Origin of the sequence: Flavobacterium tistrianum, assembly GCF_003254545.1 — a bacterium.
Taxonomy (GTDB): domain Bacteria; phylum Bacteroidota; class Bacteroidia; order Flavobacteriales; family Flavobacteriaceae; genus Flavobacterium; species Flavobacterium tistrianum.
Window position 1 is genome coordinate 1 of the sequence record NZ_QJRH01000066.1, and the last position, 115,343, is coordinate 115,343.

Sequence of the window (115,343 nt, forward strand, 5' to 3'; positions counted from 1 at the left end):
CCCGCTTTGAAGGTCTCGAAAGCGGCATCAAGTGCGGCCTGATCGGCATAAGCGCAGGCTGAGGCGCTGACAGCATCAGGCGCCACCGGAACTACGGCTGACGGAGCCGTGATCGTGAAAGTCGCAGAGCATGATTTCTGTAATCCGCAAGCATCAGTAACATTATAATTTACGGTTACGGTTCCTCCGCATAAAGCTGGGGGAGTCAAATTCTCTAATCCTGTAATTGTTAAAGTTCCGTTACCACCTGAAGCTGTAAAGCCTTGTTTAAAGGTTTCAAAAGCGGCATTAACTGCAGCCTGATCTGCATAAGCACAAGAACTTTTTATATTATCTCCAGGACAAGTGATATTAATAGGTGTTGGCGGAGTTGTTGTTACCACTACATCATCTGCCTTTTTACATCCATTTATTGGATCTGTAACAGTTAATGTATAAGTCCCAGCCTTATCTACTGTTGGTGTCAGAGTTGTACCACCTGAAACAATGTTTCCGTTCAATGTACTCCATAAATATGTAGCATTAGGTGTACTTGACGAGCCAGACAGTTTTATTGACGTTATTAAACACGTTAGAGCTTTATCTTCTCCCGCATTAACATTTGGTGGTTCTTTATTTTCAAGAACTGTGACCGTTTTTTTAGCAAAACAGCCTTCTAAACTTGTATAAGCGTATACTGTATAAACTCCCTTAACAGATACAACTGGCGCATTTCCTGGTATAAAAGGTCCATCGGCTATACCATCAGGTGAAGGGCCATACCATTTTATAGTAGCATTTGCTGGAGTTGGTGTCGCCGTTAAAGTAGCTGTTGGATTATTACAAGTTAATGGATTACTTACATTACCCACTACAGCTACATCCGTAATATTTCCGAATAAATAAGGTCCTGAAAAATCTTTTAATTCTGCAGTGAATGAAGATGATGATCTCGTTTTTACTATCAGACTACCCAATAAATTTGAACAAGGTTCTTGGTTTACGTTTCGGCTATCCAGTCCTAAAGCAGTCAAATTAAGTCCGAACTCTGTAAACTGTAAAGCTTTATAATTATCTTGAAAAGAGGCTTGTGAACCTTCTAGAGTTCCCCAAGGCGGTCCTAATGTAGCAGCCGTTACATTAACAACTGCAAAAACATTTGTAAGTATACCTCCTCCTTTTGCTTTTATTTCAGCATATCCGTAAGGAGGCGCACCATTGCCTTGGTCAAAAACACCAGTAAGATCAAATGGTCTGTCTGGTTTTGAGTTAAAACTAGCGATATCAGCACTAGACATCCAAACTCTTACACTGCCTAGTGGTTTTGTACCACCATTTTCAAAATCTATCGCGACAAGTACATCACCAGGGACAAGTGTTTTTCCAGTGGCATCAAAAGTCCATGCTGTGTGCCCTGCTTGGCTACCTGTGCCAACTAGTGCGCCACCGCTAAAGGTTACTTCTGTTCTAAAAAATTCAAAATCAAAATGTGAATTTCCATCAGAAGAGATTTTAGATGCTCCTCCATATCCCCATAAAACTCCATTAGGATTAATTGCTAGTGCGGCTGGAGATAAATCTCTTCTTAAATAACCATACACATCAACAATATCATCCTTTTGAGGAATACTACCTGCACCTAAAGCCCAAGTGGTCGGGTTATCACCATTCTTGTTAGAATTTCCAGCAAAAGTATTAGAATCGTTATTACTTTGCGTTGAATTTCCATCACGCCCATAAACAGCATCAATCCACAAAAAATTACCAACCATGGTATTTTTGGGTTTTGACATTCTTTTTTCGAATGTAAAATTATTATTAGCCTGAATTGATGTTTTTAGTCCCGCTGCATTAGTCTGCTCGATAACATTTTGACCGGCTCCATTAGCAAAAGCAGAGCTAAAAAACCAGTCATCATAAATACCAGAAACTGTTGGAGGAACCAAAAATTGTTCTTTGTTTGCATAAACATCAGCATCAATACCAAAATTAGCTTGTACAGCTGCTCCAGATATAGCTTGTGAATGCAAGTAAGGTTGGAAAGCAAATAGCATAAAAAGTATCATCACATAAAATTGATACTTTTTGTGCACAATAATTTTCACCAAACTAAAATTTGGGAAAACTAAATCGATAAAAGAACAACGAAAGATTTTACAAAATTCATGTATAATCTTCATGCAATAAAGAATAGTTTTTTTCATAATAATAGTATTTAGAATACCATTACATTAGCAAAAAAACCAGATAGTTTGCAGATTTGGCAATTACATGTAAATAATAAACCATCTTCAAAAGTTATGAAGCACAAAATCTAAAACTCTTATAAAAAAGACTTGACCCTCAGATATAAATCTGACACAATCGATCAGGGGGAAAAACATTTGTTAAAATTAGTTAATAACCTAAATGCTCTCAATTAAAAAGACATAAAATCGATATCATTCAAAAATAATCGATGAACGGAATACAATAAGAAAGAAAAGTAGTACGAGCGCTTTTTCAAATAAAAAAAAGACCTTTCATTTTTCAAAAACAAAAGGTCTTTTTTATTAATTTCTTAAAAAACACATCTTCAAAATAAGACAATAATACATATGCTAATTAAAAAACGACAATTCTGCAATTACTTCGTTTTGGTTTTAAGCAATATTTTACTAAAAAATAATGCATGATACGGAAGCGAGTTTTCCCAATAATCCCAAGTATGAGCTCCTGGACGTTCTGTATAATCATGATCGACTTTATTGTAAACCAATCTTCTGTGTAACTCTCTATTGGGTTCAATTAAAAAATCATCTACACCGCAATCTATTATCAAAGGAAGCTTATTCGATTTTAATTTATCTGCCATTCTTAAAACAGAATTTTGCTCGTACAATTCAGTATTTCCGCTTTTGTCTCCAAAAACAGGCTGCATTAATTTGACAATTTGAGCAGACGAATCTCTGTTAAGCATTGTGCTCATATCTACCGCACCGCTCATACTTCCAGCTGCACAAAACAAATCGGGATGTCTGGCTGATAAATACAAAGCACCATGCCCCCCCATTGAAAGCCCCGTGATTACTCTTCCGCCTTTATTGGCAATTGTTCGGTACGTTTTATCTACTTTCTGAATTACTTCCTGCGTAATAAATGTCTCAAACTGGCTTTCTTTATTTACAGGACTATCAATATAAAAACTAAACGTTTCACCTTCTGGCATTACAATAATCATATTATATTGATCAGCAAGATTATGCACCAATTTTTTGTTTGGAGTATTCTTTAGCCAGTCGCTAAAATGCCCGTATGCACCATGCAATAAGTACATTACAGGAAAAGTCGATTTGCTTTTCACATACGAATTTGGCAGAACTACCGCTGCTTTATAGGTTTTTCCCATTGCGGTACTAGCAACTTGAAGTGTGTCTACTTTTGCAGCGTATGTCATGGTGGTAAGACAAAGCAAAAATGCAGACAATAGCATTTTAAATTTCTTCATTTTGATATTTTTTTCTGATTAGGGTTTGTAAATATAACCTTTTTCAGAATAAAATATATGAAAAATCTCACCTGCTTACATGAACAAAAAATAGCCACGAATTCACGATTTTTTTTAATAGTAATTCGTGAATTCGTGGCTAAAAAAACTCCAGCTTAAACACTAGCTGATTATAATCTTATGTTCGTGACGGTATTGCGAAGCGCTTTTACCTGTATATTGTTTAAACGATTTACTGAAGTGGCTGAAATTATTAAAACCGCTTTCGTAACAAACTTCATTAATACTCATTGGCTGTTCTGCCAAAAGTTTAGACGCGTGTACCAAACGATATTCATTTACAAACTCAGTAAATGTTTTGTTTGAAATCTTCTTGAAATAACGACAGAAAGATGGTGTAGTCATACTTACTAGACTTGAAACCTCATCTATAGAAATAGATTCCTGAAAATGATCTTTCACAAAATTGAAAACCACATTCATACGATCATTGTCTTGTGTTTGCAATTCCATCGAAAATCCGTCGGCGTTTAAAATGGTATATTCCTCAGCTGACTCCAATTCGTCTAAAACAGTCAACAGCGTCATAAGTCTCTGAAATGGCGGTTCGTTTTCCATCATTTCAATTTTCTTTCCAATACGTTTTTTCGTTTCGCCGCCAAAAGCGATTCCGCCTTTAGCTTGTTTTAATATATTCTGAACTTTTTTCATTTCGGGAGCAACAAAAAAATCGCTTCCTAAAAATTCAGGTTTTATATGAATAACAGTTTCATTTGTATTTCCTGTTTGTTCATTTGTGAATCCGCAATGTGGCAAATTAGCTCCTATTAAAAGTAAACTACCATTGGTATAATAAGAAACATGGCTTCCTATTTGTCTTTTTCCAGCCCCACCATTTATATAGACCAACTCAATTTCTGGATGATAGTGCCATAAATGAGCTTTGCTATTGGTCTTTTCGGCGTGTTTAGTGTAGGTAAAAGAACTTCCGTATGAGTTAGTTATCACTTCTAGAGCTGGGGCAATAGTTTTCATGATAATTTATTTAAAAAATAATAGCAAATTTAACAAAATCACCTAAAAAAATTCAAATTTTAACCTACAACGGTTTCGTAAATGCGAATTTTACATTAAAATAATATACTTAGCACTGAAAAATTTATATCAAAATCGGCTTTTTTTTAGGGTCTTATTTTTTTTCATCACTTTTTTTCTATTTATCCCATTTAAAACTTGATTTTATACAGATTTAGTAAAAATTGTAAGAAAGATGGAAAATTTAAGAAGTATTCAGTTTTTAAAAAACTTTGAATAAAAACAATCAAATTAACAAAAACACAACATTAAAGTCAAATTTTAACATATAACGGTTTCGTAAATGAGAATATAGCATAGAAATTGGAAAATACAGATGTTAAAATACCACACATGCTGCTATAACTTTGCCTCAGAGAAATGAACGAAAAAAATTTAATACTATAGAATATGAAAAAGATAATGAAATTAAGTTTAGTATGTGCAGTACTTCTAACAGGAATGAGTACTTATGCAATTGATGGAAATGAAGTGTTAAATCTTCATGTATTAAAAGGAAATGGCAAGGTAATTGCATTTGGAATTAATCAATTACAAAAAGCAGTTATTAGTATATCTGATACAAATGGTAATGTAATCTATACAGAGAATGCTTCTGGTAAAGACGGAATATTAAGAACTTTCAGTTTGGAAGAATTTCCTCAAGGAAAATATATTTTAGAAGTTGCCGACAGCTTCAAAAAAGTAAAATACGATATTACTGTTAATGCAAACAGTTCTGTTTTGTCTTCAAAAGGAACAGTTTCTCTTAACTAAGAAAATATTAAGGTTAAGTGCAATTCTTCACGGCACTTAAAACTTTATACTCTAATACAGTATAAAAAGTGAGGTTAGATAGTTAGTAAGTTAAAAACTTTCAAAAGTTTTAAAAACAGCTCTTTGTGGTTACTGAGCTGTTTTTTTTTGCTCTTTACTTTTTGAGTTATAAAATTTTACCGCAATTTTTTTACCGCAAAGTTCACAAAGTTTTTTTTTCTAAGGTGATGTATAAAATACAAAGTTCGCAAAGCTTTATCTTAATATAGCTTTGCAAACTTTTTTATTCGATAAAATTTACTCAAATAAACCTTTGTGTCCCAATAGCTATCGGGATTGCGTGACCTTTTTGTCTTTGCGCTACAATACACAATCTAAATAAAAACTTAGAATCTCAACATCTTAGAAACTTAGCATCTTCTCTTCCTACATTTTTAAAGAAATCTTTATATCAATGTAAATTAAAAATTACCAAAAAAGTTAAAAAATAATAACCTAATCAAGAAAAACGATAAAAAATAGATTAAATTTTAACATATAACGGTTTCGTAAATGAGAATATAGCATCGAAATTAGCAAATATAGTATTGATTTTTTACTTACAACTGAAGTAATTTAGCATTAGAGAATTAGAACTATTAATTTAAAAACTAAATACCATGAAAAAGATTATTAGATTGAGTTTAGTAGCTGCGTTGCTTTTCACAGGAATTAGCACATATGCAATTGATGGAACAGCAGATTTTAATCTGCACGTTATTAAAGCTAATGGGAAAATGATCACGTTTGGTCTTAACCAAACACAAAAAGCCTACTTAGCTATTTATGACAAAGACGGATCTCTAATTTATTCTGAAACTGCTTCAGGTAAAGATGGAATTTTAAGAACTTTCAGTCTAGAAGAATTTCCAGAAGGAACTTACTTCTTGGAAGTAGAAAACGATACAAAAAAAGCAAAATACGAAATCACAATAACTGACGATTCTTCTGTTTTATCTAAAAATGCTGTCTCTTCAGTTTACAAAACAGGTTTTGCTAAAAATACAAGTGTGGCAACACGCTAAAAAAGTTTATGCTTTCATAAAGTATAAAGTGAGGTTAGATAGTTAGTAAGTTTAAAAACTTTCAAAAGTTTTAAAAACAGCTCTTTGTGGTTATTGAGCTGTTTTTTTTGTTTTTTACTTAAGGTTCTGAGACGCTAAGATGCTTAGGCTCTAAAGTTTTTGAAAGATTTTGAGATTCTAAGCCTTTTTTGTCTGCAGTATATTATGGACCAATATTTAAACGTCAAGGATAAACTTAGAACCTTAGCATCTTAGTAGCTTAACATCTCTTTTTTGTAAACAAATTCTTAACCTATTGTAAATTCAAAATTAAGCAAAACATTAAAAAATAATAACTGAATTAATACAAACACTGAAAATAATTCACATTTTAACCTATAACGGTTTCGTAAATGAGAATATAGCATAGAAATAGGAAAATACAGTTGCACTTTTTCATGCAATACATAAGTAATTTAGCATCAGAGAATTAGAACTAATAATTTAAAACTAAGTACCATGAAAAAGATTGCAAAATTGAGTTTAGTAGCAGCGTTGCTTTTCACAGGAATAAGCACTTACGCAATTGATGGAAATGGAGAATTTAATCTTCATGTATTAAAAGCTAATGGAAAACTGATCACTTTCGCACTTAACAAAGTACAGAAAGCTAATTTAGCTATTTATGACAATGATGGAACTTTAATCTATTCTGAAACTGCTTCAGGTAAAGATGGAATTTTAAGAACTTTCAGTTTAGAGCAATTTCCTGAGGGAACTTATTACTTAGAAGTAGAAGACAATGTAAAAAAAGCAAAATACGAAATTACAATAGATGATAATGCATCATTATCTAGAACTGCAATTTCTTCAGTTTACAAAGCTGGTTTTGCTAAAAATTCAAGTGTTGCTGCTCGCTAAGGATTTATACGCCCACAAAAGGTATAAATTGAGGTTAGAAAATTTAAAAATTACGTTTTAAGAAACAGCTCTTTGTGGTTATAGGAGCTGTTTTTTTTGTTTTTACTGCAAAGATTTTTTTACCACAAAGACGCTAAGGTCACACAAAGTTCGCAAAGTTTTTTTTATCTCGCAAAGTCGCTAAGACGCGAAGTTTTTAAATTCTTTGCGTCTTAGCGACTTTGCGAGCAATTTGCATCATTCTCAAAAAAACTTAGCGTGCTTTGCGTTCCCGATAGCTATCGGGATTGCGCACTTTGCGGTTAAATTTATATGGCATTTTTGCTTATGGAGCTGTTTTTTTGTTTAAGATTTAGATCCAAATCTTGAAACAGATAAATTTTCTGAAAATTATTCTTATTAATTACAACTGTTTGATTTTTAAGCCTTAAAAAATATTCTGAAAAAACAATCCGTAAGCCCAGTAATTACGTACATAATTCAAACAAAATACAGAAATGATTACAATTCAACAACTTAAGCATTTAAAAATATCCATTTATTGCTAAAAATTAAATTTGTATTTGTAGTTTTGCGCGTTCCACATTTAGTAATTAACAATTTAAAAAAAACATGACAAAATTTACCAAAGCTGGTTTAGTTGCTGCCTTTTTTTTAGCGACTGTGTTTACCTACGCCATTGATGGAAAAGGTGATTACATTTTAAATATCAGAACAGGAAACGGAAAAGTAGTTAGCTTTACTTTAGACACTGTCGAAAATGCATCTTTCTCTATCTACGACGAGAATCACAATTTACTTTATGCGGGAGAATCTGCAGCAGACAAATTAGAGGTTTCTAAAACAATTAGTTTAGAAAGTTTTCCTGCTGGAACTTATGTTCTTGAAGTGAAAGCAAACGACAAAGTTGCAAAACACGAAATTAAAGTTGTTGCTAAAAAAGTAAAGGCAGTAAAAATGGACGAATCTGTTAATCATAGTCCATCTTTCCGTCGTTAATTTTTTGCCCCCTAAGAAATTAGAAAAGCAGCTCGTACCAGGAGCTGCTTTTTTTGTTTTATTTCTCTATAAAATCTTATCTATACTCAAAACTTTCATAATCAATTGGTTCTAAAAGTGCAATACAACGGGTTTATTTAAAATACGTCGCCTAAAATCGATTCATGTTACTGATTTCCATATATTTGTAGCAAAAATTGCATTAAGCATATAATAAAACCATTTTTTTTGAAGTTTATAATTGCTTAATGCAATTTTTGCGTTGAAAAAGATTTTCAAAAACAATTCAAAATACGATTAAATACCACAACCAAAACTAAAACCTATGCAGAGAAAACTAGTCCTTTTAGTACCGTTAATCGTATTTTCATTTCGTGCAGCTGCGCAAAATGAAACCTATTATAAAACCGAAAAAGTCGGCGAAAAATACGCTTATGTCGACGTTATAAAAACCTACGAAAAGGTTGCTGCAAAAGGCTACAAATCTGTAGACTTGTTTCAAAAACTAGGAAACTCATCTTATTCAAACTGCGAACTCGAAAAAGCAGCCGAATGGTACACCAAACTCTTTTCTCTTACCACAGATTTAGAGCCTGTATATTATTACCGCTACGCAGAATCGTTACGTTTTATTTGTGAAAATGCAAAAGCCGATGCTATTATCGAAAAATTAAAACGTAAACCTAAAACAACGATAAAAAAGAAAGTTTAAATTTCTTTTATAAATTAAAATCAATCATATCTCGTAGAGGAAGACGACCATCATTCCATTCTAAGGTTATAAATTTAGAAGTATGCCCTTTCATTTCTTCAAAACCATCAAATAAAATGGTAGATCCCCCATTCCTTACAGTTTCTTCTACTAGCTTAAACGTTAACAAAGCTCCATTAGAATCCAAACCCACTACATCAAACACAATATCTTTTGTTTTTGAAAACGTTTTATATAAACTTAACAGCTTTCGCTGAGTTCCTCCCAGTTTATTCATTCTAGTTTCTCGAGTAACATATTTGTCTTCAAACAATTTTACAAGAAAAGGATTTGTAAGATCTGCATCTTTTTTAAGAAATCTGTTAACGGTTGAAGGGAAAAAAATATCTCTAAATTTTGACTCTTTAAAAAAGTCAACAAAAGACATTTTTCTATTTATAGTAACATTTTCATGTTTTATAACCCCACAAAAAATATCTTTAAGATACATTTCGGTATCATAAAAATGTGCTCCGTTATATAAATACAAAACAATTATTTCGCCTTCATACAAAGTAAAAGGCGGTATATAATAAGTATCTGTCTTAATTCCTTTATTTTCTAATACTATTTTCAATAATTGGAAAGTTTTAAAAATGAGAAAAGCACCCGCCTTGGCAGATGCTTTTTATTTCTATTCAATTACTATTTCTCTTTTAGCAATTTTTGTAAATATTCAATCTTATCTTTTTCTGCCTGAAGCAAACGCTCATAAAGCTTTTTATTTTCTTCTACCGTTTCCATTAATTTATCTAATGGATTGAAAGTGCAAGTATTATAATGATTAAAATTATTCCCCGAAACAGCATCATTAAAAGTGTTGAAATAATTTATCATACCGTCTTCTGAAAAATTCTTAATTGCTTCCACCGTTACACCAAGCGCTTTCGCTATTTCAGAAAGTCTATCTTCTTCTATAGTTTCGCTGTTTTCAATAGTAGATATTGTTTGCTGGCTTATTCCCAAAGCCTGCGCCAAAGCTTCCTGTTTCATGTCACGAAGTTCACGAATACGGCTTATTTTTCGCCCTATATGATTTGGTTTTGTTAGTGTGCTCATAATTCAAAGATAATAATTAAGTATGAAAACTTCCACGGGTAACAAACTTATTTAGACAAGTATGATACCAGTAGAATCGGTTTGGTAAAATACAATCTATTTCTTCCTTCGCCGAATCAAACAAAAGTACAATTTTTCTTATACATTTTTATAAAAGTCAAATTGCAAATCAAAATATACGCCTTATGGAAACGAACGAAACAGAAAAGCTACAAAAACTGCAAAAATTAACCGCTAAGTATTTTACAACGCTAAAACCAACCAATGAAGCCAATTCTTATACCGCACAATTCAAAGTGGTCAATTATTTAGAACTCGGCTGTCTTATTACCGATTTACTAAAATTATGTATTCTCGCACTTGACAATGATATGCATAACTTTTCCAAAAAAGATAATAGTTCTGCTATTAATGTTTCTCTAGTTTTAGAAACTATTCTGCATTTGTTCCCTATGGATGAAATGGAATTTTTGGGGTTTGTTGGGGAGATGGCTGAATAGTTATATTTCAACCCAATTAGCACACAATCTTGTCATTTCGACGTAAGGAGAAATCTTCGCAAGTAGCTCCGCAACGAGAATCCAATCTTTGTAGAGTTTCTTACAAAGATTTCCTTTCGCTGGCGCGAGCGGGGAATTATTATTTAAACTATTTAAGTAGTTTGTCTATTTTGTTCCAATGTCTTTTAGTTTGGCTTTTTATTTTATTTGAAAATTTTATAGCACGTGCTTTATAGGCATATGACAAAAAATTCCCCCAATCAAAGTGTGTTGATATTTCAAAATATTTTTTTGCATGATTATAAATATACTTTCTTCTTCGAGCAGCTCCCTTATAGGTAAATCTATTTAGCAATCTGCGTTTAAACAGTTCTCCTGGATATTTTGAACTGGAAGAGCTTGAAAAATGCTTTGCCCTTTTAATTGTTCGTTTCATTTTTCTATAAAATCCAGATAAACTAGCGGATTTTATTTTTACATCAGTGCCATCGAATTCTAGTCCTAAATAAATAAAGTTTTTATCAAAATTAATTAACTTTTCAAATTCTTGACCACATTTTAAATGATTACCATCTCTATGAAAGTGAAATATCTGAGTTTTTTTATTTTGAATTTTTAAATCGATTTCTTGAATCTTTTTATCAAAAAGTGAAATGACTTCTTGTTTTTTATCTAACGGACATACTACAACCATATCATCAGAGTATCTCTTGTAAATACCGTCAATATCTTTAATGTACTCGTTAACTTCAAAATCAAAATCTAACATGTAAATATTTGCCAAAATTGAACTGATAGGTGATCCTTGCGGGATTCCAAAGTCTTTTATTCTAACTATACCATTTTCATCTCTAACATGTTTAGACTTTTTGACAAGTTTTTTATTTTTTAAAATAAATTCTTCTTTTGTACAAAATGAAACAGCATCAGATTTCTTTAAATATTTAATTTTTGAGACCCTCTTTCTTGTTATAGCTTCTTTGTGATTTTTAGTTGTTTTAACAAAAATATTATTTTGAAATTCTTTAAAAATATCAACCAAATCAATATAGCTAAATCTTGTTATATTCTTAAAAACATTGAAATGATCTTTTGGCATCGGATTTTCTAAATTACCAATAATTTCATTCCATTTTGTTCTTAGCTTTTGATGATTTAGATTATCGAAAAATCCAGTAATATCAAAGGCAATAACTATAAAATGATTTGGAGGATAATCTTTTATTGATTTAAAAACATCTACCGCAAAATCAATATTACATTTATTCTTCTTTGAATTTTCTTTAAATGGAATCTTCCTGTATGCAGTAATTACCTGAGATAATTTTTTTTCCAAAATTACTTTCTCATAATTTTTGGTTAAGAGTTCCGCATAATAACTATAAATTAGAGAATCGAGATGTCCAGCATAAAACAGTTCGCGCTCTTTAGTACTTGCAACACGAGTTTTTTTCTTTCCATTTACATCAGTATATTTTAGTATTCCAGTTTTTTTTGAATAAACCTTTCTGAATTTTCTGACTTTACTTTTTTTATGAATAAAAGGAAGAAAAGCATGTTGAGAAATTCTTTCAGGATTGGTAACATAATCTTCAATCCAAACAACACGATCTTTAGCCTTTAAAGGAAAACCAATATGAGGATATCGTTTTAATTTGAACCAATCTTTGTTTTTTTCTACTGGTATATTTACAGCCATATTAATTTTTAAAGTGAAAAAAGAGAAGGTGACTACGAAGCATTGCTTTTACAAATTTTATTATGTGAAAAATACATGCGTTATTGATGTCAGAACATCGCTCCTTCAAGTCGGGTAATTATTGTTGTAACTTTACAAATTAAATTAAATCTAATTCTATGAAAGAACCAGTCATCTATAAGTACATTCCAGTCATATTATCCCTAAGCAATCTGTTATTAACAGCGCTGGGAATAACAGATTGCTTAGGAGAAATTTATTCAATATTCTCTTGCATATCTGAAATTAGACCTCCTCAACAGCGTTTAATGTTGAGTTAGATTTACTCTATACCATAAAACGTATTTTTCGGCTCCTTCTCTTATTCACTATTATTTATTCTAATTTTTCAAATTAATTAAATATTTTTCAAATTAAATTACGGTTTTCCTCATTTTGAAATATTTTTACATACAAAAAAACCTCCCATTCACATGAGAGGTTTTTCCATAAATCTATAAAAACATTAAGTTTACATATTCCTTCTATACTGCCCACCAACTTCAAACAACGCCGAAGTAATCTGGCCTAAAGAACAAACCTTTGTAGCTTCCATTAAATGGTCGAATAAGTTTTCGTTTTTAATAGCGGCTTGCTGTAACGTATTTAAATGCTCGTTTACTTTTGCTTCGTGGAAATTATGCAGATTATCCAACATCGTAATTTGATATTGTTTTTCTTCCTCAGTTGCGCGAATAACTTCTGCCGGAATTACCGTTGGAGAACCTTTTGAGCTCAAGAACGTATTTACACCCACAATTGGGAAATCTCCGTTGTGTTTTAAGGTTTCGTAATACAAACTTTCTTCCTGAATTTTAGAACGTTGGTACATGGTTTCCATTGCGCCAAGAACTCCGCCTCTTTCAGTAATTCTGTCGAATTCTTGTAAAACAGCTTCTTCAACCAAATCGGTTAATTCTTCGATGATGAACGAACCTTGAATTGGGTTTTCGTTTTTCGCTAAACCTAATTCTTTATTAATAATCAGCTGAATTGCCATGGCACGACGTACAGATTCTTCTGTTGGCGTTGTAATGGCTTCGTCGTAGGCATTTGTGTGAAGCGAATTACAGTTGTCATAAATCGCATATAAAGCCTGTAAAGTCGTTCTAATATCGTTAAAATCAATTTCTTGTGCGTGTAACGAACGTCCAGAAGTCTGAATATGATATTTCAGCATTTGCGCTCTTTCGTTGGCTCCGTATTTGTTTTTCATGGCTTTTGCCCAAATTTTACGCGCCACACGACCAATTACCGAATATTCTGGATCTACTCCGTTTGAGAAGAAGAATGATAAGTTTGGTCCAAAATCGTTGATGTTCATTCCGCGGCTCAAATAATATTCCACGTAAGTGAAACCATTTGAAAGCGTAAAGGCCAATTGCGTAATTGGGTTTGCTCCCGCCTCGGCAATATGATATCCTGAAATCGAAACGGAATAGAAATTACGAACGTTTTTAGTAATAAAATATTCCTGAACGTCGCCCATTAATCGTAAAGCAAATTCGGTTGAGAAAATACAAGTATTCTGAGCTTGATCTTCTTTTAAAATATCAGCCTGAACCGTTCCACGAACTTGAGCTAACGTTTTTACTTTGATTTCGTTATAAACATCCAAAGGCAAAACCTGATCTCCCGTAACACCCAAAAGCATCAATCCCAAACCGTTGTTTCCTGCTGGAAGTTCGCCTTGGTATTTCGGTCTTTCGATTCCTTTTTCTTTGTATAATTTGTTGATTTTAGCTTCAATCTCTTTTTCTAAATCATTTGCTTTGATGTAAATCTCACATTGCTGATCGATTGCGGCATTCATAAAGAAACCTAACAACATCGGCGCAGGCCCGTTGATCGTCATGCTTACCGAAGTCAAAGCATGAACCAAATCGAAACCTGAATATAGTTTTTTAGCATCGTCTAAACAGCAGATTGAAACTCCTGCATTTCCAATTTTACCGTAAATATCTGGACGTAAATCTGGGTCGTTTCCGTATAAAGTAACGCTGTCAAAAGCTGTCGAAAGACGTTTTGCAGGCATTCCCGCACTTACGTAATGAAAACGTTTGTTGGTTCTTTCTGGTCCGCCCTCGCCTGCAAACATTCTTGATGGATCTTCCCCTTCACGTTTAAACGGATATAATCCCGAAGCAAACGGAAATTCTCCAGGAACATTTTCCTGTAAATTCCAACGCAAAATATCGCCCCAACCTTCATATTTAGGCAAAGCAATTTTCGGAATCTGTAAATGCGATAAACTTTCAGAATGCGTTGCAATCTTGATTTCTTTATCACGCACTTTAAACGAGTAAACTGGATTTTTGTATTTGGCTACTTTATCAGCCCAATTCAGAATAATTTCCCAATTATAAGGATCTAAATCCATTTTTACTTTATCGAATTGATTCAGTAAAAGATTTAAAAAGATTCTGTTTTCGTCATGTTCTGCTATTCCACTTGGCAAAACAGAAGAATCGTCGATTCCTGCTTTTGTAATTTGAGGAACTTTTCCAGAAACCGATTCAATCGTTTTGAAAATTCCGTATAATTTTTGAGCAACTTTTTGCTGTGCAATTGCCGTTTCATCATAAGATCTGTTATTCTCAGCAATTTCAGATAAATAACGTGTTCTTCCTGGCGGAATCACGAATATTTTCTCGCTCATTTCTTTTGTGATTGTAAAAGTCGACTTTAAATCTGAAGCCGTTTTTTCAACCACTTTATCCATAATCGCTTTGTAAAGCGTGTTCATTCCTGGATCGTTAAACTGCGAAGCAATTGTTCCAAAAACAGGCATTTCGTCTGGGCTTTTATCCCACAGATTATGGTTTCTTTGATATTGTTTTTTTACGTCGCGCAAAGCATCAAGCGCTCCACGTTTATCAAATTTATTTAAAGCCACTAAATCGGCAAAATCAAGCATGTCGATCTTTTCCAATTGTGTTGCAGCTCCAAATTCTGGTGTCATTACATATAAAGAAACGTCCGAATGATCCATAATCTCTGTATCAGACTGACCAATTCCTGAAGTTTCTAGAATAATCAAATCGTATTTTGCGGCTTTTAGAACCTGAATTGCTTCGGCTACATATTTAGACAAAGCCAAATTCGACTGACGTGTTGCCAGCGAACGCATATATACGCGAGGATTGTTAATCGCATTCATACGGATTCTATCTCCTAAAAGCGCTCCACCTGTTTTTCTCTTAGAAGGATCGACAGAAATTAATCCGATTGTTTTTTCTGGAAAATCAATTAAAAATCGACGAACCAATTCGTCAACCAAAGAAGATTTTCCTGCTCCTCCTGTTCCTGTAATTCCTAAAACTGGAATTTTAGAAGTGGCATTGTTTTCGTGGATTTTATCAAAAACTGGTTTTGCAATTTCTGGAAAATTTTCTGCAGCCGAAATTAAACGTGCAATTGCGGTTGGAATTTTATTTTCGATATGATCGATTTCTCCGTTTAGTTTATCCCCAATCGGAAAATCGGCACGCTGGACCAAATCATTAATCATTCCTTGCAAACCAAGAGAACGTCCATCGTCAGGAGAATAAATTCTTGTAATACCATATTCATGCAATTCAGAAATTTCGCTTGGAAGAATTACACCGCCTCCGCCTCCGAAGATTTTAATGTGCCCTGCTCCTTTTTCGCGAAGCAAATCATACATATATTTAAAGTATTCGTTGTGCCCGCCTTGGTAAGAAGTCATCGCAATAGCATTTGCATCTTCTTGAATGGCGGTATTCACCACTTCTTCAACACTTCTATCGTGACCCAAATGTATTACCTCAACACCTGTAGACTGGATAATGCGTCGCATGATATTTATGGCTGCATCATGTCCGTCAAAAAGCGAAGCAGCAGTAACAATTCTTACTTTATTTTTAGGAATATATGGTATTTGTTGTTCCATTTTATGAATATGATAATTTTATGCGACCAATGTACAAAATATTTTAATATTTGATTGTGACAATAGCTTTATGTTAACAAAAATAAATCGATTTCGTGACTTCAAAGGGTAACAAATCCTCTAAGTAGTTGATATAGTTAAAGAAAGCTTAAAGACATGGCAATTTCGCAACATTTAAATAAAATCTGGAAACATGTTTTGAGTACTCCGATAGTAATTTAGCAGTGTAGAAAAGCCCCAAATTTTTACCTAAAAACTTACGTAGAAAAGTAATAACGTAAAAATTAAAAAAATGAGAACATTTTATTCATTCACCGTAATTTTAGGTTTGAGTTTTTTTGTATTTTCTTTTAACAGAATTGAAAAAAGTAATTTTACATATAAGAATACAAAAGCTTCAAATCATTTAACCGTTTACAATAATTCAGATGATGTAAACGAAATTTCAAACGACTTCTTTAAAAGATATTCAGATTTGAAAAAATACAAATCAGATGTCATGTCGTTGTACAAAACTAGAACACTTGGAACTATTTGGTTTGACGAGGACGAAATCAATGAGTTTGGTTCTGTTTTGTATGAAAAAGCAAAAAAAACAAATGATCTGATTATACCTTATCAAAAAGAAATAGATCTATTATTTAGTGCTTCATCAGACAAAAGCACGATTTCTAAAACTGATGCAGACATGCTTTTAAGTTCATTATATGTATTATACACTAAAAAAAGTAATGCTGACAAAAAAAGAATTGCTTACGATGCTACACTTAAAGATTTCTTAAACTACAGTACATTAGAAGAGCAAGAAACAACAGCGGTTGCAACAAATGAAAAAGTTGAGTTTGATCAATATTATAAATTGCAAGACGCTCTAAAAAAATACAAAAGATTAGAGAAATCAAGCAAATACAAACCAATTGTTCCGGAAGAATCTCCATACAAAGAGTTGCGCCCAGATGCGGTTTCTAGCACTATTGCACAAGTTAGAACTCGTTTGTATTTATTAGGCGATTTAAAAACCGATTCTAAAAGCAATGTTTATGATCGTGAACTGATGGATGCCGTGATGAAATATAAAGTCCGTAACGGATTTAAACCTAATTATATCTTGGCTCAAGAACATATTGATGAAATGAATATTCCGCTTGAAGATAAAGTGGCAACTTTAAAACTTAACATGGAGAGATGTCGTGAAATTTCGGCTAAAATTGCTGCCAGCGACGAATATGTTTTGGTTAACGTTCCTTCTTACGAATTGTTTTATGTGAAAAACGGAAAAGTAGTTTTGACCTCTCCAGTATTTGTTGGAGCGCCTTTGACTAAAACTACCATTTTTAATGGAGAAATTGACCGAATCGTTTTTAGTCCATATTGGACAGTTCCACAAAGTATTGTACAAAACGAACTAAAATCTAAAATGGCTGCAGATCCTAATTATCTTGCAGAAAAAAATATGGAAATGGTTAACGGCCAAGTAAGACAAAAACCAGGACCAGACAATTCTTTAGGATTGGTGAAATTTATGTTTCCAAATTCTGATGATATCTATATGCACGATACGCCATCTAAAACTTTGTTCGATTTTGAAAAAAGAACTTTCAGCCACGGATGCATTAATGTGAAAATGGCCAAAGAATTAGCCGTTGCCATGTTGAAAGATTATCCAGAATGGACTCAGGCAAAAATAGACAAAGCTATGGAGGGTAAAACAGAAAACACTTTTAAGCTGTCTAAAAAAGTGCCCATTTTCATTACCTATTTTACTTCATTGGTAAATGACAAAGGCGAAATTGGATTCTTTCAAGATGTTTACGAGAAAGATTCCAATCTAAATGACGAAACGCTTCCCAGCACTACAATTGTAAATCAATAATTTACGCCAATAATTTTAAGAGAGGATTTATCAAACCAAATTTGATAAATCCTCTCTTTTTATTTTTATAACCAATAACAAAAAAACCTTAAAATGCTATTTTTAAAGCTTTTAAAGGTAATTATAGTTTGAGATTCGCCTTTATTTTGCAGTAGAATTAAGCCCCATTTTTTTTATAAATGTTTAAACTAAACTATTATGAAAACAAATAATACAGAAGGTCTTACAATGTTTGAAATAAACGTTTTAATTCAACAAGGAGGAAAGTTTATAATGTTTCCTCTCATTATTTCTGAAATGGTAAAAAGGATTAAGGAACCCAATATCTATTTTATACGCCCAAATGAAGGCACATTCAAATATGCCTTGAAACACTTTTTTCTGAATTTATCTCTTAGCTGGCGTATTTTCCCTTTTGCCCCAATTTATATTGCCAAATCATTATTTTATCTAATGAAAGGTGGAAAAGATTATACTGAAACTATATTAAAAGATTTAGATATCAACACACCCGTTTATACGCCACAATTAAAACTATCATATTGATATAGCATATAGTTTCAAAATCTTTTCCTAAAAATCATCTTATACTTTTATAAGGTGATTTTTTTGTCTTAATCTATCATTTTAAAAGCCTCTTGAGACTATTTTCATTATGTGTTAAAAAGAGATTTGCAAATCTTTTTTAAACAAGAAACTAATGATGAAAAAATACATTTTAATTCTTAATATTATTATCTCAATTCTCCTTATTTCATGCAATAATTTTAGATCGCAAAGTCCAATTAACTCTAACGGTATCAGTAAACCGAAAGCTCCAAAAGCAATTGGACCACCTCGGGTATTATTTGTAGGAAATAATCAGACAGAATATTTTGTGAGCGCTCCTACATTATTTCAAGAATTATGCAATGCAAATAACAAGAATGTAAATGTTCAGCAGCTAATTACAATGGGAGTTCCGCTTGATAAAGTTTATTATACAAATAAGACAGAAGCAAACCAGAATTTTTCTAATATCGATAAAGATGGAAACTACTATGATTTTGTAATCCTTCAGGAGTCTCCACAAATTGCATTAACCAATCTTGAAAAGTATAGATCAAATCTAAAACTATTTGCAGAAAAAATACACAAAAACAGTCCCGATGCTGTAATTTATGTATACCAAAATATGACTCCACTCACTTATACAGATCCAGAGTATAATAACTATTATAAAGAATTACGAAAAAATACAATTTTAGCAACGGCTTTTATAAAAAATGCAGGGGTATTGAAAATTGGCGATGCTGTTAAAGATGCTTATAGTGGTAAAAATGGCTACAACTATTTAAAAAACAGCACAGATAATCTTTGTTATGGTCAAAATACGCCGCATTTTTTAAATGATGGCGGATTTTTACAGGCTGTTTTATTGTACGCTACGATTTTTGAAAAAAAACCAATTATCCCTAAAAAGCTAATTTTAAGCACAGGGACTGGCGACAACGACAATATGAGAAAACAGGAGATCTCAAAAGCCATAAGTAATCCTATAGCATTAGAAGAAATTGCTTTTAGTAATCGCTAAATTTTAAATAATAACAATCTAAAAAATCATCTTATAAAATTTCATAAGGTGATTTTTTTTATACCAAACCAACAGTATTATCTTTTTTAATGTCAACATTTTAAGCAAACAAATACATTATAAACAAGAATTTATCCTTACTTTAGCTTTGTCATTTCGCTCAAAAACTCAACATATGGAAGATTCAAACGAGTTAATACAACAAAAAAGCTGGCTCAACCGAAACTGGAAATGGCTTATTCCCAGCGGATGCCTAACTCTTATCATATTAGCGGCTTTATTTATTGGCGGAATTTTCTATGAAGTTACTTCTGTATTAAAAGATTCCGAAGCTTATAAAGAATCTATGTTAGCTGTAGAAAATAATAAGCTCGTAGTAGAAAAACTTGGATCTCCTGTAGAAACAGACGGAATGGTTTCTGGAACTGTTACTTCAAACAATAATGTACGCACTTGCGATGTACAAGTACCACTAAAAGGTCCAAAAGGCAAAGGAACTTTATTTATTGTTGGCGAAAAAAGAGGCAAATGGAAATACAGCGAAATGTCTGTTTATATTGAGAATACAAATGAAAAAATAGACTTATTACAGAAATAAAATCCATTTCCAAAACAAAAATTATAAAATGAAATCTTTTATCAGTCTATTCTTTGGACTTTTTCTATGTGTCTCTTCTTTTGCACAATCTGCCAAAAATTATCAAGTTTACGCCAATCAAATTAAAAAGTTCTCAAAACCTGCAAGGATATTACGCAATGATATTAATGCGCAGGGAAATGGCTTTATTGAATTTACAAATACTAAAAACCAAATACTGCGTTTTAGATTGCAAAAAAATAAGCTTCAATTAGGATCTTGCAGGATTGCTTTTGAAATATATTATTATGAAAATAATTATTTGAGAAGAATTGAATCGCTTGACAGCAACGGAAATCTAATTGAATGTAATTTAAAATTAAACGGAGAAGCCGTTACTGAATATATTGTTGAAAAACCTTCCTTGTACCTCCAAAAAAAGAAATTGATTGATGATGCTGAAGGAAATATTGACATGAAAGATGATTCTAAAGAAAAAATCATTCGCGTTCGATATTTTGATGCCAATAATACCCCAATAGCACGGTCTGAACCCACTTATATTTCTAGCAAATCTTATTGGGAATATAATATCCGAATGGCTTGGCCATAAATTAAAATGCTAAAAAAATGAGGTTCGAAGTTACTAATTTCTCTTATGTTAAGATTACAACAAAATGTTAGTTTGCTTAAAATAAAATTGTGGCGTTATTTTTGAATAAGTAGTATTTTTGAAACTTAAATAACCCCAAATAATGAAAAAGATTTTACTATTAGCCGTTACATTTTCGCTTACTTCTTGCGCAGAGGTACAACAGACTTTAAATCAATTGCCTCAAATCGCATCTCAGATTCCAAGTACGGGAACTGTCGACATTGCTTCTGGATTAAAAGAAGCTTTAAATAAAGGAATTACACAACAAGTAAGTAAATTAACCGCTGTAGATGGTTTTTATAAAAACGAAGCTGTAAAAATTTTAATGCCCGAAGAATTGCAGAAAGTAGATGCAACACTTCGTAAAGTAGGATTAAGTTCTCTTGCAGATGAAGGAATCAAGATGCTGAACCGCGCTGCAGAAGATGCTGTAAAAGAAGCAACTCCGATTTTTGTTACAGCAGTAAAAAATATGACTTTTACAGATGCTAAAAACATTCTTTTAGGAAGTGATAATGCTGCAACAAATTATTTGCAAGGCAGCACCACAACTGCATTATACGCCAAATTTAATCCTGTAATTAAAAGTTCTTTCGAAAAAGTAGGCGCTGATGCTGTTTGGACAAAGATTATAACCAAATACAACACTATTCCATTAGTAAAAAAAGTAAATCCAGATTTGACTGATTATACTACCAATCAAGCTTTGTCTGGTGTTTTTAAAATGATTGCTGTTGAAGAAAAAGATATCAGAAATAACATCTCTGCAAGAACAACGCCTTTGTTGCAAAAGGTTTTTGCAATGCAGGATGGAAAATAGTTTTTCTTGTAAGGTTCAAAAGGGACAGAGTTACAAAGGGACAAAGCTTCCTCTGCAACTTTTGAGCCTTTGAAACTTTGCAACTAACCAAAAACCAAAAGACCAAAAATGCAAAAAATTACCATACTCATTCACTGTAAAGACCAAAAGGGAATTATTGCCGCTGTGACTACTTTTATTGCTAAAGTAGAAGGAAACATTACTTATATTGACCAACATGTTGATGTAGAACAGAATGTGTTTTTTATGCGTTTAGAATGTGAATTTAGCAATCAAGGCAGTAACATTGAAAATATAAAAGAAGAATTCAGCAAAACTATTGCCGCGGACTTCAATATGTCTTGGGATTTGTACAATCAGGAGCAAAAACCTAAAATGGCTTTGTTTGTTTCTAAATATGATCACTGCTTATTTGATATTTTAGGACGTTACAGCGCCGATGAATTGGGTGTGGAAATTCCGATGATTATAAGCAATCATAACGATTTACGTTCAATTGCAGAACGTTTTGATATTCCGTTTCACTATGTTCCTTTCACAAAAGACAACAAAGAAGAAGGTGAAGCAAGGCAAATTGAGCTTTTAAAAAGATACCAGATCAATTTTATCGTTTTGGCGCGTTATATGCAGATTGTGACTCCAAAAGTGATTTCGCTTTATGAAAATAAAATCATCAATATCCACCATTCGTTTTTACCTGCTTTTCCAGGTGCAAAACCGTATCATTCGGCTTTTAAACGCGGTGTAAAAATTATCGGAGCTACTAGCCATTACGTAACAGAAGAATTAGACGAAGGTCCGATCATTGAACAAGATATTGCAAGAGTTTCTCATATTCATTCTGTAGAAGATTTCATCATGAAAGGACGTGATTTGGAACGTATCGTTTTAGCTAGAGCTATTAAACTGCACGCTGAAAGAAAAACGATGGTTTATAGTAATAAGACGGTTGTGTTTTCTTAAACAGCAGAGGTTCAGAGAAACAAAGAGAAACGTTTTCCAAAATGGTTTTATGAAATTAAACCCGACAGGTTTTACAATCTGTCGGGTTTTATCATTATTGCTGTTTTGATCACTTGAAACGGGAGTTTATGTTTGCAGTTGTTAATTTTCTGTCTAGTTTGACAATCCTGATTTTTAACACTTTACCAACCATACAAACTTATCTTTATCACATTCATAAACAAAACTGATTGTTATTATATTTTAATAATCAAACACTATTTAAGACTGCAGAAAGCTCAAAACGGCCATTTTTCAAATCTTAACTTATGACCAACAAAGTAATAACAAAACCTTAACAGCATAAAATTGATATATGTCGGACATTTGTAATGTAATAAACTGGTTATTTATTATTTTGGTTTTGGTTAGTTAAATGATGCCGGCTTCTTCGAGATGCCGGCATTCTTTTTTGGTAGAATTTTAGTTTCACGTTGTTTTACTTTGAACATAATTTTACTGCAAAGAGTGCAAAGTTTTTTTCTCAAGAAGTTTTGTATAAAACGTAAAGTTCGCAAAGCTTTGTGTAAAAAACTTTTGAGAAACCTTGCGTTCCCGATAGCCATCGGGATTACGCTCTTTGCGGTTAAAAAAAATCTTTCGAACATTAACTTATATCCAACAAAGTAATAACAAGACCTTAACAGCATAAGATTGATATATGTCGGATATTTGTACTGTAATAAACTGGTTATTTATTATTTTGGTTTTGGTTAGTTAAATAATGCCGGCGTCTTCGAGATGCCGGCATTTTTTTTTATAGTCTTTTGTTTCAGGTTTCAAGTTTTTTTGTTTCAAGTTGCTTTCTTTTGAACATAATTTTATCGCAAAGAGCGCAAAGTTTTTTATCTAAGGGTTTTACACAAAACGCAAAGTCCGCAAAGCTTTGTCTAAAAAACTTTGCGAACTTTGTGTCTAACTTAGCGTCCCTTGCGATTAAACTTTCAACAACTTGAAACCTGAAACAAAATAAAATTAATTCTTCAATCTTTCGTGCAGTAATTTAAAATACGGAAATGCCTTTAATAATCTGCTGCCGTGCCAAGAAAACATTTCGCCATCAACAAAAATAGTTTTAGCGTGATGCGTAAACCTTCCAATTTCGAAAGCATCTTCTTCTTTGAAAGGATAAGGTTCAGAAGAAAGAAAAACAAGATCAGGATCACCTTCTAAACGTATTTTCTTTAATTCGATTTCAGGATAACGCCCTTTATCTTCGTAGATATTTTTAAAATGATTGAGTTTTAACAATTCGTTTATATACGTATCTTTTCCGGCCACCATATATGGATTTTTCCAAATAAAATAAGCTGCTTTCTTTTCCTTTATATCTTTTATATAATTTTTAAAATCGCTTAAAGCGAAAGCCAATTTGTCGCTCCATTTTTGAGCTTCGGTTCTGCAATTGAATAATTGTCCGAAATCTGAAATCATCTGGAAATTATCTTCAATAGAAACAATATTCGTAACCCAAACTGGACAAATTGCACTTAACTGTTCGACAATCTCAAGGGTGTTTTCTTCTTTGTTGCAGATTATAATATCTGGTTCTAAAAGCTTTATTTTTTCGAAGTGAATTTTCTTCGTTCCACCAACAATCTTTTTGGTAGATTTAAAATGAAAAGGATGCACACAAAACTTCGTTATTCCGATAATTTTTTCTTCTAAACCTAAATCATACAATAATTCAGTTTGCGAAGGAACAAGCGAAATGATACGTTTTGGAGCTGTTTCGAAAGTATGAACTTTGCCAAGCTGGTCGATTAATTGTTTCATTTACTTAGATTGTATTTTTTAACCGCAAAGTTCGCAAAGATTTACGCTAAGAACACAAAATTAATTCCTTTGCGAACCTTGCGAAAAACCTTAGCGAACTTTGCGGTTAAATCTGTTTTCTATTTAATTAAAATCTGCTATCAATAATAGATGCCATTTCTTTTTGAACTAATAACGCTTCTTCTCTAGCTTTTTCAGCAAAGTCTGTTCCTTTTGAAGCGTAGATAATCGCTCTTGCAGAATTTACTAAAAGACCAACTTTATCATTCATTCCGTATTTGCAAACTTCAGATAAGCTTCCACCTTGAGCACCAATTCCTGGAACTAATAAGAAACTGTCTGGAACAATTTTTCTAATTTCTGTAAAATATTCTGCTTTGGTTGCTCCAACAACATACATCAAGTTTTCGCTATTTTTCCAAGTTTTAGAAGTTTCTAGAACTTGTTTGTACAATTCCTTTCCATTTGTATTTAAAGTCTGAAAATCGAAAGCTCCTTCATTTGAAGTTAGAGCCAACATAATGGTATGTTTATTTTCGAAAGCCAAGAAAGGCTCAACAGAATCTTTTCCCATATAAGGTGCAACAGTTACACTATCAAAATTTAGATCTTCAAAAAAAGCTTTTGCATACATGCTCGAAGTATTCCCAATATCACCGCGTTTTGCATCTGCAATTGTAAAAATATCAGGATAATTTTCGTTGATATAGTTAATTGTTTTTTGCAAAGATACCCATCCTTTTATTCCGTACGCCTCAAAAAAAGCTGTGTTTGGTTTGTATCCAACAGTCAAATCATGAGTGGCATCAATAATTGCTTTATTAAATTCGAAAATAGGATCTTCGGTTTCTAATAAATGCTGTGGAATTTTAGTCAGATCTGGATCTAATCCAACGCATAAAAATGTTTTTTTTTGAAGAATTTGTTCGTGTAGTTGTTGTGTTGTCATATTCTTTTTTACTTGTGCGGCAAAATTACAAATTATAATGGTTAATTGTTGATGGTTTGTGGTTGATTGTTTATTGTTGGTGGCTAATTGTTGTTGGTGATTGTCAAGCTGAGCGGAGTCGAAGCCCTTTGTACCCTTAGACTCCTCAACGTGACATTTATTTATGCCAACATTGAATTCTATAACATCTATAGAAAATTGTGTAATAGAAAAATTGGAATCAAAAGTAATTTTGAAAATAAACCATTAAAGAGACAATTATGAGCCCAAATATTGGAATATCGCCAAAGAACTTAAAGAAAAGCGCTTCTATACTAGCTACGATTTTATCAAATGAAATGACTTTGTACGTAAAAACAAGAAAATTTCATTGGAACATTTCCGGAAACAGTTTTATGGAACTGCACAAATTGTTTGAAGAACAGTACCGTGTTCTTGAAGCCCAAATTGATGAAATTGCAGAACGCATTAATCAACTGGGAGAAAAAACAATTGGAACGATGAAAGAGTTTATTGATAATTCAACCTTGAAAGAATCTCCTAAAGAATATGCTTCTCAAAAAGACATGCTATCTGAACTTTTAGAAAATCACGAACAGCTGGTAACAGAATTTAGAGATTATATTCCGGTTTTTGAAAACGAAACTAACGATGCTGGTTCTGCCGATTTTGTAACAGGATTGCTGCAGGAGCACGAAAAGATGGCTTGGATTCTTAGAAGATACCAAGTTTAGTTATGAGTTATGAGTTATGAGTTATGAGTTATGAATTTTTAATTTTTAAATCGAAAATGAAAATGAAAATTATGCAACAGTCAGAAAAATAAATGTAACATGATGCTGACTTAAAATTTGCAATTTTACAATACATAAAAGCCTAAAAAAGATATTATGAATACGACCGAGATAAAAGGAAACTGGAACGAGTTGAAAGGAAAACTAAAGCAAAAATATGCTGAGTTAACAGATGACGATTTGATGTTTGCTGAAGGAAAAGAAGACGAAATGTACGGAAAACTTCAGCAGAAACTGGGAAAAACAAAAGAGGAATTTCATCAAATCCTGTCAGAATTGTAAAACCTTGCAACTCAATCAGGGAAATACCGTCTAGTAAAAAATATTAGACGGTATTTTTTTGAAAATTTTATTTTAAAATCGTATTTTGACGTAATTCTATATCAATTAAAAGCAAAAACACCAAATAAAATAAGTATCTTTAACCAAATTTCTATAAAATGAAACTATTTATAAAGTTCGACATTAATACTATTTGCTCTCTTTATTTAAAACAAAATCTGGAACAAAACAATGTAAATTTTACAACTCTAGGATTTGGAGAAATTGAGATTGAAGACAATCTTGATGCCGAAGCGCTGGAGAATTTAAAAAGCAAATTGGCTCCATGCGGTTTTGAAGTAGTTGAAAATCAAAAAAGTGTTTTAGTCCAAAAAATAAAAGATGCTATTATCGAGCTTGTATTTATGGATGATAACAATAATTACAAAAGTTCTGTGTTTTTGGCAGAAAAGCTAAACCACAGTTACGGATATTTGTCTAATGTTTTCTCAGAAGTAACCTATTCTTCTATTGAAAACTTTATTATTTTACAGAAAATTGAAAGGGCAAAACAGCTGATAATCATCAATGAAATGAGTCTGACAGAAATTGCTTTTTTACTCAATTATTCGAGTGTTGCGCATTTGAGTACTCAGTTTAAAAACACAACTGGAATTACTCCATCTGCTTTTCAGAGAATTATTAAGAAACGAAGAGAAAATTTAAAATAAAAACCCAAATACCACATTAAAATGCAAAAAAACGCATTACACATTTTATTGGCCGATGACGATGAAGATGACCGTCTTTTCTTTAAAGATGCTTTTGAAGAAATAAAAATTCAAACTAATGTAAGTTTTGTTCATGACGGTATGCAGCTTATGGATCATTTAATGAACAAAGACAATAAACTTCCTGATATTTTGTTTCTAGATTTAAACATGCCTAAGAAAACAGGTAAAGAATGTTTGATTGAAATCAAAAAAACGGATCATTTAAAAGATATAATTATTGCCATTTACTCCACCTCTTCTTCTGAAGAAGATATTGAAGATACCTTTATCCAGGGCGCCAATATTTACATCAAAAAGCCAAGCGATTTCAATACGCTCAAAAAAATAATTAATGAAGTCGTGACTGTAAATTGGCATTATCATACTTCAGGTTTAAACCGTGATAATTTTTTGCTGCGACTAAAATAAAGGATACCAATGAAGTGGATACCAAATTTTAATTCTTCAAACTCTTTGAGAGTTATTTTTGTAATCGCAGTTTTCATTCTGTTATTTCTTTCTTCAATTGCTTACAAACATAACCAGGACTTGAATGAATCGAGCAAATTGGTTATGCACACATACGAGATCAACATCCAGCTCGAACGATTAATGTCGGCGATTAAAGATGCAGAAACGGGTCAGCGAGGATATATTATCACGCGAAATGCCCGTTTTTTGACTCCGTATATTTATTCCCGAGACAAGGTAAATACTTCTTTTATTACCTTAAAAAAACTAACCGCTGATAATCCGATACAGCAAAAAAACCTTCAAAAACTTTTCAAGCTCATTACCCTACGTTTTGTTTCTTTCGAAAATTGCCTAAAATACAGTGATCCAAAAACATACGACAAAAGAAAATTGGACAATCATATGTTTGGCGGGCGTATTTTAATGGAAAACATCCGATTTAAGGTAGACGAAATGAATGATATTGAGAAAGATTTCTTAAAGAAAAGACTTAAAATTTATGATTCTGAAATCTCTTTAAGTCCGCTGTTTTCGATTTCATTGTTCTTGGTGGCTTTGAGTTTTATTTTATTGGCTTATCGTCAAATTAGCCGTGATTTTGAGCGTTTGAAAGTATTCAATAAAAGACTTCTTATTTCTAGCGGTTTAATTTCTGAATCTGAAAATATTGGAAAATTTAGCACTTGGCAATGGGATTTGGATTCTGATAAAATTGATTTTTCAGACAACCAATTCCGATTATTAGGTCTTGAGCCAAAATCTTTTGCTCCTAATAAAGCCACACTTATCAAATATGTTCACCCAGACGACAAAGAATCTGTTGCCAAAGCAATAGACGGAATTGTAGAAAAGAAACATCTTCCGTTTGTGTATTACAAAATTGTGCGTCCTGATTTTGAAGTCCGTTATTTTAAAACAACAGGTAAATTGGTAACAGATCAGCAAGGCAGTAAAATTTTGCTGGGAATCAATTTTGATATTACAGACGAACATCTTCTAAATATCGAACTTCAGGAACGAAATAAAGAACTGGAGAAAAGCAATAAAGAATTGGCTTCTTTTAACCATGTAGCTAGTCACGATTTGCAGGAACCTCTCAGAAAAATACAGACTTTTATTTCGAGAGTTTCAAGTGCAGATAAAGAAGTGATGTCTGAAAGTGGAAAAAATTATATTACCAAAATCGAAAGTTCGGCTAAAAGAATGCGTGTTTTAATAGACGATCTTCTTTTGTTTTCACGAACCAATACAACCAAGAAGGAATTCATTAAAATGAATCTTAATGAACTTTTGGACAACGCAGAATCTGAATTGGGCGAAGTAATTGAAGAAAAGAAAGCCGTAATTCAGCGCATTGGCAAACTTCCGAAGCTTTCTGTAATTCCGTATCAGATTGAACAACTATTTATCAATTTAATTGGAAATTCATTAAAGTATAGTCAGCCCGATGTAAATCCTGAAATTTCTATTTCGAGCGAAAAAGTAAGTTCTGCCGATTATCCAGAAATATTAGAACAGTCTATAAAGAAGTATCACAAAATTACTTTTACAGACAACGGAATGGGATTTGACCCGCAGTTTAAAGAAACAATTTTTATTCTTTTTCAGCGTCTGCATTCCAAAACAGATTACCCGGGAACCGGAATCGGATTAGCGATCTGTAAGAAGATTGTAGAGAATCATAAAGGATATATTACAGCCGATAGCACTTTAGGAAAAGGCTCAGTATTTACGGTATTTCTGCCAGACTAAACTTCATTAAAAAACCACATAAAAAACGTTATATAAACCTGCTATGGGAATTATATAACGTTTCTTTTTTATGCTGTAAAGTAAAATCTTTCATTCGTTAGCATCTTTGTAATGTAATACTTTAGGAAGTAATAATGAAAGCAATTCCCCCTTTGAAGGCTACATATTTTAGAGTCTTTTTCTTATTCGTATTAGTATTCTGTGCGACGTCTTGCAGAAAAATTAATCCGATTGAAAACACTTTAAAGAATCAAGCTTTTGCAAAAAATGACAGAGAAGAAACAGAAGTCTTTTTTTTTATTTCAACGGCGAATATTAGCAAATCTATTATTTCAAAAAGTCAAATTGCACAACAAAAAAGTTCAGATATAATTGTTCAGGAATTAAGCAAAAGAATAGAAATTCAAGAAAATCAATTGCTGGAAGCGATAACCAAGATGGCAACATCAAAGCTCATTGTCATTACTGAAATAAATGCCACGCACAAAAGAGACCTGTACAACCTCATTGATGCAAGTAATAACAATTTTAATATTATCTATTTAGATGCAGTGACAGACGCAATCTGCAACCAGATTGAGTTACTCGAGACAATTTCTAGAGAAACAAATGATAAAGAAATTCTCGAACTGGTTCTAAGATTTTTGCCCGAACAATATAAACTCTTAAGAGAGACTGAACGAATAAAAAAACAAAATCAATAAACGCCTATTATCTATCTATTAACTAAAATTTTTACTATGAAATTACAAGCCAAATTTTTATCCGCCTTAACACTTTTTTTAACAGCATCATTCGGAATGCTGCACGCTCAAAACAATAATGTAGATACCGAATTCGGTGTAAAAGGAGGATTCAACATGTCTAACCTATATGGTAGCGGAGACGATGTAGATGACAACAATATTTTATACGGGTTTAATGCTGGGGTTTACGCCACACTTCCTATTTCAGATTTCGTTGCCATTCAGCCAGAGCTTTTGTTTACCACAAAAGGTTCAAAATTAGAGTACAACAGCGCTTTTGCAAGTGGGGATGCAAAATTTAGACTGAACTATATTGAGCTTCCGCTTTTAGTGAGAGTTAATGTTACTAAAAACTTTAACATTCACGCCGGTGGTTATGCTTCCTATCTAGTAAGTTCTAAAGTAAGCGGAAACGGTACGGTTGATTTTGACCAAGATATTGACACAGATGATTTAAACAAATTTGACGCAGGTATTTCTGCAGGTGTTGGAGTAGATTTTAATCCAATCAGCATAGGATTGCGTTACAATTATGGTTTGACGACTGTAGGTAAAGAAAGAACTGTTGCGGGAACTACATACACGTTTCCTGATGCAAAAAATAGCAACCTGACATTATATCTTTCTTACAAGTTAAACTAAACAAGAATTGATTATTAACCGCTAAAATAAAAACCATGTCAAACTTATTATATACCATCGCAGTGATTCTGGTAATACTTTGGGCTCTTGGGTTCTTTGTTTACAGTTTCGGAAGCATTATCCATATTCTGCTCGTAATTGCCATTATTGCCGTATTGCTTCGACTAATTAAAGGGCGAGAAGTTTAAAAATCACAATTTATTAAATCAACAAATTATTAAATATTAATCCATTTAAAATTTATTATTATGAAAACTAGCACAACAATTTTAGGAATTTTAGGAGCCGCAGCGGCGGGAGCAGCAATAGGTGTTTTATTTGCACCAGACAAAGGGTCAAACACAAGAAAAAAAATCAAAGATAAATCAAAAGATTACGGAGATAACTTGAAAACAAAATTTGATGGCATCGTAAACACAATCACTTCAAACGGTAAAGAAATTATCGAAGAAGGAAAATCTAAACTTAACCAAGTTAAAGAAGATTACAACACGCTGAAAGACGATGTTAAAACAGTAAAATCAAACTATTAATAGCACGAAAGTATTAATTAGTGAAATTTTCAAACCATAAAACCCTATATCATGGAACCAAATGCAACAACAAACGAGAATTTAAATCTTTATGAAAAAGCAGAAAACTATGCTAAAACAAGTTTAGAATTACTAAAACTAAAAACAGTGTGTTCTGTTGCCGATGGTGCTTCATCATTAGCTTCAAAGATAGCGATTGGTATTGTTGTTGCATTTTTCACTTTGTTCCTAAATATCGGGATTAGTTTATGGATTGGTAAAGAACTTGGAGAGTATTACTACGGCTTTTTTATCATGGCGCTATTTTATCTTATTCTAGTGATTGTTGTGGTAAAATCACATCATAAATTGATAAAAACTCCAATTGGAAATACAATTATCTCCAGTATTTTAAAAGAAACAAAAAACTGATTTAACTCATTAATAAACATAAAAGACTATGGAAGCCATTTACAATATTGATCAGTTAAATCGAAAAATTGAGGAATTAGAAGTTCGCCAAGATACAGAATGGTGCGCGATAAAAGACCATATCGACGAAATTAAAGATAATCTAAAGCCGATAAACCTGATACGCAATACGGTTGAAGAAATCAACGAAACGGTTGGTTTTAAAAGCCATATCGCTCAATCGGCAATCAGTATCGGAATTGGCTATCTGGCCAAAAGATTTATTGTCGGAAAAGGCGATTCGATGTTCAAAGGAATCCTTGGTTCTATCGTTCAGCTTATTGTAACCAATCTAGTTTCGAAACCTCATCATGAATCTTCTGAAGATGAATCATCACAATATGAACCGTCTAGAGAGTAATTTGTCTAACTTAATTTAATTATTATGGAAAAGCTTAGCGAAATAGTAATAAAAAATGGTGTATACGTTTACTCGAATCTATATAAATGTTTGGAATATACTAGAGTATTTTTAGGCGTCTAATCTCATCATACGTTTTTGGGGAAACGGTTGATGGGAGTAAGACCTTCACTATATATTTTTTTAAGGGACAAAGCGACAGAGGTACAAAGGCTCTTTCCTTTGGCTCTAAAACTAAATAAAAAAGCTGAACTTTTAGTTCAGCTTTTTTATTTTATAACGCCAGAGGGAAAAACCTCTGCCCCTTTGTTACTTTGTCTCTTTGAACCTAAGAAGTTTACGTTTAGTAAACTTCAGAAGCCTCTTTCAATTTCTCCATGTTATTAACCAACTGAAGCTCAGAAACGATTTTCTGAATATCACCATTCATGATGTTTCCTAAATCGTAAAGCGTTAAACCAATACGGTGATCGGTTACACGACCTTGCGCGTAGTTGTACGTACGGATTTTAGCCGAACGGTCTCCAGAACTTACCTGAGAACTACGTTTTTTAGCATCCTCTTCCTGCTTTTTGGCCAATTCCATTTCGTACAAACGAGAACGCAATACCATTAAAGCTTTATCTTTATTCTTGTGCTGCGATTTTTCATCCTGACATTGCGCCACCAAACCTGTTGGAATGTGCGTTAAACGTACAGCCGATTTCGTTGTATTTACCGATTGTCCTCCAGGTCCAGACGAACAGAAGAAATCTACACGAACATCGTTCATATCTACCTGAACATCAAACTCCTCTGCTTCTGGCAAAACCATAACCGTTGCAGCCGATGTATGCACACGACCTTGAGTTTCTGTCTGCGGAACACGCTGTACACGGTGAACACCCGCCTCAAACTTCAAAGTTCCGTATACATCTTCTCCAGTAACCTCAAAAATAACCTCTTTGAAACCTCCAGAAGTACCTTCGTTCATATCTACTACAGATGATCTCCATCCCATAGATTCGCAATATTTCGTGTACATTCTGAATAAGTCACCTGCAAAAATACTCGCTTCGTCCCCACCCGTTCCGGCGCGAATCTCCACCATAACGTTTTTCGCGTCTTCAGGATCTTTAGGAATAAGCATAAATTTGATTTCCTCCTCCAATTCTGGCAGACGTTCTTTTGCTTCATCCAATTGCATTTTGGCCATTTCCACCATTTCAGCATCACTTCCGTCAGCAATAATTTCGTTTGCTTCGTCGATGTTTGCTAAAATTATGATGTACTCTTCTCTCTTTTCAACAAGCGCTTTTATCCCTTTATATTCTTGGTTAAGCTGCTTATAACGTTTTTGATCAGAAATAACATCCGGCTGAATAATCAAATCCGAAATCTCATCGAAACGCTGCTTTACATATTGAAGTCTATCTAACATTTTCTAATTCCTTTTATTGGACGGCAAAATTACAAAATTTTTATCGAAAATTCTAGTGTTCATTTTTTAGGGAATTTAAGTTGAATATTTGGTGGAATTGTAATGATTTTCTAGGAGCTAATTCCCGTCCCGATAGCTATCGGGATTACAATCTTTTGTGCCGAACCCCGGCACAAAAGGATTTCCACTCTATCAGGGCTAAGAGTTTAAATGTTCAAAAGAAACACTACTTTTTTCTATAAAATTATTGCGGCAAAGAAAGTCAATCTCACCTATTCGAATTAGTTAGTCATAACTTAAAATAAAATCCACCATTTTTTCTTTCCAAAATCTAAATAGCAATCACATTTTTAGTGTTTTTTATAAAAAAATCGTAATCTTTTTCCTAAAATTTAAAAATAAAGTTTATGTTTGTGAGAATTAAACTATTTAACCAATTTGTTATGAAAAAAATTATAAGCCTTATAAAGGGCAGTATGCTTCTAGCATGCGTCCTTTTAATTAAAACTGCGCTTCTGAAGATTACAGCAGTAATCTGAACGTCCAACTAACTGCAGAAGCAAAAAGCTGGTTCAATAACCACGAATCAGAATACAATAATTCCATTTTGCAATATATTGGCAATTTGCAATGGGAAAATGCCATAGTATCAGAAGGCAAGGATGGAGAGGTAATTGAAGTGCCTTTTATACTCAAAGAAAACTTAAGCACTTCAGATGAAAATGGAACATTATACAATGATCATCACCGTTTAGTGTTTATAAAAAATGAACCTAATAATTTTAAAATGTACTATGTTCAAGCATTTACAGAAAGTGAGAGTGCCGATATCTCAGATAAAAACTATAGTTATTACTCTATAAAAGATAATTTTAACGGTCATATATTTATACAAGACTTAAGTACGAACAAAAGCAATGCTTTTCAATTTAAGAATGGTCAAAAAACTCAGCCGTCATTAACTGCAAAATGGCGCGAAGAGTATTACGATTGTACTTTTATAGGTTATTGGAGCGAAGGAGGTACTTTTACACCGATAAAATTGTTATATTGTGATGGCGGAAGTGGCTCTGGTGATGGACCAACTTATGGCGGTGGACCAGTTTCTGGCGGTGGCAGTACTGGAAGTACCCCTCAACCAACTGAAATACGGATTATTGATAATCTTACAGGAAAAGCAAAATGCATAAATAGTTTATTGAGTAGTGGGGGGAATGATTTTGTCAAATATATATTTAATCAGTTTGCCGGGAAATCAGAATTTAATATTGAGATTATTTCACTACCTAATGTTTATACACCGACCAACCAAGAAGTAAATGGAACAACACGGTTTAACAAAGTGAATAGTCTTATGACTATAGAAATAAGCACAAGTAGATTAGATGGAATTGCAGCTTTGGAATCTGCTAGAATAATCTTGCACGAATATATACACGCAGATATATATCGAAAGTTAAATACAGCAAATTCAAATGATATTGATGCTAGTGATTTTAAAAAGGTTTTTGAAACATATGAAACTCAGCACAACGCAATGGCGCAAGTCTATCTTAACAGTATGGCGGGTGCTTTAAAGGAATTTCATAAAACAGTATTAAGTAGCGATTATATCAACTATACGAATTATTATGGCGAAGCCCCAAGTGATGAATTCTATGAGGCTATGGCGTGGGGAGGTTTAAAAGATAGTAATGTAAAAGCTTGGACAGATTTGCCTGCAGATAAAAAAGCATCTATTAATTCATTGGCAAGCAGAGTTCCTATTTTAGGTAAAACTGCTCCTTGCCCATAAAAGATATTACTAATAATACTTTTTGTATATTCGATACACAATTCAATTACCTGTTTTTAAAATTAAATTATGAAAAAACATATATATGTATTAGTTATATTCTTATTGGGTTTCAATTTACACGCTCAAGAAAAATTAAATGGCACATTCTTTTTTAAATTAGATGATTCGTACGTTATCGAATCCAAAACTAAACCCAATACGTTTTTGATAAAAGATAAAAATGAGGATGAGGAATTTTATTTTAAAGGAGTTGAAGTTGTAAATGATTTACAACCTAATGAAGTACTGTGTCTGAAAGATTTTGTAAGGACTTCAAAATATTATAATAAAAACAAAAAGAATAAATTAAACAATGGTGAATTGGTAAACTTTTTTAGTAACGCTACGGTTTATTTAGTTAGAAAAAAGAATAATAAAACCGAATTCATCAAAGTAAATCCAATCGTTGAAATTTATGATTAATTTAAAAATCCCCCGCTCCCCAAGGTCTTCAACTGAAAAACTGCGCAAATGTCTAAGACTTTGCGCTTTTCTTTTATATCAATACTTCAAAGAAACCGCTATTAAAAAATCTAAATATGAAAAGTAAGTTTAAAAATATCTTTTTAAAAACCAATATTAATCTTTTATTGGTGGCTATGATTTCAATAAATCTTCAAGCTCAGGAAAAAGTAAAAGACACACTTTTTTTTGCTTATGATAGTAATTATATTACTAAAGATTACACTATTGTTTTAGTTAAAAGTAACAATGGTAAGAAGAGTTATTTTCAAGTAAAATCAAATTTTGAAATTGAGTAAAAAATCAAAGCATGAAAAGTAAGTTTAAAAATATCTTTTTAAAAACCAATATTAGTCTTTTATTGGTGGCTATGATTTCAATAAATCTTCAAGCTCAAAAAAAAGTAAAAGATACATTATTTTTTAAAATAGATAATACCCGATAGCGTGGATTTGTAATCCATGCCCGCAATAGTGAGACACAATAAAAATATTTTAAAAAAGCCAACCTTTGTGGGCACGAATTACAGATCCGCGCTATCATAGTGCTATCATAGTTTGTTAGACCTGTATTAAAACATGATTAACAACTTTATTTATATATTTGAAAATAAAAAGAGTTTTTGCCTTTAATGAAAAATAAATTTATTCGCCGTTACCAATTAACCAAGTGGAATATTATCACTATTTGTACTTATTTATTGCTTTCTATTTTCTTATTCAGTTATGGTGCAGTAAACAAAATTCATTTAAAAGAAATATTATTTTACTACGGATTCGGAACTCAATTTTTTATTTATGGATTTGAATATCGGGCTCTTCGTAATTTCAATTATTTTTTAATTTGGACAGTAATTGGAATAATTCATTTTAGCATTTTTCTTTCTATCAAAGATTCATCAGAATTAGCATTCGTCAATGGTCATGCATCTCTTGGCTTAAGAAGTACATTAATTACATTATTACTTTTTCAATTCTTAAGATACTTAAGTTTAAAAATTCAAGGAAAGGAATTAGTTGTTCCTGCAAAATATGGCAAAACTGACCTTCTAGACGAGCGAAAAATTACTGTAGTTGATACAATCTTTTTTTTCATTTTTATAGGTGCAACCTTGTTTTTTCTTGTAACAGAGTAAAATTCAAAAAAAACACCACTCTTCGAAGAGTTCATTCTAAAACGTACGCAAATGTCTTCGACTTTGCACTTTTTTCATCAATATTCTAAATGAAATTTACACAAATCATCCAACAACTCCATTTCATCTTCTGGCAATAACTGCAAGGCAATTTCAAGCAAAGTCATTACATTGACATTATTGTCTTTTGTAAAACTCGACAAACCATTTGCATCTGGATTAAGCAAAATAATGCTTGCTTTTAGCAAATCTGAAACCATTAGATTTAATTCGTTATAAGAAGATACTTTTAGCGGTATTGTATACGAGTTAATTTCTTTAGGTTCTGGTTTTAGTTTGCTGAAGTAGCTTCCTTTATTTATTAATTCTAACAATTCTTCGGCTCTTTCTTTATTTTGCATTTCTATTTTCATATAAGATTTGTTTTACAATTTTAAACAAATATATAAAATTTCGGTTGAAAACAATCGATTTTTAACAATCATATCAAAACAATCCATTACTTGTAATTTCATTTCTATGAAAAGAGAAAGAAAAAGCGAAATTCCAGAAGTTGTAAAAGAACTAGGAATTAAGATAAAAGATGTGATTGACACTAATAATTTAAAACCAAGAGAAGTTGCTCATGATGCTGAAATGGATGTAGAAAATTTAAGAAAATACATTAAAGGCTCGCAAGAAATGAAAGTAAGTACTTTGTTTAAAATTGCGCAAGCTTTAAAAATTCATCCAAGCGAATTGATTAAGGATTTGTAGATTTTACCCTCTATTTCTGCAACAGTTATCATAAAGCAATAAATATAACCCTTCTAATAATTAACAATGAAAAAACTTCTATTACTATCAATACTTATAGTATTTACTTCATTTAAAACTTTTACTACCGATCAGGTTTTAAATTTTGAATACGAATTAAAATATATGATTAATAAAAAGGAACATTCTGTTTTTGTATCTAAATCTAATCCAAATGATTACTTAATACATTATAAAGAAAATAATTTTTATGCCCTTTTTTATAATAATCAGCTATTCGACATAAGTTTTTCTGATTCTGGTGAAATTAATTATCAAAGATCAAGCGCACAGAACACAATTCCTAAAGAAAAATTGAATTTATTGACGGAAACTAAAGAGACAAAAATGATTAACAATTTACTTTGCCATAAGTACGTCGCAAATTTATCTCAATTTAAATCTCGTCAAATTGAAGTATTTATTTCTAAAAACAATAAAATCAACAATGTTAACTTCTTACAGATGTATGGTTTAAAAAACAACATCAATACTAAAGGATTAGTTATGGAAATGGTGCCAAGCGAGTTTTTTACATTGATCGAAACAAAACCCGTTAAAAAAGCTTTAAAAATCGATGTAAATAAATTAAAAAGTTTGGTTGAAAAAAGAGATCATAATAGTACAAACGAGGTTCAAACAACGGTTGACAATTAACTTTCTATTGTGCTAGTAGAGGAAGCCTATCTCCTCATTATATTTTCATCTAATTCTGTCATTTCGAGGAACGAGAAATCTTCGCGAGTAGCTCCGCAATCAAAATCGCCAATCTTTGTAGAGCTACTTGCGAAGATTTCTCCTTGCGTCGAAATGACAATATTGTGCAGAGAAACTGGCGAGAAACAAACTGCAAAAAACCAACCCTCATTAAATCAGTATTTTAGTAAGAAATTTATATATTTGGTTATACCAAAAACAAATTTACTATCTAAAAACCACTATTAATGAAAGGACTTATCAAAATCGGCCGTTTATTTTACGGTATCGGCATTATTGCTCTGGGAGTACATCAGCTTATTATCAAAGATTTTCGATCTGAGATTTTATCACCTTTTCCCGCTTGGGCGCATCAATATCCTATTTTTTCTATCCTTACCGGAATCGTTTTAATATTGACCGGAATTATTATTTCGGAAATCGTTACACTTAAATTTATCGACACCAAAAAAATCTGTCTTTATTTAGGTTTTGCTTTTCTTGCTGCTTTTGTTGTTTCTCATCTTCCGTTTATTTTCATTTTTAATACCGATAAAACCAACGCCACACAAATCTGGATCAACGCTATTGAGGAACTCACGTATAGCGGCGGAGCGTTTGTATTGGCGGGTTCTTATAGTGCGAACAAAAGCGAAAGTAAATTCGACACATTTCTAGAAAAACTTATTCCAGTTGGGCGAATTTTCTATTCACTTTTAATGCTTTTGTTTGGTTTAAGCCATTTTCTTTTTGCTGAGTTTGTTTCTACAATGGTTCCGAAATGGCTGCCAGGAACTATGTTTTGGACTTATTTTGTAGGTGTTGCACTTATTTGTTCGGGCATTTCGATTATTTTCAAACTTTGGATAAAACCTATTTCGCTTCTTCTTGCTTTAATGCTTTTACTTTTTGTACTTTTCTTCCATATTCAAGATGCTGTTGCAAACCCAACTGTAGGTGGCGGAAATGAAATTGTACGCGCGATTATTGCTTTACTTTTCTGCGGAATCGCATTGGTAATTGCCCTAACAAATGATTCTAAAAAACAGGTTTTAGCGAGCTGAAATATTTAGAAAATCGAAACTGTGCTTTAGCATGTCATTACAATTATGAAAAAAAATATCGAGGAAGAAATAAAAAAACTAACAGCACAATTACTTGAGTTGGTGAATCTGTATTGCTGGAATGATATTTCGAATAACTTTATGTTTATTATTTCCGATATTTCAGAAGTAAAAGGAGAAAACTTTTTTATTCAAAACCAAAATAAAAGTAAACTAAACAAAAATAAAATACCCAAAACTTCTAAAGAGGCTGTTGCAGAACTTAACGAATTTTACGATTTAATTTATGATGTAAATTTATATGTTTATAAAGCTGAAAAGGATCAAACTATTATCGACATTAGATACTTTCTGAAAACTAATCTTGATTCAGATTTTCTTAAAACAGTTTGTAATAATCCGCCAATGCTGCATTGTAAAATTACAAAACCTCCCTATTTAAAAAACGAAAATGATAAATTTGATGTTAATTGGGAATTGGGTGGTATGCGACATAAATGGAATATGCTTTGTTGGAAAACAAACCATAAATGGGATAAAATGAATCGCAACTTTACAAAATTCAAATAAGAAAACCAAACCATGGAAAACTTCGACTGGACTTCTTTCTCAAAAAAAATAGCTATTAAAGCTCCGCTCAGCGACATTTACAATGCTTGGACAATTGCAAACGAACTGGAAAAATGGTTTCTAGAAAAAGTATCTTTTTTTGATTCCAATGAAGAACCAATCAGCAAAGACCAAAATGTTTCGGGAGGAAATAGTTATGAATGGCTTTGGTATTTGTATGATGATGCCATGAAAGGAAAAATCACTTCTGCCAACGAAAAAGACCAATTGCAGTTTACCTTTGAAGGAGCGTGTCTGGTAGATATAAAATTGAGCGAAACGAATGGTTACACAATTGTAGAACTTCGCCATCATAACATTCCGACAGATGATCATTCGAAACAATATATCAGACTAGGCTGTTCCAACGGCTGGCATTTTTATTTGACCAATCTGAAATCGGTTTACGAAGGCGGATTGGATTTGAGAAATAAAGATGAGAATCTGAATCCTATGATAAATAATTAAAAGAAATGATATCAAAAATCGGTATTGAAGAATTCAGAACTAGACTGAAAACAAATACTAAATTAGGTAATCCAAAAATTAGCGGAAGTCCATTGCACGCATTCAATATGATTGGAGAAAAAGATAAAATGTTTTATGGCATAATAAATCATAATGACTTTAAAATAACCAAAAATGCAATATTGCATCCCATTCCTTTCGTTTTGAAAGGAAAAATTAAATCTAAAAATTTAAACCAAACCGAAATATCATACGAAATAATTCCAATTCGATTTGGATATTATTGGATTCGCTTTTTACCTTTTATTGCTTTTGCTTTGTTTAATATTATTTTTATTATTGAAAATCCACCGATAGTAGTTTGGATAATATTCAATTCGTTTAACATCCTATTTGGTTTTATTTCTAATATAAGAATGAATTATCAAAGAAAAAATTTTGAGAAAAATTTTATAAAATTCTTTGAAATAGCAGATAAGGAGTAAAATGAAAAATATTAACCTCTTCTACTCTTTTCCAAAATCACGCCACAACACATTCCATATTTTTTTCTTCCATAATCTGCATGTCTATTATTTTTTGAGCAACGGTTCCTCTTTCAAACAAACGAATGAATTTGAAAACGGCGCTCACAAAATATCCCGGATTCGAAACCAATCGGGCAATTTCGGTTATTCTCTGATCTCTTAATTGCGTGCAGGCTTCTCTTTCGTTTTCTGGAACAGCTACAAATTCGTTGGCAAATTTCCATGCGCCATTTCTTGCGGTTTCCATGCTGAAATCTATAAAGAAATTGTCTACTTTGCCCGCAAATTTTAATATCCACGTAAGTGTCGGCCAAATTTTGATCAAGCATTTTTCGACACCGCCAACGAGATTGCTCAAAATGAAGTTTATTTTATCAAAATCTGCTTTTAAATCTTCTATATCTTCTGCTGTAGAGACTTCTGCTGAAGCAATTCCTAAATCGAGATTAATGTGAGCGTTGATTCCGAGAAGCAAATGCTGTAATACTATTGGCCAGAAATTTTCGGCTTGTTCAAAAGCAAATGCCCAACATTCAGATGGTTTTTCTTTGGCTTGATATTGATAATATGCTTTCAAGTATCTGTTAGCAAAAATAACATCGAGTTTTTCCATTCGCTTTCCGTTCTGAAAAGAACCAGCCAAAATACCTTCTTTTACTCTTACCGTAACTTCGCGATATAGAATAGCAAACAAACCTAAATTGCTTTGGTCTATCTTAGATTTTTCTATTATCTGATCTAACAATAGAATAACTTCGTCTATAGTTTCAGCTTGTTTCATACTCATTTATAATTGGTTATAATTAAATTGAGAAGAACGAATTTAATTATTTTAAGCTTTCAATGAACGATTTTGAAGCAATTCTCTTATTATTTCCTCTCCATTATTTCATCAAAAAAATCCCAAAAGAAAACTCTTCTGGGATTGTTACTGACTTTAAAACGAAAACGAATAATATTATATTACTCTTCTACTTTTAGAATTTCTAACTTAAGATTTCCTTTTTTAGCAGGCCATTCAATAATATCGCCTTCTTTGTAGCCCACCATTGCAATTGCTTCATCTGAAAGAACCGAAATTTTATTTTTGCTCGCTTTTGCTTTATCTGGACCAACGATAAGAATTGTCTTTTCTTCGTTATTAATATGGTCTTTATAAGTAACTTTTCGATCTATCGAAACTACATCTTCAGGTAGATTTTTTCGCAATACCTGCGTGGCATGTTTTAGTTCGCCCAATAAAAGCTCTTCTTCTTGAGCGGTTACTTTTTTTCTTCTTACGTGATCTTTAATTAAATCGTATGTTCCTGTTGTTAAAATTATATGTTGTGACATGACTTTCTTGTATGTTTCATTTTTTCATAAACATGACACAACTCTAAAGATGAGCGCGCGCGCAAAAACGTACTATTCACCGATATCATATCCTGAATAAAAATGAGATTAAATAAATAAAAACTAAATATAAAAGAATCCCCTGTCTAGAGTTGTGACAGGGCTAAAGGAATAAACTCTTTTGAGCTTTTTAAGAAAGTATCGTCATGCAAATACAACAATGCGCTTATTAAGCACATCAGACAGCTGTTTATTAAGTAAAAATTTGCAGTGATCATTATTGTATTTATTCTAATGTTTTGGCAATATACGCCTTTTTCCTACTATAAAAAAATTATAAAATTTGCTAATACGGTTTTACGTAAGGATTTTGGTTTTAAACGATTTATTTTTGATGAAACTCTTAAAACTATACGAAAAATAAAACCAATGAAGCTAACAATAACGGCATTACTTTTAATTTTAAGCTTGAATTTATTGGCACAATCCAATCAGTTTGTTGGCGATTATACGCGTTCTCTTTCTAGTGAAAATCATAAAATTGAATATAAACTGACTTTAAATCCAGACGGAACATTTGAGTTTCATTCTTATTCTAATATACAAGGCGGAAACCCAGAAGAAGGAAACTTATATGGAAAAGGAAAATGGAGTGAAAAAAACAATCTGATTACTTTTTCTGTTGATAAAAAAACAGACTTAGACCAAAAATATACTTTAGATTTTACAAATTCTACAGCGAGATTTATCGCTAAAAATCCGAGAGACAAAAGCGATAAAATAGTGAAAACCAAACTTCAGTTTTTAGAATCGGAAATCTTCTGGATGCGAAGAATTGATATTTTTAAAGTATAAATGAAATGAAAAAAAATATTTGTTTTGATTTTTCTTCTTCTATCAATTGTTACATTTTCACAAACCAAAAAAGAGAATCCAATTGATGTTTTAGAATCAAAATGTCTTAATAAAGACAATATTTCTAATACCGACATGTGCAATTGCACGATACAAGCTCGTGAATCTTGGGACAAAGAATTGAACAAATATTACAATTTATTGAAAGTGAAACTCCCAAAAGAAGCTTTTGAAACTTTGAAGGAATCTCAAAAACAATGGCTTGTTTATCGAGATAAAGAATATACTTTTATTTCTAAATACTTTTATGAAATAAAGCAAGGAACCATGTGGTATGCTGTTGCCGAAAATAAAAAGAAAGAAATTGTAAAAGCAAGAGCGCGGGAGCTGGAAGAATATTTTAAAATGTTTGAATATTAAAAACTGAATTTAATGGAAATTGTATTTTAGAAATATAAGCTAAAATTCAATACTAAAACGTCTCCTATTCGGAGACGTTTTGCTTTTATTTACTTATTCTATTTTGCAGTAGTTTCTAAAATGCAAGTATTAGGGCATTGATTTAAGGAAATTATTTGTTTATCAAAAACCTCAAGAAACAAAGCTCCTCCATTAGTTTTGTATTCTTTTACTGGCGCACTAAAATTATTTTTTTCAAAAACACTGATACGTCCATCACCTGGAACTGCAAAATAAATACGATTGTCTGAAGTAATTTTAGCATCTGCCAAATTAAGAGTCGACGAGTAACTTTTGGTTGTAACCTCCGTAAAATTTTCATAATCAACATCTGATTGAAAACCAAAATTAGTGCTTACAAAGAAACTTTTATCTTCTGACAAAGCAAATAATCTACTGTCGGCAACAGATTCATTCCAAAGTAAATCTGTAGTGACTTGATCTCCGTTTATATTCAGTCTTCTAATTGCCGACGAACTTCCATATTCACGTCCATCACTATCTAAAATGAAAAAGTAATTATCTTTTCCATAAAATAATTTTGCATTTGAAGCAGCGCCAAAAGAACCATTTCTATTTAAAACCTTATCATTTCCAACATTATAAACAAAAAGACCTCCAATGTCTGCATAAGGGTGTTTCTCTATAAACAAGATGTGTTCATTTATTGGAATTGCAGTTAAGATATTGTAATCTGTCTTAAGATTTATAGTTTTCTTAATCTGATGTGTTTTTAAATCTACTAAAAAGACATTTCCATTTATACTTGGAACATATAAGTCTTTCACTCCATTATACTCACCAATAGAGCAAAAGAATATGTAGCCATTTGTTGAAATCTTAGTACTGGTAAGGGAATTTATATCATAAAACACAATTTCTCCTTCCTTATTAATAATGATCATCTCATTTTCAACGTATGGATTTTTAAATGTTTGCCCAGGTCTAAATTTCAAACTTCTAGGATTATCTATCAATCCTAAATTTTTGCTCCAAATTGTTTTTCCATTTATAACTTTAGACACGGCATAATATACTATTTGATCTGTATATTGAGCAGTATCAGAAATACTATTTTCGTTTTGAATAGTAATACTCTTAAGTTTATTTTTATTATTCATAACATCTTCATGAGATAAAAACGGACTACTCAAGGCATAAACTGTATAGCTTTCAAAACCAGCATTAGAGTCTCTATCCCAGGTTACTTTCAGACTCCCATCTGCTGACTTTTCTACAGATGTAATTGTAAATGATAAATCCTTATTTTCGAAAGATAAATGGTTTTTACTTACTACAGCTATAACATTCTTTTCTTCATTCAAGTATTCTGTAACAACAGCATACATTACAAAAGAATTATAGGGCACTTTTGTATCGATAAAACTTGTAGTCCTATTATTTGTAGCTTCAAATACAAGCTCTCCCAAACCTACAACTCCTTCTGGTCTAAAAGATTCATTATTATAAGTATCAAATCGATAGACTTTATAACTCTTAAATTTTTCTATGAAAACAGGTTTCCAATGTACCTCTAACTGGTTTTGATTTCCTTCTAAACTTATTAATTCGGTTTGTGGCTCGAATACTGCATTTTCGGGAATTGGATCTTCGTCATTGGAGCAATTAATAAATAATAATAAAATAAAAAAACAATAAAAGTGCTTTTTAAACTGATTGATATTCATATTTCTTATTGGTTGTGGTATTAGTATAGTAGGATCGAATTAAGCGCCGAAGTTATAAAATTTATCCTCTTACTTCTTTTCTTATTATTAAATATTTTCATTCAAAAAAATATCCTTGTTCTCTTGCCCAATTGAAGCAAAAAAGAATGCATTAGATCAACTTCAATTCTTATAAATAAAAGAGGATGATAAAATGTCTTTGTCTCTTTGTTGCTAACAACCTTTGCCCCTTTCTTCAAAATTCCCTACTTTCGCCTATTAATCAAGAAAGGAGAAAATGAAGGTCTGTATTGCCGAAAAACCAAGTGTAGCACGCGAAATCGCATCTGTATTAGGTGCCAATACCAAGCACGATGGCTATTACGAAGGCAACGGTTATGCGGTGACTTACACTTTCGGGCATTTATGTACTTTAAAAGAACCTAACGATTACAAACCGCACTGGAAAAGCTGGGATTTGAACAATCTGCCGATGCTTCCAGAAAAATTTGAAACCAAAGTGGTTCAGAATTCGGGAATCCAAAAACAGTTTAAAATCATTAAAAGTCTTTTTGAAAAAGCCGAAGTGGTGATAAACTGCGGGGATGCTGGACAAGAAGGAGAACTGATTCAGCGTTGGGTAATGAACGAAGCGCATTATAAAGGCGAAATTCAGCGTTTATGGATTTCTTCTCTTACTACTGAAGCGATCAAAGAAGGTTTTGAAAACTTAAAACCCTCTTCTAATTACGATAATTTATATTATGCTGGATTTTCTAGAGCCATTGGAGATTGGCTTTTAGGAATGAATGCAACACGTTTGTACACGGTAAAACATGGCGGTTACAAACAAGTCTTGTCTATCGGGCGCGTTCAAACGCCAACATTGGCAATGGTTGTTGAGCGTTTTAGAGAAATCGAAAACTTTAAACCTCAGCCTTATTGGGAATTGCAGACTTTATATCGAGAAACGCTTTTCAGTTATGAAGAAGGCCGTTTTCTAAACAAAGAAGACGGAGAAATTATAGTGGCAAAAGTTAAAGAAAGTGATTTCGAAATTGTTTCTGTGGATAAAAAGAACGGAAACGAATATGCTCCAAAGCTTTTCGATTTGACTGGTTTACAGGTTTATTGCAATCAGAAATTTGGATTTTCTGCAGAAGAAACATTGAAAATTGCACAGACTCTGTACGAGCAAAAAGTAATCACATATCCCAGAGTTGATACGACTTTTTTACCAGGAGACATTTACCCAAAAGTGCCTGGAATTCTGCAAAAATTAACCAATTATGCCGAATTGACTCAGCCTATTTTGGAGAAAAAAATAAAGAAATCGCCAAAGGTTTTCAACGACAAAAAAGTAACAGATCACCACGCGATTATCCCAACGGGAGTTCAGAACAATTTGCCGTTTAATCAGCAGCAGGTTTACGATATCATTACAAGACGTTTTATTGCTGTATTTTATGATGATTGTCTCGTTGCCAACACAACAGTTATTGGAAAAGCTGCCGATGTGACTTTTAAAGCGACAGGAAAAGAAATCTTAAAGAAAGGTTTCCGCGTTGTTTTTGAAGATCCAAATGCCAAGGAAAAAGAACCCGATTTATTGCCGAGTTTTACTGTAGGTGAAAAAGGGCCGCATGAACCTTCTTTCCTTCAAAAAGAAACCAAACCACCCAATCAGTTTACCGAAGCGACTTTACTGCGCGCCATGGAGACCGCGGGAAAACAGGTTGACGATGAAGATTTGCGAGAATTGATGAAAGAAAACGGAATCGGACGTCCGTCAACTCGTGCGAATATTATTGAAACGCTTTTCAAACGCCAGTATATTGTTCGTAATAAAAAACAGGTTTTACCTACTTTAACCGGAATTCAATTGATTGATACGATTCAGAATGAATTGGTAAAATCGGCGGAACTTACAGGAACTTGGGAAAAGCAATTGAAAGACATCGAAAAAGGAACTTTCACTGCTGCAGCATTTATTAGAAACATGAAACGCATGGTCGAAGCTTTGGTTTACGAAGTGCGAAGCGAAACCAAACATGCCAATATTTCGCATGCAGCAACTATTCAGAAACCAGCTGTAAAAGCAGAAAAAGAGAAAAAGAAAGCCTCTGGAATTTCGGCAGAAACTTGTCCGAAATGCCAAAAAGGAAATATACTGAAAGGAAAATCGGCTTTTGGATGTAGCGAATATAAATCCGGCTGTGATTTTGTATTGCCTTTTGTTTTTCACGATAAAAAAATTACAGAAAGCCAGTATTTAAGATTGGTTCAGAAAGGTTCTACAGTAAATATAAAAGGATTTAAAACCGATTCTGGAACTGTTGAAGGTTTAATTCGTTTTGAGGAAAATTACAAGCTGAAATTAGAACCAAAGAAAACAGATAAAAAAACAGAAGCAAAAGAAAGTTCGGATGCTTTAGTTTGTCCTAAATGCAAAAAAGGAACCATCTTAAAAGGCAAAACAGCTTATGGCTGTGCCGAATATAAATCGGGCTGTGATTTTAAAGTTACTTTTGAAGAAGTTCGAGCAAAATTAAAAGACCAAAAACCTACTAAGGAATTGGTTTATTCTATTTTGAGTGAAAGCGTTTGATTTTTTTTGCCACAGATTAAAAGGATTTACACAGATTTCTTTTTGCCACTAATTACACAAATTGCCACGAATTTTTTGCTCGCAGATTCTACAGATTTAGCAGATTTTTATAATGCAGAGTACAAAATAAATCTGCTGAATCTGCTAAATCTGCTTGAGACAAAATCATTTTAATCCCTTTAATCTGTGGCTAAAAACAATTTTAGTCTTCAAAAAATTCGTGCAATTCGTGGCAAACATTTTTTTCATACATTAGTACTCTATCAAAAACCTATAAATATGTTTCAGAAAATTACTCTTTTAGCACTTGTATTAGCCGCAGTTTCCTGCCAGAAAAAAGAAACGGTTGAAAAAGATAAAATCAAAAAAGCCGACTGGTTAATCGGGAATTGGGAAAATAAATCTCCTGAAGGCGTTTTGTCTGAAAACTGGCAAAAGCTAAACGACAGTACTTTCAGCGCTTCTTCTTATTTCATTAAAGGAAAAGACACTTTACATTTTGAAACTATTATTTTAGCTCAGTTAGGCGAAACGCTTACTTACAAAGCAACTGTAAAAGGGCAAAACGATGACAAACCAGTTTTTTTCCCTTCTACTTCTGAATCAGATAAACAATTGGTTTTCGAGAATCCGAAACACGATTATCCTCAAAAAATCACGTATACAAAAGGTGCAAATAATACTTTGACAGCTGAAATTTCTGGAAATATGAATGGTAAACCGAGTTCGGAGAAGTTTGTGATGACGAAGAAATAAACTAAAATCTATCTCACAAAACATTTTTGAATGGAAAATATTGCGGTACTCTTAAATGGTTTTGAAGGTTTTGATGGAATTGTAGATAAAATATCAATTGGATATAATTCTAAAAATATCCAATTAGCTATTAAACAGTGGAGTTATGATGAAACACACAATCTTTCACTTTTAAATTTTAAAGGAGTTGTTTTTCAAAGTTTACCAGACATTTCATCTTTTAATCTTATTAATAAAATAATCAAAAATGATAATACTGCTTCTGTTTTAAAACAATTTGACGAATATTTAAATAATAATCCGAAATTATCAATACCGAATACCAAAGAAAACATTGCGAATGATATCAAAAAGGAGAAATATCTAGAATCTTATCTTTTAGTTTCTGGCTATTGCAAAGATTGGTTAATTATTTGTCAAGAAATGACTTTAAACGAGCTTGAAAATTTACCAAATAATCCTTAATTATATTTTCAAAATAAAAAAACTCAGTAAAAGAAAAGCTTAGAACCTCAGCACCTTAGTATCTTAGCATCTTTAAGTTACTCATTATCCCCGATCTTATTCACCATAAAAATCATAAGAATACCTAAAAGCGCCATAATAAGAAACGCCCATTTCATGCTTAAATATTCAGAAATAAAACCAACCATTGGCGGAACCAATAAAAATCCGAGATAGCCAATTGTAGATATTGAAGTTAAAGCAGAACCGCTGCTTAAATTTGACGATCTTCCTGCAATGCTAAACACTAACGGAACTACACAAGAAACCCCAAATCCGATTAAGACATAGCCAAAAATTGTTGGGTAAGCATACGGCAGGATAAAACAAAGTCCGAAACCAGCAGTTATTAAGATTCCGCTGTAAAGCAGGATTTTTTTAGTTCCAAATTTCATTACACCATAATCGCCAAAAATACGACCTAGAGTTACAGCAGAAGCAAAAAACACAAATGCGGCGCTCGTTAATTTTGGAGAAGCTTTTAAGATATTTTCGAAATAAATTCCGCTCCAATCGTACATTGTATTTTCGCACGCCATCGAAACAAAACAAATTAGAGAAAACTTTACCAGATTTTTTTCTGGCATTGAGAAAAACTTCTTTTTAACCGGAACAGGTTCGTTGTGAATACTCATTGGGTAAAAACAAGCCGTCAGCGCTAGCATAAAAATACTTACTCCCAATAAATGATGCGAAGGCGCAATTTTCTGCGTTACCATTACATAACCTAATCCTGCGCCAGAGAATACTGCTATACTCCAAACCGCATGAAAACGTGTAATGATCGATTTTGGATATAGTTTCTGCACTTCAAGAGATTGCGCATTTATGGATAAATTGAAAATATTTCGAGAAGCTCCGAAGAATAAAAGTATAATAACCAGCTGCCAAACAAAAGCTGCTAAACCTGGTAAAGAAAGTGCCACATTGAACATAACTGCTCCAAGCAACATGATATAACGGCTGCTGTATTTGTTTAACAGTTTTCCTGTAAAAGGCATTGTCAACATTAAACCTATTGGAAAAGCAAATAAAACAGCTCCAAATTCGGCTTCAGAAAGTTTTAATTGGGCTTGTATATGTGGGATTCTTGAAACCCAAGAAGAATAACCAAAACCTGAAAGAAAGAAAAAAACAGTATTGGCAATGCGATATCCTCGAGGCGTATTTTGAATCTTTTTAAAGAATGGTAAAATCATGAAGTCGTTTTTCAGATCGCAAAATTAAACCTTTTTAAAATTTATCGCACTACAACTTCTAACAAGAATTTCGATTAAACGCTCTAAAATCAACATTTAACAATTTCAACAATAAATGATAAAAATGAAAAGTGCTCCTTATAATCTGTTCCCTAGTTTTATTGGTCACAATAATAAAAAAAGCACTCTTAGTTTTTTTTATTTTTAATTATTCTAAATAAAACTTATGTTTGTAAAAAATATTATTCTAATAATTTAAACTTGATCTTATGAAATCAAATACTTTAAAAACAATAAGCTTTTTATTTTTAATGCTTTTTGCTGCACCTCAACTTTTTGCTCATGCTCTTTGGATCGAAACGAAAGCAACAGGAACAAAAGGAAAAGCTCAAGAAATCTCTGTTTACTTTGGAGAGTTCTCTGATAATGACATTACAAAAGCAGATAAATGGTTTTCTGATTTAAAGGATTTCTCTTTAGTTGTAATTTCTCCTTCAAAAAAAGAAATTAAATTAACTTCTAAAGCTTTAGATAATAAATATCAAGCTTTCTTTACACCAGACGAAGATGGCGTTTACACCGTTGTAATGCACCACACAGTAAAAGATGTTTACGGAACTATGAAACTAGATTACAATTCTAGTGCAACTGTTGTGGTTGGAAATAAAACTGCTGGAAACAATATTGCTTCTAACACGAATAAAATTGCTGTTTTCTCAGAAAGCGCAGATGTTGCTAAAAAAGATACGAAAATTTCCGGTGTTGCTTCTTATGAAGGAGCTATCGCAAAAGAAGCTAAGATCAAAGTTATTGCGCCAAATGGTTGGGAAAAAGAATTGTGGACAAACGATAAAGGAGAATTCTCATTTACACCTATCTGGTCTGGAAATTATATGGTAGAATATGCTCACACGGACAAATCATCTGGTGAACATAACGGAAAAAAATATGATGAAATCTGGAAAATGGCTACATACCATATTACAGTAAAATAATATACAAAGTTTTATTCTTAGGAGTTTAATTTCGATTTAAAACCTTGCTCAACGGCAAGGTTTTTTTTGTTGCTATTTATACTAAATTAAAATAATATTGAAAAATTCTTAAGTAAATCTTAAGAAAAAAATAAGTAAGTTTTAAGTAAGAAATCGTCCTATAAATTTCATTAACATATTCTTAGCATTGTATATTTGCGCCGATCTATTTTTATTGAATCTAAATAAATACCATGAAATATAATTTACTATTTGCAATAGGTTTATTAAGTTTTGCTTCTTACGCGCAGGACTATTCAAGCACCGAATCTACTTCTTCAGTAAACGATACAGTTAAGAACAAAAAGGGTGAAATTTTAAATGAAGTAGTTGTTACTAAAACAAAAGAACCTAAACCAGTAACAGCAGTTCGTTCTGGATTAAAGCCAATGGATAATCCGCAAACAATACAAGTAATCGGATCTGAAGTTATCGAACAGCAGCAAGCAATCAGATTAAGCGAAGTTCTTAAAAATGCTAATGGTGTTTATGTAAGTTCAGCTCGTGGTGGTGCACAAGAATCTTTTTTCTCAAGAGGTTATGACATGTCGGCAAATAACATGTTTAAAAATGGATTCCGCTACAATTCAGGATCAATTCCTGATGTTTCAGGTTTAGAGAAAGTAGAATTCCTTAAAGGTGGTTCTGCCCTATTATTTGGAAACGTTGCACCAGGAGGTATTGTAAACTTAGTAACCAAAACGCCTCAATTTAAAAGCGGTGGAGAAATCTCAATGCAAATGGGAAGTTACGCTTATTATAAACCAGCATTTGATTTTTACGGAGGTCTAAATAAATCAATCGCCTTTAGAATTAATGGTTCTTACGAGAATTCTGAAAGCTTTAGAGATGTGGTAAAAAACAAACGTTTTTACATTAACCCATCTTTACTTTTTATTATTAATCCAAAAACTCAAATTACAGTTCAGGGAGATTATTTAAGTGCAGATTGGACGCCAGATTTCGGAACTGGAATTATCGGAAAAGAAATTTTAGACTTACCTCGCAATGCTTTCTACGGAGCGCTTTGGTCAAATGGTACGACAAAATCTTCTAGTGCATCTGTATTATTAAATCACGATTTCAATAAAAACTGGAAACTAAACTTCAATAGTTCTTATCAAACATACGATAGAACACAAAAATCTACAGCTCAACTATCAAATTTAGATGACACTAAAACATATCCAATTCCAGGTTACTGGAACAGAGGACTAACTCAAGGGCAAAACTTAGAGCAAATTTTAGGAGATCAATTAAGTCTTCAGGGGAACTTTAATACTGGTTCTGTAAAACATCAAATTTTTACTGGTGTAGACTGGGAAAATTCGTTTGCAACTGCTTATACTTATGCTTTTAATGAGAAATATTTAGTAACTAGCAGAAATCCTGATGGTACTCCAAAAACATACGATCCAAGTATTTATGATACTATTTATCTTTATGATTTTGATCCGTCAACACAACGAAATGACATTCCGAATGCAAGAGCTACTCAAATCACAAAAACAGATACAAATCGTTTTGGAGTATACTTTCAAGATTTCATTTCAATTACAGATAAATTCAAAGTATTGGCAGGTTTAAGATGGTCTTGGCAAGAAGCTGAAGTTAGTACATACAAAGAAACTAAAACTGGCGCTGGAAATCCTCAAGATGCACTTCCAACAGTTACACCAAAACGTTTGGATAATGCATTTTCTCCAAAAGCTGGATTAGTGTATCAGCCAACAAAAGACGTTTCGATATTCGGAAGCTACTCTACTTCTTTCACTCCAAATACAGGAACAACTGTTGATTTGCAACCTATCGAAGCTTCTATTATTGATCAATATGAAGTTGGTGTAAAAACAGATTTCTTTAAAGGTTTATTGAGCACAAATGTTACTGTTTACCAAATTACAAATAGCAATTTGGCACAGATGGCTCCAACAAAAGCTGATGGAAGCGACAACTTTGACGCAAACATTAAAATGTTAAGTGGAGAAACTAAAAGTAAAGGTGTTGAAGTTGATGTTACAGCACGACCAGTAGATGGTTTAAATATTATTGCAGGATACAGCTACAATGACATGCGTTACACCAAAACTTCAGGATTAAATGGAAGTTTTGTTGAAGGTGACCGTGTAGCAAGAACTCCATTAAATACAGCCAACTTAAGTTTCTTTTATACTTTACAGTCGGGATTCTTTAAAAATGTTTCTTTTGGTGCAATCGGAAACTATGTTGGTGATCGTTTAGGTGGATGGAATGATGATTATGTTTGGACAGAGAACAAACCTTCAACTAATCCAAAAACATACACGGTAACAATCAGAGATCGCGATATTCCGTTAGAAGGTTACATTACAATTGATGCATCTGTTGGATATACTTGGCAAAAATTCTCGATTCTTTGCAAATTATCAAACATTACAAACACATTAAATTATACAGTTCATGAGAACTATAGTGTGAACCCAATCGCTCCTCGTCAGGTTATGACAAGCTTGCGTTATAAGTTCTAAAAATATTGAATTAGATGTTTTTTTTATCCCAAGATTTTCTGTCTCTTTAAAACAGAAAATCTTGGGATTTTTATTTTAATTAAAAAGTAATATAAAACTTACTTTTATTTTATTTTTTGATAAAATGCACTATTTTTGCATTTAATAATATGAAACATGAATTACAACTTATCATTTCAGGAAAGAGCGAAGTTAAGCATGGAACAATTATCCAAGCAGCAGCCAGTTACCTTAGAAGAAGCCAAAGCTCAAGTACAGTGGCTAAAGAATTCAAGCATTTCAAAAAACAAGAAAAAGAGACCTTAGAAAGGTTTATAGAATTAAATAGTCTTTGGATTTTAGATCTCAATCTCGATAATTATGTTTCTGAAGGAGCAGAACAAAAAGTCTATTTAAAAGACGGAAAACATGTAATCAAACTTAACGATTCTATTTATTATAGCTCTTGGATAGATTATTTCAATAATTTATTATTAAACAACTTCTTTTTTCCAGATACAGCTTACAATTTATTAGGTTTCTTTAAAAATGAAGATATCTTATATGCAGTTGTGGAACAGCCTTTTGTAAAAGCAACTGAAACAACAGACTTAGAGCTTGTAAAGAAGTTTATGCTTGTAAACGGCTTTCAAAATACCAAAAATAACGATTATTACAATCCTGATTTAGGAATTATTCTTGAAGATCTTCATGACGAGAATGTACTAACAGAAAATGGTATACTTCAATTTATAGACACAGTTTTCTATATTAAAGATAATTTCTACGAAAATTAAGAAACTAATTTCGCAAAAAAACACAATTTCTGCTGACATACCGTTGTCACTTTCTGTTATTTAATTTGCATTATAAAACACAAAAAAGATGAGCAAATTAGATTTAACTAAAACAGACAAAACTTATTATAATGCCAAAACTACTCCTGAAATTGTTTATATAGAAAAAGCGAATTATATATCGCTTACAGGTCAAGGTGATCCTTCTGGAAAAGATTTTTCAGACAAAATTCAAGCATTGTACACTACGGCGTATGTTATTAAATTTATGCAGAAAGCATTGGACAATGATTTTGTTGTTCCAAAACTAGAAGCATTGTGGAGTTTTGATAATGAAAAATACGCATCAATCTCAATGGATGAAGCTCCGCTGAAAATACCTCGTTCTGAATGGAATTACAGAATCATGATTAGAATGCCCAATTTCGTTACGAAAGAACAGACTGAAGAAGCTATTGCCATAGCGGTCAACAAAAAACAAAATGAATTAGCCAAAACAATTGAATTCTTTGAAATGGAAGAAGGTAAAGTAATCCAGGTTCTTCATATTGGCCCTTTTGATGCAGAACCGCAAACACTAAAAAAAATTCTAGAATTTAGTACTGAAAACAATCTGCAACAGAACGGGTTGCATCATGAAATTTATCTTTCAGACTTTCGTAAAACAGCTCCCGAGAAATTAAAAACAATACTGAGAGAACCTGTAAAATAGCTCTTTTTATTAGCCACGAATTCACGAATTATTTTTCTAATCGTTGAGTAAAGCAATAATTTGCGAATTATTCACGAATAGATTTTAAAATAATTCGTGAATTCGTGGCGAAAAAAAAAAAAAAAGGACCTAACAGGTTTTTAAAACCTGTTAGGTCTGCTTATAAAAGAAATATTTCTCATTTCAAACCAGCCAAACTCTGCTCGATTGTAGCAATTTTTGCTAAAGCATCGGCTTGTTTTTGTTTTTCTAAATTAAGAACTTTCTCTGGAGCTCCGTTTACGAATTTCTCGTTTGAAAGTTTTGCTTCAACCGATTTCAAGAAACCTTTTGTGTAATTTAATTCTTCTGTCAGTTTAGCAATTTCTGCCTCAACATCGATATTTCCTGTAATTGGAATGAAATATTCATTTGATTTTACACGGAAAGAAAGTGCGCCATCAACTTTTTCAGAAACATATTCGAAAGCAGAAACATTTCCTAATTTCGTGATAATTGAATCAAAATAAGTAGAAACATTTTCGCTGTTGATTCCTTTTAATTCGATTGCATCTTTAAACGGAATATTTTTGTCTTTTCTGATAGTTCTAATTCCAGAAATTACTTCAATTGAATTTTCGAAATCAGCAATTAATTTTGCGTCAAACGGTTTTACTTCTGGCCAAGTCGAAACAATTAAAGCTTCTTCTGGAGTTCTTTCCGTAATTAACTGCCAAATTTCTTCTGTTAAGAAAGGCATAAATGGATGCAATAACTTCAAGTTGTTTTCTAACATTTCGATCGCTTTCGCGAAAGTTACGCTATCAATTGGCTGTTGGTATGCAGGCTTGATCATTTCTAAGAACCAAGAACAGAAGTCATCCCAAACCAATTTATAAATTGCCATAAGAGAATCTGAAATTCTATATTTCTCAAAATTATCTTCAATGTCAACTAAAGTCTGCTGTAATTTAGCTTCGTACCATTCGATTGCTACTTTTGATGATTCTGGCTGCGCGATAGTTTCTGAAACTTCCCAACCTTTAATCAATTTGAAAGCATTCCAAATTTTGTTTGAGAACGCTTTTCCTTGAAGACATAACTCTTCGTCAAACATGATATCGTTTCCTGCCGAAGCACTTAAAAGCAATCCTACACGAACACCGTCTGCACCAAATTTTTCAATTAAATCTAAAGGATCAGGAGAATTCCCTAATGATTTAGACATTTTACGACGTTGTTTATCTCGAACTAATCCGGTCAAATATACATTAGTAAATGGTTTTTCTCCTGCATATTCGTAACCTGCAATGATCATTCTAGCAACCCAGAAAAATAAAATATCTGGCCCCGTTACCAAGTCGTTTGTTGGATAATAATATTTAAAATCTGGACTTTCTGGATCCATAATTCCGCCAAAAACTGACATTGGCCATAACCAAGAAGAAAACCAAGTATCTAACGCGTCAACATCCTGAATTAAATTGTTAATGGTTAATTGTGAATTGTTAGTTTTTTCCTGTGCTAACTTTAATGCATCTTCGATATTTTCTGCAACTACGAAATCTTCTTTTCCGTCGCCGTAATAGTACGCTGGAATTTGCTGTCCCCACCATAACTGACGAGAAATGTTCCAATCACGAATATTGTTTAACCAATGCGCATAAGTGTTTTCGAAACGTTTTGGGTGTAATTTAATATCTCCCGTTTCTAAAACCGACTTAATTGCTGGTTTTACTAAATCATCCATTTTCAAGAACCATTGGTCAGATAATCTTGGTTCGATTACCGCTTTTGTTCTTTCAGAAGTTCCTACTTTATTTAAGTGTGTTTCTGTTTTTGCTAAAGCTCCAATTTCTTCAAGTTCTTTCTCGATCTCTTTACGAACTACAAAACGGTCTTTTCCTTGATAATGTAATCCGAAACTATTTAAAGTTGCATCTTCATTAAAAATATCAACGATTTCAAGATTGTGTTTTTCTCCTAACGTTTTATCGTTCATATCGTGAGCAGGCGTTACTTTCAAACATCCTGTTCCGAATTCTACATCTACATATTCGTCTTCGATAATTGGAATTACTCTTCCGCAAATTGGAACAATTGCTTTTTTACCTTTTAAATGTGTAAAACGCTCATCGTTCGGGTTGATACAGATGGCAGTATCTCCAAAAATAGTTTCCGGACGAGTTGTAGCAATGGTTAAGAAATCTTCTGAACCTTCAATTTTATATTTTAAGAAAAATAGTTTTCCTTGCTGTTCTTCGTAAATTACTTCTTCGTCAGACAAAGTAGTTTTTGCTTCAGGATCCCAGTTAACCATACGGTATCCTCTGTAGATTAAACCTTTGTTATATAAATCAACAAACGATTTAATTACAGATGCAGACATATCTGGATCCATAGTAAATTTGGTGCGTTCCCAATCGCAAGAAGCACCTAACTTCTTAAGTTGTTCTAAGATTGTTCCGCCATATTTATCAGTCCATTCCCAAGCATGTTTTAGGAATTCTTCGCGGGTCAAATCGTTTTTATTGATTCCTTCTGCTTTTAATTTTGCCACAACTTTTGCTTCAGTTGCAATAGAAGCGTGGTCTGTTCCAGGAACCCAACAAGCGTTGAATCCTTTAAGACGTGCTCTACGAATTAAAACATCCTGAATCGTATTATTCAACATATGTCCCATGTGAAGGACTCCAGTGACGTTTGGCGGCGGGATTACAATGGTGTACGGCGTTCTATGATCTGGTTCTGAATGAAAATAATTGTTTTTCATCCAGTAATCATACCATTTACTCTCAATCGTCTTAGCGTCAAATTGTGCTGGAATTGTCATTTATATATGTTTAATCGTTTATTTGTTTAACCGTTTAATCGGTTTTGATCATTGGACTTAAATTAATTCATTTTCTTGTTTTCTGTTTTCAAAAAGATCATTTATAATTCAATCTCAACGATTAAACAAATAAACGCTTAAACAGTTAAACAAAAAAATGGTTCAATTTTTGTATTTATAACTGACAGCAAAAGTAAATAATTAAGTAGACTATAAAAAGAGAAATAATAATTTGTGTGTTAATTAAAAGAATGTATATTTACTTACAATTAAAAAAAGATTTCATATGAAAAATGCAGCCTCTTTTATTGCAGTCTTATTGTTTAGTGCAATAAGTTATGCGCAAAATGGCCCAAAAATTGAATTTGATGCTCCTGATAATACAATTGATTATGGAAAAATTTCTAAAGGTGACAATGGACTTCGCTCCTTTGAATTTACAAACACCGGAGATGCTCCTTTATTGATTACTGGTGCCGAATCTACAGTAAGTTCAATCATTGTAACAAAACCTGCGGCAGCAATTTTGCCAGGCAAAAAAGGAAAAATAGATGTAAAATATAATATGGTCGCAGGACCTATCCGTAAAACGATTACTGTTGAAACAAATGCGGTAAACTATCCTGACGGAAGAGTAGCTCTTAAAATTAAGGGTGAAGTTCAATAAGAATTAAATAATCTTAAAATAACAAAAATAGCTGTCTCGAATAGACGGCTATTTTTTTTAAAAAAACTTCAGAGAAGCGAAATATTTAATAAATGTTTACAATATAAAGCTCCAGAAGAGCGACATATTTTAAGTCTACGGAAAAATATGTCGCTCCTCTGGAGCTTTATCCATTTTTGACATTATCAATTCTATAAATATTTCACCCCGCTGGGGTTTTTACAGATCAAAAAAATGTTATAAATATTTCTGTCCAATAAAAAAACTGTCCTTTTGAGACAGCTTCGTTTTATTTTTGTAAAAAAACATCTTGCCTCTCAAATCTTTCTTCTCTATTTCTTCTCAGCGCATTCAGCTGTATCAAACTTATACTTTACGCTTTCAAAATCAATTGGTTTGTCTTTTACTAAATAAGTAACTCCCATCGTTGTCTGCATAGTTCCGTTTCCTAAAATAAGCTGATTATTACGTTTTAAAAGTGCCATCGGATTTTTGAAAGTTTTTTCTCCGTTTACATTGTCTTTAAAAGTATAATCTACAAACAGCGTATCACCATGAAACTCCCCTGCAACTTCTCCTGTTCTAACAGTTGAAGGCGCAACTTTCATAATCATATCTCCAGTTAGTTTTCCGTTTTTTAAAGTATTCAATTTTAAATCTATTGTATCCTTTTCATAAATTGCTTTGTAGCATGCAGTGCTTACTACTGTTTCACCTTCCGCTTTTGCAGCTTCAGCGGCTTTTTGTTTTTCTTCATTTTTACAGCTTTGCAATCCGATGAAGGATACAAGTAAACAAGATAAGGTTAGATTTCTCATAATATTTTTCATTTTATTGATATCACTATAAAATTAAAGAAAAAAGAGTTTCTTCTTACTATAATTTTACAAATTTTTGATTACAAATTCAGATCTTCTGTTCAATTCATGTTCTTCTTCAGAACAAGATTCATCGGTTTTGCATTTTATAATTGGCACTGATTCGCCATAGCCTTTTGCAGAAATTCTTTTGGCTTCGATTCCAGATTGAATGATAAACTCTCTAGTGGAGTTGGCTCTTTTCTGAGATAATTCAGCATTGTATTTTTCGTTTCCTCTTGAATCGGTATGCGATCCAATTTCGATTACCATTTCAGGATATTTTTTCATTAATTCTACAACTCTGCCTAAAATCACTTTGGATTCTTTACGAATGTACCACAAATCATAATCAAAGTAAATCGGATCTGTTTTAATGATCAAGCGGTCTTTGTCTTTTACGACATCTTTTTCTTTCGCTAAAATGTCTTTTACTTTTTCCTGCTTTTTAACTTCAGCTGCAACAATTGCGGCTTCTTTGGCTTTTTTTTCTTTTTCTTTTAACTCAACTGCCACCAAAGCTTCTCTTTTCTTATTTTCTTCTTCAATAATAATTTCCTGCTTTCTCTTGTTTTCTGCAATTTGTTTTTCTTCTTTTTTAATAGCGTCTAAAGATCTCAAAGCCAAAGAACCATCATTAACTTTGTCTCTCGTTTTATCTAAAGTCAGTATTTTAGAAGCATTAGTATAATTTTCTTTGAAAGCACTAATTTTATACGAAGTCTCACAGGCTACCGTAAAACTAAATTTTCCGTCAGCCGAAGTTGTAATTGTATTTAAAGTTTTATTATCTGAATCCTGCAATAAAACCGTTGCATTTTCTAAAGCCAATTGCGTATCAATATCTGTAATCGTTCCAGCAATAAACTGTTTGCAATCTTCAACAATCAAATCTTTGATTTCTTTGAATTGATAAATATCGTCGCTTCCCTTTCCTCCTTCTCTATTCGAAGCAAAAAAACCTTCTTTAGTATCAGAATCAATATTAAAGGCAAAATCGTCTAAATTAGAATTTAACGGAAGTCCAACATTTACTGGTTTTGAATATTCATTTCCGTTTATTTCAGAAACAAAAACATCAAATGACCCATATCCTAAATGTCCGTCTGATGAGAAATATAATTTTTTATCTGCCGAAGCAAAAGGAAACTGCTCTCTCTTATTGGTATTGATTTGCGGTCCTAAATTCTTCGGAGTATCAAATGCTCCTTTATTTATGTTTACCGAATAAATATCAAACGAACCTAAAGACCCCGGCATGTCAGAAGCAAAATACAATACTTTTTCATCAGCACTCAAAGCAGGATGTTCTACAGAATAATTCGGACTGTTGAACGGAAGCGATGTAACGTTTGTCCACTTTCCTTCTACCAATTCTGCTTTAAAAATCTGAAGGTTTGAGATTTTCTTATCGTCTTTTTTCTTCTTGCCATTTTTAGAATTGTTTCTGGTAAAATACATGGTTTTGCCATCTTTTGTAAAAACAGCATTCGATTCGTGCATTCCTGTTTTCAATTCTTTAGCAAAATAATGAACAATAGAATCTGCCGAATTGATGTTTTTTAACGGAATTGAAACCAAATTTAAATAGGTTTCATTATCCCATTTGTATTTTTTATCAAATAAACCAGGTTTCAATTTAACTCCTGCAAAAACTAGATTTTCTTTGTATTTCACTGCTCCAAATTCAGAATTTGGCGTATTTATCGCAAGGTTTTTAATTTCAAAACGTTTGCCAATTGCGGTCACATTTTCTAAAGTTTTAAGCTCTTTTTCAAAATTGACAATATCTTCTGAATTCGCAGATTTAGAATAATATTCCTTTAAATTGGCATTTGCATCATCGTTGCTATTTGTTGCTTTTAAAGTTTGTGCGTATCTGAAATAGTATTCTCTATCTAAATTATTGCTGTAACTCGAAATCAAAAGACGGTAATAGCGCTGCGCTTTAACCAAATCATTGGTATAGAAATAAGAATCAGCCAAGTTTTTAATGACTTCTTGCGAAGGTCTTTCGTCAGCTAATTTTTGGTATAAAATAATGGCTTCACTGTAATACGTTTTATCAAAAAAACGTTTTGCTCTAATCAATTCCTGATCCTGTGCATTTATAAACTGTATTGAAAATACGAATATAATAACGAGTAGTTTTTTCATATTTTTCATTTTAGAAGAATCTTGGTGATTTATCGAATCCTTTCCCTAACAAGTCCAAATCGAACAGCAACATGATTTCGTGTGTTCCAGAATTAAACTGACCAAAATTTGTGAGCGTATAATCATAGGCGTAACCTACTATCAAAGTTGGCGTTACATTAATATTGAACAAAGCACTTACCGAATCATCAATTCTGTAGGCAGCTCCAAATTCAAACTTTTCATTATACAAAACATTAGCTGTAACATCTAAAGTAATTGGCGCTCCTTTTACAAACTTTGACATAAATGCTGGTTTCAACTTCACCTTATCGCTAACTTGAAAAACATAACCAGCCGTTAAAAAAGTGTGTATTTCTTCAGAACCAAAAGCATTGATTCCTGATTTTTCTTCAATGTATTTTGATTTTAGCAAATTCGGTGCAGATAATCCAACATACAAATTGTCCCTAAAATAATAGGCTCCAACTCCAATATTTGGTTTTGTTGCGTTTATATTTTCTGAAAAAGCAAAATCAGTCTGTGGATCTGTAAAACGAAATCCATTAAAATTGGTTTGCATGGATGAAAATCCCGCTTTTAAGCCCAACGATAATTTATTTTTTCCGCCTAATTTTAAAACATAGGCAAAATCAGCATAAACATTATTTTCTTTTTTGGCGCCGTCTCCAATATCATCTGAAATAAAAGAGATTCCCGCTTCTATTTTATCATTGATTGCTGTATGTCCAAAAAACGTAAATGTTTTTGGAGCTCCATAAGCGCCAACCCATTGCGTTCTATACAATCCGCCAAAATTCATCATGGCAGGCACTCCTGTCGCATAAGCAGGATTGACTACGCTCATATTGTACATATAATGCGTATATTCAGGATCTTGCTGTGCAGAAATGGATAAACAGAAAAGGAAATTTATAAGGAGTATTATTTTTTTCATTTGAAAATTATATTAAAATGTAAAAAGAGATTTAGCGATTTAAATAAAGACGGCCTTGTTTGGGCGGTTTATTGTCTTTATTAAAATGCAGTACATAAAAATAAACTCCGTTAGGTGCTACGCCACTTGCGATGCCGCTCCTTTCATAATTTTTGCCATCCCAAGCTGGTTTACTATTATCTCCTTTATACATTCCGTTTCCGTATCTATTATAAATTTCAAGTGTATAATTTGGATATAAAAATTCAATATCTTTTATCACAAACGAGTCGTTTACCCCATCTCCGTTTGGTGAAAATCCGTCTGGAATAAAGAAATCGTACTGAGCCACTTCACAGTCTTGCAATGAGACTTTTACTTCTCTATAACTTTCAGATAAGCATCTTGTTACTTCATTTAAATCATATCCATAATAAGTTGCATTATGGACTAATAATGTGGTTGAAGACAATAAATTTCCGTCCACAGCATCATACCAAGCAACGGTTGTGGGAACATTTGTTTTATTAGAAAGATCACTTATTTTCGGATTTGCCAATCCACAAAAATCTGGTGTTTCTGTCATTTCCGGAGCTGGCGTATCGTATATAATTACTGAAACTTTGGCCGGTTCTGAAGTGCAACCTGCTGCCGAAGTTTCTCTAACGAAATAATCTTCTGTTTTTAAAACATAATCAGTCGCGAGCGGTGTCATTGCTGTTGCAGAATTATACCATTTATATTGTACCCCTTTTGGTTCTAAATTGGCTATTACCGCTTCATCCACTTTACAAAACTGCTGATCTGCAACAATCGGTGCTGGCGGAATTGGATTTATTACAAAATCATCTGTAACGTTGATTAAATTAACATCGCAATTTGTTACTGTATTAGTTAAATTTAGCAATGTAATCTTTGTCGTACCAGTATTTAAGAGCAGTTCTGCAGGAATAATAAAATCTAATTTTCCATTTGTTACTGCTTTTGCAATGGTTTGCACAGATGAAGAATTACTCTCAGACAACACATAAGAAATACTGGCATTAGTTAAATTTCCTAAACCGGAAACTGCAACGGTAACTGGCGCATTCAAACAGAAATCATTGACTTTTGCAACCACTGTCACTGCATTTGGAAGTGGATTTATGTTTAAATTTCCTGCAACATTTGCTGTATTACTGCATTGAGGCGTTGGATTTGTAATATTTGTAATACTATAAATAGTAATTACTGATAATCCGCTTCTTGTACTTAGATTTCCTGGAACAATAAAAGAGGCTTTTCCTCCAACGGAAAGCATTTCTGCTGTTTCACCCAGAGACAGATTATCTCCATTTACGTTATAAAAAATACGATAATTTCCATCAAGCAAATTGGGTGCAGTAACTTGAATTATTGCATCATCATTTTGACAAACTGGAAGCGCCGTCAATGAGGCATTAGTCAATCTTGGTAACGGATAAATCGTTAAAATAGTTGAAAACGGACTAAAGATATTTACACACGTTTTTTTACTTGTTGCAGAAACTATTCCCGTAACTGTTATAGTATACTCGCCTACTTGCTTAAAATAAGACGATTGTATTGGAAAATTAAACTCTCCATTCGCAAAATTTCCCTTCACATTTTGAGAAGCTGATACTCCCGGTCCAACAACACTAAAACTGACATTATATGTACCATCAGGAATAGTATTTGGGCCTTGGGTAATTTTTGCTGAATAAGTCGCTGTTGGAATTTCAGATTCACAAATATCTTTACGAGCTTCAATTTTTGATCCTGTAAAATCAAGTCTTTTTTCGAGAGTAATATTTACTGTTGCATTTTTATTTGGACATATATTGTTACCCGGAACTGCTAAAACAGTATAGGTATAAGAATAAACGCCTGGTCCATTTGTATCAAACAATTCTTGAAGATTAATATTATGATCTGTAGGAGAAGTTAATCCTACACCTGACCAAGTACCTCCTTTATCACCTGCACTTAACTGGTCAAATAAATCTAAATCGGTGTACGCTGCCAAATCTGTAGTGCCACATAACTCCAAATCTTGTGGCTCACCAATTTTCGGAGCTATATAAATGGTTACTTGTACATTAGTCGACTTTGAATTCGGAGAACACGCAACCACTGGCGGCACAGTGTAAATGAAGTTAAGTGTTGTTTTGGCTGTATACTGTCCAATCGTTATTACAGGGTCTACAGGTTCCCCTGCAGTAGTTGTAAATTTTCCATTTACATGCGGTCCCATTACTTTACTATCAAAAGCCGTAAAAAGATTAAAAAAGTCACTTTCGTTACAAACTGTTGCTTGAGATCCAACTCCCGCATAGGCACCTATCGTAATCGTAACTACAGCTTTATTATCTGTACATCCTGAAGTTGCTGGAGCAGTATAAGTATAACGATAAGTTCCACCGCCAAGAATAAGCTGCGCGTTCAAAATACCATTAGAAGCATCTAAACCTTGCTGACTACTTCCTGTCCATGTTCCGCCGGGAACGGGAGAACCGCCCAATAAAGAAAATAAATTGACCGATTGATAAATTGGATTCGTAACATCACAAATCAATTCGTTTGTGTTGTCAATACCAGCGCATTGCGCAGTTAGTTTTGAAGAAAATAGCGTAAAAAAAATAAAAAACAATACAAAATGGTGGTAGCTAATGTAGTTTTTTGCCATAGATTAAATTTTCCTTAAACATAAGAAAATATTTAACAAAAATTAAATTTTTTAGTAAACTTATTTTCACAAAAAAAGCACATTCCTGCAATACAACATCGTAGGACATGGTTTTATAATAAATCGAAAAAAATGTAATTCAATATTTTTTTACAATTCATCTTCCAATTTAAATCTAAATTTAAGAACTAAGCTATTTCGTTCTACTTCCATATTTATCCAAACATCATCTTCAGATTTTAAAAGATTATTGATTTGCTGAAGACTGTATTTATAAGGTTGTGTATTATTAATACTGACAATAATATCTCCTTTGCGTAATCCGCATTTTTCGGCGGCAGAATTTTGGCGCACATTTACAATTTCATAAACAGGTTTAAGAGCAAATTTATATTTAAAATTATTGTTGTTTTTGTCTTTTTCCTGCAATTCATCCATTGAAGTAGCAACTCGTACAGTTTCTAAATGCACAGTTTCCTGTACCCATTGGAGTCCGTTGTGCTGAATCGTAATTCCGCTCTTATTGTATGTAAAGGGTTCTCCATATTTACTATTTTTTTTCAGGTACAACTTTTTCCCTTTATAATCCAAAACCAAGGTAAATCGTTTTAAGACTTCACCTCCTACAGATCCGATACGTCCTGGAACCATCTTAACGTTACGTATTGAGACAGAATCGGGAAAAGACACAATTGGTTTTTTAAAATCAAACTCGTCAATCGAAAACTTATCAATTTTAGCGCGATGCCCTTCAATATCTCCGCTAAATCCTTTTCCTAAAAAGTCTGGAAAGTTTTTGTTTGGGAGCTTAATTTTATTGTTTTCAAAAATCCAAAAAGCATCACTATTTCCAATATCAATTAAAAGCTTTGCCGGAATTTCTTCATTATTCACAGTTGCTGTGGTCATGATATAGGGTTTTGCTTTTTCTATCGTAATCGGAATCATTCTAAACTGTTTGTTTAGCTTTTCCTCATATTTAGCACTTTTAGCATGAACAATTATTTTCTTTTTCTGATAATTGACTTCAACATAATTATTTCTAAAGAATTTATGGCCGATAATTCCGTTGACAGGAATTCCAATATGAGACGATAAATTGAAGCTTTGATCTAAAATAATAAAGACCATGTGATCATTTGATTTCAGACCATGCGTTTCCAAAATATTCTTTGTCGATTTTAAGCCTTCTATTTCTTCTTCACTTCCTAAACCACGAAGTTTGATTTTTTCAACATTGTTAAAACTCACTTCCTGTTTTTCTTCCATACTAAACAAAATGGTTTCTTCAACTCCAGAATCTAAAAGGAAATTTAGCTCAACTCCATTTACTTTTATAGGAATAAAAACAAGGTTATTTATCAATTTAAAAGGTATTGTGGCCTTTGTTGCATTGTTTTCCAATAAAAAATCGCCTTGTCCAAAAAGCAAAAAAGGTAAGAATAACCCAAAAAACAATACTATATATTTTTTCATTGACAATATTTTATTATAAAATTAGTAAATATATTTATTATTGTTACATTTTCGCAAGTCCTTGTATTGTTTACGTTAAATTGGAAAAAAAAATGCAAATTTGCACTTCAATAATTTATACTCATGCCGACAATTTCACTCAAGGGAAAAAACATGCCCGAATCTCCGATACGCAAGCTGGCTCCTTTTGCTGATTTAGCAAAGAAAAAAGGACACAAGGTGTATCACTTAAACATTGGTCAACCGGATATCAAGACACCGGAAGTGGCCATCGAGGCGGTAAAAAATATTGATTTGAGTATTATAGAATACAGTCCGTCTGCCGGATATGAAAGCTATAGAAAAAAATTAGCTCATTTTTACCAGCGCCAAAATGTAAACGTTAACACAGAAGACATCATTGTAACTACTGGTGGTTCTGAAGCCTTACTTTTTGCACTGGCCACAATTACAGATCCTGGAGATGAAATCATTATCCCGGAGCCTTTTTATGCTAATTATCACGCGTTTGCTTCTTCAACAAGTGCAACTGTAGTGCCTCTTGTTTCTACTATCGAAACAGGTTTTGCTTTGCCAAGCATTAACGAAGTTGAAAAACTAATAACACCAAGAACAAAAGCCATTCTGATTTGCAACCCTGGAAATCCGACTGGATATTTATACTCTGAAGCCGAAATCAAACAGCTAGCTCATTTAATTAAGAAACACGATTTATACTTAATCGCCGATGAAGTGTACCGTGAATTTTTATATGATGGAGATGATGTGCATTTTTCTGTTATGAATTTAGAAGATGTACAGCAAAATGTTATCATGGTCGATTCTGTATCTAAACGTTACAGTATGTGTGGAGCAAGAATTGGCTGTCTGGTAACTAAAAACAAAGACGTCTTGGCAACTGTTATGAAGTTTGCTCAAGCTCGTTTAAGTCCGCCAACTATAGAACAAATTGCTTGCGAAGCTGCAATAGACACTCCACAGAGTTATTTTGACGAAGTAATTGGCGAATACAAAGATCGTCGTGATACTTTAATTGCCGAATTAAACAAGATTGAAGGCGTTGTAGTAACAAAACCAAAAGGCGCTTTTTATTGTATTGCCGAACTTCCGATAGAAGATTCTGATGATTTTGCACAATGGCTTTTAGAAAGCTATAGCTTAAATAACGAAACGGTAATGATTGCTCCAGCGAAAGGATTCTACTCAACACCTGGAATGGGACTAAATCAGGTTCGTATTGCTTATGTTTTGAACAAAAAAGATTTGATTACAGCCGTAAATATTTTAAAAGAAGCTTTATTGGTGTACAACAACAGATAATCAATTCATTATAATACACCTTAAAAAAGGCAATAACGTTTTTCGTTGTTGTCTTTTTTGTTTTTAATAACAGTATTTCTCTTCAAATTTTAAATTATATCCAAAAACGAGTAATTAAATCCTAAAAACCATAGAAAAGGTTTCCCATTTATTAATTATCTTTACCGCCTTAAAAAGATATACCACATTATAATAGTAGTTCTTAATGATAAATAACGAAGATTTTTTAGACGAAATAGGTGACAGTCATTTCAGCAGCAATGCCAAAAACCCTTTAAGAGAGGATGCTTTTGACATCACTGATGAAGAAAAAATAGAAAAAATTAAAAAAGATGTCGAAAACATCCTGCAAACTTTAGGAATGGATTTGACAGATGACAGCATTAAAGGAACTCCAAACCGAGTTGCAAAGATGTTTGTAAAAGAAATTTTTGGTGGTCTTAACCCAGCAAAACAACCAAAAGCTTCTACTTTTGACAATAATTACAAATATGGCGAAATGCTTGTAGAAAAAAACATCACGGTTTATTCTACTTGCGAACACCATTTACTGCCAATTATCGGGCGTGCTCACGTTGCTTATATCTCAAGCGGACGCGTTATCGGTTTATCAAAAATGAACCGTATTGTGGAGTATTATGCAAAAAGACCTCAAGTACAAGAGCGTCTAACTATGCAGATTGTTCAAGAACTTCAAAAAGCTTTAGGAACAGAAGATGTTGCCTGCGTGATTGATGCAAAACACCTTTGCGTAAACTCTCGTGGAATTAAAGATATCGAAAGCAGTACTGTAACTTCTGAGTTCGGAGGAAAATTCAAAGAGCCACAAACAAAAAGAGAATTTTTAGATTATATCAAACTAGATACTCAATTCTAAATATTTGGGTTAATCGTTTATTTGTTTAATCGTTTAATCGAAAAAAACAGTTGAACAAATAAACGGTTAAACGATTAAACTAAAAAACATGTACATTTTTTCTTTTGAGAAACTTGAAGTGTGGCAAAATGCAAGAATGTTCATTTTGGATATTTATAAATTGACCAGTAAATTTCCATCAAATGAATTATTCGGAATAACATCTCAAATAAAAAGAAGTGCATCTTCGATTGCAACAAATATTGCTGAAGGAACTTCAAGAAATACAAGTAAGGACAAAGCTCATTTTTTAACGATTTCTTATTCATCTGCAATGGAAACTTTAAATCATTTAATCATTTCAAAAGATTTAAATTATGTTTCAGAAACAGATTATGTAGCATCAAGAGAAAAAATTGAAAAAATTTGTAATCAAATAAATAATCTAAAAAAATATTATCTTTCACAACAATAAATCCGATAATCCGAATTAAACAAAATTAACGATTAAACGATTAAACGATTAAACAAAAATACTATGCCACTATATAGCAGTCAGCCTTTAAAAATATACAATTCACTTTCGGGTGAAAAAGAAGATTTCAAACCAATCCATGAAGGAAGCGTTGGAATGTATGTTTGTGGACCTACCGTATATAGCAATGTCCATTTAGGAAACGTGAGAACTTTTATGTCTTTTGACGTAATCTTCAGATATTTTCTGCATTTAGATTATAAAGTTCGTTATGTTAGAAACATTACCGATGTTGGACATATCGTAGATGATGTGGATGAAGGTGAAGATAAAATTGCTAAAAAAGCACGTTTGGAGCAATTGGAACCAATGGAAGTTGTACAGCGATATACTGTAGATTTTCATAATATTCTAAAAGCTTTCAATTTTTTACCTCCAAGCATCGAGCCTACAGCAACGGGACATATTATTGAGCAAATAGAAATTATCAAAAAAATTATCGATAAAGGTATTGCTTATGTTGCCAATGGCTCTGTTTATTTTGATGTTGTAAAATATAACGAAACCAATAATTACGGCATATTAAGCGGTAGAAATATCGACGATATGCTGGCAAACACGCGTGATCTCGACGGACAATCAGACAAGAGAAATCCTCAAGATTTTGCGCTTTGGAAAAAAGCAGAACCGGAACATATCATGAGATGGCCTTCTCCTTGGAGCGATGGTTTCCCTGGATGGCACTTAGAGTGTACTGCCATGAGCACCAAATATCTTGGCAATCATTTTGATATTCACGGAGGCGGAATGGATTTAAAATTCCCTCACCACGAATGCGAAATTGCTCAAAATGAAGCTTGCACAGGTCAGGCTCCAGTAAATTACTGGATGCATGCCAACATGCTTACCTTAAACGGAAAGAAAATGGCGAAATCGACTGGAAACAATATTCTTCCGGGCGAGATTCTTAGCGGAGACAACAACATCTTAAGCAAACCATTTTCTGCTTCTGTAACTCGTTTTTTCATGCTTCAAGCACATTATAGAAGTATTTTAGATTTTTCTGATGATGCTATTGTTGCGGCTGAAAAAGGATACAAAAGATTAATGGAAGCACTAGATGCTTTACCAAATATTACTGCAGGAAATTCTAGCTCAATAGATTTCGCATCATGGAAACAGCTTTGCTACGATGCAATGAATGATGATTTCAATACGCCAATTTTAATTGCGCAACTGTTTGAAGCCGTTCGTTACATCAACTTATTGAAAGATGGCAAAGAAACAATTTCTGCCGATGATTTAACCGATTTCAAAAAAGCTATAAATGCTTTTGTATATGACGTTTTAGGACTTAATGACGATAAAGCCGCTGATGGCGATAGCGATAAATTAGACGGCGTGGTAAACATGCTTATCGGAATGAGAAATCAGGCCAGAGCAGATAAAAACTTTGCGCTTTCTGACCAGATTCGCGATCAATTAATCGCTTTAGGAATTCAGCTTAAAGACGGAAAAGAAGGAACTACTTTTAGCATTCAATAAAAAAAGTGATCAGTGTACAGTTTTTTAGTGTTCAGATTCAAACTTTGAGCCTACTGAATACTACAAACTGAACACTGAGCACTAAACTAACTGGTACAAAAAATATGTTTTCAAAAATTCTGATATATCCGTTTGTATTGTTAGTCCGTTTTTATCAGACTGCCATTTCACCTTTTACACCGGCTGCTTGCAGATTTGAGCCAACTTGTTCAACATATATGATTCAGGCATTGCAAATTCACGGATTGTTTTATGGCGGTTATTTAGGCATTAAACGCATTTTGAGTTGTCATCCTTGGGGAAGAAGCGGTTACGATCCTGTACCAGAAAAAAAATGCAACCACAAACATTAACTTTTTAGAAAGCGGTACTTTACATTAAATATTTACTTTTACAGCTATATAAAAACATTTATACATGACACACGCCTTAAATTTAGTTTGGAATCCTTCTGAGGGAATCAACTTAGGATTTTTTATGATTCGCTATTACAGCTTAATGTTTGTAATTGCTTTTGGTTTAGGATGGTTCCTAATGAAAAAGATGTTCGAAAGAGAAAACGAATCAATTGAAAAACTAGATTCTTTATTTGTTTGGACCGTTTTAGCCACTTTAATAGGCGCTCGTTTAGGTCATGTTTTCTTTTACGATTGGGAATATTTCAGAAATCATTTACTTGAAATTTTCTTGCCGTTTAAATTTGAACCTGAATTTCAATTTACAGGTTTCCAAGGATTAGCAAGTCACGGAGCCGCTATCGCAATCATTGTTGCGATGTATTACTACAGTAAAAAAATATTAAAACGTCCGTTATTATGGATTTTAGACCGTGTTGTAATTCCTGTTGCAAGCGGTGCAATTTTTGTTCGTTTAGGAAACTTCTTTAACTCTGAAATTATTGGTCACGAAACTACTTCTGCATTCGGAATCCGTTTTCTTCATGACACGTTCAGCAAAGCCGAAGCAGTACAAAAAACAGGTATTGCAGACCCAAAAGAAGCTTACAATGCAATCGCAACTGATCCAAAATTTGCAACATTATTAGCAGAAGTGCCTTCTAGACACCCTACTCAACTTTACGAAGCGATCTGCTACGTTTTTGTATTTGCTATTTTATACTTTTTATATTGGAAAACAAACGCTAGACTTAAATCTGGACTTTTATTCGGATTGTTTTTAGTTCTGTTATTTGTTGTTCGTTTTATTGTAGAGTTTGTAAAAGAAAGCCAAGGTGGTTTTGAGAGCGAATTAGGCTTGTTTTCAACAGGACAATGGCTAAGTATACCATTTATCATTATCGGACTTTTCTTTGTCATTAGAGCACAGAGAAATCCTTTAGCTGAATCATAAGAATATTTCAATTCATAAAAAATGCCCAATATTTGAAATATTGGGCATTTTCTTTTTATAATTGATACGATATACCAAATTCGATATTCTTTGTATTATATCCCGCATTACTGCTTCCTAAACCAGCATTAGAAACATGCCTTACGCTTGGGCGAATATCAAACTTTATTTTATTATAACCAACCGTAAAACCAAGCGCTAAAACATCGGCAAAAGCAAAACCTTTAGACATTCGTTCCGTTTCTGTATCTGTAATCATTGGTCCAATACTTCCTAAAACATAAAACGAAAACATTTTACCAACAGGCTTACGAACTAGAAAGCCACAATTAAGTACATATTCGCGAACATCTTTTAACTGTATATACTCGTCTCTTTTTTGCTGATAATTGGGCGTTTCAGGCTTAACAAAATAGAAATTCAATAATTGATGCTCAGCAAAATTAATCTCAGGTTGGACTAAAATCTGATATTGAAAACGTTTTGCTTCTTTTACCTTATAATATATCTGAACTTTATAAAAGTGATTTGTAAACGTATAGTTTCTATTACTAAATTCACTTCCAAAACCATAATTAAAACCTATACTGAAATTACTGCTTTTTTCTTGCGCTTTAAGATGCATTGTAGCAAATAACACTACAATAAAGAATATTCGTTTTGAAAGCATAATGTGGTTTTGGTTGACACATACAAACATAAAAAAAAGATCCAGCTTTCGCTGGATCTTTTTTTTATAATTAAAACAGTAATTATGCTTTATTATGCTTGTCTTCGATAGTGTGCTTCTCATCACTTGAAATCGTGTCAACCAATACTGGCGTAGCGATAAATAATGAAGAATAAGTACCAACGATAATACCAATTAACATTGCGAAGATAAATCCTCTGATAGATTCTCCACCGAAGATAAACATCGTTAATAATACGATAATCATCATTAATGAAGTATTCAATGTTCTAGATAATGTAGTATTAATAGAAGCGTTTACGATATCTTCGAAACTTCCTTTACGGTTTCCGATGATAAACTCTCTTACCCTGTCAAATACAATTACCGTATCGTTCATAGAGTAACCAATTACAGTCAAGATCGCAGCGATAAAGTGCTGATCCATTTCCATGTGGAATGGCATGAATTTGTAGCATAATGAATAAACTCCTAATACGAAGATTACGTCGTGAGCAACAGCTGCAATCGCACCTAATGAATATTGCCATTTACGGAAAGATACCATTAAGTATAAGAAAATAACTGCCATTGCACCAAGAACTGCCCAGTAAGAGTTAGTTTTAATATCCTCAGAGATAGAAGCTCCAACTTTAGACGCTTGCAATACACCTACTTTTTTACCATCAAATGAGTTGATGAATTTATCGTAAGTTGTATTTGGGAAATACTTCTGTAAAGCAGCATATAATTTTTGGTTTACTTCCTCATCAATAGCAACACCGTCTTCTTTAATTTTATATTTAGTAGTGATTTTCAATTGATCATCATCACCCAAAATTTTAGCCTCAACCGGAGTACCGAAAGCAGCAGATAATTCATCTGAAACTACAGTCGCATCAACTGGTTTTTCGAATTTAACTTGGAAAGTTCTTCCTCCAACAAAATCAACACCTTCATCTAATCCGTTAACGAAGAAGATAGAAACTAAACTTACAACAACTACAATTGAAGAGAAGATGTAAGTGAATTTTTTAATCTTAATAAAGTCAAAGTGGAAGTTTGTAAACCAATTTTTAGTAATGTTTGTAGAGAAAGTTAAATCTCCTTTTCCTGCAATATTTCTGTCAATGAAAATTCTAGCAATAAAGATAGAAGTAAACAATGAAGTTACAATACCAATTAATAATGTTAATGCGAAACCTTTGATAGGACCTGTTCCGAAAATGAATAAGATAGCCCCAGTTAAAACGTGAGTAACGTTCGCATCAATAATAGAACGCATTGCACCATGCCATCCGTAAGAAGCTTGAACTGCCTCAGAAAGAGATTTACCTTCACGCAATTCCTCTTTTGCTCTTTCGTAGATAATAATGTTCGCATCTACCGCTGTACCTAATGTAAGTACGATACCTGCAATACCTGGCAATGTTAATACAAAACCAAAACTTGCCATAATTCCGAATAAGAATAGTAAGTTTAATAATAAAGCAAGATTTGCATACCAACCCGCTTTACCATAATAGAATACCATCCAAACACAAACTAATAAGAAACCTAATACAGAAGAAATTGTACCTGCATCAATAGCTGCTTGTCCTAAAGATGGACCAACAACAGTTGATTGGATAATATCTGCAGAAGCTGGTAATTTACCTGCATTTAATACGTTAGCTAAATCTTTAGTTTCAGCTACGTCAAATGAACCTGTAATCTCAGATCTTCCTCCAGCAATAGGACCGCTTGTTACACCTGGAGCAGAATATACGATATCATCTAATACAATAGCAATGTAGCTTTTTTGAGCAAATGCTCTTCCTGTCAATTCTTCCCAAACTTTAGCACCTTGGCTGTTCATTTGCATAGAAACAGCTGGTTTACCCATTTGGTCAAAAGTATCTTTAGCGTCAGTTACAACACCACCACTCATTGCTGGGTTATTGTCTCTGTTTCCTTTTAAAGCATATAATTCAACAGCTTCGATATCAGCTGCGCTTTTAATATCTTTAGCTTTAGGATCTTTTATAGTTGTTGGCTTGCTCCATACAAATTTTGCATAGTGTTGATCAGCAGCCAATAATACTCTAATTTCCGGTCTTTTGAAATAATCATTGATAGCAGCAGTATCTTTAGGAGCAAAATAACCTAAAACTGGTCCACCACCCTGAACGATCATTTTATCAAATAAAGGATTGTTTCCTTTTTTAACATCAGAAGAATCTTTAGCATCTGTTAATAATGCATTTAATGAATCTTTAGCAACTGTTTTAGCTTCAGTCTTTTTAACTTCAGTTTTCTTTAAAGCTTCGTTTGCAGATACTAAGAAATTACCAATTTCTTCAATTTTGAAAGTTTCCCAAAATTCTAATTGAGCTTTTCCACCTAATAATTTTTTAATTCTATCAACATCCTTAGCACCTGGAAGCTCAACTAAGATTCTTCCTGTTTCTCCTAATTTTTGGATGTTTGGCTGTGTAACACCAAATTTATCGATACGCTCTCTTAATACTTTAAAAGCACTTTCTACAGACTCATCAACTTTTCTTTTGATAACTTTTTGAACTTGCGCATCAGACATTTGAAAGTCAACTCCACCTTCTCCTTGAAGACTTCTGTTAGCAAAAATATCTGGAGATGCTAATCTTACAGTTCCTTTTGAATTTGCTTCAAAAGCTTCAAAAAACTTATTTAAATATGTTTTGTTTCCTTCTAAGTTTGCAGATGCATCAGCTAATGATTTATTAAAAACTGGATTTTTAGAATTATTAGACAAACCTTTTAATACATCTTTAATAGAAATTTGAAGAATTACGTTGATTCCTCCTTCTAAGTCAAGACCTTTATTAAGCTGTTTGTTTTTCACTTCATTGTAAGTGAAATCAGTAAAACCAAGATTTAATACTTTTTCTTTACCAATAGAATCTAAATATTTCAGCTCCTTATCAGGATTATCTCCTGCAAAAGCTTTAGCTTCACTTTTGACACCATTTGCCACAAAAGTGAAGGATAGTTGGTAAATACTTACCAATGCAAATAGAATTGCGAAAAATTTAATAAGTCCTTTATTCTGCATTATTACTAAAAATTAATTATGTTTTATTTTTGTTTTTGTTTTAAAGTCCCATAAAATAAGCCCTGACATGATTTTTCAAAACAAAAAAACGAGATCACGAATTACCAATTTTTTTTTAAACCGAGCAAATATATAATTAACGAAAATATTAACCAATTTATTTATTAATTAATCTCAAAAAAAAAGCTGCAAAAGTGCAGCTTCTTTTCTTTTTTGCCGTTTTTATTATACTAAAATCGTTTTTAGGGCATCATTCATACTACGAACTGCATCTGCACTTTTAGCAAATAATGCCTTTTCCTGATCGTTTAATTTTATATCTACGATTTCTTCTACACCGTTTTTACCAATTATACATGGTACTCCTATACAGATATCATTCTGCCCATATTCTCCTTCTACAAAAACAGAACATGCAATCATTTTTTTCTGATCGTTCAAAATGCTATCTACTAAATAAGCCACAGAAGCACCTGGCGCATACCACGCTGAAGTTCCTAGAAGACCTGTAAGCGTTGCTCCTCCTACCATAGTATCAGCTGCAACTTTTTGCAATACTTCTTCCGAAAGAAACTGAGATACTGGAATCCCATTATAAGACGCTAAACGTGTTAACGGAATCATCGTTGTATCTCCATGACCCCCAATTACCATTGCTGAAATATCATTTGCTGGTTTATCTAAAGCTAATGAAAGATACGTTCTAAAACGAGAACTATCCAAAGCCCCTCCCATACCAATAATTCTATTTTTCGGAAGACCTGTAGCTTTTAAAGCCAAATACGTCATCGTATCCATCGGATTGGAAACTACAACAATAATTGTATTAGGCGAGTACTTTAATACGTTCTCAGCAACTGTCTTAACGATTCCTGCGTTGATGCCTATTAATTCTTCTCTTGTCATTCCTGGTTTTCTCGGAATTCCTGATGTAATTACTACTACATCGCTTCCTGCAGTTTTAGAATAATCGTTGGTAACGCCAGATACTCTAGTATTAAAACCAGTATTTGTCGCACATTGTGTAATATCCAATGCTTTACCTTCGGCAAAACCTTCTTTAATATCCAACAACACTACTTCGCTAGCAATTCCTCTATAAGAAATAACATCTGCACATGTAGCTCCAACATTTCCTGCTCCTACAATGGTAACTTTCATATTTTTTACTTTATCGGTTATTAATTTTGTCTATTCTTTAAAAAGACAATTCGTTTAATTGTCTAGTAAATTTAAACAATTAAACGAATTGAAATTATTAATTTTTCATTTTATGCGTCGATATTTGCGTAAACTGCATTTTTCTCGATAAACTCTCTACGTGGCGGTACTTCATCCCCCATTAACATAGAGAAAACTTGATCAGCTTCTGCAAGACTTTCAATATTTACTTGGCGTAAAGTTCTGAAATTCGGATCCATTGTAGTTTCCCATAATTGTTCTGCGTTCATCTCTCCAAGACCTTTATAACGCTGGATAGAAGCACTTCCTCCCATTCTTTCGTTAGCCTGATCACGCTGAACATCATTCCAAGCATATTCTTTTTTGTTTCCTTTTTTAACTAAATATAAAGGTGGCGCTGCGATATATACGTGACCTTCCTCAATAAGCTCTTTCATGAAACGGAAGAAGAACGTTAATATTAAGGTAGAAATGTGGCTACCATCGACATCGGCATCACACATGATGATTACCTTATGATATCTTAGTTTTTCTAAGTTAAGCGCTTTACTATCTTCTGCAGTTCCAACCGTAACTCCTAAAGCCGTAAAGATATTTCTGATCTCTTCGTTTTCGAATACTTTATGATGCATCGCTTTTTCAACATTCAAGATTTTACCACGTAATGGCAGAATCGCTTGAAAGTTACGATCACGTCCTTGTTTTGCTGTTCCACCAGCCGAATCTCCCTCGACAAGGTAAACCTCACATCTTGCTGGATCTTGTTCTGAGCAATCTGATAATTTACCTGGCAATCCACCACCGCCCATAACGGTTTTACGCTGCACCATTTCACGCGCTTTTTTAGCTGCGTGACGTGCCTGAGCTGCTAAGATTACTTTTTGGATAATTACTTTTGCATCATTTGGATTTTCCTCCAAATAATTTTCAAGCATTTCTCCAACTGCCTGAGAAACTGGAGAAACAACCTCTCTGTTTCCAAGCTTCGTTTTAGTTTGCCCTTCAAATTGAGGCTCAGCAACTTTTACCGAAATAATAGCTGTTAATCCTTCACGGAAATCATCTCCTGAGATTTCAAATTTCAATTTATCCAACATTCCAGAAGCATCGGCATATTTTTTAAGCGTTCTTGTCAAACCACTTCTAAAACCTTGCAAATGCGTTCCTCCTTCGTGCGTATTGATATTGTTTACATAAGAAAAAATATTCTCAGTATAACTTGTATTATAGATCAAAGCAACCTCAACTGGAATTTCACCTTTTTCGTGATCCATGCTGATTACGTGAGAAATAATTGGCTCACGGTTTCCATCTAAATAACGGATATATTCTTTTAATCCTTCATCTGAATGAAAAACTTCGCTTCTAAATTCTCCTTTTTCATCAACTTCTCTCTTATCTGTAAACGTAATTGTGATTCCTTTATTCAAGAAAGAAAGCTCACGCATACGAGCTGAAAGCGTATCGTATGAAAACTCAGTAGTCTGCTGAAAAATAGTATCATCTGGAAAGAAAGTCTGACGCGTACCTCTTTTCTCTGTTTCACCAATTTGTTTTACAGGATATAAGGCTTTTCCTCTTTCGTATTCCTGCTCATAAATTTTACCTTCTCTAAATACAGTAGATTTCATGTGAACAGAAAGGGCGTTTACTACAGAAACCCCAACCCCGTGCAAACCTCCTGAAACTTTATATGAATCTTTGTCGAATTTACCTCCGGCACCAATTTTTGTCATTACAACCTCAAGTGCAGAAACACCTTCTTTTTTATGCAAATCAACTGGAATACCACGTCCGTTATCTTCAACCGTAACAGAACCATCTTCGTTTATTGAGACACTAATCGCATCACAATGTCCTCCCATGGCCTCATCAATAGAGTTATCAACAACCTCATAAACTAAATGATGCAGTCCTCGAACCCCTACATCTCCAATATACATTGATGGACGCATTCTTACGTGCTCCATTCCCTCTAATGCCTGAATACTATCTGCTGAATAATTGTTCTTCTTGATTTCTTCGCTCATATAATTTATTCTAAAAATGTATTTACTGTCTAACACGCAAATATATAAAAACGCGAGCTATATACCCAGTAAATTACGACCTAAAGCACTTAAGTTATTAACACAATTGTCTGAAAAACCAAAAAATAATTAAAATTAAATTCCAATTTCTCAAATTACAAATTCCAAAAATGGAAATAACATAAAAAGCGATGCTTTTAAAATTCCAAAAATCAAATTCCAAATTCCAAAACTCAAACATACATTAAAATAAAAAAACCGAAACACATTTTATGCATTTCGGTTTTCTATAACGGAATCCAACTTGGAATTTGGAATTTAAAAATTTTGGAATTTCACCCTTAAGCAATCACAGTAGTTTTTACAGTTTCAAAATTTCCGTTTAAATGGGCAGCATTTGCTCTTCCGCTCGGATCTTGGTTTTCTTGCCATTTTGGAATCCATTTACGAACTGTTTGTGCCGCGCTGACCTGCGGATAGAATTTATGGAAAATCGATCTGTATAAGTACGCTTCTTTCGTTGTTGGTGAATTATATGGAAACTCCGCACTCGCTCCGGCCATTTGCTCGTCTGTTACTTGCGAGGCACAATATTCAATTAGTTCATCAACCCAATTATATCCAACTCCATCCGAAAATTGTTCTTTTTGACGCCATAAAACTTCTGAAGGTAAATATGGATCTTCTGGAGTATCAAAAGCTTTTCTTAAAATGTATTTTTCAACGCCATCATAAGTTTTTGGCTGTTTTTCTTCAGTTTTAATTCGAATTGCAACGTCTAAAAATTCTGTATCTAGAAACGGAATTCGCACTTCTAAACCATTTGCCATTGTCGTTTTATCTGCACGTAGCAAATCGGCTGTAAATAGTTTCTGTACTCTTTCTATAGTTTCATCTTGAAACTCTTCTTCCGATGGTGCATTTCTAAAATACAGATGTCCTCCAAAAATCTCATCTGCTCCCTCTCCAGACAAGATTACTTTTATTCCTTGATCGGCAATAGCTTTTGAAAGCAAATACATAGGAACACCAGATCTAACCGAAATGATATCATACGTCTCGATATGATAAATTACTTTTTCTAAAACCTTAACACCTTCTTCTACAGAAAAATGAATTTCATGATGCTCAGTTCCTAAAAATTCAGCTGCTTTTCTTGCCACAACATTATCAGGGGCATCAGCATCCAATCCGATAGAAAAAGAATGCAGTTTTTCGCCTTTCTCTTTTAGCAATCTTGACGTAATTGCCGAAATTAACGAAGTATCTAAGCCTCCTGACAACACAACCCCCAAAGGCACTTCTGCCAATAAACGTTTGCGCGTTGCCTGAATTAAACTTTCGCGAATTAACTCTAAATCTAATGGCTGAGTAGCATTTTTATGATCTTCGTATTCTGGACGATAGTATTTTACAAAACCTGTTTTTGCTGTATAATAATGTCCCGGAGGAAAAGTAGAAAACGATTTGCATTGGTCTGCAATTGATTTCATTTCTGACGAAAAATAAATTCGCCCTCTTTCATCCAGACCATAATACAAAGGTTTCACACCAATAGGGTCACGTCCAGCAATATATTTATCACCATCGATTACAACAAAGGCAAAATCTCCATCCAATTTGTTACAGAAATCGTATCCAAATTCTTCGTAAAGATGAACAATTACTTCTGAATCAGATTCTGTTCTAAAAGTATGATGCTTTAAAACTGTATTTTTAAGCTCTTTATAATTGTAGATTTCACCATCATGCACCATCCAAGCTTTACTAGTTCCTTGAATTGGCTGTTTCCCCGAATTAAGATCAATAATTGATAGGCTCTCATGGCAAAGTATACTGCCATTTTCCATAATATGAATATCGCTTTCATCAGGTCCGCGATGTGACATTCTCTCAGAAAGTTCTTTTACAAGCTTGGGGTCTTTTCCTTTGCCAATAACGGCTAACAATCCAGACATACTAATTTATTTTTTATTTTATTCTAATGAAGGAGCCTTAAATACGCTGTACATTAAAAAATCATTAAAATTTCCGCTTAAAAGCAAAACTAAATATTATTTTCTGCTTTCCTACATTTTGCATCCTAAAATTTCATGGTTTAACTTTTATTTCCACGAAAGTCAAACATCAAATAAATTTTAATCGATTACCAAAACTTTTTATTTTAACATATTGAAATACAGAAACTTTTTTAGACAAGAAAGACGCTCTCATAAAAGAACGTCTTTCGGCAATATATATACTAATTCTAAAAATTAAACTCTTAATTAGGCTTTCACATAAGCGTCATCATGAACATTTGCTACCGCTCTTCCTGATGGATCGTTTAGGTTTTTGAAAGCTTCATCCCATTCCAAAGCAATTTTTGTACTACATGCCACACTTGCTTCCTGAGGAACGCATAATGCCGCAGCATCACTTGGGAAATGTTCTGTAAAAATTGAACGATAGTAATACTCTTCTTTAGAAGTTGGCGTTTGCAATGGGAATTTAAATCTCGCATTTGCCAATTGCTCGTCTGAAACTTCTCTAGCTACTACTTCTTTCAAAGTATCAATCCAACTGTATCCTACTCCATCAGAAAACTGCTCTTTTTGTCTCCAAGCAACACTTTCTGGAAGCATATCTTCAAAAGCTTTACGAACAACCCATTTTTCCATTGGGTGCTCTTTGTTGATCATTTTATCTTGTGGGTTGATGCGCATGGCAACATCCATAAATTCTTTATCTAAGAATGGCACACGACCTTCAATTCCCCAAGCAGCTAAACTTTTGTTTGCACGTAAACAATCGTACATGTGAAGTTTTCCTAATTTACGAACGTTTTCTTCGTGGAATTCTTTAGCATTTGGCGCTTTGTGGAAATATAAATATCCTCCGAACAACTCATCTGCACCTTCTCCTGAAAGAACCATTTTGATTCCCATAGATTTGATCACTCTCGCCATTAACCACATTGGAGTCGAAGCTCTAACTGTAGTTACGTCGTATGTTTCTAAGTTGTAAATTACATCACGAACCGCATCTAATCCTTCTTGGATAGTAAATTTGATTTCATGGTGAATAGTTCCGATATGATCTGCTACTTTTCTCGCTGCAGCTAAATCTGGAGAACCTTCTAATCCAACTGAGAAAGAGTGCAATTGCGGATACCAAGCATCTGTAGTATCATCTGACTCAATTCTTTTTTGAGCAAATTTCTTAGCTACAGCCGAAGTAATAGAAGAATCTAAACCTCCAGAAAGTAAAACTCCATAAGGAACATCGCTCATTAATTGTCTGTGAACCGCGGCTTCTAATGCTTTTCTGATTTCTGGAATACTTGTTTCGTTGTCTTTCACTGCATCATATTCTGTCCAGTCTCTTTTGTACCATTGTACAAATTCACCATCTTTACTTGATAAATAATGTCCTGGAGGGAATAATTCGATTTTTGTGCAATATCCTTCTAAAGCTTTTAACTCAGAAGCTACGTAGAAAGTTCCGTGTTGATCCCATCCAATATATAATGGAATAATTCCCATGTGGTCACGAGCAACGAAATACTCATCTTTATCAACATCATAAATTGCAAATCCGAAGATTCCGTTTAATTCATCAACGAAGTCTACTCCTTTTTCTTTATATAAAGCTAAAATAACTTCACAGTCACTTTCAGTTTGAAAGTTATATTTACCAGCAAATTGTTTACGAAGATCTCTGTGGTTGTAAATTTCACCATTCGCAGCCAAAACCAATTTTTTATCTTCAGTAAATAAAGGTTGTTTTCCTGACGCTGGATCTACAATTGCCAAACGCTCGTGAGAAAGAATCGCTTTATCATTGCTGAAAATCCCGCTCCAGTCTGGTCCACGGTGACGAATGATTTTTGACATTTCTAATACTTGAGGTCTTAACGCTTCGGCTTTTTGTTTAAGATCAAAGGCACATACAATTCCGCACATAATTTTATATTTTAATTCTTTAAATTTTATTTTGATAGGGCAAAGATGTGATATTAGTTACAATTGAAAAACACAAACTCAAATATCAATTACAATTATCAATCAAAAAAATCAATTTGCATATAAAATGTAAAATTTTAGCATTAAAAAAAGGCCTAAACTTTAAATCCTTAATTTTAAGCACAAAACTGCTTTCAAATTGAAAGTTTAAAGCGGTTTTTTGAAATAAATTTTGAGTTATTTCAGTCCGAATGAAGAATTCGTAAAGAGAAGAAAGAAAGTTGTTCTGGAATTGTAGTTTATATAAATTATTCTATTTCAGCTAGTTTGTCATTTCGAGGGACGAGAAATGACAAATTGTATGGAATTACTTTATGTCTGATCTTTATAAAACTTTGTCAAAGTTTGAAACCTTGACAAAGTTGTTCATAGACTGATACATTATTCAACGCTTTGAATAGTATAATGCGTCTTATTTATTTCAAACTGAAAACCTGCTTTATTTCCCATTAAATGATTCCCCAAAGGAGATTGCGGAGAAAGCGCAATAACATTGATTCCGTCAATTGCAATTTTTGGAAGCGCAACACTCACATATAAATAGATTCCGTTTGCTTTTACTAAACTGCCTAGAACAATATTTTCTGTTGTTTTAAGTGGATCTATTTTATCTAGAATTGCTTTTTGTTCTAATGCTTCTTTTAATTTATTGGTCAGTTTCTCCTGTTCGATGTGCATCATTGACAAAGCGGTTTCGTGTTTATCACCAGCTGAACCTTTGGCATCGTTTTTTGAATCTTCGGTCAAGCCTGAAATCATGTCTTTAAAAACATCGATTCGATCTTGAACCATTTGAGTATAGTGAGAATATATTTTTTCTTTGAAAGTCATTTTTTTTAAAGGTACTGAGGTTCTGAGGGACAAAGGTGCAAAGGTTTTTCTTTTTTGTCTAAATTTTTATTCGAAAAATTGACTCGGATAAATTACTTCTCCGCTAATACCTAATAAAGCGTTTTCTGTTAATGCGATTACCATACAGTTTTCAGCTGGAACATCAAAAGGCATTTTGATATTGTATTTTTTGCAAAGTTCATATCCGAATCTTGGATAATAATCTTGATGTCCTAATAAAATGACTGATTTATAACCTAGACTTTTTGCAATTTCATGTCCTTGTAAAATAAGTTTAGAGCCGATTCCTTTTCCTTGAAATTCTGGAAGAACTGAAACTGGAGCGAGCGCCAAAGATTCAAATGAGTTTAAATCATTTTTAATTTTCAGTTTGGTAAATAAAATATGTCCGACTATTTTATTATCAAGTTCTGCAACAATAGACAGTTCTGGAATAAAAGCATCCGATTTTCTTAATCTTTCTACCAAAAACTGTTCTTTATGATCGCTATATTCTTCCTTTTCAAAAGCTTTTTCAATCAAATGAAAAACACTTTCAAAATCATTTTTATTTTCTTGACGTAATGTAATTTCCATTTTATAAAATTAAAAAAAACAGCCACGAATTCACGAATCTACTCCAAAAAATTCATGAGCTCATGGCTGAAAAAAAAAGGCACATTCATTTAAAATGTTTTAGTGCCTAGGTATCTTTATGGCAAAGATGTCTTAAAAATCAAATTTATAGTTTGCGCCTCCTAAAACCTGGAATCCTTGTACAGGATAATTCAACCATTTTTCGTAAGCCTGATTTCCTATATTATTCAGTTTCAAGAAAAACGTCAATCTTTCGTTGAATTTATAACCTACATGCGCATTCGCATCAAAATAGCTCTTTAAAGTAATTGGCGTTTCATCAATTCCTAAAGAAGTATTGGTCTGCATATCTTTTCTTTCTCCAACATAAAACACATTCAATCCTGCATACCACTGCTTAGTAATATTAACGTCTAAAGTCGAGCTTAATTTCATTGTTGGCAAATTCCATGCTTCAACTACGTTATCAGTATTATAACTATTAAAAGTTCCGTTGATTCCGAAAGTTACATTTTCAGAGAAATCGGCTTTTAATTCTCCGTAAAAACGGAAAGTTCTAATATCCTCATATACAACTCCAAATGAGTTTCCGAAAGCGTAATCTTCGTTTGTAATTACTTCTGTATAATCATTTGCCTTAAACAGCGCTTTGTCTTTTTCGTTTAAATAAGAAGCAGTCAAATTATAATTTACATTGTTCGCCAATTTTCCTTTTAATCCAGCAAAAACATTGTATTGCGTGCTCGACGGACGCATGTTTAAAGTTGGAGACAAAAACGGATTTTCAGTCACAAAATCAGCATAAGAATTCTGATTCAAACCTCCATTAACTCCTGTATAGAAAATCATTAAATCGCCAACCAATTTATAAGAAGCATTCACTTTTGGATAGAAATAAAATTTATTACCACTGTTTTCAGAATCTGCACTATAATAAATTCCAGCTCCTAATTCTAATGTCCATTCGTTTTCATTGATTACAAAACTTGGTTCTATTCCAACATTAGTAAAACTATATTTTAAAGCTTCTGTATTATCTTGGAAATAATTGTTTTTGAAAGAACCGCTTACGTGATCTACAATAACATTAGTTTTAATTGCCTGATCCATAACATCAACAGTAAAAGTTGGCTTTACATAAAATCTGTTTTCAGAAGAAGAATAACTGTCTGAAAAATGAGTGAATTTAGTAGATATTTTGCTAAAAATACTTTCTGTAAATTCTGCATTTCCGCCAACCCAAATGGTATTATACGAATGATCTGGATTGATACTATTTACCAAATCATAACGCTGATCTGGAATTGTTGATCCAAAATCTGATGGAAGTCCGTACCAGTTGTAAATCTGATTTTGATATCCTAAATCTACGCCCCAAGTATTATCTCTATTGTTTTGACCGTAACCAACATTAATTGATGTATCATAAAATTCATCATTCAATTCCACGTCTTTAATTCCACCTTGAGAAGAGTGATGACGAAACATTCCCGCCACATAATCATTATTCCCTAAATCCTGATTTACGAATAATTCTCCATTTAAAGTACCATAATTTCCAACTCCTAAAGTCGCATAATTATTAAACAATTTTTCTCTTTTAGCTTTCTCCACACCTTCTGCTTTTCCTTTTGAAGGTGTAAAAGTCGAAGCCACAGGAACAGACAAAATACTGTATTTAATAACTTCTTTCGGCTGATTACCGCTGTCGTCAAGCGAAGGTGTTTCTTTCACTTTAAAAGCATCTGAAATAGTCGGCGAATACGGTTTTACTACGTTTACAGTTTCGGTCCCGATACTTTCATTTTTTTTCACTTGCGAAAACGAAAACTGGACAGCAAATAATACTAGTAAAACGATAATTTTATACTGGCAATTTAATTTCATATTTCTTTCTTTTAAGAGGTTAAGAAGAAAGAAACAAGAGAAAAGATCTATATTAAATCTTAATTTCTTTTCTCAAAACTCTTTGTTCTATCCTCTATTCTATTATCTAAATCTAAAAATTCTTTTTTCTTGACTCTTGATTTTATGTCTTTCTTCTTGCTTCTTTCTTCTAAAGTCTAAGCTTCCCATTCGCCTTTTGCAATAAATTGAGCTTTCCCTCCTATTCTAATATCAAAAAGATCTCCGGTTAGTTTTCCATCAAAATAAATCTCAGAAGGACGACCAATGTAATCTCCCTGATGGTTTGTTACTTCAATTTCAGGAGAATGATATTTTAAAAGATATGCTTGCAGACAAGTACTTGCACTTCCCGTTGCCGCATCTTCTACCAATTGATTATTTTCTATACATAACATTCTGGTTGCCAACTTCGAATCTTCAAAACTATAAAAATACAGTGCTCTGTGATCTGTTTTACAATGCTGTTTCAACCATTTATCGGTTTTATCTTTATCTAAAACCAAATTCTCTAAAGCTCTTTTGCTGTTTAACGGAACAATCACAAATGCACTTCCCGTAGTGACTTCTTGTATCAAATATTGATTATCAAAATCATCAATTGTCAAGTTACTGAAAGATGGAAAGTCTTCTTTTGCAAAAACATCCCAAAACTTTGGCTGAGCTGCTTTTAGCCAAATCAAATCTTCGGTTTTATTGATTGCAATTGGTCCAATTGGCACTTCTAATTTTATTTCGTTAGGCGAATTATCAAAAATCTTATTCATCAGAACCCAAGAAGTCCCAATGATTGGATGGCCTGCAAACTGCATTTCGTGAGCAGGAGTAAAAATTCTAATTTCTGCTTTGTTATTGGCTTTATCCAGTTTTGTTACAAACGTGCTTTCCGCAAAATTAATTTCGCGTGCCATATGCTGCATTTGTTCTGTACTTAGATTTTCTGCATCCATAAAAACCGCCAACTGATTTCCAGCATATTTTTTATCGGCAAAAACATCAACTATATAAAAAGGTAAACTCATTTCTTTCTTTTTTTTCTTTAGAAGCAAGAGAAAAGACTTTATCTAAAAATCTTGCTTCTTGTCTCTTTTCTCTATTTTTCTCTTTCTTATCTATTAATCGACGAATTTGTTTTAGACTCTTCTGCTTTAATAGCTCCTAATTCTTTTTTCGCTTCATCAACAATATCTGGGTAATCTGTAAAATTGTTGATTACATTATCCAAAATATATGTCGCCTGATAACTGTCTTTTAATCCGTAGAAGTTTTTCGCCATTAGCACCAAACCTTTTGCTCCGTAATATTTGTAAGCAGAATAGCTTTTTGCTAGTTTTTGGACTGCAGTATTCGAAGCATCAAATTTCCCTTCTTTAGTTTTAAAGTACGCATCGTAATATAAAGCTTCAGCAGCCAACTCTCCTTTTGAAGTTGTCATTAATTTAGCGTAAGCTGTTTTCGCTTTATCTTCATTTCCTGTTTGAATAGCCGCTCTTGCTACAATGATTTGAGCATCGGCTTTTACTCCTGCATCAGATTTTGGGTTTTCTAAAACTTTCTCTGCAGCTGTAACCGAATTGTCATAATCTTTTTTGTCATAATAACATTTCATTAGGTTTGCTTGCGCGAAAGTTTTGTTCTGCGGATAATCAGCTTCGCTTTCTAGACGTTTTAAAACTGGAATCGCTTTATCACAATCTTTTGCTTTCAGATATATTTGAGCCAATCTATTTAAAGCTTGTTCTGTAAATTCATTTCTTGGCTGATCGATTACATATTGATAATTTGATGTCGATTTTGTTTCAGAACCTTCAGCATAATACAATTGCGCCAGATAGAAATTAGCTTCTAAAGCGTGTAATCCCGCTGGGAATTTGTTCACATAACCACCGAAACCTGTAATCGCAGCTTTGCTATTGTTTTGGCTATATTGTTTAAAAGCAGCATCATAAGTATCGTTGTCTAATTCAGCATCTGAAACTTCAACAAAATCTAAAGTGCGAACCCAAGTTGCATATTCGTCTACTTTTCCTGAATCTACATAAATTAATCTAGCGGTTGCAACTGCCTCTAAAGCCTCTGGAGTTTTCGGGAATTCGGCAGCCACTTTTTTGAATTTTGTTAAAGCTTGTTGGTCGTGATCTGAATTATAATAAATCAGACCTTGTTTTAAGATTGCTTTTGAAGTAAAAGATCCGTTTTGGAATTCTGAAATTAACTGATCATACGTTTTCAAAGCCTGATCGTTTTTCTTTTCTGCAACATAAGTATTTCCTAATTCGAACAAAGCATCATCTCTGTAAGACGATTTTTTGTACATCTGAAGGAAATTATTCAATTCATCAACTTTCTTCGCATTATTTGACATGAATCCGTAAGAAAGTGCTTTTTGGAATTGCGCATAATCAGCATCTACACCTTTTGCAGCGATTGCTTTTGCATAGGCTTCATTTGCTGCACTATATTTTGAAGTTACAAAACGACAATCTCCTAAACGCAAATAAGAATCGTTTAAACGAACTTTATCTGAAGGCGAATTATCAATCTGAGCTTGAAAAGAATTTGCCGCTTGATCGTATTCTTTCAGTTTAAAATACGTGTAACCAATATTATAATTGATGTTTTTATATTCGTCTGTAGATTTTGCAGCGGCCATTCCTGCAAACTGCTTGTACGTTAATAAAGCATTTTGCATATCGTCGTTCAAATATTCTGTTTCTGCTTTCCAGAAAGTGGCACGCGCTGTAAACTCAGGAGTTTTTTGTTCACTGATGGCACTTTTAAATAATTTACCTGCTTCTTGGTAATTATTTTCGTTATATAATTCCAATCCGCGGTAAAAAAGCACTTTTTGGTATGCCGCTTTGTTTTCAGCACTTCTATTTTTTTCTAATAAAACTAACGCTTCTTTGTAATTTTTAGAAGAAATATAAGAATCAACCAAAAGTTTTTCTACTTCTGCACGACTTGAATTATTTGGATATTTTTTAAGGAACTCTAATAAAATCCCTGGAACAGCTTGATAAGCATTTCCGATATCATAACTCAATTTAGCATAATTTAAAGCCGCATCTTCTTGAATCTGTGTATTAAAATCCATTTCAGAAGCATTCTTGAAAGCATTTAAAGCCTCTTGCTTTTTACCCGTATTTAAATAACTTAAACCTAAATGATAATAAGCATTTTGAGCTACGAAATCTTTTCCTTCAATAATTTTATTGAACTGAGAAATCGCTTTTTCGTAGTCTTTCTGCTCATAATACGCATAACCTAACTGATAGAAATCTGTATTGTTCCATTTCCCTTTTTTACCAGCATATTTCTCCAAATACGGAATTGCTTTTCCGTATTGTTTTAAGTTGAAATAACTTTCTCCAATAATCTTATTCAGTTCCGATTTTTCAATATCGTTCGATTTATTCATGGCTACCAATCCTAAATCAATCGCTTTTTGGAAATTTCCTAATTTGAAATTCATGTCGGCTTGATAATACGACAGCTTTTCTTTGTATTTCTCCTCGCCCGAAACCTCATCAAAATATTTAGTCGCTTCTTTGTAATCATCGCCTTCATATGCCATAAATCCCAAGTAATATTTGGCCTGAGAACCATATTCTTTAGAATTAACAACTTTATTGAAATAATTGGTGGCTTCTTTTTTCTTTTTAGCATTAAAATAGCTGTAGCCTTTCATGAAGTTAAACTTATCCGATTCGGTTTTACTCATGTAGCTTTCGTCTACTTTATCAAACCATTGCAATGCTTTTGGGTAATTTCCCTGTTCGAAGAAAAATTGAGCAGCCTCGATATAAGCTTGATTTTGTTTGGTGCTCGTTGGATAATCATTAACAAATTGTTCCACCAAAGCATCGGCATTTGCTTTGTTTGTTCTTATAGCACAATTGGCAATATAGAAAGCACAATCCGATTGAACTTCTTCGTTAGTCGCATTGTATTTTACTTTTTCAAAAATCAATTGAGCCGAAGCATATTGTTTATCATTATATAAAGCCAGTGCTTTGTCAAAATCCTTTAATTCGTAAGTATAAATAGCCGATTTCTGTGCCGAAGCTATAGTCGAAGCAAGGATAATTTGGAATAAAAAGAACCTGGAAAGTTTACGCATTGTAATAATATTTAGTATTCAAATGTATCATTTTATACGGGTTATAACGAAACGTTTTGCCGTTTTATTATGAACAAATATTCCATAATTCCCATTTAAGCGTATTACAAAAATTGATTCTGAACTACAATTAGCACTATAAGTTATTCTAAGCTAGGAACTTTTGGAAGATCAATCAAAATGATCTCACATTGCTTACATGGTTTAATTTTTCCTCTCTTTTTCTAGAATTTTTCTTAAGAAATGATTGAAATTTATTTTGAATCCAAGCGTTATCTTATTACTTTTACCATTCAAACTAATTTTATTATGTCACAAACCGTACTGTCTCTTAAAGAAGTCACTATATATCAAGAAGGAAGAAAAATTATATCTCACATTAATTTAGATGTTAAACATGGTGAGTTTATCTACATTATCGGGAAAACTGGTTCTGGAAAAAGTAGTTTCCTAAAAACTTTGTATGCTGATTTACCGTTAATTGAAGGTGAAGGACATATTGTTGAATTTGATTTGGCTACTTTAAAAGAAAAAGATATTCCTTACTTGAGACGTAAAATCGGAATCGTATTTCAAGATTTCAAACTGCTTCCTGACCGTTCTATAAAAGACAATATGCTTTTTGTTCTTAAAGCAACTGGCTGGACAGAAAAAGAAGCAATGGAACATAAAATTGATGAAGTTTTGGACAAAGTAGGCATGAAAGATTTTGTAAACAAAATGCCTCATCAGCTTTCTGGTGGAGAACAGCAGCGTGTTGCAATTGCAAGAGCATTGCTTAACGATCCAGAATTTATTTTAGCAGATGAACCAACAGGAAACCTTGATCCTCAAACAAGTTCTGAAGTATTAGAAGTGTTAAAAGCAATCAACGCAGCTGGTAAAACTGTTATCATGGCAACTCACGATTATGCTTTATTAATGAAATTCCCATCTAAGACTTTGAAATGTGAAGATGAAAGAATCTTCGAAGTAGTGCAAAGAAGCGTGTAATGCTTTCTATTTTAATTCCGGTTTACAATTATGATGTTTTTAAACTTGTTTTAGAACTTAAACATCAGGCTGATGATTTAGGAATTATATATGAAATCATTGTTCAAGATGATTCCAGCAGGAAATTTATTGAAGAAAACAATCAAATAAATTCTTTAGAAAACTGCCTTTTTTCTATTAATAGCGAAAATTTAGGAAGAGGCAGAAATATCAACTCTTTGTGCTCTAAATCAAAATTTGATTATGTTTTGATTATGGAAGCTGATGCCTTTCCGGAAAATAAATTTTATCTCAAAAATTATACTGATTTGCTATCAAAAGCGCCAGATGTCATTTTTGGAGGCGTTAAGTACTCAGATAGTATTCCTTCACAAGAAAAAATACTTCGATGGAAATATGGCAGAAAAAGAGAAGTTAGATCTTTGAGTCAAAGACTTCAAAACAATTATGATTTTGTTTTTACATGGAATTTGCTTTTAAAAAGAGAAATTCTTTGGCAATATCCGTTTCCTGAATTTATTAACGAATATGGTTATGAAGATCTTGTTTTTATAAAAAAGCTTCAATTAAATTCGGTGCCTATTACTCATATTGAAAATTTACTAATTCATTGTAATGATGAAAATAGTACTGACTTTATCAATAAAACCGAAAAAGCTGCTAGAAATCTTTACAACTTAATTTCTTCTGGAAAAATTGATTCTAAAGATGTTAAACTAACTAAGGTTTATCTCATTTTAGAAAAGTTTCATTTAAACCGAATTTTTAGATCAATTTATAGAGGAAGTAAAAAACAGATGCTTCATAATTTAACTTCAAAAAATCCTAATTTGCATGTATTAGATTTTTATAAATTGGGTTATTATTGTGATTTAAAACAATAAACTATTATGGCTTTCTTTTCTGTTGTTATTCCTTTATTCAATAAGGCAAATCATATCGAAAATACCATTAAAAGTATTCTAAACCAAACTTTTACTGACTATGAAATTATTATAGTAAATGATGGATCTACTGACAATGGCGAAACTTTAGTGCGTGATTTTAATGACGAAAGAATCCAGATTTACAGTCAAAAAAATCAAGGCGTTTCTGGTGCACGAAATCTAGGAATAGAGAAATCAAAAGGAAAATTGATTGCGTTTATGGATGCAGACGATTTTTGGTTTCCAGATCATTTGCAGGAGTTAGCCATTTTATATCGCGATTTTCCAGATTGTGGCATTTATTGTTCACGCCATAAAATCAGAATATCAAAAAAACATTTTCAAATTCCTGTTTATAATGGAATAGATCAATCTTTTAGAGGAATTGTTCCTGATTATTTTTTCTCAAACAGACCTTTTAGGATTACGTGGACTTCATCTCTGGCAATTCCGAAGGAAATAATAGAAAAAAATGGAGGATTTACACCAAATGTAACAAATGGTCAGGATTTAGAATTATGGACTAAAATAGGAATAAGATACCCAATCGCTCTCACAAATAAAACAACTGCCATTTATAATTACAATATACCAAATAGTCTTTCAAAAAATAATCTCAACTCAATGAAGTTGATGGATTTTGAGCAATTCAAAATTTCAGAAAAAGAGAACCCATCTCTCAAGAGTTTTCTCGATTTATACCGAATTGAATACGGTCTTCGCTATTATACTTTTGGGAATAAAGAAAAAGCAAGTTTTTATCTAAAAGATGTTGATCAGCAAAATATCAGTTTAAAGATTAAGCTTTTACTAAAAATGCCTGCTGTTTTTCTGCGCTCGTTTTTAAAACTAAAAAATACTTTAAAAAGATTTGGGTTTGACTTTTCTATTTACAATTAACGTATTTTACAAATTCATCAAAATCGCGAATATATTCCTCTTCAATATACACTTCCGAAGCTACAACCAAACAAATCGAACCTGACGAAAAATTTCTAAGTTCTCTCCAAATCCCAGATTTGATCAAGAGACCTTCATAAGGTTTGTTTAAAGTAACAATTGTTTCTTCTTTCCCGTCATTTAAAACCACATCAAAACTTCCGCTTAAAGCGACTAGAAACTGCTGCAAATCTTTATGCGCATGCCCGCCTCGCTCCGATCCTGTTGGCACGTCATATAAATAATACACTCTTTTGATATCAAAAGGAATTGTGTCGTTCTCGATTACAGATAAATTTCCTCTTCGTTCTTCAATTTTCGGGATTGGAATAATTTGGAAACCGCTATTATTTATTTTCATTTTGGATTTGTTCAAATTTTATATGTCCTTTTTTTGCACCTAGCAAAACGGTTTTGATGTCTTTCAATTTTATTTTGTTTTGTTTTAAATCAAAAAACAGTTTGAGATACAGCCAAAAAAGATATTTCTTTTTAAAGATTCTCGAAAACAAAGCGCCTTGTATATAATATTTATCATCTATGCTTTTCTTTTCTGAAGAAGTCTTGCTTTCATGCATTACAATTATCTGAGGCTCAAAAACAAGCTGTTTCTGGTTTGCTTTCAAATCTGATAAAAAAATGGCTTCTTCTCCTATTTCGAAAACGGCACCTAAACCAAAATTTTCATCAAATCGTATTTTAGTTTCATCTATAGACTTTTTACTTAAAGTCATTTCAATTGAACTTGCATTCAGAATATCGAAAATACTCAAATTGGGTTTAAAATCTAAAGGATATTTTTTAATTAAATTTCCACCTGTATTTTCCGCTTCAAAATTTATTACAGCTGCTTCTGGAAATTTATTATATGTGTCAATTATTTTAACTGCAAATCCATCTTTATAAACAATATCATCATCAGCAATAACCAGAATTTTTCCAATTGCATTTTCGAGAGCCAAATTTCGGCTTTTTGCCAAACCTTTTTCAAAGGAATTTATAACTCTAATATTAGAATAATCAGAAGTTAAGATTTTCTCTTTTTGAGTTTGATTTATAATTAAAATAGAAAAATTAGAAAAATGCGAATATGGAAACATTGGAATTAAAAAATCTAATGAATCTTGGTTCATTGTAGAGATTAAAATTTCGATGTCACTCTCTTTAAAAAAGTTATCCAAATTATTCTTCATAGTTAAACAAATATAGAAATACTAAATAGTAGTTTCGATTTAATTTTTACAAAACCGTTATAATATTCTTTATTTTTGGCTCTATAAAAGCAATCTTTTCTATGCAAAATTTACCATTGGTTTCTGTTATCTGTTTATGTTACAATCATGAGAAATTTGTAGTTGAAGCATTGAATTCGGTTTTAAACCAAAGCTATCAAAACATTGAACTAATCATTGCAGATGACTGTAGCAATGACGATTCTAAAAAAGTTATCGTAGATTGGCTTAAAGACCATCCAACGTTTCAGTTTATTTCAAGCAAAACTAATTTAGGAAATACTAAAACATTTAATAAAGCATTACAATTTGCAAAAGGAGAATATATAATAGACTTGGCAGCTGATGATGTTTTATTGAAAGACTGCATTGAAAAACAGGTGAATGCTTTCTTAAATTCCAACAAAAAAAACCTTGCCATAGTTTACGGAAATGCAGAGGTAATATCTGAAAATAATAATCACATTCGCTATTATTACGAAGTTGATACAGAAAAAAAAGCATTAAAAAAGCCAGCGTCTGGAGATATTTATTTGGCCATGTTAAGCCAAAGCAGCATGATTTGTTCTGTCTCTTCAATGATGAAAAGAGAAGTTTTGGAACAACTTACTGGTTATGACGAAAATCTTGCTTATGAAGATCTTGACTTGTGGATTAGAGCTTCTAGAAATTACAGTTTTGAATTTGTTGATTCTATTTTGGTTCAAAAAAGAGAAGTTAGCAATTCTCTAGGAAATCAATTTTATAAAAAGTTTAATTCGCGAACCAGAAAAATAAACCATTCCTCCTATTTGGTCATAAAAAAAGCAATTGCATTAAATAAAACTAAAGAAGAAGACAAAGCGCTAATGAAAAGACTGCATTTTGAAATGGAAAAAGCGTATAGAACACGAGATGTTTGGTTATTTATAAAATATATCCCTCTTGAACTAAAACTTCGATTTTAAAACAAGCTCTTTCTAAAGTAAAAAACTAATACTAGAAGATAAACTAAATTTTGAAAAGCATAAGCAATTACAACACCTTCAATTTGAAATTCTCTTATAAAGTATAAACTAGAAAAATATAAAACTGATAAAGAAAAGAATTCGGTTAAAATAAACATCATAGTTTTTCTTTTTGCAAAGAATTGGTAGCCCAAGATTAAAGCGCAAACTTTAAAAACATCGCCCAAAAGCTGCCAAAAAAACAAATGTGCTACTGGTAAAAACTCTTCTGTAAAAAGAAATTGAATAACAAAAAAGCGACTAAAATAAAGTACTGCCAACGCAAATATAAAAACCGGCAAAATATATTTATAGTACTGAAAAAAAATACTCTTAGTTTCCTGATTATTTTGGGCTTTGGATAATTTTGGCAAAAAATAAACGCTCAAAATTGCACTGATAAACATTAAGTAATAGCTCGAAATACGTATCATCGTTTCCCAATATCCAGCTTCTTGTATTCCTAAATCTTGAATAATATGGTTTCGAATTGCGAGAAACACAAAAGGGCCAAAAACAGAAGAAACCAGCGTCATTAAAGAATAAGCTGAAAGATTTTTCAAAACTTTGAAATCGAAGACATCTAATTTTATAAATTGAAAAATCTGAACCTCTTTTTGAACCAAATAAAGCGTAATAAAAAACAGCAATGCTGGCGCAATTATAATTGCCATTAAAGCACCTGTAGTCTTAAATTCTAAAATCAAAAAAACAGAAGTCACAAGACCAATAAGGTTTCCGATGATATTAATACTAATTACTTTTTTAAACCTGCCTAAACCATTGATTACAGCTATAAAAAATACAGAAAGCCCATAAGTTGGTAAGACGAACGATAAAACTTTAAAAACAATTAAATATTCCGCGTTATCTCCAAAGATCTTTTCATTCAAATAAGAAGCCGAACAAAACAGAATGATGCTTAAGAGAATTGCAACTCCTATTAGAGAAATAAAAACGGTTGAAATTATTTTTTGAAGTTCAATTTTGCTTTTTTCGCCTTCAGCAGTATATTTTACAATTCCATTTTGAAAACCTAAAGTGGAAATATTTTCCAATGACGTCAAAAAATTACGAAGATTTCCAACAAGAGCCATTCCGCTTGGCCCAACAAAAACGGCTAATATTTTTGAAGTTATTAATCCAATTCCGATTTTTAAAGCAACACTTAAACTGTTTAAAGAAGTGATCTTAAACAAACTTGTTTGAATTATTTTTCTATAAAAATTCAAATTAGTATTGATTTAAAATTTCAATAATATAATTCACTTCAGATTCTGTCAGAACTGGGCTTATAGGCAGACTTAAAACCTCATTATGAATCTTTTCAGTAATAGGAAATGATAAGTTATTCCAGTCTGAAAAAGCTTTTTGCTTATGTGGAGGAATCGGATAATGAATTACCGTCTGAACATTGTTTTGAGCCAAATACTCTTGAAGTTTTTCTCTGTTTTCTGTTCGAATTACAAACAGATGAAAAACATGATTGTTGGAAAAATCCCAAAACGGCAATACTATTTTACCGTTTTTAATTTCAGACAAATAACGTGTTGCAACTGCTCTTCGCTTTTCATTATCAGAATCTAAATTTGGTAATTTTAGATTCAAAAACCCAGCCTGCAACTCGTCAAGTCTTGAATTTACACCAACATATTTATTATGATATTTCTTTTCAGAACCATAATTTCGAAGCGAAAAAAGGACTTTTGCTAAGGCTTCGTCATTTGTTGTAATTGCTCCACCGTCACCTAAACAACCTAGATTTTTTCCTGGGTAAAAACTGTACGCTGATGCTGATTTTAGATTATAGATTTTAGATTTTAGATTTTCGTTCGGTTGGAATTTGGAATTTGAAATTTGAGATTTTTTAATTCCATGAGATTGTGCAGCATCTTCTACAACAATCAAATCATGCTTTTCTGCAATCTCATTTATTTTTTGCATTTCGGCCAATTGTCCGTATAAATGAACTGCTAAAATGGCTTTTGTTTTTGAAGTGATTTTTTCGGGAATTAAATCTGGATTTATGTTGTAAGTTTCTAATCTTGGTTCGATCAAAACAGGAACTAAATTGGCTTGTAAAATGGCTAGAATACTAGCAATATATGTATTTGCTGGAACAATAACCTCATCGCCTTTTTTGAGTTTACCGAGTTCGATGTAACCTTTAAATATAAGAATCAAGGCATCAAAACCATTTCCTACTCCAATGCAATATTTTGATTGGCAGTATTCAGCAAATGCTTTTTCAAATGTTTCCAATTCTTTTCCTAAAATATACCAGCCGTTTTCTAAAACCGATTTCAGTTTTTCCTGAAAAGCGGTTTCATACGGTTTGTTTATTTTTTTTAGGTCTAAAAATGGTATCACTTTATTTCTATTTTATAAAAATCCTGATTGTAAACAGTACAGCCTAATTCTTCTTTCTGCGCTAAAAGTCCTTGGTTATAACCCAATTCATTTTCTTCGCCCACAATTCCCATATCAAAAAAATGCTTCCCTTTTCGTTTGTATTTATGAATCAGGTTAATGAATAAAAAATCTAGTGCTCTAAATTCTTCTCCTGTTTTTGAAGTGGCGCCGTATTGTGATTTTACAATATTTTTGGTTTCAAAAATTGTTATTCCTGCTATAATTTCATCATTTCCGTAAGCAGCATATTGTCTTATATTTTTCGGAAATTTAGATTTCAAAAACGCAATTTCTTCTTTGGAGTGGACTGGTTTTACATTAAATTTTTCTGCTAGTCTTGGCTCCAAAATTTTTTCCCAAAAAGAATCAAAATTTTCTTCTTCAAAAATATCTAAATCTAGATTTTCAATTCTTCTAAAATGTTTCATTTTGCTTTTCGAAATCTTCAAAGGAACTGTCAGATTAACTGCCAGATTCATTTCTTTTCGTTCTAAAACTGCTCCCCTTTTCAACAGAAAAAAGTCTATTGCCGCGTTTCCTTCTGAAAAATAAAAATCTGGAATTGGCCTATAATAAAAAGTTTCAATCTTGTTTTCTTTCAAAAAAAACAAAATCTCATCTAAAATTAATTCAACTTTAGATGCTTTCATTTTTGGCAAATAAACCAATCCTCCATAAGTAAGTCCTTGATGCGAATAAATAGCATTTCCTTTTTTATTGGCTGGAAGAATGGCACGCAATTTTTCATCTTCGAAAATTAAAAGCGAAAAATCTTCAAAACGATCTTTGTGGTATTCCATAAAATCGCGATGAAATAAAAATGTAGCGTTTTTAGACTGTGCGACAAAATTATTCCAGATAGGATAATCAACTTGAGAATACTTTTTTATAATGTATTTCATATCTATTTGTGATCAAATGCTTTTAAATGCCATTTATACTTAACTGCCATTAATCTAACCACAATAATCACAAGAGAAGTAACTAAATATATGATATCGTCATTTAAATTTAGCTTCCTCAATCCAAAAAATACCATCCCGCCCAAAATACAAATCGTTGCATAGATTTCTTCTCGAAAAAGGTTTGGAATTTCATTACATAATATATCTCGTATTACACCGCCAAAACAAGCTGTCATAGTTCCTAATGCAATACAAATTGCGGGATGAAGTCCCGTTACAATTCCTCTTTCTAAACCTATTAAAGTAAAAACTCCAAGCCCAATTGTATCAAAAAGAAACAATGAGGTTCGAAGTTTGTCGAATCTTTTTCTGAAAAGAATCGCTAGAAAAAATCCTAAAATAATCACATACACATATTGCATGTCGCGCATCCAGCCAACAGGAGTTCTTCCGATTAAGACATCGCGAAGCGTTCCGCCTCCAACGGCAGTTACAAATGCAATGATAAAAACCCCAAACGGATCTAGTTTTTTGTGCATTGCAGTTAAAGCGCCAGACATGGCAAATGCCATTGTCCCAATAATATCAAGTAAGTGAAACATTTTTTTTTGAGTTGCAAAGATGTAAAGGGTCAAAGTTACAAAGTTGTGACGAATAATCTTAACAACTCTCGCTCATAAAAACGTTCCTTATTTTTTCACGTAAATCGGACTTCTTTTTAATAAATAAGAAATAGAATCCATCCAACCGTCTTTTACAGCCAACAAAGGTTTACGGGTTTGCGAGTAAATCTTATCGGTGTTTCTGTACATGTCAAAATAAACGGTATAGTAATAGTACTTCTGATCGTTTGCTGTTGTTGTAGAAATGTCGTTTGTAGTTACTTTTTTGTTATTGTTGCTCACTTTAGCATTTCCGCTGTTATAAGTAGTCGCTGTAGTTCCTGTTCCAATGGTATAGGAAACTTTTGCGGCAACAATATTATCAACTCCTAATATTTTTTCAAGATCTTCTATTGGCGTTTCGTCAATATTATTGTGATCAATTCCAGCTTTGTGCAATAAACTATTTGTTGTTCTTAAATCCTGAACCGTTAACGGAAAAATGTTCGAAGATTTATCCAACAATTTGTTATATAAATCATTTTGAGCAAATTTTGCCATATCTTCAGAACCTTGCTGATTATCTGCATTTACATAAGGAATTGGCAATACCGCGATTGTATTGTGTTTCATATCTGCACTCGCCACACTTTGAGAATCATTCTCAACTGGAGTACTTGTACTTGAAGAAATATCAAAAGTTTGAGATCTTCCGCTTGCAAAATCGATTTTGGCAATTTGTGAAACGTCCAGCGAGATTTGAACGGTTTCGCCTGGAAGAGAATATTCTACTGTTTTATCAGACATTTTTAGAACAGTGCATTCAATAATCTGATAGTCTCTTTTTATAATTTTATCTAATTTTTTTCCGCTTTGGGCAAAACTAACACAAGCAGATAATAGCACTAGTAATACGAGAAAAGCCTTTGTAATTTTCATTGGATTGGAAATTTATGAATTAATTATCTATATATAAATTTACAAAGAAATTTTAAAAAATTATCAGTAAAAACCATAAAAATTCAATAATTCCTCAAAGAAAAAAATTACATGTTTTGCGTGTAAAAATTATAGTCTTTTAAAATCACTCTAATAAAATCATTATTGTTTCCAGATTGATTTTTAATTCCTGTCACACTTTCGATTTTTGCAACTAGTTTATAAATAATTTCATGATCATTTTTAGCTGCCGCTTTTTGATAGGTTTCTTTAATAATACGCATATCATTGTCTGAAAGCTTAATCACGAGAGGATATGTAGGCACATAAGATTCTCCGATGTCTTCTAAAATCGTATGGCTGATGTTGATTTTATTCTTTAAAGTAATCACTGCTGTTCCTGCTGCCATATCGCCCAATCTCTGTGATTTCTGACTTGTAATAACTGAAATAAGCCCAGGAAGTCCGAAAAAAGTAAAAAAGTCAATTACTCTAAAAAACCATCGAATTAAATAGTCTCCAAAACCAGCTTGATAACCGTCAATTTTAACGACTTTAATTTTTAGTATTTTTTTGCCAAGTGACTGACCTTCAAAAACACTTTCTAAAACCAACGAATAAATTATAACTGGAGAATACAATACTAAAAAAATCGCACCACGAGACCAGCCATCCAAATTAACCATCAATTTTTCCAGTTGAAGCCAATCAAAAAGTATTATTGAAAGTGCTGTTATATAACAGATTACAATAAACAAATCGATAAAAAAAGCACCTAGTCTTTCGCCAATCGAAGCAGCAATAAAATTTATTTTGACATTTTGTGTCGTATTAATAGATAATTCTGACATATTTCATATTTTAGCCTACAATGAGAGAAATCGCCTTTATAAAACAAAATAGAGAAAAATGGCTCGAATTTGAGCTGGCAATTTTCGGTAAAGCTAAAAAAAATCCTGATGAATTAGCAAATTTGTACATTCAAATGATGAATGATTTGTCGTATGCCCAAACGTATTATCCTAAAAGTAAAACGGTTGTGTACCTCAATCATCTTGCTTCTCAGATTTATCAAAAAATTTACAAAACCAAACGCACCGATCAGAATCGGCTTATAGATTTCTTTAAAATCGAAGTCCCTTTATTGGTTTACGAATACAGAAGGTATTTGGTTTATGCATTTGCCTTGTTTTTTGTTACCGTTTCTATCGGAGTTCTTTCTGCTCGTTATGACCGTGATTTTGTACGTCTCATTTTAGGCGACGATTATGTAAATATGACTTTAGAAAACATCAAAAAAGGCAATCCGATGGCCGTATATGGTTCGGGCAGCAATTGGGGAAGTTTTATTGGCATTACGGTCAATAATCTTTTTGTAGGTGCGAGATGTTATTTCTACGGAATTTTTGCAGGAATCGGAACTTTTAATGTTTTTCTTCAAAACTGTATTATGCTTGGTTCTTTTCAGTATTTTTTCTACGAACAAGGTGTTTTCTGGAAAAGCGTTCGAGGAATCTGGATTCACGGTTCTATGGAAATCTTTGCCATAGTAATCGAAACTACAGCTGGATTTATTTTAGGTGCTTCCATCCTATTTCCTAAAACTTTTTCTAGATTAAATTCTTTTAAACTCGGTTTCAAAAACAGCTTTAAAATATTCTTAAGCACTTTTCCTTTCACCATAAGCGCAGGATTTTTAGAAGGTTTTATTACACGATATTCAATCGATATGCCCAATTGGCTAAGCAGTTTTATTATCTTATTGACACTGGCAATAATTTCGTTTTACTACTTGATATACCCTTTTATTGTACACAAAAAAATAACTTCAAAACCAATTCATTTATAATGTTCGAGCTTTACAGAAAAAGACAATTAGGTGATAATCTAGGCGATACTTTTACTTTTTTCAAAAATTACGGAAAGAACTTTTTCAAGATATTTTTTATTACAAATGGAGCATTTTTACTTCTTTTTGCCATAGTAATTTATACGCTCCTTAAAGTCAATTTTGAACATATCCAAGAATCTGGTCTTGAAAACAATCAATTAAAAAGCGATCTTCTTGAATACTTCAATCATAATGAAGGATTAGTCGTTGCATTGATATTTATCTGCGTTTTTTTATTCTTTATCATGTCATTGTTTAACTATGCTTATCCGGTTTTATATTTAAAATTGATCGCTGCTGGCAAAGAAGATCTTGAAGTGAATGATCTCTCGGCAAGTTTTTTTAAAGTTCTTTTTAAATTAATAAAATTCAGTATCGGCTATTTGTTTTTAGTTTTTCCGGTTTTAATAATTGCCTTAATCATCTTGTTTTTTCTGTGCTTTATTATTATCGGAATTCCATTGATAATGATTGCATTACCAGCATTATTCACCTTTTTAAACCTGCATTTTTACAGTTATCTGACAGAAGACAAACGTTTTTTCGAATCTCTAAAACACGCTTACGATTTAGTAAAATTAGATTTTTGGAATACCATTGGAACGACTTTTATTATGATGATGATAATGCAATTTGTTCAGTTTGCTATAACAATGTGTTTATACTTTGTGGGTATGTTTATTGCTTTAGCGTATTTAATTGGCAATTCTGCTTCAAACCATACAAATTCTATTGAACCTTCGCCGTTATTGATAGGTTTTATAACGATTGTCGTAATTGTGCTAATAGTTCTTGGCAACATTTTCAACAACATCATTATAGTGAATCAGGGAATGATTTATTATAGCTTAGAGTCAGGAGACAAACAAGAATCGAAAGCAATTGATTTAATTGGAGATACTACAAATGAATAGATTTGTTATTATTTTATATTTTCTTTTCTGCTTGAGTCCATTATGTGCTCAAGATACTCTGATTAAGGAAGATCCGCCAAAAATTATTGGAATTAAATATACCGAAAAAGATATCAAAGTAGATTCTGGAACGGTAGAAGCCAGACATTTTGAAAAGGATTTCAAGAAAAAATATACCGATAAGGACTTTGTTTACGAATACAAAGAACCAGAAAAAAACTGGTGGGATCATTTTAAGCATTGGCTCGCTAGGCAAATTGCCAATTTGTTTAATTTCGGAAGTGTAAAATCATCTCTAAACTTTGTTTCAATTTTGTTTAGAATAATTGCCATTCTGGTAGTTGTTATCTTGATTTATTTTATTGTCAAGGCATTAATCAAAAGAGAAGGAATGTGGATTTTTGGAAAGAATGCAGATAAAAGAGCTTTGTTTTATTCTGATGCCGAAAAAAACATCCATCTTTTAGATTTTGAAAAACTTATTAAAGAAAGCATCGAAGCAGGCGAAAAAAGAATTGCCGTTCGATATTATTATTTATGGCTTTTGAAAGTAATGGCGCAACATCATTATATTGAATGGGATATCGAAAAAACCAATTCCGATTATTTGTACGAACTGCATAATCCTGCTCACAAGGAAGAGTTTACTTATCTTTCTTATCTGTACAATTATATTTGGTACGGCGAATTTGAAATTGACGATACAACATTCAGAAAGACAGAAAATAGATTTAAAAAAGCATTAAAAACCTTTGGTAATGGATAATAAAATTAAAATATACATTGCTATTCTGGTTTTAATTTTCGGAATAACATTACTTGTAGACAAAGGACAGCCAAAACCTATTGATTGGACTCCAACGTATTCTGTTGAAGATAAAATCCCATTCGGATTATACGTTTTCGACCAAGAAGCTGATGCTATTTTTAAGCAGAAAGTACAAAGAATTTCTACTCAGACGCCTTATGAATATTTGGATTCTCAATATAATTCTAATGAGAATGCAGAATCCTATAAAATCAAAGGCTCTTTCATGAATATTTCTGAAGTCGATAATATTGACGAGGGATCAATGCGAGAAATCTTAAATTTTGTTTCTCACGGAAATAATGCTTTTTTGAGTATGAAAGTGTTTCCGAAAGTTTTGCTAGACTCTTTGAAAATTGAACTGAAAACCGATTTTATGCCCAATGACAGCATTTCGGTTTGGATGGCTAACAAAAAAGTAAGCGCAAAAAAATATACTTTTAATACTGGATTGAGTGATTATTTTTCGAAAATAGATACTTTAAACACAAAAGTTTTAGGGTATCAAATGAACCGTAAAAAGGAAAAGCAAGTCAATTTTATTGAAGTTCCTTATAAAAATGGCTATCTCTATCTGCATACGCAGCCAGTGGCTTTTACCAATTATAATTTGTTGAAAAAAGATTATTATCAGTATGCCGAAAATGTACTTTCTTATATTCCGAAAGGAAATATTTTCTGGTATAATAAGACTTTAAATGATAAGAGAATTTCAAGTTCTCCGCTACGTTACATCTGGAGCCAACCCGCTTTAAAATCAGCTTGGTATTTAGGTTTAATCGGAATTCTTATTTTTATGATTTTTAATGCAAAACGAAAACAGCGAGTTGTTCCGATCATAAAACCATTGCAGAATCTAACTGTTGATTTTACCAAAACAATTGGAAACTTATATTATCAAGAAGGAGATCATACCAATATTATTGATAAAAAGATCATTTACTTTTTAGAAAAAATTAGAACCGATTATCTGCTTGATACAACCAAACTCGATGACGATTTTATCACCAAATTACATTATAAAACAGGAAAAGATGAAAAAGATATTCGCGATGTGGTTCAGTTAATCAATGACCACCGAAATAGTTATCACGGAAGTCTGGAAGAAGATTTAATTAGAATAAACACAGCAATAGAAAAGATTTTACATTAACCAGAAATATTAAGCCACAGATTAAAAGGATTAAAAATGATTTTTTTTTTATTAAAACTCTTTAATCTGTGTTAATCATTTTAATCTGTGGCAAAAAAAATAAAAAACATACCAATTATGGACGACATCAATACAACATCAAGCGAAATCACAAATGAAAATGTGAATTTTGAAACTAGAATCAACTTAGGACCTCTTTTAGATCACGTTAATACGATCAAAAAAGAGATTGAAACTGTAATCGTAGGACAGCACAAAATGGTAGATCAGCTTTTGGTTGCTATTTTGTCCAACGGTCACGTACTTTTAGAAGGTGTTCCAGGAGTTGCTAAAACAATTACGGCTAAATTATTGGCTAAAACCTTAAATATTGGTTTCAGCAGAATCCAGTTTACTCCCGATTTAATGCCTTCTGATATTTTAGGAACTTCTATTTTCAATCTGAAAAATTCAGAATTCGAATTCAAAAAAGGGCCTATTTTTTCTAATTTGATTTTAATTGATGAGATTAACCGTGCGCCAGCAAAAACACAAGCCGCTCTTTTTGAAGTAATGGAAGAACGCCAAATTACAATTGACGGTTCTGCTTATCAACTAGAAGCGCCATTTTTGGTTATCGCAACTCAGAATCCTATAGAGCAAGAAGGAACTTATCGTTTGCCTGAAGCACAATTAGATCGTTTCCTTTTTAAAATTACGATTGATTATCCAAAATTGAACGAAGAAATTTTAATTATCCAGAGAGAACATTCGTTGCAAGATCATGGAAAATTAGATGCTATTAAAACGATTCTTTCTGCAGAAGAAATTAAAGAATATCAAGGTTTGGTAAAACAAATTAGGGTAGAACAAAACTTACTAGAATACATTGCTAGAATTGTAGTAAATACTCGCGAAAATGCCTTTTTATATTTAGGTGCTTCACCTCGTGCTTCTATCGCGATTTTGAATGCGGCAAAAGGTTTTGCTGCAATCCGCGGACGCGATTTTGTAACGCCAGAAGATATTAAAGAAGCAGCAATTCCAGTTTTACAGCACCGTGTTATTGTAACGCCAGAACGCGAAATGGAAGGCATTTCTAGTCCAGAAATTATTAAACAGATTATTGAAACGGTAGAAATACCTAGATAATTGTGAATTGTGAATTGTGAATTGTGAATGGTTAATGATGAACAAACTTAAAAGCTAAATTGTCACCCTGAGCGAAGTCGAAGGGCGCAAAGGGCTTCGGCTCCGCTCAGCCTGACAAAGAAGAGCAAAACCTGAAACCAGAAACTTGAAACTAAAAACTATAAAAAATTGAAACCGTCTAAACTTCTTATATCATTCTCTCTACTATTGTTGATTGCTTTTCAACCATCAAATGCTGCTTTTTTAAAAGACAAAAAAGATTCTTTTTATTTCAAAAATGACAAACAGGAAATTGAAACTTTAGTAAAGAAATTGTATGAATGGGTTGAAACTAAAAATAGCAATAATGACTTCAATCCTCTTGCAAATAAAAAAGGAGATAAATACATTGGCTTAGATTTAAACTCACATAAAAGAAGATTGGAAGAACTGAAGAAAACCAATTTCTTTTCGCAGCAGTTTTTAGACAATTACAATAAAATTGCTTTGAGAATAGATTCTAATCTTAAAACAAAAAAAATAGAATGGTTTGAGGGAGAATTGCCTCCTTTTGGAAATGATTCTAATCCGTGGTGCAATTGTCAAGACAATCCAGAAAATTATTGGAAAACTATGACGATTAATCATTTGAAGATTGAAAACGACAAAGCTTCTTTTGATTGGACTTGGTCGTGGAAAGGCGATTTTAAATACAGAGTCAAAACCATTAAAGAAAACGGAACTTGGAAAATTGCTTCTTTAGAAGGTTTTGATTTTAATGACTTCACCAAAATTTATTAGAAAAACATAAAACCGAGAAAACTTGAAATTCATAAAAAGTCTATATCTGAACAATTTCTTTTTCTATGTGCTCATTGGCATTATAGGATTGTTTGTCTGCGCTTTTATTTTTCCGAACATGTATCACGCAGTATGGCTACTCGTTTTAGGTTTAATTACTTTTTTAGGACTTGATATTTTGCTTTTGTACTTGGCACGAACAGGACTTGAAGCTGAAAGAATTACACCCGAAAAATTATCAAACGGAGATTTAAATCCGATAAAAATTAATTTAAAAAACCATTATACTTTTCCTGTTTCGGTTAAGATTATTGACGAGATTCCGTTTCAATTTCAGATTCGAGACTTCAAAATTGTAAAAACAATAAAAGCCACGACACAAAAAGAAATTGGATACGACCTTCGCCCGACAGAACGCGGAGAATATCATTTTGGTTCTTTGAACATTTATGTTTCTTCGCCCTTAAGACTCGTTTCAAGAAGATTTATTTTCAATAATGGTCAAATGGTTCCGACGTATCCTTCATATATTCAGCTAAGAAAATATGATTTGATTGCTTTCTCAAACAATTTATTTCAATACGGAATCAAAAAAATACGCCGCATTGGCCATACAATGGAGTTTGAGCAGATTAAAGAATATGTTCAAGGCGACGATTTACGAACTTTAAACTGGAAAGCTACAGCAAAAAGAAATTCATTGATGGTCAATCAGTTTCAGGACGAAAAATCACAATCTGTTTATATGGCAATAGATAAAGGGCGCGTTATGCAAATGCCTTTTGACGGATTAAGTTTATTGGATTATGCGATTAATTCGGCTTTGGTTTTATCCAATGTCATTCTGAAAAAACAAGATAAAGCAGGGCTTTTTTCTTTTTCTAAAAAAGTAGAAAACAGAGTTTTTGCCGAAAGAAGAGGCTCGCAAATGCAGAAAATCCTCGAAACTTTGTACAATGTAAAAACCGATTTCTTCGAAAGCGACTACAGCAGATTGTACGTTGACATTAAGAAAAACATCAATCAGAGAAGTTTAATAATTCTGTACACCAATTTTGAAACCATGGACGGTTTAAATCGTCAACTTCCTTATTTAAAAGGAATTGCCAAAAGCCATTTATTGGTTGTGGTTTTCTTTCAAAACACTGAACTGAATTCAATCATAAATAAAAAAACAGCAACAATTCAGGAAGTTTACGACAAAGTAATTGCCGAAAAATTTATGTTCGAAAAACGATTAATTGTAAACGAATTGAAGAAATACGGAATTCATTCGGTTTTGACACAACCCGAAAATCTTACGCTTGACGCAATTAATAAATATTTGGAGATTAAGTCGAGAGGGATTTTATAGGCGTTTTAATCTGTTAACTTAAGGTTATTTTACAGATTGGCTTTACTGTTATCTTTATTATTAATTTAGTTTTGAAAGAAAATAACAATCTTAGTACAACAACTTAAAAACAGATAAAAATGAAAAAAGCGGTTCTAATTCTCTTCATTTTATTAAGCATTCAATCTCAAGCACAAAAAACAGAAAACATCATTATCATTACAACTGATGGTTTTAGATGGCAAGAAGTTTTTAAAGGAATTGATCCTGCAATTGCCAATGATAAAAAATTCAATCAGGGAGACAGCGCTTACATTTATAAAAAATATAGCAGTGCTGATGTTAAAGAAGCGCGTAAAAAACTAATGCCATTTTTCTGGTCCGAAATTGCTTCTAAAGGTCAGATTTATGGAAATCGAGATTTAGGAAACAAAGTCGATGTTGCTAATCCGTATTGGTTTAGTTATCCTGGCTATAGCGAAATCATGACCGGAAATGTAGATGTAAAAGTCAACTCAAACGGTTACAAAGCCAATCCAAACGTAAATGTTCTGGAGTTTTTAAATAAACAGTCTAAACTAAAAGACAAAGTTGCTGCTTTTGGCGCATGGGATGCTTTTGACCGAATTTTGAATGAGGAAAGAAGCGGATTTCCTGTAATTTCAGCCTTTGATAAAGTGGGTGGAAATAAACCAACAGCAGCTCAGCACTTATTAAATGAAATGCGTGACAATTCATATAAACCATTTCATATGGATGAATGTCTAGATGTTTTTACACATTATCAAGCTTTAGATGAATTAAAAAATAAAAAGCCAAAAGTACTTTATATTGCATACGGAGAAACCGATGAATGGGCGCATCATGGACAATATCGTTCGTATTTGGACGCAGCCAATCAAGTGGATAAATGGATTCAAGAAGTCTGGAATTTTGTCCAAAATGATCCGCAATACAAAAATAAAACCACTTTATTCATAACCGTAGATCACGGACGAGGAGACAAAGTAAAATCGCAATGGACAGATCACGGCTCTGATGTTCCGGGAGCATCTGAAATTTGGTTTGCTGCAATGGGACCAGAAATTGCACCAAAGGGCGAAATCAAAACAGAATCACAATTCTACCAAAAACAATTTGCACAAACATTAGCAAAATTAATGGGATATTATTTCAAAACCGATCATCCTGTAGAAACAGAGATTAAAGAAGTTTTTGAGAAATAGTTTTTTATAGCCACGAATTCACGAATTATTAAAATAAAATTCGTGAATTCGTGGCTATAAAACTTTTGAGACAAACCTACAAGGTTTTAAAAACCTTGCAGGAAGAAAAAAACTCTGTACCTTTGCCCCTCTGCAACTTTGAGCCTTAAAAAAAATGAAACAAATTACTTCAGTTCAAAATCCGTATATCAAATCTTTGGTTTTACTTCAAGAAAAAGCGAAGGCCAGAAAACAAACCGGAACATTTTTGATTGAAGGACAACGCGAAATTTCATTAGCTATAAAAGGCGGTTATGAAATTGAAACGGTTTTATTTTTACCAGAATTAGTTTCAGAATCAGAAATCAACAAACTGATTCAGAATCCATTTCAGATTATCGAAATCAACAAAGAAGTTTACCAAAAGCTGGCCTATCGCGATACTACAGAAGGAATTTTAGCAGTAGCAAAGACCAAACCTTTAAAATTATCTGATTTAAAATTATCCGATAATCCGTTGATTTTAGTGGTAGAATCTTTAGAAAAACCTGGTAATATCGGTGCTGTTTTACGAACTGCAGATGCTGCCAATTTAGATGCTGTTTTAGTTGCCAATCCGAAAAGTGATTTATACAATCCTAACATTGTGCGCTCTAGCGTTGGATGCCTTTTTACCAATCAGATTGCAACTGGAACATCGGAAGAAATTATTTCTTTTTTGAAAGAAAAAAAGATCAATTTCTACAGTGCCACTTTACAAAATTCAACTTCATATCATACCCAAAACTTCACCACTCCAACCGCTTTGGTAGTTGGCACAGAAGCAACTGGTCTAACCCAGCAATGGCGTGACGAAGCAACTCAAAATATCATTATCCCGATGCAGGGAGAAATTGACAGTATGAACGTATCTGTCGCTGCAGCTATTTTAATTTTTGAAGCAAAAAGACAAAGAGGATTCTGATTTTAGATTTTAGATTTTAGATTTTCTAAAAATTGCCTTGCTCTTTTGGAATTTGGGATTTAAAAAATTGGAATTTATTTTTAATGATCTTTTTGTCAGGCTGAGCGGGGTCGAAGCCTTATTCCTACATGCAAAAATCCAAAATCTACACTATAAAATCAACAATCTAAAATCTTGTATATGTTCAAACTAATTCTTATTTTTAGTACTTGAACTATGCCGTTATGACAGAAATAGATATAGAAAAAGAAAACAAAGCTATTGCGCAGGAATACAAGGAATTACTTCGAATAAGTTACCAAACTTTAAGCCCTACTGACAAGAAATTAATTAGAAAAGCTTTTGATGTTGCCGTTGATGCTCATAAAGATCAGAGACGTAAATCTGGCGAGGCTTATATCTTTCATCCTATTGCAGTTGCAAAAATTGTTGCCTCAGAAATTGGTCTGGGCGCGACCTCTATCGCTGCGGCTTTAATGCACGATGTTGTAGAGGATACACCAATGACTGTAGAAGATATTGAGCGTTTATTCAATCCGAAAGTGGCGCAGCTAGTTGAAGGACTTACAAAAATATCTTTGGTTCAAAAAGACCTAAATGCTTCAATGCAGGCTGAGAATTTCAGAAAAATGATTCTGACATTGAATGATGATGTTCGTGTAATTCTGATAAAATTAGCCGATCGTCTTCACAACATGCAGACTATGGATTCTATGGCGGAATACAAACAGACCAAAATCGCATCTGAAACTTTATACATTTATGCTCCCCTTGCCCACCGTTTGGGACTTTATAACATTAAAACCAAACTTGAGGATTTAGGATTAAAATATACTGAACCTGCAGTTTATGAAGATATCGTAAGCAAAATTCGTGAAACTAAGGAAGAACAGGACGCTTATATCAAGGATATTTCGGATGTTTTAAAAAAATCTTTAGACAATGAAGGTGTAGATTATATCATCAAAGGTCGACCAAAATCTATCTATTCTATTCGTCGAAAAATGCGTGCGCAAAACGTAACCTTCGATGAAGTTTACGACAAGTTCGCACTTAGAATTGTCTATAAAGCCGATCCACACGAAGAAAAATTTATTGCTTGGAAAATATATTCGATCGTAACAGACCATTACAGACCTAGCCCAAGCCGTCTTCGTGACTGGATTTCATCTCCAAAATCAACTGGTTATGAAGCGCTTCACATTACAGTTATGGGACCAAAAGGGCGCTGGGTTGAAGTACAGGTCCGAAGCGAACGTATGGATGAAATCGCCGAAAAAGGGTACGCAGCGCACTATAAATACAAAAATAACGGTGCTACCGAAGAAAGTGGCTTAGATACATGGCTTAATCTCCTTCGCGAAGCTTTAGAAAACCCAGAAACCAATGCAGTTGATTTTGTAGAAGATTTTAAAATGAATTTATATTCTAAAGAAATCTTCGTCTTTACTCCAAAAGGAGAAATCAAATCGTTGCCAAAAGGTGCTACTTCTCTTGATTTTGCCTTCAGCATTCACTCTGAAATCGGAATTAAAACTCGCGGAACTCGCGTAAATGGACGTTTGGTTCCGTTGAATTACGAATTAAAAAGTGGTGATCAAGTTGAAGTAATTACTTCTCCAAACCAAAAACCAACAGTAAACTGGTTGGAATACGTAACGACTTCACGAGCTAAAAATAAAATTAAAAACGTTCTTAACGAGAACACCAAAAAAATTGCAGAAGAAGGAAAAGAATTACTTGTTAGAAAATTAAAACATTTAAAAGTTACGTTTAACGAACAAGTAACAAATGAGCTGGTTAACTTCTTCAAACTAAAAACCAGTTTAGATTTATTTTACAGAGTTGGAATTGGTGCGATCGAAAATCAGCAGTTGAAAGATTATGCGGCACAGAAAAGCAATTCGTTTATCAATTTCTTCAAAAATAAAATTAAGCGAACAAAAGATACTGCGGATGAAGATATTCACAAACCAGTCATCAGCAGCAATTACGATATGCTGGTTTTTGGAACCGAGCACGACAAGCTGGATTATAAACTTTCGCAATGCTGTAATCCAATTCCAGGTGATGACGTTTTTGGTTTCGTTACGATTAATGAAGGAATAAAAGTGCATAAAAAAGATTGTCCAAACGCAATTGGAATGCAGTCGAATTATGCTTACAGAATTATGAGCGCCAAATGGATTGACTCTTCTCAAGAAGAATTCAAAGCCATTATCAACATTACAGGAATGGATGTTTTAGGACTTACCAACCAATTGACAAAGGTAATTTCGAACAATATGAGCGTAAACATTCAGAGTATTTCGCTTAGTACCGATGCTGGAATTTTCCACGGACAAGTTGCTGTAATCGTTAAAAACAATACGATTTTGAAAAAAATGATTAGCGCCATCAAGAAAATTGACGGGGTCGATAAGGTTACTAGAGAGTATAGAACCTAACTTTTTAGGGAAACTATAAGAATTTTGTAACGAAACTTTAAACCCGAAACTTTTATTCATTAAAAATAAAAAATTATCTTTGCCGGATATGACACTTATTTCAACTGACAACACTAAGAATCAAGAAATTGTAAAAAATGTTTTTACACTATATCTTGAACAAAAAGGGCATCGCAAAACTCCTGAGCGTTATGCTATACTTCAGGAAATTTACGATAGCGAGGAGCATTTTGATATAGAAAACCTTTATATCAAAATGAAAAACAAGAACTATCGTGTGAGTAGAGCTACTTTATACAACACGATCGAGTTACTGTTGGACTGCGCTTTGGTTAGAAAACATCAATTTGGACAAAATCAGGCTTATTACGAAAAATCATATTTTGATAAACAGCACGATCATATCATTATGACGGATTCGGGAGAAGTAATTGAATTTTGTGATCCAAGAATTCAAACTATTAAAAAAACTATCGAAGAAATTTTTGATATTGAAATCACTAATCATTCGCTTTATTTCTACGGAAACAAAAAGCAGAATTCAAATTCATAGTCTATTCAATTAGACTTTTTCAAAAAAATAAAAAAAGAAAATTAACTACATAATCAGTAGGACAACTGAGATTGTCCCAACGCAAATTAAAACAGAATGACCGTAGATTTATTACTAGGATTACAATGGGGAGATGAAGGTAAAGGAAAAATTGTAGACGTACTTACCTCAAATTATGATATTATTGCACGTTTCCAAGGAGGACCAAACGCAGGACATACATTAGAATTTGACGGAATTAAACACGTACTTAGAACAATCCCTTCTGGAATTTTTCATAAAAACTCAGTAAATGTTATCGGAAATGGTGTTGTAATTGATCCTGTAGTTTTTCAAAAAGAAATTGAAGGTTTAGAAAAATTCAACCTTGATATCAAAAGCAAATTAATCATTTCGAGAAAAGCACATTTAATTTTACCAACTCACCGTTTATTAGATGCTGCTTCTGAAGCTTCTAAAGGTAAAGCTAAAATCGGTTCTACCCTTAAAGGAATTGGGCCAACTTATATGGACAAAACGGGTAGAAATGGTTTACGTGTTGGAGATATTGAATTAGAAGATTTCAAAGAGCGTTACAGAGCTTTAGCTGACAAACACGAAGCTATGATTGCTTTTTATGACGTAAATATCCAATACAATTTAGCTGAATTAGAAAAAGAATTCTTTGAAGCTATTGAAGAATTGAAAAAATTAGATTTCATTGACAGTGAAGAATACATGCACCAAGCTCAAAAAGCTGGAAAATCTATTCTTTGCGAAGGAGCTCAAGGATCTTTATTAGATGTTGATTTCGGAACTTATCCTTTCGTAACTTCATCAAACACAACCGCTGCTGGAGCTTGTACTGGTTTAGGAATTGCTCCTAACAAAATCAAAGAAGTTTACGGAATTTTCAAGGCTTACGTTACACGTGTTGGTAGCGGACCTTTCCCTACTGAACTTTTTGACGAAGTGGGTGCTACAATGGCAAAAGTGGGTAACGAATTTGGTTCTGTAACAGGAAGACAAAGACGTTGCGGAT

At 32.7% G+C, this 115,343-nt stretch carries 106 protein-coding genes (1 of these 106 running past the window's edge); 66 read left to right on the plus strand and 40 right to left on the minus strand.

What is annotated here, in order from left to right:
• From DMB71_RS08050 to DMB71_RS08060, 3 genes are all read right to left on the minus strand, one after another.
• On the minus strand, positions 1-2,048 hold a 2,048-nt coding region (locus tag DMB71_RS08050), incomplete at its 3' end, for an immunoglobulin domain-containing protein (RefSeq protein WP_162614800.1).
• Positions 2,049-2,605: 557 nt separating this feature from the next.
• Positions 2,606-3,466: an alpha/beta hydrolase gene (locus DMB71_RS08055; protein WP_111365143.1), complete on the minus strand. Its 861-nt coding sequence runs from the start codon at positions 3,464-3,466 to the stop codon at positions 2,606-2,608.
• Between the two features lie 162 nt (positions 3,467-3,628).
• Positions 3,629-4,501, minus strand: a complete 873-nt coding sequence (locus DMB71_RS08060; protein WP_111365144.1) for an AraC family transcriptional regulator — start codon at positions 4,499-4,501, stop codon at positions 3,629-3,631.
• Positions 4,502-4,951: 450 nt separating this feature from the next.
• Here DMB71_RS08060 and DMB71_RS08065 point away from each other — a divergent pair, with 450 nt between their 5' ends.
• The 5 genes from DMB71_RS08065 (at position 4,952) to DMB71_RS08085 (ending at position 8,992) form a co-directional block, all read left to right on the plus strand.
• On the plus strand, positions 4,952-5,317 hold the full coding sequence (locus DMB71_RS08065) for a DUF3244 domain-containing protein (RefSeq protein ID WP_111365146.1): 366 nt from the start codon (positions 4,952-4,954) through the stop codon (positions 5,315-5,317).
• A gap of 659 nt (positions 5,318-5,976) precedes the next feature.
• The gene (locus DMB71_RS08070; RefSeq protein ID WP_111365148.1) at positions 5,977-6,381 is read left to right on the plus strand and encodes a secretion protein; all 405 of its coding nucleotides are present in this window, start codon (positions 5,977-5,979) and stop codon (positions 6,379-6,381) included.
• A 498-nt stretch (positions 6,382-6,879) separates the two neighbouring features.
• Positions 6,880-7,281: a DUF3244 domain-containing protein gene (locus DMB71_RS08075; protein ID WP_111365150.1), complete on the plus strand. Its 402-nt coding sequence runs from the start codon at positions 6,880-6,882 to the stop codon at positions 7,279-7,281.
• Between the two features lie 612 nt (positions 7,282-7,893).
• Complete coding sequence (locus DMB71_RS08080; protein WP_111365152.1) at positions 7,894-8,280, plus strand: secretion protein; 387 nt, start codon at positions 7,894-7,896, stop codon at positions 8,278-8,280.
• A gap of 325 nt (positions 8,281-8,605) precedes the next feature.
• A complete protein-coding gene (locus DMB71_RS08085) occupies positions 8,606-8,992 on the plus strand; it encodes a flagellar motor protein MotB (RefSeq protein ID WP_111365153.1) in 387 nt (128 codons plus the stop codon).
• 7 nt (positions 8,993-8,999) lie between these two features.
• Here DMB71_RS08085 and DMB71_RS08090 read toward each other — a convergent pair whose 3' ends face one another.
• Both DMB71_RS08090 and DMB71_RS08095 read right to left on the minus strand, forming a co-directional pair.
• Positions 9,000-9,608 carry a hypothetical protein gene (locus DMB71_RS08090; RefSeq protein ID WP_111365155.1) on the minus strand — a complete coding sequence of 203 codons (609 nt, stop codon included), beginning with the start codon at positions 9,606-9,608 and terminating at the stop codon, positions 9,000-9,002.
• A gap of 68 nt (positions 9,609-9,676) precedes the next feature.
• Complete coding sequence (locus tag DMB71_RS08095; protein ID WP_111365156.1) at positions 9,677-10,090, minus strand: helix-turn-helix domain-containing protein; 414 nt, start codon at positions 10,088-10,090, stop codon at positions 9,677-9,679.
• A gap of 185 nt (positions 10,091-10,275) precedes the next feature.
• On the opposite strand from DMB71_RS08095, the gene DMB71_RS08100 reads away from it, so the two are divergent.
• Positions 10,276-10,590, plus strand: a complete 315-nt coding sequence (locus DMB71_RS08100) for a hypothetical protein (protein WP_111365158.1) — start codon at positions 10,276-10,278, stop codon at positions 10,588-10,590.
• Positions 10,591-10,738: 148 nt separating this feature from the next.
• Here the strand turns inward: DMB71_RS08100 and DMB71_RS08105 are convergent, their stop codons facing one another.
• Positions 10,739-12,289, minus strand: coding sequence for a reverse transcriptase domain-containing protein (locus DMB71_RS08105; protein ID WP_111365159.1), 1,551 nt, complete (start codon positions 12,287-12,289; stop codon positions 10,739-10,741).
• A 511-nt stretch (positions 12,290-12,800) separates the two neighbouring features.
• Entirely contained in the window at positions 12,801-16,241 is a 3,441-nt protein-coding gene (locus DMB71_RS08110) for a methylmalonyl-CoA mutase family protein (protein WP_111365161.1), read from the minus strand.
• A 292-nt stretch (positions 16,242-16,533) separates the two neighbouring features.
• Between DMB71_RS08110 and DMB71_RS08115 the strand changes: the two genes are divergently transcribed.
• From DMB71_RS08115 to purU, 7 genes are all read left to right on the plus strand, one after another.
• Positions 16,534-18,114: a L,D-transpeptidase family protein gene (locus DMB71_RS08115; RefSeq protein WP_111365162.1), complete on the plus strand. Its 1,581-nt coding sequence runs from the start codon at positions 16,534-16,536 to the stop codon at positions 18,112-18,114.
• A 198-nt stretch (positions 18,115-18,312) separates the two neighbouring features.
• Positions 18,313-18,660: a hypothetical protein gene (locus DMB71_RS08120; RefSeq protein ID WP_111365164.1), complete on the plus strand. Its 348-nt coding sequence runs from the start codon at positions 18,313-18,315 to the stop codon at positions 18,658-18,660.
• Between the two features lie 154 nt (positions 18,661-18,814).
• On the plus strand, positions 18,815-19,687 hold the full coding sequence (locus DMB71_RS08125; protein WP_162614801.1) for a hypothetical protein: 873 nt from the start codon (positions 18,815-18,817) through the stop codon (positions 19,685-19,687).
• Between the two features lie 175 nt (positions 19,688-19,862).
• Positions 19,863-20,285 (plus strand): cytochrome c oxidase assembly factor Coa1 family protein, encoded by a 423-nt coding sequence (locus DMB71_RS08130; protein WP_111365167.1) that lies wholly within the window; start codon positions 19,863-19,865, stop codon positions 20,283-20,285.
• A 28-nt stretch (positions 20,286-20,313) separates the two neighbouring features.
• A complete protein-coding gene (locus DMB71_RS08135) occupies positions 20,314-20,877 on the plus strand; it encodes a hypothetical protein (RefSeq protein WP_111365168.1) in 564 nt (187 codons plus the stop codon).
• 142 nt (positions 20,878-21,019) lie between these two features.
• On the plus strand, positions 21,020-21,739 hold the full coding sequence (locus DMB71_RS08140) for a DUF4197 domain-containing protein (RefSeq protein ID WP_111365170.1): 720 nt from the start codon (positions 21,020-21,022) through the stop codon (positions 21,737-21,739).
• Between the two features lie 108 nt (positions 21,740-21,847).
• Entirely contained in the window at positions 21,848-22,702 is an 855-nt protein-coding gene (gene purU, locus DMB71_RS08145) for a formyltetrahydrofolate deformylase (RefSeq protein ID WP_111365171.1), read from the plus strand.
• A gap of 1,014 nt (positions 22,703-23,716) precedes the next feature.
• On the opposite strand, the gene DMB71_RS08155 is transcribed toward purU, so the two are convergent.
• Complete coding sequence (locus tag DMB71_RS08155; protein ID WP_111365174.1) at positions 23,717-24,517, minus strand: ABC transporter substrate-binding protein; 801 nt, start codon at positions 24,515-24,517, stop codon at positions 23,717-23,719.
• Positions 24,518-24,644: 127 nt separating this feature from the next.
• A complete protein-coding gene (gene pyrF, locus DMB71_RS08160) occupies positions 24,645-25,466 on the minus strand; it encodes an orotidine-5'-phosphate decarboxylase (RefSeq protein ID WP_111365176.1) in 822 nt (273 codons plus the stop codon).
• Positions 25,467-25,726: 260 nt separating this feature from the next.
• On the opposite strand from pyrF, the gene DMB71_RS08165 reads away from it, so the two are divergent.
• The 11 genes from DMB71_RS08165 (at position 25,727) to DMB71_RS08215 (ending at position 32,252) form a co-directional block, all read left to right on the plus strand.
• Positions 25,727-26,200, plus strand: coding sequence for a Dps family protein (locus DMB71_RS08165; protein ID WP_111365178.1), 474 nt, complete (start codon positions 25,727-25,729; stop codon positions 26,198-26,200).
• A gap of 156 nt (positions 26,201-26,356) precedes the next feature.
• The gene (locus DMB71_RS08170) at positions 26,357-26,542 is read left to right on the plus strand and encodes a CsbD family protein (RefSeq protein ID WP_111365179.1); all 186 of its coding nucleotides are present in this window, start codon (positions 26,357-26,359) and stop codon (positions 26,540-26,542) included.
• Positions 26,543-26,700: 158 nt separating this feature from the next.
• Positions 26,701-27,252 carry a helix-turn-helix domain-containing protein gene (locus DMB71_RS08175; protein WP_111365181.1) on the plus strand — a complete coding sequence of 184 codons (552 nt, stop codon included), beginning with the start codon at positions 26,701-26,703 and terminating at the stop codon, positions 27,250-27,252.
• Between the two features lie 21 nt (positions 27,253-27,273).
• The gene (locus DMB71_RS08180) at positions 27,274-27,723 is read left to right on the plus strand and encodes a response regulator (RefSeq protein WP_111365182.1); all 450 of its coding nucleotides are present in this window, start codon (positions 27,274-27,276) and stop codon (positions 27,721-27,723) included.
• Positions 27,724-27,732: 9 nt separating this feature from the next.
• Positions 27,733-29,520 carry a sensor histidine kinase gene (locus tag DMB71_RS08185; protein WP_111365184.1) on the plus strand — a complete coding sequence of 596 codons (1,788 nt, stop codon included), beginning with the start codon at positions 27,733-27,735 and terminating at the stop codon, positions 29,518-29,520.
• Between the two features lie 134 nt (positions 29,521-29,654).
• Positions 29,655-30,224, plus strand: coding sequence for a DUF4142 domain-containing protein (locus tag DMB71_RS08190; RefSeq protein ID WP_111365185.1), 570 nt, complete (start codon positions 29,655-29,657; stop codon positions 30,222-30,224).
• Between the two features lie 36 nt (positions 30,225-30,260).
• Entirely contained in the window at positions 30,261-30,908 is a 648-nt protein-coding gene (locus tag DMB71_RS08195) for a porin family protein (RefSeq protein ID WP_111365187.1), read from the plus strand.
• 35 nt (positions 30,909-30,943) lie between these two features.
• Positions 30,944-31,096 (plus strand): lmo0937 family membrane protein, encoded by a 153-nt coding sequence (locus DMB71_RS08200; protein WP_111365189.1) that lies wholly within the window; start codon positions 30,944-30,946, stop codon positions 31,094-31,096.
• Between the two features lie 60 nt (positions 31,097-31,156).
• Positions 31,157-31,441 (plus strand): YtxH domain-containing protein, encoded by a 285-nt coding sequence (locus DMB71_RS08205; protein WP_111365190.1) that lies wholly within the window; start codon positions 31,157-31,159, stop codon positions 31,439-31,441.
• A 51-nt stretch (positions 31,442-31,492) separates the two neighbouring features.
• The gene (locus DMB71_RS08210; RefSeq protein WP_008462338.1) at positions 31,493-31,852 is read left to right on the plus strand and encodes a hypothetical protein; all 360 of its coding nucleotides are present in this window, start codon (positions 31,493-31,495) and stop codon (positions 31,850-31,852) included.
• A gap of 28 nt (positions 31,853-31,880) precedes the next feature.
• On the plus strand, positions 31,881-32,252 hold the full coding sequence (locus DMB71_RS08215) for a hypothetical protein (protein ID WP_111365192.1): 372 nt from the start codon (positions 31,881-31,883) through the stop codon (positions 32,250-32,252).
• A 343-nt stretch (positions 32,253-32,595) separates the two neighbouring features.
• Here the strand turns inward: DMB71_RS08215 and prfA are convergent, their stop codons facing one another.
• Positions 32,596-33,672 carry a peptide chain release factor 1 gene (gene prfA / locus DMB71_RS08225; protein WP_111365195.1) on the minus strand — a complete coding sequence of 359 codons (1,077 nt, stop codon included), beginning with the start codon at positions 33,670-33,672 and terminating at the stop codon, positions 32,596-32,598.
• Positions 33,673-34,351: 679 nt separating this feature from the next.
• On the opposite strand from prfA, the gene DMB71_RS08230 reads away from it, so the two are divergent.
• The 4 genes from DMB71_RS08230 to DMB71_RS08245 all read left to right on the plus strand — a co-directional run bounded on the left by DMB71_RS08230 (position 34,352) and on the right by DMB71_RS08245 (position 37,106).
• Positions 34,352-35,467, plus strand: a complete 1,116-nt coding sequence (locus tag DMB71_RS08230) for a hypothetical protein (RefSeq protein WP_162614802.1) — start codon at positions 34,352-34,354, stop codon at positions 35,465-35,467.
• 69 nt (positions 35,468-35,536) lie between these two features.
• Positions 35,537-35,932: a hypothetical protein gene (locus tag DMB71_RS08235; protein ID WP_111365198.1), complete on the plus strand. Its 396-nt coding sequence runs from the start codon at positions 35,537-35,539 to the stop codon at positions 35,930-35,932.
• A 116-nt stretch (positions 35,933-36,048) separates the two neighbouring features.
• Complete coding sequence (locus tag DMB71_RS08240) at positions 36,049-36,270, plus strand: hypothetical protein (protein ID WP_111365199.1); 222 nt, start codon at positions 36,049-36,051, stop codon at positions 36,268-36,270.
• Between the two features lie 332 nt (positions 36,271-36,602).
• Positions 36,603-37,106 carry a hypothetical protein gene (locus tag DMB71_RS08245; RefSeq protein WP_111365201.1) on the plus strand — a complete coding sequence of 168 codons (504 nt, stop codon included), beginning with the start codon at positions 36,603-36,605 and terminating at the stop codon, positions 37,104-37,106.
• A 77-nt stretch (positions 37,107-37,183) separates the two neighbouring features.
• Here the strand turns inward: DMB71_RS08245 and DMB71_RS08250 are convergent, their stop codons facing one another.
• Positions 37,184-37,519: a hypothetical protein gene (locus DMB71_RS08250; protein ID WP_111365202.1), complete on the minus strand. Its 336-nt coding sequence runs from the start codon at positions 37,517-37,519 to the stop codon at positions 37,184-37,186.
• 106 nt (positions 37,520-37,625) lie between these two features.
• Between DMB71_RS08250 and DMB71_RS08255 the strand changes: the two genes are divergently transcribed.
• The 6 genes from DMB71_RS08255 to DMB71_RS08280 all read left to right on the plus strand — a co-directional run bounded on the left by DMB71_RS08255 (position 37,626) and on the right by DMB71_RS08280 (position 41,223).
• Complete coding sequence (locus tag DMB71_RS08255; RefSeq protein ID WP_111365204.1) at positions 37,626-37,862, plus strand: helix-turn-helix domain-containing protein; 237 nt, start codon at positions 37,626-37,628, stop codon at positions 37,860-37,862.
• Positions 37,863-37,928: 66 nt separating this feature from the next.
• Positions 37,929-38,558, plus strand: a complete 630-nt coding sequence (locus tag DMB71_RS08260; protein ID WP_162614803.1) for a hypothetical protein — start codon at positions 37,929-37,931, stop codon at positions 38,556-38,558.
• Between the two features lie 287 nt (positions 38,559-38,845).
• Positions 38,846-39,661 (plus strand): DoxX family membrane protein, encoded by an 816-nt coding sequence (locus DMB71_RS08265; RefSeq protein ID WP_111365207.1) that lies wholly within the window; start codon positions 38,846-38,848, stop codon positions 39,659-39,661.
• Positions 39,662-39,706: 45 nt separating this feature from the next.
• Entirely contained in the window at positions 39,707-40,231 is a 525-nt protein-coding gene (locus DMB71_RS08270; protein ID WP_111365208.1) for a hypothetical protein, read from the plus strand.
• Between the two features lie 12 nt (positions 40,232-40,243).
• A complete protein-coding gene (locus DMB71_RS08275) occupies positions 40,244-40,738 on the plus strand; it encodes an SRPBCC family protein (RefSeq protein WP_111365210.1) in 495 nt (164 codons plus the stop codon).
• A 5-nt stretch (positions 40,739-40,743) separates the two neighbouring features.
• Positions 40,744-41,223, plus strand: coding sequence for a hypothetical protein (locus tag DMB71_RS08280; protein ID WP_111365211.1), 480 nt, complete (start codon positions 40,744-40,746; stop codon positions 41,221-41,223).
• 37 nt (positions 41,224-41,260) lie between these two features.
• On the opposite strand, the gene DMB71_RS08285 is transcribed toward DMB71_RS08280, so the two are convergent.
• Positions 41,261-42,052: a DUF5995 family protein gene (locus DMB71_RS08285; protein ID WP_111365213.1), complete on the minus strand. Its 792-nt coding sequence runs from the start codon at positions 42,050-42,052 to the stop codon at positions 41,261-41,263.
• Positions 42,053-42,228: 176 nt separating this feature from the next.
• On the minus strand, positions 42,229-42,600 hold the full coding sequence (locus DMB71_RS08290) for a GreA/GreB family elongation factor (protein ID WP_111365214.1): 372 nt from the start codon (positions 42,598-42,600) through the stop codon (positions 42,229-42,231).
• Between the two features lie 429 nt (positions 42,601-43,029).
• Between DMB71_RS08290 and DMB71_RS08295 the strand changes: the two genes are divergently transcribed.
• A complete protein-coding gene (locus tag DMB71_RS08295; RefSeq protein WP_162614804.1) occupies positions 43,030-43,455 on the plus strand; it encodes a copper resistance protein NlpE N-terminal domain-containing protein in 426 nt (141 codons plus the stop codon).
• 24 nt (positions 43,456-43,479) lie between these two features.
• Positions 43,480-43,875, plus strand: a complete 396-nt coding sequence (locus DMB71_RS08300; RefSeq protein WP_111365217.1) for a lysozyme inhibitor LprI family protein — start codon at positions 43,480-43,482, stop codon at positions 43,873-43,875.
• A 98-nt stretch (positions 43,876-43,973) separates the two neighbouring features.
• Here the strand turns inward: DMB71_RS08300 and DMB71_RS08305 are convergent, their stop codons facing one another.
• Positions 43,974-45,602 (minus strand): fibronectin type III domain-containing protein, encoded by a 1,629-nt coding sequence (locus DMB71_RS08305; RefSeq protein ID WP_111365219.1) that lies wholly within the window; start codon positions 45,600-45,602, stop codon positions 43,974-43,976.
• A gap of 277 nt (positions 45,603-45,879) precedes the next feature.
• On the opposite strand from DMB71_RS08305, the gene DMB71_RS08310 reads away from it, so the two are divergent.
• From DMB71_RS08310 to DMB71_RS08320, 3 genes are all read left to right on the plus strand, one after another.
• Entirely contained in the window at positions 45,880-48,189 is a 2,310-nt protein-coding gene (locus DMB71_RS08310; RefSeq protein ID WP_111365220.1) for a type IA DNA topoisomerase, read from the plus strand.
• 279 nt (positions 48,190-48,468) lie between these two features.
• Positions 48,469-48,945, plus strand: coding sequence for a DUF6265 family protein (locus tag DMB71_RS08315; RefSeq protein WP_111365222.1), 477 nt, complete (start codon positions 48,469-48,471; stop codon positions 48,943-48,945).
• Positions 48,946-48,975: 30 nt separating this feature from the next.
• A complete protein-coding gene (locus DMB71_RS08320) occupies positions 48,976-49,410 on the plus strand; it encodes a hypothetical protein (protein WP_111365224.1) in 435 nt (144 codons plus the stop codon).
• Positions 49,411-49,487: 77 nt separating this feature from the next.
• Here the strand turns inward: DMB71_RS08320 and DMB71_RS08325 are convergent, their stop codons facing one another.
• Positions 49,488-50,648, minus strand: a complete 1,161-nt coding sequence (locus DMB71_RS08325; RefSeq protein WP_111365225.1) for an MFS transporter — start codon at positions 50,646-50,648, stop codon at positions 49,488-49,490.
• A gap of 269 nt (positions 50,649-50,917) precedes the next feature.
• Between DMB71_RS08325 and DMB71_RS08330 the strand changes: the two genes are divergently transcribed.
• The 4 genes from DMB71_RS08330 to DMB71_RS08345 all read left to right on the plus strand — a co-directional run bounded on the left by DMB71_RS08330 (position 50,918) and on the right by DMB71_RS08345 (position 55,677).
• A complete protein-coding gene (locus tag DMB71_RS08330; RefSeq protein WP_111365227.1) occupies positions 50,918-51,643 on the plus strand; it encodes a DUF4198 domain-containing protein in 726 nt (241 codons plus the stop codon).
• 233 nt (positions 51,644-51,876) lie between these two features.
• On the plus strand, positions 51,877-54,189 hold the full coding sequence (locus DMB71_RS08335; protein ID WP_111365229.1) for a TonB-dependent siderophore receptor: 2,313 nt from the start codon (positions 51,877-51,879) through the stop codon (positions 54,187-54,189).
• A gap of 149 nt (positions 54,190-54,338) precedes the next feature.
• A complete protein-coding gene (locus tag DMB71_RS08340) occupies positions 54,339-54,965 on the plus strand; it encodes a putative polyvalent protein kinase domain-containing protein (RefSeq protein ID WP_111365230.1) in 627 nt (208 codons plus the stop codon).
• A gap of 88 nt (positions 54,966-55,053) precedes the next feature.
• Complete coding sequence (locus DMB71_RS08345; protein ID WP_111365232.1) at positions 55,054-55,677, plus strand: GyrI-like domain-containing protein; 624 nt, start codon at positions 55,054-55,056, stop codon at positions 55,675-55,677.
• A 178-nt stretch (positions 55,678-55,855) separates the two neighbouring features.
• Here the strand turns inward: DMB71_RS08345 and DMB71_RS08350 are convergent, their stop codons facing one another.
• Complete coding sequence (locus DMB71_RS08350) at positions 55,856-58,489, minus strand: valine--tRNA ligase (RefSeq protein ID WP_111365233.1); 2,634 nt, start codon at positions 58,487-58,489, stop codon at positions 55,856-55,858.
• A gap of 286 nt (positions 58,490-58,775) precedes the next feature.
• Here DMB71_RS08350 and DMB71_RS08355 point away from each other — a divergent pair, with 286 nt between their 5' ends.
• Positions 58,776-59,156 carry a DUF1573 domain-containing protein gene (locus tag DMB71_RS08355; RefSeq protein WP_111365235.1) on the plus strand — a complete coding sequence of 127 codons (381 nt, stop codon included), beginning with the start codon at positions 58,776-58,778 and terminating at the stop codon, positions 59,154-59,156.
• Between the two features lie 332 nt (positions 59,157-59,488).
• Here DMB71_RS08355 and DMB71_RS08360 read toward each other — a convergent pair whose 3' ends face one another.
• From DMB71_RS08360 to DMB71_RS08380, 5 genes are all read right to left on the minus strand, one after another.
• Positions 59,489-59,974 carry a hypothetical protein gene (locus DMB71_RS08360; RefSeq protein ID WP_204251774.1) on the minus strand — a complete coding sequence of 162 codons (486 nt, stop codon included), beginning with the start codon at positions 59,972-59,974 and terminating at the stop codon, positions 59,489-59,491.
• Between the two features lie 66 nt (positions 59,975-60,040).
• Entirely contained in the window at positions 60,041-62,170 is a 2,130-nt protein-coding gene (locus DMB71_RS08365; protein ID WP_111365473.1) for an OmpA family protein, read from the minus strand.
• Between the two features lie 10 nt (positions 62,171-62,180).
• Positions 62,181-63,107, minus strand: coding sequence for a PorP/SprF family type IX secretion system membrane protein (locus DMB71_RS08370; protein ID WP_111365238.1), 927 nt, complete (start codon positions 63,105-63,107; stop codon positions 62,181-62,183).
• Positions 63,108-63,138: 31 nt separating this feature from the next.
• The gene (locus DMB71_RS08375) at positions 63,139-65,772 is read right to left on the minus strand and encodes a gliding motility-associated C-terminal domain-containing protein (protein WP_111365239.1); all 2,634 of its coding nucleotides are present in this window, start codon (positions 65,770-65,772) and stop codon (positions 63,139-63,141) included.
• 150 nt (positions 65,773-65,922) lie between these two features.
• Positions 65,923-67,248, minus strand: coding sequence for a PDZ domain-containing protein (locus tag DMB71_RS08380; protein WP_111365241.1), 1,326 nt, complete (start codon positions 67,246-67,248; stop codon positions 65,923-65,925).
• A 123-nt stretch (positions 67,249-67,371) separates the two neighbouring features.
• On the opposite strand from DMB71_RS08380, the gene DMB71_RS08385 reads away from it, so the two are divergent.
• The 6 genes from DMB71_RS08385 (at position 67,372) to lgt (ending at position 72,794) form a co-directional block, all read left to right on the plus strand.
• Complete coding sequence (locus DMB71_RS08385) at positions 67,372-68,568, plus strand: pyridoxal phosphate-dependent aminotransferase (RefSeq protein ID WP_111365242.1); 1,197 nt, start codon at positions 67,372-67,374, stop codon at positions 68,566-68,568.
• 205 nt (positions 68,569-68,773) lie between these two features.
• Positions 68,774-69,445 carry a GTP cyclohydrolase I FolE gene (folE, locus tag DMB71_RS08390; RefSeq protein ID WP_111365244.1) on the plus strand — a complete coding sequence of 224 codons (672 nt, stop codon included), beginning with the start codon at positions 68,774-68,776 and terminating at the stop codon, positions 69,443-69,445.
• 88 nt (positions 69,446-69,533) lie between these two features.
• Positions 69,534-69,899: a four helix bundle protein gene (locus DMB71_RS08395; RefSeq protein WP_111365246.1), complete on the plus strand. Its 366-nt coding sequence runs from the start codon at positions 69,534-69,536 to the stop codon at positions 69,897-69,899.
• A gap of 63 nt (positions 69,900-69,962) precedes the next feature.
• Positions 69,963-71,444 carry a cysteine--tRNA ligase gene (cysS, locus tag DMB71_RS08400; protein ID WP_111365247.1) on the plus strand — a complete coding sequence of 494 codons (1,482 nt, stop codon included), beginning with the start codon at positions 69,963-69,965 and terminating at the stop codon, positions 71,442-71,444.
• Between the two features lie 104 nt (positions 71,445-71,548).
• Positions 71,549-71,797 carry a membrane protein insertion efficiency factor YidD gene (gene yidD / locus DMB71_RS08405; protein ID WP_111365249.1) on the plus strand — a complete coding sequence of 83 codons (249 nt, stop codon included), beginning with the start codon at positions 71,549-71,551 and terminating at the stop codon, positions 71,795-71,797.
• A gap of 64 nt (positions 71,798-71,861) precedes the next feature.
• A complete protein-coding gene (gene lgt / locus DMB71_RS08410; protein WP_111365250.1) occupies positions 71,862-72,794 on the plus strand; it encodes a prolipoprotein diacylglyceryl transferase in 933 nt (310 codons plus the stop codon).
• Positions 72,795-72,849: 55 nt separating this feature from the next.
• Here the strand turns inward: lgt and DMB71_RS08415 are convergent, their stop codons facing one another.
• The 11 genes from DMB71_RS08415 to DMB71_RS08465 form a co-directional block, all read right to left on the minus strand.
• Positions 72,850-73,464: an acyloxyacyl hydrolase gene (locus tag DMB71_RS08415; protein WP_204251775.1), complete on the minus strand. Its 615-nt coding sequence runs from the start codon at positions 73,462-73,464 to the stop codon at positions 72,850-72,852.
• Between the two features lie 82 nt (positions 73,465-73,546).
• Entirely contained in the window at positions 73,547-76,537 is a 2,991-nt protein-coding gene (secDF, locus tag DMB71_RS08420; protein ID WP_111365254.1) for a protein translocase subunit SecDF, read from the minus strand.
• 225 nt (positions 76,538-76,762) lie between these two features.
• Positions 76,763-77,698 carry a malate dehydrogenase gene (mdh, locus tag DMB71_RS08425; protein ID WP_008462261.1) on the minus strand — a complete coding sequence of 312 codons (936 nt, stop codon included), beginning with the start codon at positions 77,696-77,698 and terminating at the stop codon, positions 76,763-76,765.
• A gap of 110 nt (positions 77,699-77,808) precedes the next feature.
• Positions 77,809-79,749, minus strand: a complete 1,941-nt coding sequence (gene gyrB, locus DMB71_RS08430; protein ID WP_111365256.1) for a DNA topoisomerase (ATP-hydrolyzing) subunit B — start codon at positions 79,747-79,749, stop codon at positions 77,809-77,811.
• 341 nt (positions 79,750-80,090) lie between these two features.
• Entirely contained in the window at positions 80,091-81,707 is a 1,617-nt protein-coding gene (asnB, locus tag DMB71_RS08435; RefSeq protein WP_111365257.1) for an asparagine synthase B, read from the minus strand.
• A gap of 309 nt (positions 81,708-82,016) precedes the next feature.
• Positions 82,017-83,693: an asparagine synthase B gene (gene asnB, locus DMB71_RS08440; RefSeq protein WP_111365259.1), complete on the minus strand. Its 1,677-nt coding sequence runs from the start codon at positions 83,691-83,693 to the stop codon at positions 82,017-82,019.
• Between the two features lie 441 nt (positions 83,694-84,134).
• On the minus strand, positions 84,135-84,584 hold the full coding sequence (locus DMB71_RS08445) for a hypothetical protein (RefSeq protein WP_111365260.1): 450 nt from the start codon (positions 84,582-84,584) through the stop codon (positions 84,135-84,137).
• Positions 84,585-84,650: 66 nt separating this feature from the next.
• Positions 84,651-85,181 carry a GNAT family N-acetyltransferase gene (locus DMB71_RS08450; RefSeq protein WP_111365262.1) on the minus strand — a complete coding sequence of 177 codons (531 nt, stop codon included), beginning with the start codon at positions 85,179-85,181 and terminating at the stop codon, positions 84,651-84,653.
• A 132-nt stretch (positions 85,182-85,313) separates the two neighbouring features.
• Positions 85,314-87,068 (minus strand): TonB-dependent receptor, encoded by a 1,755-nt coding sequence (locus DMB71_RS08455; protein ID WP_111365263.1) that lies wholly within the window; start codon positions 87,066-87,068, stop codon positions 85,314-85,316.
• 176 nt (positions 87,069-87,244) lie between these two features.
• A complete protein-coding gene (locus tag DMB71_RS08460) occupies positions 87,245-88,108 on the minus strand; it encodes a PhzF family phenazine biosynthesis protein (protein ID WP_111365265.1) in 864 nt (287 codons plus the stop codon).
• Positions 88,109-88,194: 86 nt separating this feature from the next.
• Positions 88,195-91,209 (minus strand): tetratricopeptide repeat protein, encoded by a 3,015-nt coding sequence (locus DMB71_RS08465; protein WP_111365266.1) that lies wholly within the window; start codon positions 91,207-91,209, stop codon positions 88,195-88,197.
• Positions 91,210-91,518: 309 nt separating this feature from the next.
• Here DMB71_RS08465 and DMB71_RS08470 point away from each other — a divergent pair, with 309 nt between their 5' ends.
• From DMB71_RS08470 to DMB71_RS08480, 3 genes are read left to right on the plus strand one after another with little or no spacing between them, the layout of a single operon-like run.
• Positions 91,519-92,202: a cell division ATP-binding protein FtsE gene (locus tag DMB71_RS08470; protein ID WP_111365475.1), complete on the plus strand. Its 684-nt coding sequence runs from the start codon at positions 91,519-91,521 to the stop codon at positions 92,200-92,202.
• Positions 92,202-93,086, plus strand: coding sequence for a glycosyltransferase family 2 protein (locus tag DMB71_RS08475; RefSeq protein WP_111365268.1), 885 nt, complete (start codon positions 92,202-92,204; stop codon positions 93,084-93,086). The genes DMB71_RS08470 and DMB71_RS08475 overlap by 1 nt, the downstream gene beginning before the upstream one ends.
• Before the next feature lie 6 nt (positions 93,087-93,092).
• Positions 93,093-94,028: a glycosyltransferase family 2 protein gene (locus tag DMB71_RS08480; protein WP_111365269.1), complete on the plus strand. Its 936-nt coding sequence runs from the start codon at positions 93,093-93,095 to the stop codon at positions 94,026-94,028.
• Here the strand turns inward: DMB71_RS08480 and DMB71_RS08485 are convergent.
• Together DMB71_RS08485 and DMB71_RS08490 are read right to left on the minus strand one after the other, a co-directional pair.
• Positions 94,015-94,428, minus strand: coding sequence for a sugar 3,4-ketoisomerase (locus DMB71_RS08485; protein ID WP_111365271.1), 414 nt, complete (start codon positions 94,426-94,428; stop codon positions 94,015-94,017). The two genes, DMB71_RS08480 and DMB71_RS08485, sit on opposite strands and share 14 nt — an antisense overlap.
• A complete protein-coding gene (locus DMB71_RS08490) occupies positions 94,415-95,260 on the minus strand; it encodes a glycosyltransferase family 2 protein (RefSeq protein ID WP_111365273.1) in 846 nt (281 codons plus the stop codon). The genes DMB71_RS08485 and DMB71_RS08490 overlap by 14 nt, the downstream gene beginning before the upstream one ends.
• Before the next feature lie 101 nt (positions 95,261-95,361).
• Between DMB71_RS08490 and DMB71_RS08495 the strand changes: the two genes are divergently transcribed.
• Positions 95,362-96,246 carry a glycosyltransferase gene (locus tag DMB71_RS08495; RefSeq protein WP_111365275.1) on the plus strand — a complete coding sequence of 295 codons (885 nt, stop codon included), beginning with the start codon at positions 95,362-95,364 and terminating at the stop codon, positions 96,244-96,246.
• On the opposite strand, the gene DMB71_RS08500 is transcribed toward DMB71_RS08495, so the two are convergent.
• The 6 genes from DMB71_RS08500 to DMB71_RS08525 form a co-directional block, all read right to left on the minus strand.
• Positions 96,243-97,484 carry an O-antigen translocase gene (locus DMB71_RS08500; RefSeq protein WP_111365477.1) on the minus strand — a complete coding sequence of 414 codons (1,242 nt, stop codon included), beginning with the start codon at positions 97,482-97,484 and terminating at the stop codon, positions 96,243-96,245. The genes DMB71_RS08495 and DMB71_RS08500 overlap by 4 nt on opposite strands.
• Before the next feature lie 34 nt (positions 97,485-97,518).
• A complete protein-coding gene (locus tag DMB71_RS08505) occupies positions 97,519-98,655 on the minus strand; it encodes a DegT/DnrJ/EryC1/StrS family aminotransferase (RefSeq protein WP_111365277.1) in 1,137 nt (378 codons plus the stop codon).
• On the minus strand, positions 98,652-99,599 hold the full coding sequence (locus DMB71_RS08510; protein ID WP_111365278.1) for a FemAB family protein: 948 nt from the start codon (positions 99,597-99,599) through the stop codon (positions 98,652-98,654). Before DMB71_RS08510 ends, DMB71_RS08505 begins: the two co-directional genes overlap by 4 nt.
• Before the next feature lie 2 nt (positions 99,600-99,601).
• Positions 99,602-100,204 (minus strand): trimeric intracellular cation channel family protein, encoded by a 603-nt coding sequence (locus DMB71_RS08515; RefSeq protein ID WP_111365280.1) that lies wholly within the window; start codon positions 100,202-100,204, stop codon positions 99,602-99,604.
• 87 nt (positions 100,205-100,291) lie between these two features.
• Positions 100,292-101,143, minus strand: coding sequence for a hypothetical protein (locus DMB71_RS08520; protein ID WP_111365281.1), 852 nt, complete (start codon positions 101,141-101,143; stop codon positions 100,292-100,294).
• Positions 101,144-101,250: 107 nt separating this feature from the next.
• Entirely contained in the window at positions 101,251-101,994 is a 744-nt protein-coding gene (locus tag DMB71_RS08525; RefSeq protein ID WP_111365283.1) for an RDD family protein, read from the minus strand.
• 20 nt (positions 101,995-102,014) lie between these two features.
• Between DMB71_RS08525 and DMB71_RS08530 the strand changes: the two genes are divergently transcribed.
• The 12 genes from DMB71_RS08530 to DMB71_RS08585 all read left to right on the plus strand — a co-directional run.
• Positions 102,015-102,992: a stage II sporulation protein M gene (locus DMB71_RS08530; protein WP_111365284.1), complete on the plus strand. Its 978-nt coding sequence runs from the start codon at positions 102,015-102,017 to the stop codon at positions 102,990-102,992.
• A complete protein-coding gene (locus DMB71_RS08535) occupies positions 102,992-103,948 on the plus strand; it encodes a hypothetical protein (RefSeq protein ID WP_111365286.1) in 957 nt (318 codons plus the stop codon). Before DMB71_RS08530 ends, DMB71_RS08535 begins: the two co-directional genes overlap by 1 nt.
• Entirely contained in the window at positions 103,941-104,714 is a 774-nt protein-coding gene (locus DMB71_RS08540; protein ID WP_111365287.1) for a DUF4129 domain-containing protein, read from the plus strand. The genes DMB71_RS08535 and DMB71_RS08540 overlap by 8 nt, the downstream gene beginning before the upstream one ends.
• On the plus strand, positions 104,707-105,909 hold the full coding sequence (locus tag DMB71_RS08545) for a DUF4350 domain-containing protein (RefSeq protein WP_111365289.1): 1,203 nt from the start codon (positions 104,707-104,709) through the stop codon (positions 105,907-105,909). Before DMB71_RS08540 ends, DMB71_RS08545 begins: the two co-directional genes overlap by 8 nt.
• Before the next feature lie 117 nt (positions 105,910-106,026).
• The gene (locus DMB71_RS08550; RefSeq protein WP_111365290.1) at positions 106,027-107,040 is read left to right on the plus strand and encodes an AAA family ATPase; all 1,014 of its coding nucleotides are present in this window, start codon (positions 106,027-106,029) and stop codon (positions 107,038-107,040) included.
• A gap of 168 nt (positions 107,041-107,208) precedes the next feature.
• Complete coding sequence (locus DMB71_RS08555) at positions 107,209-107,820, plus strand: hypothetical protein (protein WP_111365292.1); 612 nt, start codon at positions 107,209-107,211, stop codon at positions 107,818-107,820.
• Positions 107,821-107,842: 22 nt separating this feature from the next.
• Positions 107,843-109,174 carry a DUF58 domain-containing protein gene (locus DMB71_RS08560; protein WP_111365293.1) on the plus strand — a complete coding sequence of 444 codons (1,332 nt, stop codon included), beginning with the start codon at positions 107,843-107,845 and terminating at the stop codon, positions 109,172-109,174.
• 119 nt (positions 109,175-109,293) lie between these two features.
• Positions 109,294-110,379, plus strand: coding sequence for an alkaline phosphatase family protein (locus tag DMB71_RS08565; RefSeq protein WP_111365295.1), 1,086 nt, complete (start codon positions 109,294-109,296; stop codon positions 110,377-110,379).
• Between the two features lie 154 nt (positions 110,380-110,533).
• Positions 110,534-111,322: a TrmH family RNA methyltransferase gene (locus tag DMB71_RS08570; protein WP_111365296.1), complete on the plus strand. Its 789-nt coding sequence runs from the start codon at positions 110,534-110,536 to the stop codon at positions 111,320-111,322.
• Between the two features lie 224 nt (positions 111,323-111,546).
• Complete coding sequence (locus DMB71_RS08575) at positions 111,547-113,769, plus strand: RelA/SpoT family protein (protein ID WP_111365298.1); 2,223 nt, start codon at positions 111,547-111,549, stop codon at positions 113,767-113,769.
• An 88-nt stretch (positions 113,770-113,857) separates the two neighbouring features.
• Positions 113,858-114,322 (plus strand): Fur family transcriptional regulator, encoded by a 465-nt coding sequence (locus tag DMB71_RS08580; RefSeq protein WP_008462215.1) that lies wholly within the window; start codon positions 113,858-113,860, stop codon positions 114,320-114,322.
• Positions 114,323-114,418: 96 nt separating this feature from the next.
• Positions 114,419-115,343, plus strand: the 5' portion of a protein-coding gene (locus DMB71_RS08585) for an adenylosuccinate synthase (protein WP_111365299.1). 347 nt of this gene lie beyond the right edge of the window; only the first 925 of its 1,272 coding nucleotides appear in the window; the start codon lies at positions 114,419-114,421; the stop codon falls past the right edge of the window.

What these genes read in the sequence shown, in the direction of transcription:
- DMB71_RS08055 (WP_111365143.1), bottom strand. Translation starts at nt 3,466, where the DNA reads ATGAAGAAATTTAAAATGCTATTGTCTGCATTTTTGCTTTGTCTTACC.
- DMB71_RS08060 (WP_111365144.1), bottom strand. Translation starts at nt 4,501, where the DNA reads ATGAAAACTATTGCCCCAGCTCTAGAAGTGATAACTAACTCATACGGA.
- DMB71_RS08065 (WP_111365146.1), top strand. Translation starts at nt 4,952, where the DNA reads ATGAAAAAGATAATGAAATTAAGTTTAGTATGTGCAGTACTTCTAACA.
- DMB71_RS08070 (WP_111365148.1), top strand. Translation starts at nt 5,977, where the DNA reads ATGAAAAAGATTATTAGATTGAGTTTAGTAGCTGCGTTGCTTTTCACA.
- DMB71_RS08075 (WP_111365150.1), top strand. Translation starts at nt 6,880, where the DNA reads ATGAAAAAGATTGCAAAATTGAGTTTAGTAGCAGCGTTGCTTTTCACA.
- DMB71_RS08080 (WP_111365152.1), top strand. Translation starts at nt 7,894, where the DNA reads ATGACAAAATTTACCAAAGCTGGTTTAGTTGCTGCCTTTTTTTTAGCG.
- DMB71_RS08085 (WP_111365153.1), top strand. Translation starts at nt 8,606, where the DNA reads ATGCAGAGAAAACTAGTCCTTTTAGTACCGTTAATCGTATTTTCATTT.
- DMB71_RS08095 (WP_111365156.1), bottom strand. Translation starts at nt 10,090, where the DNA reads ATGAGCACACTAACAAAACCAAATCATATAGGGCGAAAAATAAGCCGT.
- DMB71_RS08100 (WP_111365158.1), top strand. Translation starts at nt 10,276, where the DNA reads ATGGAAACGAACGAAACAGAAAAGCTACAAAAACTGCAAAAATTAACC.
- DMB71_RS08105 (WP_111365159.1), bottom strand. Translation starts at nt 12,289, where the DNA reads ATGGCTGTAAATATACCAGTAGAAAAAAACAAAGATTGGTTCAAATTA.
- DMB71_RS08110 (WP_111365161.1), bottom strand. Translation starts at nt 16,241, where the DNA reads ATGGAACAACAAATACCATATATTCCTAAAAATAAAGTAAGAATTGTT.
- DMB71_RS08115 (WP_111365162.1), top strand. Translation starts at nt 16,534, where the DNA reads ATGAGAACATTTTATTCATTCACCGTAATTTTAGGTTTGAGTTTTTTT.
- DMB71_RS08120 (WP_111365164.1), top strand. Translation starts at nt 18,313, where the DNA reads ATGAAAACAAATAATACAGAAGGTCTTACAATGTTTGAAATAAACGTT.
- DMB71_RS08125 (WP_162614801.1), top strand. Translation starts at nt 18,815, where the DNA reads ATGATGAAAAAATACATTTTAATTCTTAATATTATTATCTCAATTCTC.
- DMB71_RS08130 (WP_111365167.1), top strand. Translation starts at nt 19,863, where the DNA reads ATGGAAGATTCAAACGAGTTAATACAACAAAAAAGCTGGCTCAACCGA.
- DMB71_RS08135 (WP_111365168.1), top strand. Translation starts at nt 20,314, where the DNA reads ATGAAATCTTTTATCAGTCTATTCTTTGGACTTTTTCTATGTGTCTCT.
- DMB71_RS08140 (WP_111365170.1), top strand. Translation starts at nt 21,020, where the DNA reads ATGAAAAAGATTTTACTATTAGCCGTTACATTTTCGCTTACTTCTTGC.
- purU (WP_111365171.1), top strand. Translation starts at nt 21,848, where the DNA reads ATGCAAAAAATTACCATACTCATTCACTGTAAAGACCAAAAGGGAATT.
- DMB71_RS08155 (WP_111365174.1), bottom strand. Translation starts at nt 24,517, where the DNA reads ATGAAACAATTAATCGACCAGCTTGGCAAAGTTCATACTTTCGAAACA.
- pyrF (WP_111365176.1), bottom strand. Translation starts at nt 25,466, where the DNA reads ATGACAACACAACAACTACACGAACAAATTCTTCAAAAAAAAACATTT.
- DMB71_RS08165 (WP_111365178.1), top strand. Translation starts at nt 25,727, where the DNA reads ATGAGCCCAAATATTGGAATATCGCCAAAGAACTTAAAGAAAAGCGCT.
- DMB71_RS08170 (WP_111365179.1), top strand. Translation starts at nt 26,357, where the DNA reads ATGAATACGACCGAGATAAAAGGAAACTGGAACGAGTTGAAAGGAAAA.
- DMB71_RS08175 (WP_111365181.1), top strand. Translation starts at nt 26,701, where the DNA reads ATGAAACTATTTATAAAGTTCGACATTAATACTATTTGCTCTCTTTAT.
- DMB71_RS08180 (WP_111365182.1), top strand. Translation starts at nt 27,274, where the DNA reads ATGCAAAAAAACGCATTACACATTTTATTGGCCGATGACGATGAAGAT.
- DMB71_RS08185 (WP_111365184.1), top strand. Translation starts at nt 27,733, where the DNA reads ATGAAGTGGATACCAAATTTTAATTCTTCAAACTCTTTGAGAGTTATT.
- DMB71_RS08190 (WP_111365185.1), top strand. Translation starts at nt 29,655, where the DNA reads ATGAAAGCAATTCCCCCTTTGAAGGCTACATATTTTAGAGTCTTTTTC.
- DMB71_RS08195 (WP_111365187.1), top strand. Translation starts at nt 30,261, where the DNA reads ATGAAATTACAAGCCAAATTTTTATCCGCCTTAACACTTTTTTTAACA.
- DMB71_RS08200 (WP_111365189.1), top strand. Translation starts at nt 30,944, where the DNA reads ATGTCAAACTTATTATATACCATCGCAGTGATTCTGGTAATACTTTGG.
- DMB71_RS08205 (WP_111365190.1), top strand. Translation starts at nt 31,157, where the DNA reads ATGAAAACTAGCACAACAATTTTAGGAATTTTAGGAGCCGCAGCGGCG.
- DMB71_RS08210 (WP_008462338.1), top strand. Translation starts at nt 31,493, where the DNA reads ATGGAACCAAATGCAACAACAAACGAGAATTTAAATCTTTATGAAAAA.
- DMB71_RS08215 (WP_111365192.1), top strand. Translation starts at nt 31,881, where the DNA reads ATGGAAGCCATTTACAATATTGATCAGTTAAATCGAAAAATTGAGGAA.
- prfA (WP_111365195.1), bottom strand. Translation starts at nt 33,672, where the DNA reads ATGTTAGATAGACTTCAATATGTAAAGCAGCGTTTCGATGAGATTTCG.
- DMB71_RS08235 (WP_111365198.1), top strand. Translation starts at nt 35,537, where the DNA reads ATGAAAAAACATATATATGTATTAGTTATATTCTTATTGGGTTTCAAT.
- DMB71_RS08240 (WP_111365199.1), top strand. Translation starts at nt 36,049, where the DNA reads ATGAAAAGTAAGTTTAAAAATATCTTTTTAAAAACCAATATTAATCTT.
- DMB71_RS08245 (WP_111365201.1), top strand. Translation starts at nt 36,603, where the DNA reads ATGAAAAATAAATTTATTCGCCGTTACCAATTAACCAAGTGGAATATT.
- DMB71_RS08250 (WP_111365202.1), bottom strand. Translation starts at nt 37,519, where the DNA reads ATGAAAATAGAAATGCAAAATAAAGAAAGAGCCGAAGAATTGTTAGAA.
- DMB71_RS08255 (WP_111365204.1), top strand. Translation starts at nt 37,626, where the DNA reads ATGAAAAGAGAAAGAAAAAGCGAAATTCCAGAAGTTGTAAAAGAACTA.
- DMB71_RS08260 (WP_162614803.1), top strand. Translation starts at nt 37,929, where the DNA reads ATGAAAAAACTTCTATTACTATCAATACTTATAGTATTTACTTCATTT.
- DMB71_RS08265 (WP_111365207.1), top strand. Translation starts at nt 38,846, where the DNA reads ATGAAAGGACTTATCAAAATCGGCCGTTTATTTTACGGTATCGGCATT.
- DMB71_RS08270 (WP_111365208.1), top strand. Translation starts at nt 39,707, where the DNA reads ATGAAAAAAAATATCGAGGAAGAAATAAAAAAACTAACAGCACAATTA.
- DMB71_RS08275 (WP_111365210.1), top strand. Translation starts at nt 40,244, where the DNA reads ATGGAAAACTTCGACTGGACTTCTTTCTCAAAAAAAATAGCTATTAAA.
- DMB71_RS08280 (WP_111365211.1), top strand. Translation starts at nt 40,744, where the DNA reads ATGATATCAAAAATCGGTATTGAAGAATTCAGAACTAGACTGAAAACA.
- DMB71_RS08285 (WP_111365213.1), bottom strand. Translation starts at nt 42,052, where the DNA reads ATGAGTATGAAACAAGCTGAAACTATAGACGAAGTTATTCTATTGTTA.
- DMB71_RS08290 (WP_111365214.1), bottom strand. Translation starts at nt 42,600, where the DNA reads ATGTCACAACATATAATTTTAACAACAGGAACATACGATTTAATTAAA.
- DMB71_RS08295 (WP_162614804.1), top strand. Translation starts at nt 43,030, where the DNA reads ATGAAGCTAACAATAACGGCATTACTTTTAATTTTAAGCTTGAATTTA.
- DMB71_RS08305 (WP_111365219.1), bottom strand. Translation starts at nt 45,602, where the DNA reads ATGAATATCAATCAGTTTAAAAAGCACTTTTATTGTTTTTTTATTTTA.
- DMB71_RS08310 (WP_111365220.1), top strand. Translation starts at nt 45,880, where the DNA reads ATGAAGGTCTGTATTGCCGAAAAACCAAGTGTAGCACGCGAAATCGCA.
- DMB71_RS08315 (WP_111365222.1), top strand. Translation starts at nt 48,469, where the DNA reads ATGTTTCAGAAAATTACTCTTTTAGCACTTGTATTAGCCGCAGTTTCC.
- DMB71_RS08320 (WP_111365224.1), top strand. Translation starts at nt 48,976, where the DNA reads ATGGAAAATATTGCGGTACTCTTAAATGGTTTTGAAGGTTTTGATGGA.
- DMB71_RS08325 (WP_111365225.1), bottom strand. Translation starts at nt 50,648, where the DNA reads ATGATTTTACCATTCTTTAAAAAGATTCAAAATACGCCTCGAGGATAT.
- DMB71_RS08330 (WP_111365227.1), top strand. Translation starts at nt 50,918, where the DNA reads ATGAAATCAAATACTTTAAAAACAATAAGCTTTTTATTTTTAATGCTT.
- DMB71_RS08335 (WP_111365229.1), top strand. Translation starts at nt 51,877, where the DNA reads ATGAAATATAATTTACTATTTGCAATAGGTTTATTAAGTTTTGCTTCT.
- DMB71_RS08340 (WP_111365230.1), top strand. Translation starts at nt 54,339, where the DNA reads ATGAAACATGAATTACAACTTATCATTTCAGGAAAGAGCGAAGTTAAG.
- DMB71_RS08345 (WP_111365232.1), top strand. Translation starts at nt 55,054, where the DNA reads ATGAGCAAATTAGATTTAACTAAAACAGACAAAACTTATTATAATGCC.
- DMB71_RS08350 (WP_111365233.1), bottom strand. Translation starts at nt 58,489, where the DNA reads ATGACAATTCCAGCACAATTTGACGCTAAGACGATTGAGAGTAAATGG.
- DMB71_RS08355 (WP_111365235.1), top strand. Translation starts at nt 58,776, where the DNA reads ATGAAAAATGCAGCCTCTTTTATTGCAGTCTTATTGTTTAGTGCAATA.
- DMB71_RS08360 (WP_204251774.1), bottom strand. Translation starts at nt 59,974, where the DNA reads ATGAGAAATCTAACCTTATCTTGTTTACTTGTATCCTTCATCGGATTG.
- DMB71_RS08365 (WP_111365473.1), bottom strand. Translation starts at nt 62,170, where the DNA reads ATGAAAAAACTACTCGTTATTATATTCGTATTTTCAATACAGTTTATA.
- DMB71_RS08370 (WP_111365238.1), bottom strand. Translation starts at nt 63,107, where the DNA reads ATGAAAAAAATAATACTCCTTATAAATTTCCTTTTCTGTTTATCCATT.
- DMB71_RS08375 (WP_111365239.1), bottom strand. Translation starts at nt 65,772, where the DNA reads ATGGCAAAAAACTACATTAGCTACCACCATTTTGTATTGTTTTTTATT.
- DMB71_RS08380 (WP_111365241.1), bottom strand. Translation starts at nt 67,248, where the DNA reads ATGAAAAAATATATAGTATTGTTTTTTGGGTTATTCTTACCTTTTTTG.
- DMB71_RS08385 (WP_111365242.1), top strand. Translation starts at nt 67,372, where the DNA reads ATGCCGACAATTTCACTCAAGGGAAAAAACATGCCCGAATCTCCGATA.
- folE (WP_111365244.1), top strand. Translation starts at nt 68,774, where the DNA reads ATGATAAATAACGAAGATTTTTTAGACGAAATAGGTGACAGTCATTTC.
- DMB71_RS08395 (WP_111365246.1), top strand. Translation starts at nt 69,534, where the DNA reads ATGTACATTTTTTCTTTTGAGAAACTTGAAGTGTGGCAAAATGCAAGA.
- cysS (WP_111365247.1), top strand. Translation starts at nt 69,963, where the DNA reads ATGCCACTATATAGCAGTCAGCCTTTAAAAATATACAATTCACTTTCG.
- yidD (WP_111365249.1), top strand. Translation starts at nt 71,549, where the DNA reads ATGTTTTCAAAAATTCTGATATATCCGTTTGTATTGTTAGTCCGTTTT.
- lgt (WP_111365250.1), top strand. Translation starts at nt 71,862, where the DNA reads ATGACACACGCCTTAAATTTAGTTTGGAATCCTTCTGAGGGAATCAAC.
- DMB71_RS08415 (WP_204251775.1), bottom strand. Translation starts at nt 73,464, where the DNA reads ATGCTTTCAAAACGAATATTCTTTATTGTAGTGTTATTTGCTACAATG.
- secDF (WP_111365254.1), bottom strand. Translation starts at nt 76,537, where the DNA reads ATGCAGAATAAAGGACTTATTAAATTTTTCGCAATTCTATTTGCATTG.
- mdh (WP_008462261.1), bottom strand. Translation starts at nt 77,698, where the DNA reads ATGAAAGTTACCATTGTAGGAGCAGGAAATGTTGGAGCTACATGTGCA.
- gyrB (WP_111365256.1), bottom strand. Translation starts at nt 79,749, where the DNA reads ATGAGCGAAGAAATCAAGAAGAACAATTATTCAGCAGATAGTATTCAG.
- asnB (WP_111365257.1), bottom strand. Translation starts at nt 81,707, where the DNA reads ATGTCTGGATTGTTAGCCGTTATTGGCAAAGGAAAAGACCCCAAGCTT.
- asnB (WP_111365259.1), bottom strand. Translation starts at nt 83,693, where the DNA reads ATGTGCGGAATTGTATGTGCCTTTGATCTTAAACAAAAAGCCGAAGCG.
- DMB71_RS08445 (WP_111365260.1), bottom strand. Translation starts at nt 84,584, where the DNA reads ATGACTTTCAAAGAAAAAATATATTCTCACTATACTCAAATGGTTCAA.
- DMB71_RS08450 (WP_111365262.1), bottom strand. Translation starts at nt 85,181, where the DNA reads ATGGAAATTACATTACGTCAAGAAAATAAAAATGATTTTGAAAGTGTT.
- DMB71_RS08455 (WP_111365263.1), bottom strand. Translation starts at nt 87,068, where the DNA reads ATGAAATTAAATTGCCAGTATAAAATTATCGTTTTACTAGTATTATTT.
- DMB71_RS08460 (WP_111365265.1), bottom strand. Translation starts at nt 88,108, where the DNA reads ATGAGTTTACCTTTTTATATAGTTGATGTTTTTGCCGATAAAAAATAT.
- DMB71_RS08465 (WP_111365266.1), bottom strand. Translation starts at nt 91,209, where the DNA reads ATGCGTAAACTTTCCAGGTTCTTTTTATTCCAAATTATCCTTGCTTCG.
- DMB71_RS08470 (WP_111365475.1), top strand. Translation starts at nt 91,519, where the DNA reads ATGTCACAAACCGTACTGTCTCTTAAAGAAGTCACTATATATCAAGAA.
- DMB71_RS08475 (WP_111365268.1), top strand. Translation starts at nt 92,202, where the DNA reads ATGCTTTCTATTTTAATTCCGGTTTACAATTATGATGTTTTTAAACTT.
- DMB71_RS08480 (WP_111365269.1), top strand. Translation starts at nt 93,093, where the DNA reads ATGGCTTTCTTTTCTGTTGTTATTCCTTTATTCAATAAGGCAAATCAT.
- DMB71_RS08485 (WP_111365271.1), bottom strand. Translation starts at nt 94,428, where the DNA reads ATGAAAATAAATAATAGCGGTTTCCAAATTATTCCAATCCCGAAAATT.
- DMB71_RS08490 (WP_111365273.1), bottom strand. Translation starts at nt 95,260, where the DNA reads ATGAAGAATAATTTGGATAACTTTTTTAAAGAGAGTGACATCGAAATT.
- DMB71_RS08495 (WP_111365275.1), top strand. Translation starts at nt 95,362, where the DNA reads ATGCAAAATTTACCATTGGTTTCTGTTATCTGTTTATGTTACAATCAT.
- DMB71_RS08510 (WP_111365278.1), bottom strand. Translation starts at nt 99,599, where the DNA reads ATGAAATACATTATAAAAAAGTATTCTCAAGTTGATTATCCTATCTGG.
- DMB71_RS08515 (WP_111365280.1), bottom strand. Translation starts at nt 100,204, where the DNA reads ATGTTTCACTTACTTGATATTATTGGGACAATGGCATTTGCCATGTCT.
- DMB71_RS08520 (WP_111365281.1), bottom strand. Translation starts at nt 101,143, where the DNA reads ATGAAAATTACAAAGGCTTTTCTCGTATTACTAGTGCTATTATCTGCT.
- DMB71_RS08525 (WP_111365283.1), bottom strand. Translation starts at nt 101,994, where the DNA reads ATGTCAGAATTATCTATTAATACGACACAAAATGTCAAAATAAATTTT.
- DMB71_RS08530 (WP_111365284.1), top strand. Translation starts at nt 102,015, where the DNA reads ATGAGAGAAATCGCCTTTATAAAACAAAATAGAGAAAAATGGCTCGAA.
- DMB71_RS08535 (WP_111365286.1), top strand. Translation starts at nt 102,992, where the DNA reads ATGTTCGAGCTTTACAGAAAAAGACAATTAGGTGATAATCTAGGCGAT.
- DMB71_RS08540 (WP_111365287.1), top strand. Translation starts at nt 103,941, where the DNA reads ATGAATAGATTTGTTATTATTTTATATTTTCTTTTCTGCTTGAGTCCA.
- DMB71_RS08545 (WP_111365289.1), top strand. Translation starts at nt 104,707, where the DNA reads ATGGATAATAAAATTAAAATATACATTGCTATTCTGGTTTTAATTTTC.
- DMB71_RS08550 (WP_111365290.1), top strand. Translation starts at nt 106,027, where the DNA reads ATGGACGACATCAATACAACATCAAGCGAAATCACAAATGAAAATGTG.
- DMB71_RS08565 (WP_111365295.1), top strand. Translation starts at nt 109,294, where the DNA reads ATGAAAAAAGCGGTTCTAATTCTCTTCATTTTATTAAGCATTCAATCT.
- DMB71_RS08570 (WP_111365296.1), top strand. Translation starts at nt 110,534, where the DNA reads ATGAAACAAATTACTTCAGTTCAAAATCCGTATATCAAATCTTTGGTT.
- DMB71_RS08575 (WP_111365298.1), top strand. Translation starts at nt 111,547, where the DNA reads ATGACAGAAATAGATATAGAAAAAGAAAACAAAGCTATTGCGCAGGAA.
- DMB71_RS08580 (WP_008462215.1), top strand. Translation starts at nt 113,858, where the DNA reads ATGACACTTATTTCAACTGACAACACTAAGAATCAAGAAATTGTAAAA.